The following is a 115,343-nucleotide window of genomic DNA, read 5'->3' as shown; positions in this document are numbered from 1 at the left end:
CGCGTCGGCGACGGCGGCGGCCAGCTCGTCTGCAAACGCGCCCGGATGTGCGGCGGTCTCCACGACGCACCGCAGCGAACCGCTCGCAAAAGTGGGGCACCGGGCGATCAGTTCCGGTTCGATCGATGGCGGCAGCATCGCGCTCATCGCCGCATGATCTTGCGGTGCCCTGTGGCGCGTGCAAGTCGCACCGGTACTCGGGGCGGGCGGCGGAACGGCCGACATTGGCGAGGGAGGCGCGGGGTGGTAGCATTTGCGCATTGGCAGCTCGTACCGCGTGTTGATTCAAGCCCATGCCTATCCGCGCGCCGGGTTGATTGGCAACCCTTCGGACGGCTATTTCGGCCGGACGATTTCGTTTACCTTTTCGAACTTTCGGGCGACCGTCACACTGTACGAGTCGCCGCGGCTGCAGATTCTGCCGGCGGACCGGGACCTATCGATCTTCGACTCGATTTCCGCGCTGGCCGAGGACGTGCGGCGACATGGCTACTACGGCGGAGTCCGGCTGCTGAAGGCAACGATCAAGCGGTTTTACGACCATTGCTCGGCGCAAGGGATCGAGCTGCCGCCGCGCAATTTTACGGTGGAGTACCATTCGGACATCCCGCAGCAAGTGGGGCTGGCCGGCTCCAGCGCGATCATCACCGCGTGCATGCGCGCGCTGTGCGCGTTCTACGGCGTTCAGATTGCATTGCCGGTGTTCGCGAACCTGGTGCTGTCGGTCGAGACCGCTGAACTCGGCATTCCGGCCGGCCTGCAGGACCGCGTCGCGCAGGTGTACGACGGGCTGGTGTACATGGATTTCGACCGGCAGCTGATGGAGCGGCAGGGCTATGGCCACTACGAGCGGCTCGACCTGAAGCTGCTGCCGCCGCTGTACATTGCGTACCGGCGCGACCTCGCGGAAGGCACCGAGGTGTTTCACAACAACATCCGCGCGCGGTGGGAGGCGGGTGACCCGCAGGTGCATGCGGCGATGCGCACCTGGGCGGACCTCGCGCTGCGGGTCCGGGAGCTGTTGCTCGCCGGGCGGGGCGCGGAGATCGGCCCGCTGCTGAACGCGAACTTTGACCTCCGCCGCTCGATCTACAAGATCAGCCGAGGGAACATCCGGATGGTCGAGGCCGCGCGTAGCGTCGGCGCGAGCGCGAAGTTCACCGGATCCGGCGGCGCGATCGTCGGCACGTACGACGGCGACGCGATGTTCCTGCGGCTGGAGGAGGAGCTGGCCCGCCTGGGCTGCCGTGTGATCCGGCCCTGCTACGTCCAGCCCTCGGAGGCCTCGCATGGTTCGTAAAGCTGTGATCCCCGCCGCCGGCCTCGGCACGCGCTTCTTGCCCGCGTCGAAGTCGCAGCCCAAGGAGATGCTGCCGATCGTGGACAAGCCGGTGATCCAGTACGTCGTCGAGGAGGCGGCCGCGGCCGGTCTGCGCGATGTGCTGATGATCATCGGCAAGGGGAAGCGGGCGATCGAGGAGCACTTCGACCGCAATTTTGAGCTGGAGGAAGCGCTGGCGGCGCGGGGTCGCGAGGCGGAGCTGGAGGCGATCCGGCGCATCTCCACCATCGCGCGGCTCCATTTCGTCTGGCAACGCGAGCTGAAGGGGCTGGGCGACGCGATCACCTACGCGCGCGACCACGTGGAGGACGAACCGTTCGCGGTGCTGCTCGGCGACACGCTCATCGAGTCCGAGTTGCCGGTGATGGGCGAGATGCTCCGGCTGTTCGAACGGTTCGGCCGCTCGGTGGTTGCGCTCGAAGAGGTTCCGATTGCGAAGGTCCACCGCTACGGGGTGATTGCGGGCGAGGAAATCGAGCCGGGACTGTTTCGGATCGGTGATCTGGTTGAAAAACCCGATCCGGACCGCGCCCCCTCGAACCTCGCGATTGCGGGCCGATACGTGCTGACGCCGGACGTGTTCGTGCATCTGGAGCGGACGCCGCCGGGGAAGAACAACGAGATTCAGCTCACCGACGCGTTACGGCGCATGGCACAGGAACAGCCGATCTACGGGTTGCGGTTCAACGGTGCCCGCTACGACATCGGCAACCGGTTGGACTTCCTCCGCACGAATATCCTGTTTGCGCTCCGGCGTCCCGACCTCCGGCAGGATCTTGTGGTGTGGTTACAGAACCTCGCCGCGACGCTACCGGCGCCGGCCGGGCCCGCCGCACCGGTGGAGGCCGAGGAGCTGCGCCCCGAATAAGTCGCGCGCGGCTCAGTACCGCCCCTCCGCTTTCGCCGCCTCGATCATCGCGACGACGTTCTCTCTCGGCGTCCCGCGCTCGAGAAAGTCGGAGGTGGAGAAGATGTAGCGGCCGCCGGGTTTGCCGGTGCGGACAATCTCGCGCGTCTGCGCGGCGACCTCCGCCGGCGATGCGCGTTTGAGAAAATCGACCTGGTCGAGATTGCCGAGCAGTATGATTCGCTCGCCCAGCCGCGCCTTCGCCTCGGCGAGCGAGTTGTCACCCCGGGGGGGCGGCGCCACCGTTTCCCAGACGGTCATCCCGAGCTCAAGGTAGTTCTCGTAGAGCGAGCGCGCGAAGCCGCAGTTGTGATACACCGTGAACGCGCCGGCCGCGTGGATCGCCTCGATCACCCGCCGCTCGTACGGCAGAACGAAATCGCGGAAAAACTCCGGCCCTACCGACGCGCCGCCCGCGATGTGACCCTGCAGCCCGATCGCATCGGCGCCGGCCGCAGCGAGCGCGGCGTTGTACTCGCATTCGGCCGCGCTGAGCGACTCCATCAACCGCCGGTAGAGCGACTCATCTTCATACGGCAACACGTAGAGCCGGTCCATGCCAATCAGTTCTGCGGCGACGTTGAACACGCCCGCGAATCCCCAGGGCGCCAGCACCCCGCGCTCGCCCAGCACCCGCCGCCACTGCGCGATCACCTGCCGCATCTCCTCGCGGTCGCTTTCATCGAGCGCCGGGCGGTGGTCGGCGAACCATTCAATGTCATCGCGGTCGGCCAGCAGCGGGCGCTGTGGCGTCCAGCTCAGCCCGGCCGTCGCGGCGCCCGCAAGCGGGCGCGAGTCCTCCCGGCAGAGCGTGCGGTCCGGTGCGCGGATTTCGAGCCGGCGCACCTGCAGGCCGCCCTCGACCGATTCGGTCTGCACCACCTCCCAGCCCGGCCGGCTTCGACGGAGGAAATGCGGCGGCTCCAGCGCGCGCGGCTTCGCGATGAGATCGAAGTCCAGTTCTTCGGCCAGCTCGGTTGCGTCCACGACGCGGTCCACCGTCGGACGGTCGGGCCAGTACCACGAGAGATACTCCTCCTGCACGAAGGGGGACACCGGCACGCGGTCCGCACGTTCACCGCGCAACGTGGTCAGCAACCGTTGCCGGGGTGTCATCGCGCACACGGCGCTTCCGGCCCAGCGCCGAGGCGCACCGCCCGGAGATGTGGCGTCCAGATCATCACTCGCCGTCTCGCGCCCAACCCTGTTCGCGCAGCCAGTCGGCGCAGCGGTCCGGCCAGGTACGCACCGGCGCGGGCGGGTCGCGCTTCATGCCGAAGCCGTGGCCGCCCTTCGCGTAAACGTGCAGCTCGGCCGGCACGCCGGCCCGGCGCAGCGCCAGGAACCAGGCGACGCTATTCTCCGCAGAAATGTGATCGTCCGCGGCGTGGACAAGAAAGGCCGGGGGGCAGTGTGCGCCGGCGGGCAAAGCGAGCTCCGCAGTGCCGGCGGTGTTGGTGGCCAGCAGATAGGCCGGGTACACCAACACGGCGAGGTCGGGGCGGCACGAGAGGTCGTCGGCATCGTCCACGCGCTCGTAGGTGCGTGGCCCGGCGTGGCTCGCCAGCTTTGCGGCGAGATGTCCGCCGGCGGAGAAGCCGAGCACCCCGAGGCGATTGGTCTGCAGACCCCATTCCACTGCTCGGGCACGCAGCAGGCTGAGGGCGCGCTGGGCGTCCTGGAACGCGCCGTCGCGCTGGTTCGGCACGCGGTAGTAGAGCAGCGCGGCGGTAATACCAAGGCTGTTCAACCACCGGGCCACGTCGGTGCCCTCGTGCGAGATGGCCAGGATATTGTATCCGCCGCCCGGGCAGACCAGAATAGCGGCGCCGGTGGGGTGCTCGGCCCGGTACATCTCGATGCGCGGCGGATAGATGTTCGTGATCCGGCGAATGCCGTCCTGTTTCGCCGGCTGTTCCGTTTCGACCGGTGGCGCGCCGGTCATGCCCGGTGGCCGGTCAGGCCACAGATGCACCACCAACGGCTCCCCCGCCCCCGCGGCGATCCGGTGGACAACGGCAAGGATTGCGCCTGCGGTTCGCAACCGATCCATAGTGACCTCCCTGTGGGGACGCTAGTCGAGCGGGTGGGCGGTGGTGGAGGTAAGGGGAGTCGAACCCCTGACCTCTTGAATGCCATTCAAGCGCTCTCCCAACTGAGCTATACCCCCACGCCGGCGCACCCGGGCGACGGGCCGCAACCGCGCACCCGCCGCCCGAACAGGCGTCCAATCTCGCAGAGCAAACCGGGGAAGTCAACTGCGTGCGAGGCCGCCAATCAGCGCGGGGAATCCCGCAACAGCTCTCCGATGCGTCGCAAACACTGCACGGAGTACTCCGGGATCCGACCGGTGCGATCGGGCGCAACATTCAGCAGGTAGTTCGCTCGGCGGGAATTGCAAAGGCGCACCATCTCCACCACCTGCTCCGGCGTCTGAATCGTCTGCGCGGTCTCCCGCGAACTCCAGAACCAGCCGGGGCCAAGCTTGTCCGACACCTCCGCCGCGGCCGTGTTGGTCGGCGGCGGAAGCGCGTGCGCCGGATCCGCGTGCCGGGCCCAGGGATACTCGTAGCTGTGGATGTCGCTGTCGGCGAAGTTGCGCGCGTTGTTCGCCACCACCACGCACCCCGGTTGCAAACGGCGAATGTGCGCCAACAGCTCAGGCCACTGCGCGCCGGTGTAGCGGTTTCGGTACTGGTCAATCCACAGCAGATCCACGGGGCCGTAGCCGGTGAGCAGCTCGGTCAGTTGAGCGCGGATGAAGCCTAGGAAGTCGCCCGCGGCCTCGGGAGGCAGCCCGCAGAGATCCCTCTGGCCCGCCGCCAGTGGGGGGTTCCCGCAGCGACCGGTGTAGTTGCCGGGGAAACAATAGTAGAAGCCGACCTTCAAACCACGGGCTCGGAACGCCTCTACGAACTCGCGGACGAGGTCGCCGCGGCCGTCGCGAAAGTTGCGGAGCGCCGTTGCGCCGTGACTGCGCGTGAGCGCGGTCGGCCAGAGACACCACCCGCCGGTGTGCTTCACCGTCAGTACCGCATACCGCATGCCGGCCGTCCGGGCCGCGTCCGCCCACTGCCCGCAGTCGAGATTCGTCGGCGCAAAGCTCGTGGGATCCTCATAGCCGTTCGACCATTCGCGCTCATTGAACGTCGCGATGTCGAAGTGGATGAACATCCCGAACCGCCACGTGAGGAACTCGCGGCGGAACGCCTCGCGGGCGTCGTCCGCCCCTCCTGGCGTGGGTGAGCCGCCGAGCGCCAGCGCGGCGATCACCATTGCCCGCAGAGGCGTGGCCATCCAACGGCCTTCCCGTTCAGCCCGACGGGCGGCGTAGACGCTCGCCGATGGTGTGCAGCAGCACCTTGGGGTCGACCGGCTTCTGGAAGATGCCCGCAAGGCCGAGATCGGCGTAGCTGGTGACCATGTTGAGCTGGTCGCCCGCGGAGCTGAGCAGATACACCGGCGCAGTGTTGTTCAGCAGCCGCAGCTCCTTGATCATGCCGGTGCCGGAGTCGACCTCTTCCATCATGAGGTCTAACAGAATCAGGTCCGGCCGGTGCGCCTTGTAGACCTTGATGCCCTCCTCCGCGGAGTGGGCCTCGACCATCAGATAGCCGGCGGACTCGAGAATCGCGCGGACCGTGTCGAGATAGTCCTGGTCATCGTCCACGTACAAGATCACGAACTTGCCGTCTTTCATCGCGTCTCCTTCTCGTCCGTCACGACCTCCGAATGCGGCTTATCGGGCGCGGGGGCGGCGCCCGCGCGCAGCCAAGAGTCGAGGAACTCGATCGCGGCGTCAAGGTTCTCTCGGGCGCGGGGGGAGAGCCGTTCACCGAACCGGTCGAACTCGTAGCCGCGGATCGCGAGGATCCAGCCCTCGGGGTGTGCGTGGAAGACCGAGCGGGTCAGCTCCAGCACCGCGCCGGGATCCAACGTGTGGCTGCCGAGGCCGGTGGCGGCATGGGGAGAGGTGGGCCGCCAGGCGAACGGCTCCGGGCCGTCGACCGTCGCGTCGACAAAGACGACAGCGTCGTGACCGGCGGCGGCCGCGGCGTCTTCCACGACGAGCTGGTAGTTGCTCTCGACGGTGACGCCGGGGATTGCGCGTGCGCGCAACGCCTCCGCGCAAGCCGGCCCGAGACCATCGTCGAGGCGGCCGGGATTGCCGTAACCGATCACCAGGACCCGCCGGCGCATGGGTCGATCAACACCTCAGGTCGCCGCCCGGCTCCGACGCGCGAGCACTGCGCCGTCCGGCCCGAGGACTTCCACGACCAGGGGCATCTGCCCGAGCGCATGGGTCGCGCAAGACAGGCACGGGTCGTACGCGCGGATCGCAACCTCGATGCGGTTCAAGAGCCCCTCGGTGATTTCGACGCCATTGAGGTAGGTTTCCGCGACGCGCTCGACCGCGCGGTTCATCGGGGTGTTGTTGTTGGTGGTCGAAACGATCAGGTTGCAGCGGACGACCTGATCGCGCTCGTTGACGACGTAGTGATGGAACAGCGTGCCGCGGGGCGCCTCGATCAGCCCGACCGCCTCGGTCTGCCGCTCGCCGCGCACGATCAGGTCCGTGCCCTGGAGGTCGGAATCGTGCAGCAGGTCGCGGATCACTTCGGCGGCATGCAGCAGCTCGATCATCCGGGCCCAGTGGTACGCCATCGTCATGTTGTTCGGCCGGCCACCGGTGGCCTCGAAGAACTCCCGGCGAGCCGTCTCCGCCTTCGGCGTGGGGATGAATCGGCAGAGGTTGACGCGTGCGAGCGGGCCGACGCGGTACCAGCCGGCTTCGGGGCCGAGCGAGCGGATGAAGGGGAACTTCATGTAGGACCAGGGGCGCACCTCCTCGGCGATGTAGTCGAGATAGCGCTGATAGTCCACCTGGTCGAAGATCGGACGCCCTTTCGCGTCGATCGCGCAAAGGTTGCCGTGGTAGAAGTCCATCGCGCCGTCCGCGCGCACGAGCGAGAGGTGGTTCGACTCGAACGAGCCGAACGCGGCGAGCTCCTCGAGGTGTTTCAGCGTAATGTCGCGAGCGATCGTCACCGCCTTTTCGGACCAGGCCAGCACCTGGTCGAGGTCCCTCAGCAGCGCGTCGCGCTCCGCGATGGAGAGGTTCTTGTTCACACCACCGGGGATCGCGCCGGTGCCGTGGATTTTTTTGCCGGCGGTCGCCCGGATCACCTCCTGGCCGTATTTGCGCAGCATCACGCCCTGAACGGCGAGCTCAGGGAACTTTTTCGCGACGCCGATGATATTGCGCACCGCGGGGTCTGCGTCGAAGCCGAAGAGGAAGTCCGGCGAACAAAGGTGGAAGAAGTGCAGCGCGTGTGACTGCAGCATCTGGCCGTAGTGCATCAGCCGGCGGATTTTTTCGGCGGTCGGCGTGAGCTTGCGGGCACCGACGATCAGGTCCATCGCCTTCGCGGCGGCGAGGTGGTGGCTGACCGGGCAGATGCCACACAGCCGCTGCACCAGCACCGGGATTTCCCAGAAGGGGCGGCCCTGGATGAATCGTTCGAAGCCGCGGAACTCGACGATGTGCAGTCGGGCCTGGCGCACGCGGCGCTGCTCGTCGAGCTGGATGGTTACCTTGCCGTGCCCTTCGACGCGGGTCACCGGCTCGATCACGATGGTTTTCGTGGCGGGTGTGCTCATGCGGGTCTCCGGATCAGTCGTACTTCAGCACCTCGTAGGGCAGTTCGACCGGCTGGTGGTTCAACAGCGCGACGAGCGTCTGCCAGATCGCATCCGCCGGCGGCGGGCAGCCCTGGATGTGGTAGTCAATCTTCACGACTTCGTGGCAGGGGTAGACGCGGTCGAGTACTAGTGGCAGTGCGGGATCGTTCGGCAGCACGCCGGAAGGGTTGTGCACGGTGGGGCCGTTGCGATAGGCCTCGTCGAGGCATTCGCGGAGCGGGATGTTGTTGCGCATCGCGGGGATGCCGCCGCAGATCGCGCACTCGCCAACGGAGACGAGCACGTCGCAGTGACGGCGGAACTCCTGCAGCACACGCACGTTCTCCTCGTTGCAGCAACCGCCCTCGACCAGGCCGATCGCGCAGCGACCGGTGAACTCCTTCAGGTCGTCGATCGGCGACCTGTCAAACTCGACCAGCTCGATGAGCTGCAGGATGCGTTCATCGATGTCGAGGATGGACATGTGGCAGCCGAAGCATCCGGCCAACGAGCAGGTGGCGATGCGGGGTTTGGCGGGCATTGGCGATCTCCTTTCCGGCTCAGCTCCGGGCGGCGGCGCCGGCGCGCTCGATGTCGGAGCCGATCGGTTCATGGTCGTACAGCCGCCGTCCGATCGGCACGGTGTAGCCCTGGCGTTTGCGGAGGATGCAACCCACCGGGCAGACTTCCACCGCGCGGTCGTTCGCGTCGAGGTCAGTGTCGGCGAGCTCGCGTTCCGCGTTCACCCAGAGCGTCTTTTTGGCGCCGCGGCCGACGAACTGGAAGACGTTCTTGCCGTCGAGCTGCTGCGACGCGCGGACACAGCGCGCACACAGCACACAGCGGTTACGGTCCAGCAGCACGTCCGGGTGCGAGGCGTCCACGTCGCGCTGAGGGAAGAGGTAGGGGTAGCGCGGCGCGGTGATGCCGAAGCGGTAGGCGAGCGCCTGCAGTTCGCAGTTGCCACTTTTCTCGCAGAACATGCAGAAGTGGTTGCCCTCGACGAAGAGCATTTCAATCAGCCGGCGGCGGTGCTCGGTGAGCTCCTCGGTGTTGTTCTCGATGACCATCCCCTCCGCGACCGGCATCGTGCAGGCGGCCTGCGGCCGGCCGTTCACCTTCACCGTGCAGACGCGGCAGGCGCCGAACGGGTGCAGGTCCCGGTGTGCGCACAGCCGCGGGATATAGACGCCGGCCGCATCGGCGGCCTGCAGAATGGTCTGGCCGGGCGTCGCGCGGAGGGGGCGGCCGTCGATCGTGAACGAGATCGTCTGGTTCATGGTGGACTCCTCAGGGCGCATAGATCACCGACGTTCGGCCGACGAGTTTCTCGGTGTCGGCGAGCGCGGCGCGGATGTCGAAGGTCGGCAGCAGCTCACCGGCGGGCGGCGCGACGCGCCGCCGAATCGGCTCGGCGAAGTTACGCAACAGCGAGAGCACCGGATTCGGCGAGGTCTGACCGAGTCCGCAGCGGCTGGCGAACTTCACGGTGGTGGAGAGTTCCTCGAGGTAACGCAGATCGTCCGGCGTGCCACGGCCGTGCAGGATTTCCTCGATCTTGCGCAGCAGTAGCACGTTGCCGACCCGGCAAGGGGTGCAGTAGCCGCAGCTTTCGTCCGCGAAGAATTCGAGGAACTTTCGGACAATATGGACCAGGTCGCGGGAGGAATTGAAGATCATGATCGAGCCGCCGGTCGCCAGATCATCGTACTCGAGGCGGCGGTGGAAACTGTCGGGGCCGACGAGATGGCCCGACGGCCCTCCCACCTGCACCGCTTGGACATCTTCCGCACCGACGTCGCGCAGCAGCTCTGCCAGCGTGATGCCAAAGGGATATTCGTACACGCCCGGCGCCGCGCAATCGCCGCTGACGCTGAACAGTTTCGTGCCCGGGCTGCCTTTCGAGCCGATCTCCGCGAACCAGCCGGGGCCGCGGTCGAGTATTCGCGCGACGCAGCAGAACGTTTCCACGTTGTTCACCGAGGTCGGACAGCCGAGATAACCCTTCTGCGCGGGGAAGGGGGGGCGGTTCTTCGGATCGCCACGGCGTCCTTCGCAGGAGCTGAGCAGCGAGGTCTCCTCGCCACACACGTAGGCGCCGGCGCCGAGCTGGATGCGGATGTCGAACTCAAATCCGCGTTTGCCGCAGATGTCGCGTCCGAGCAGACCGGCGTCGCGCCGCACCTGCAGGATGTGCTCCAGCAGCGGCCGGAGGTAGGCATACTCGCCGCGGAGATACAGAATGCCCTCCTTGGCGCCGATCGCGTAGCCGGCGATCGCCATTCCCTCAAACATCAGGTCCGCGTACTCGGTGAGGATCACGCGGTCCTTGAAGGTGCCCGGCTCGCCCTCGTCGGCGTTGCAGATCACAAACTTCCGGTTGCCCTCGGCCTGGCGGGTGAACTCCCACTTCATGCCGGTGGGGAATCCCGCCCCGCCCCGCCCGCGTAGACGAGAGGTCTTGATGTCGCGAATGACCTCCACCGGGCTCATCGCCAGCGCCTTTCGCAGGGCCGCGCCGGGTGGAAGGTCTGCGAGCACCACCGGCCCTTTGCGACGGATGTTGTTGTGGACCATCGAGCGCACAAGCGGATGTGCGTTGTGGCCGTCGCCGAGCCGGTGGACGAGCTTGCGGGGATCGCCGCTGCGGCGGAGCTCCGCGACAATCTCCCGCGCCTTGTCGGTGGACAGATACGTGACGACCACGTCGTTGATCAGAGCCGCGGGGGCCTGATCGGACATCCCGATGCACGGTGTCCACTCCAGCGAGATTGCACCATCCGGCGTCGTCTCGCCCACGCGGATGCCCAGCGCCTCCTCGAACGACCTGGCGACCGGCAGCATGCCGAACATTTCGTCAATCGGGTCGCTGCACAGACGGATCACCACTCGTCCTTTTGGCCGCTCCGACAAGAACGAGTAGAAAGACACCGTGCTCTGCACCTCCACCCGTGGAATGCCCAGTGCTTGCGCGATCAGATCGGTCGCAGCGCTGGAGACGCAACCGAACCGGCTCTGAACGGCTTCGACGATATCCATCAGCCGCGACGCGTCATTGTGGTACGCCGCGCAAATCTGCCGAACCGTTTGCCCAATTTCCGCCGTCATCACGATGCCTTCCCCGCCGCCGCCCACCGAGCCAATCCCAGTGCGCTAGCGGACGCAAGGGCGCATTGTAAAGCACGAAAGATTCACGTCAACCGAGATCCCCCAACAACTTCACAGTCGAACATTGAACAGAAAGCCATGCGCCTTTTATGACTCAGCCGTGGCGTAATAAGTGTTCATTAGTCACATTCTGCGGCATGTTTGGCTCGTAACACGCAACGAGTTTGCGCGATACATTGGCTGGCATGAGGCCAGCGTTCTGGGAGGGAGAGTGGGGCGCGGCGCGATCGCTGGGGGGGCGAGGGGGCGGCTGACGGCGGCCAGAAGAGGGGCGACATCAGGAGGGGGGCGGCCGGATCTGCGCTTGGGCGAGGCGGGTGCGGAGCGAGAGAATTGTGTGGGACCTGCGGTCAGCGTTCCCTGGTGATCCAGAGGCGTGGGGTGGTAGGCGGAGCGACCTGGGGTCAAGGCGGGGCTCGGCGGGAGGGGCGGAGCACCGGTGGCTGTGTGGCGAGAGATCGTTCTTGTCAGCGGGGCGGGGCGTGCGTGATACTTCCGTTGAATCCCTGTGCGCGGAACCGAGCGATTGTGATGAGTGACGAGGCTCTGGCAGCTGCGTGGGCGCGGCTGGAGTCGGTACTCCGCCAGCCGTCGGGCGTGTTTCCGGGCCGGTGGTGTGCGTCGGTGGCGGCCGGAAGTCAGGGAGAGGCAGTTTTTGATCTTTGCGATCTTCTGCTGCTCTGTGCGGCCTGGCGTCTGCGTTCGCCGGAGATCGCGCGCGAGCTGGTGCTTTCTGCGGCTGCAGTGCAGCATCCAGACGGCTCGTTTCCGAGGCGTGTGCGGGAAGATGGGCACGCCTCTGATCCCAGACCGGCATGGCCGCTGTTTGTTCGAGCCGCGGATCTGGCCGCGGGCGAGTTTCCTCCTTCTGATTATGCCGCGGTGGTGTTGCCGGCGGCGGAGCGTCACGTCGAGTGGGCGTGGCGGTACTTCGGGCTGGAGAAGGGCGCCGCACCGCAGTGGCCCTCTGCGGCGGATGCTTGGCTGGCCGAGACGTGGAGTCCAGCGGTGTGGCCGGTGGATCTGGCGGCGATGCTTCGCTCGGAGGTTGAGGCGTGTCTGGCGCTGGCAGAGCGCTCGAATGCGGGCGGGGCGGTGCGGCTGCGGTTTGGCGCGCGGGCCAGAGAGCTCGCCCGGCGGCTCGATCAGCTCCACATTGATCCGGAGAGCGGCGAATATCGCGACCGGTCGGCGGAGGGACGACCGGTGGCGCGTCGAACTCTTTCAATGTTTGTGCCGCTGCTATGTCCGCGGCTGGATTCCTCGCGGCGGCGGCGGCTGTTGGACGAGCTTGGCCGCTGGTGGGATCCGGCCACCGCCTCGTTCCCGGCCTGGGAGCGGTGGGCGGAGGACCCGTTGCCTCCTCCAGTGCTGTGCCGACAGCAGGCGTTGATCTGGCTGGCGTTGACCGAGCATACGGTGATGCTCGGGCCGGAGTGGCGGGAGCGCGCGGCGGCAGCGGCCGCCGCACCGTGGGCGGCAACGGAGGTCGCAGGCGCGGTGGCGGCGGTGCTGGCTGCGTCGCTACGCGATCAACTGCCGGCACGGTCGGCGGTGCCGTCGGCTCGGAGGCTGTGGCTGGCCGGCGCCGCATCGTTGGCCGGCGTGGGGATCCTTGTGGCCAGCGGCGTCTATATGATACGGCGGCCATCGCTGCCGGGCGCCACTGGCGAGGCGCTGCTCAACCTCGCGCGCGAACGCTACGTTGCAGGTGACCACCAGCAGGCGATCACGTTGTACCGCGAGTTCCTTGCCCGCTCGCGGTCGACCAATGGCACCGTGCGGGTGCTGCTGGCGAACGCGCTCTACCGCGTGGGGCAGTACCGCGAGGCGGAGGAACTCTACCGTGCCGCGCTGCTGGAGGAGGTCAGTGCGCTACACGCGCTTTACAATCTGGGGCTGACGCTGCACCAGCAGGGACGTGACGAAGAAGCCGCCGACGTGCTCGAGCGCTTTGCCTTCACCTACCGCGACGACTATCCCGAACTTGCTCGGCGCGCACGTACCGCGGTGGCGATCATTCGCAGGATGCCAATTGAAACGATCGGTCTCCCCTGAGCTCACCGGCGGACCGTCCCCGGCGTGGGAGACACCCCGGGACGTTGCGGCTCGCTCCGTGATGGCGCTGTGGGTAGGGTGCGCGCGGGACATGTAACTCACCGGTGTCGGCTGGGTCGTTGACGGCTGCGGCCGCGTTGCGCGGTCCCTTCCACCCCGCGATGCAACGAGCCGGACGTCCACTCCCTCGAGCCGCTACGGCGAACCATCACGCCGTTCGGCGATAGTCCGCAGCCAGGCCGGCCACCGCAGACCTCGCCCGCCTCGTTCCCCGCTGAACAGAAGCGTCGTCATCTTGAAACTCGCACAGAGAGGGCTGGTGCGGCCAACCGGACAGCTGGGCGTGGGCGGCAAGACGGTGAGGCGCGCGTGGGAGTCCGGCGAAGGGATTGAGCGGCCTGATCGGCGATTGTGGTGCGGAGCGTCGCGTGGAACTTCAGCCGGGCGGGCCGGCGAGCCAGTCCGGAATCCGCTCGCCGCGCACAAGGTCTTCTGTCGTTTCGCGTTCGCGGATCACCGCGGTGCGCGCACCATCCACCAGCACCTCGGCCGGGCGTCCGCGGCCGTTGTAGTTCGACGCCATCGTCATGCCGTAGGCGCCCGCGCTCATCACGGCGAGCAGATCGCCTTCTTCGATGGGGGGGAGGTGGCGGTCCTTGCCGAGGAAGTCGCCCGATTCGCACACCGGTCCCACCACGTCCGCATGGATGCGGGGGCCGGCGCGCGGCCGCACCGGCCGGATGTCATGCCAGGCACTGTAGAGTGGGGGGCGGATCAGGTCGTTCATGCCGGCGTCCACGATGACGAATTTTCGCAGAGGATTGTCTTTCACGTACTGGACCGTCGTGAGCAGCACCCCCGCGTTGCCGGTGAGGAACCTCCCCGGCTCAATCGCGAGACTCAGCCCCAGCGAGCGGATCCTCGGAACGATCGCCGCGGCGAACGCTTCGAGCGGGAACTCGGGCTGACGAGGCCGGTAAGGAATGCCAAACCCCCCGCCGAGATCGAGCGTGCGAAAAGTGGAAAAGCGAGCGGCCAGCCGGCGGCACAGCGGCGCGACCTTGTCCAGCGCTTCCGCATAGGGCCGCTCGTCGGCGAGCGGTGAGCCCAGGTGCATGTGGAGGCCGGCAATTTCTAGGCCCGGCAGCGTGGCCGCGATCTCGAACGCCCGGGCGGCGCGTTCGAGGTCTACGCCGAACTTTGTTTCACGCCGGCCGGTGGTGGTGTAGACGTGTGTATCGGGGTCCACGTCCGGGTTCACCCGGATCGCGATGCGCGCGGTGCGGCCGAGCGCGATGGCGCAGTCGGAAATGCGTTTCAGTTCGGGCTCGGATTCGACGGTGAATCCGCCGATGTCCGCGCACAATGCGGCCCGGATTTCCGCGACGGTTTTGCCGACGCCGGCAAACACAATTGCGGCGGGAGGCACACCGGCTCGTCGTGCCCGTTCGAGCTCGCCGCCGGAGACGATATCCGCCCCCGCGCCCAGTCGCGCGAGAATTCGCACGATCGCAAGATTTCCGTTCGACTTGAGCGCAAAGTGAATCCGTGGCTCGACTTCGGCCAGCGCCTGCTGCAGCCGCCGGTACTGCTGCTCGATGTAGTGGCGGCTGTACACATAAAGCGGCGTGCCGTGGTCGGCCGCGAGTCGGGCCGCAGGGACCTCCTCGATCCAGAGCTCCCCGTCTCGCCAGGCGATGGGATCCGGCATCGCTGGGAACGGTTGCCGGCCGTCATGATTGGTCGCGGCGCCGCACATGGGGTGGGGACTGTAGGCATGCGCCGTCGGAACCGCAAGCGCAACCGCCACCCGCTTGCGTGCGCTTAGCGGGTCTCGCGTTCGACGAGCCGCTCGACAAGCCCCGTCGGCCAGCCCACCGACCACGAGGTGACGGTCTCGCTCGTCCAGCGCCGCCACTCCGGTGGCGGACCGGCCGCCGGGAGCGCAGCGAAGTAGAGTTCTTCCGGAGTTCGCCAGGCGGGCAACGCGCGGGTCCTGCCGCCGCCGGCCGGCTGAAGGACCCTGATGCGACCGGTTGCGACCTCCAGCAGCGCGACCGCGTCCGAACCGCTTTCGACCACGGCGATCCGCCGCCCGTCGGGGGAGGGCTCGAAATCGCGCAGATCGGCGGGCAGGCCATCGGTGGCCAGCCGCTCGATCCGTGGGGAGTCGGGCGACTCCTCCGCCCAGCGTGCGACGAACAGCGCCGGACGCTGACCCTCTGCGCCGGCGCCCGCCGCGCGGGGTAGCGCCGCCCCTAGCGCCGGAAAGACCAATCGCCGATCGCCGAGGTAGCGGAGCCGCGGAGGGAACGGAAACGCCGCCAGCAGATGCGCGACGGTCGCGCCGACGACCAGCCGCCCCTCTGCTGATTGCAGCGTGGTGGACTGCACGTGTGCAAGATGCAGTCCGCCCTCGTCCGCCTCGCCGAGCGGCACCGCGTACGTCAACGACGCGCCGTCCGGCGCCCAATCGAACCGACCGGACACGCGTTCCGCCACTATGGTTGGCTCTTGCGCCCTCTCGCCGACCGCCAGCACGTACAGAACACGGCCGGCCCGGAAGGCCACCGCGCGGCTGACCGGTGAGGCGCGGATAGCGGAGATGGGACGATAGGTGCGGTAGAGCACCTGAGGTGGTCCCGGTGGATCGGTTGGGATCAGGGCAAGCTCGTGGACGATGACCTCAAGCGTGTCGTCGGGCGGCGGCTCTGCCGGCTTGCGGGCGCGCAGCACGAGGTTGGACCAGCCCGCAGGGTCGCGGTCGCGTAGGCAGAGCAGCGCGGGGGCGATCGCGGTTGCATCGGCCGAGAGACCGAGCGGTTTCGCAAACGCTTCGTCGAGGCCGTCTAGCCCGTTGGTGGACACCTCGAGCGCGCCGGACAGCACCGCCGCGACCACCGGTGCGAACGCTTCGATCCGACGGCGCTCTACTTCCGGCAGCAACGACGCAGCCTCCGCCCACTTGCGCACTCGATGTTCGCGGTGCGCGACCAGATCGTGTCCGCCGGGTAACCAGACGGCCGCCGTGACGGCGGTCGCGATCGGTCCGTGTAGCCGCGCATCGGGATCGGCCAGAAAGAGGCCGGCGTGTCCCCACACCGCGGCGCGTTGGCCATCCGGCGCCCAGGCGAGCCGTTCCTCCACCATGCAGCCCGACATCAGCGCGGCGGCCGCCAGGCAACTGATTCGGAGGAGACGGTTCATGGCGCGTTCCTCCGCTCAACGATGGCGAAACCACCGGCGACGGGATCATAGGAGACTTCGTAGGCGGCCCACACGGCGCCCCGTACGGCCGGAGTCCTGTCACGGAGCTTCCATGGTCCCCAGGCGGCAAGCGCCGCGATCGCGAGCGCCACCGCCGCGGCGCAGGCAGCAAGCCGCCGTGCTCCTCTCGCCGTTCGAGCCGGTGCCGGCGGGATGGCTCGTACCGCAGCGCCGGCCTCGGCGACAAAGCGCTCCCAAGAGTCGGCCGCCGCGCGCGCGGAGGGCTCGTGCTCAAGATACGCCTCCAGCAGTTCCCCGACCTCGGCGGGCAGCTCACCGAGCGCCCGGTCAATCAGCAGCGCGTCCAGATATTCCGGTTTCATTACACATTTCCTTCAGGTGGTGCGGCGGTGTGCTCGTCCCACACTGCGCGCAACCTCCGCAGCGCGTGGTGCAGTCGGGAACGCACCGTGCCGAGCGGAATGCGGAGCGCCTCGGCGATTTCAGCGTAGCTGAGGTCATGCTGAAAGCGCAGATCGAGGATCTCCTGGTCGGTGGGAGGCAGAGTGGAGATCGCGTCGCGCAGCGCCGCGGCGCGCCGGACATCCGGCGCGGGTGCCGCGACCTCTGCGCGCGGCTCCGGCTCAAAGGCCACCACCGAGCGCACTGCCGCCCGCCGCCAGGCGTCCAGACTCACGTGCCGAGCAATGCCGAACACGAACGCGCGCGGTGAGCGGGCGGCGAGCAGCGCGCGGGCGCTGCGGACGAGGCGCGCGAAAGTCTCCTGTACCAGGTCTTCTGCCGCCGTATCTGCGTGGCGTCGCCGGAAAAAAAGCTCGAGTTCGGCGCGGCACTCCCGGTACAAGGTGGCGACCGTCTCTGCGGCTCCGTCCGGCTCGATCGGCGGGCCGGCGTTCGTCATCTGCGGTCTACTCCGTGCGCGTGAACACCATCGGTTCGCGCGTCCATGCGCCGCGACGGCGCGCTTCCTCCAGCGCGGCGGCCAGTTCGGCGCTGGTTGCCGCGTCGCGGCCGACCTCGGCCTTGATGAGACGCACGGTGAGCGTGCGGCCGGTCAGCGTCCAGCTGGCGAGCTGGAAGGGGCGGTCGCCCTCCAGCGGCTTGCCCGCGCCGCTGCCCAGCCACTCCAGTTGCGCAAGTGTCGCGTCGGAGAGCCGCACCGGCCACGCCCGTGCATACAACGGTTCGGCGCTACCGGCGCCCCACACCACCAGCCATTCGCGGCGTCCCATCGGCAGGACGACCATCCGTTCGGAGCCTCCGCCGTCGCTCCGTACCCATGCGCCGATTACCAGTCGGTCGGCCTCACCTGACGGTTGGTCCGAGAGCGGCACGCGATGATCACACGCCGCCACGCCGAGAGCCGCGATCAGAACACCGATACGGATCTTCATGATGGGGTCTCCCAGGGCACTCCGTGGCTCGTCCACGGAGCCAGCCCATTTGCGACGTCGCACCACGGGGCGAAAAAGTTCAACGCGGCCTGTCGCACCCCTTCTCGGTGAACTTGTTGCGCCAGAGCGAACACCTCGCCGAGCGGGCCCAGTGGCGTTCGGTTTCGACCGATCTCAGACGTCGCAAATGTGGACCGCCTTCTCTAGCGCTGCGGTCGGGTCGCCAGTGGGGGTGTACTCGTGTGCGACGAAGCCCTTGAACCCGGCCTCCGCAATCGCGCGCATGATCGCGGGGTAGTAGAGCTCCTGCGTTTCGTCAATTTCGTGCCGACCCGGCACGCCGGCGGTGTGGATGTGGGCGATGTAGGGCAGCGCCTCGCGGATCGTCGCAATGATGTCTCCCTCCATAATCTGCATGTGGTAGATGTCGTAGAGCAGCTTGAAGTTCGGCGACCCGACGCGTTTGCAGAGCTCCACGCCCCAGGCGGTGCGGTCGCACTGGTAGTCCTTGTGATTGCGTTTGCTGTTCAACAGCTCCATGCAGAGCGTAATGCCCTTTTGTTCGGCAAGTCCGACGACCTGTTTGAGCGCCACCGTGCAGTTTTCCCAGCCCTCCTCGTCGCTGATGCCGTTTCGGTTGCCGGAGAAGCAGATCACGTTCGGAAACCCCGCGGCAGCCGCCGCTTCGATCGACTGCCGGATGGCCGCCAAACATTCTTCATGGTTGGCCTTCGCGTTCAGGCCGCGGGTGAGGCTGTGGCTAGGCACCATGCTGCAGATGAGGCCGTAGGACTTCAGCGTGTCCCAGTCCGGCCCCGGGCGAACGAGGTCGATCCCGTAGAGACCGAGGCGTTTGGCGAGGCGGCACTTTTCTTCGAAGGTGGTTTTGCCGAAGACTCCCGGGCAGGCGCACTGGCGGATGCGTCCTTTTCGGGGGGCGACGCCCTGGCTCTGGGCGGAAGGGCTGAACGAGAGCGCGGCGGCGGCCAGACCCGCACGGGCCAGCAAATCACGGCGTTTCATCGCAGTAGTTCTCCCGGCTGTTTTTGGATCTCCGACGTTCAGCATAGTGTGCGCTGGATCGAATGCAACGGGAAGCGCGGGCGGCCGTTCCATCCCGATCGGACGGCCCGGGCGTGGGCAACTTGTTGTGGCCGCCTGAGCTCCCCCTCCGCCGGCCCGATGGGTGGCTGGGGGCCCTGGCCGCGGCCGCCGCACCGGCGAGGTCGATGGAGGCGGTCAAAACGGGGTGGCGACATCACCTCCCGGCTCCCTGAGAACGCCGTGGGGGATGCCGCCACCTCTATCGACGTGTGCGTGTCTGCCGGCGTGCGCTCAAGCCTGCGGGCGCCGTCCCTCGCGGCCGCGTTCCGCCTCGCGCCGCTCACCGCCCGCTCGCTCGCGAAGTTCACGATGCAAGCGCTCGGCTTGTTCGCGCAGCTCCTGCTCGCGGCGGCGCAGTTCCTCGCGTGCTTTTTCCAACTCGCGCCGCTGCGCCTCGATTCGCTGTTCCATTTCACGCTGCCGGCGCGCGAGTTCCTCGGCGACGGGCGGCGCCGGAGGCTGATCGGGCCGGGGTGCCCCCGCGGCGGGCGGCGGGGGTGGCTGGGGTCGGCGACGCGGAGGCTCGCCCCGGGCCTGGTCGCGTGCGCTGCGGCACGGGCAACGGGGACAAGGTCCTCGGCACTCGGGTTGTGGCCCGTATCGCCGGCCGCCGAGCCCGCGCCACCGGGGCGCATTTCCACGGATGCCGCCCACCTGCCCCGAGGGTGGCCCCCAGTACGGACGACGCCACATCCCGGCACCCATCGGAGGTCCGCCCGGCCGCATTCCGTAGCCCGGTCCACGGATCGGACCTCCGAATCGCCGCGCTCGCATTTGGAGAAACCGCCGAATCATCTCGCGGCGCCGCTCCGGCGGTGCCGCGCGCAGGCGTTCCATCGCGCGCCGCCGCCACTCCGGGTTCATCCACGGCGGCATTGCGGGCCGCCCCGCCAGCTCACGGCGATCGGGTTCCCGCCGCCGCTCGGGCCCGCGGGCGTGCTCGCGCGCGGCCGTCGGCAGCGATCCGATCAGCAACGTCACCAGCGCGGTCGCCAGCCAAACGTTCGATCTACTCATGATCAGACTCCTTTCCGCGGGGCGTGTCCGCAGCCCCGAACGTCGGCCGCGGTCGTGCCCCTCAATGCTAATGACGCGCGCCAGCGCGACGTTATTGTGCGCGCTGCTTCGTGCCGCCGAGCCAGCGGCATCGATGCGGAACGTTGCTGAGGTGCCAAACAAGGAGGGCAGCGCAGCTCAATCGAAGCGCAGCCGACGCGCGGCGCTCATCAGCAGCAGCAGCGCGGCGGCCGAGACGGCGCCAAGCGCGGCCGCCTGAAGGGCGCGGCCGTAGAGCGCACTGCCGATTGCAAACAGCGCCGCCCATACGAATGCACAGCCGAGCGTCATGCAAAGGATGCCGCGTGGTACATCCCAGGTGGCGGGATCCACCAGTTCCTCGCCGTCGCGCCGGGCCTCCTCCACGACGCGTTGCCAGCCCGGTCCACCAGGTCGGACGCGGCGGTAGAACGCGCGAAGGGTCGCGCGATCGACCGGAGGGGTGAGCAGGGTGACCGTGAGCCAACCGGCGGTGGTGCCGGCGATCCCGAAGACCAGTTTCCAGTCGCTGTAGCCCATCCAGCGTAGCCAACCCGCCTCACGCATCCACTCTTCGATGCCGAGATGCGGCGCCCCGAAGGCGAAAAACGCGGCGATCGCGAACGAGATCACCATCGCGCTGATTTCGCTCCACGCGTTCAGCCGCCACCAGAACCAGCGCAGGATGTAGATGAGGCCGGTGCCGGCGCCGACCGCGAGCAACAGGTCGAACGACGCCTTTGCGTTGGTCATCCAGAGCGCAACGCGCGCCGCCAGCAACAGCAGCGCGAGCATCACGATGCGGCCTGCCGCGACCAGCTCGCGCTCGGTTGCGGAGGGGCGCACGAACCGCCGGTAGAAGTCCTGCACCACGTAGGACGAGCCCCAGTTCAGGTGCGTCGCGATCGTGGACATGTAGGCGGCGATCAGCGACGCGACGACCAGCCCGAGCAGGCCGGGGGGGAGCTGCGCGATCATCGCAGGGTAGGCGATGTCGTGCCGCAGGAACTGTTCGTGCACGTTCGGAAACGCCTCCGCGAGCCGGCGGACGCCCGCGGCCTGCGCGCGCAGCAGTCGGATTTCCGCGCGCACCGCGTCGGGCACCTCGGTGGCGCGGCCGGCGTCCATCGCGGCGACCGCGGTCGCCAGTTCGGGCGACGCCAGCCGCTGGCGCGCGGCCGCCCGGGCCTCGGGAGGGTCCGGTGCAAACGCGACCAGGGAGACGAGCGCAACCAGAATCCAGGGCCAGGGTCGCACCGCGTAGTGCAGCACGTTGAACAGCAGCGTCGCGCCGACGGCGTGCCGCTCGTTTTTTGCGGAGAGCATTCGTTGCGCCACATAGCCACCGCCACCGGGCTCCGCACCGGGGTACCAGACGTTCCACCACTGAATCGCCAGCGGCAGCACGAACAACCCCACCCAGCCGCTGAGGTCGCCGCCTTCCGGCGGCGGTGGCAGGAAGGAGAGCTTGCCCACCAGCTCCGGCCGCGAGACGAGCGCACGCAGGCTGCCGACACCGAACTTCGGCGATGCCACCGCATAGACCGCCGCCGCGATCGCGCCGAACATCGCGACGGAGTACTGGTAGAAGTCCGCCCAGATCGAACCGGTCAGACCGCCGAGCACCGCGTAGATTGCGACGCCGACCGACGCCCAGAACAACGTCTCGGCCGGGCGCAGTCCGAACATCACCTGGCCAATCTTGATCGCCGCCAGCGAGACCGTCGCCATCACCAGCACGTTGAACAAGACGCCCAGATACAGCGCTCGAAACCCGCGCAGCACCGCCGCGGGCCGTCCGCTGTAGCGGATCTCGTAAAACCCCAGATCGGTGTCCAGCGCGGACCGCCGCCACAGCTTGGCGTACACGAACACGGTCAGCATGCCGGTCAGCAGAAACGCCCACCACGCCCAGTTCCCCGCGACGCCGCCGGTGCGGACGATGTCGGTGACCAGGTTCGGCGTGTCGCAGGAGAACGTGCAGGCGACCATGGAGACCCCCAGCAGCCACCATGGCATCGAGCGGCCGGAAAGGAAGAAATCCGCCGTGCTGCGGCCCGCTCGGCGCGCGGCCAACGAACCGATCACCACCACCGAGACCAAAAACGCAACGATGATCGCCACGTCCAGCGCAGACAGGTTCACGGCCGGCCCTCCTGCGCGCGCGCCCAGGCGTCGAGCGTTGCGCGCTGCATCCATTCAGCGTTCTCCTCGAACGACCGCACCATCGCGAACTGCACACGGCAGCGATCGAGGTTGTGCTCCGGGCGGCGGGTCTTGAAGTACACGTCGCCCTCCAGAAAGTCGGTGAGGAATCGGGTGCCGATTTCGAAGGTGATGAGCTGCGCGGAAAACGCGAGCAGCTCGACCTCCGCGGCGGTGAGGAACGCGGCACCGCCCTCGAGGTAACCGCGGACAAGTGCCTCGTACATATCCCGACGCATCCGGACGCGCGCGAGCTCGCGTTCGTCTTCCGCCGTCGGCCGGGTTGCGGTTCGGCACATGTCCCCGAAGTCGTAAAGGACCACACCGGGCATGACGGTGTCCAGATCGATCACACAGATGCCCTCGCCGGTGGTCTCGTCCAGCATCACGTTATTCAGCTTTGTGTCGTTGTGGGTGACGCGCACGGGGAGTCGGCCGTCCGCCCGTGCGCGCTCCAGCCGGTCCACGATCGCTTCGTGTGCGAGCGCGAACGCGATTTCCTCGCGGGCGCGCGCGGCGCGGTTGTGGGGGTCGGCGGCGATCGCCGCCTGCAGCGCGCGGAACCGGCGGGGCGTGTCGTGAAAGCCGGGGATGGTCTCCGCCAGCGGGGGCGGCGGCAGTCCGGCGAGGCGGCGCTGAAATTCCGCGAACGCGCGCGCTGCGGCGGCCGCCTGCGCGGGCGATTGGACTTCGTCCCATGTGCGCGCCCGTTCGATGAAAAGGTAGCAGCGCCATGCCCCGTCCGCCTCATCGCACCACACGCCCCCCCTCCGAGCGGGCACCAGCGTCAGCGTGCGGCGGCTCGCCTCGGGCGCGCCCTCCTGCTGCAGCTGGGCCGCGAGATGGGCGGTGACACGGGTAATGTTGTCCATCACCGCGGCGGGATTTCGGAAGATCTCGGTGTTCAGCCGCTGCAGCACGTAGCGCACCGGCGTGCCAGCCTGATCAACGCGCACGCAGAACGTGTCGTTGATGTGGCCGCTGCCATAGGGCTCGATCGAGACGATGTCGCCGTAAATGTGGAAGCCGCTGGCCAGCTCGCGCAGACGGGTCGGCGAAACGCTGGGGCGGCGCCTCATTCGAGTTCAGCCCCACAGCGGCGAGGGATATTCTCCGGCGGCGATTCGCCGCCGGATGTTTTCCTCGACGCGCGGCTTGTCCTCCCGGTAGGTGACGCCGAACCATGTTTCATCGGTCGGCAGCACGGTGCACTCCGCCAGGCCGGCGCGGATCAGCTCGGTCACCGCGGTGGGAATGTACCATTCCGCTTTGGGATCCGCGCCGCGCTCCCGCACGAAGCGCTCAAAGCCCGCGCGCAGGTGCGCAAAAATCGAGGGGCGGAAGCCCCACATGTTCATCGAGACGAACTCGTCGCCGGTGAGCCGCCGCGTGGAGCCGTCAGGGAAGGTGTTCAGCGCCCCGCCGTCGGGATGCGGCGCGATCGCGGTCAGCTCTTCGGCCTCGATCAGCTTCAGATCGGGCGCGACCCTGCAGACGCCGCGGGCGACGGTGCCGTGCTCAGAGAGCGTGTTGCGGAGTCGGTAACCGACCAGCGCACAGCGTTCCAACCCGTCGGTCGGGGGCGCAAGGCGCAGGAAGTCGGCGAGCTTCCGGTATGCGCCCCGGCCGTAGAAGTCGTCCGCATTGATCACCGCGAACGGCGCGCCGCCCACCGCCGTCTCCGCGCAGAGTGTCGCGTGAGCGGTCCCCCACGGCTTGCGGCGGTCGGGTGGCATTGTCAGCCCCGGCGGCAGCATGTTCAGCTCCTGAAACGCCAGCTCGGCCCGCACGCGGCCCGCGTACCGGCAGAGAACGCGCTCGCGAAACGCGGCCTCGAAGGCGTGCTGGATCACGAACACGACGCGGTCGAACCCGGCGCGAATCGCATCGAACACCGAATAGTCCAAAATCACCTCGCCGTGGGGGCCTACCGGGTCCAGCTGCTTTAGCCCGCCGTATCGGCTGCCGACGCCCGCCGCGAGCACCACCAGCGACATGTGTGGGCTGTTGTTCATAGACTCCTCGCTGCGTTGTCCCGCGCGTAAGCTACGCAAACATCCCCCCAGAGGAAAAGCCGCCTGGGCCGCCGTGGTTCAACGGCGGGGGGGCGCGTGGGTGGGCCGCAGCGCCGGCAGGCTGGCCGCGACGACGGCCTGACCGTGCCGCTTCATCGTCTCGTCCGGCGTGGTGAGCCGGAGCCGCTCCGCGAGCGCCGGTGCTTCCGCCGAGAGGACGCGCTGCGCCTGCTCCAGGATGATCGAGCCGGCCGCACCGCTCGTGACGCGGCCCAGCACCAGCACGTTGCGCACCGGGTAGAAGTCCGCGAATCGAGCCAGTGCGTAGCCGAACGCGACGCCGACCGCCTCGAAGACGCGCGCGGCTCGGCCATCACCGGCGGCCAGTCGCTCCTGAACGAACGCCAGCTTCTGCGCCGCGCTCAGATCGGGTTGCGGCCACTGGATGCCGGCGCGCGCGGCAAGCCGCGCGACACCCTGCTGCGAGAGGTATTGCACGCTGCAGCCGACGTCCCCGCTCCATTCATCCGCCGGCGCGTCGTCGCGGTAGTCAATCGGTACGAACGCAAGCTCGTTCAGCCACGTTGTGATGTGGCCGCCCTCATCGCACCAGCCGGCCGCCACGCTCGTGCCCAGCGAGATGCCGAGCACCGCGGTGTCGTTCAGCGCAATCGAGCCGGCCAGCGCGGTGACTTCGCCATCGTTCGCGACCTCGAACGGCACGTGGTTCCACTCGCGCCGCAACGTGTGGAACATCGGCCGGATCACCCGGTCGAAGTCCTCGCGAGAGACGCCGCGGAACAGCGACGCGACTCGCGGCTCGTTTCCGATGTAGATGCCAGCCGCGCTGCCGCCGATCGCATCCACCCGGGGCAGATGCGCCGCCGCCCGCCGCAGCGAATCCCGGACGCCCTCCAGATGGTAGTTCGGATCCTTCTGAAAGTAGGGATCCCACGGCACCTCTTCGGTGTGCACCGCGTGCCCGTCCACCACCGCCGCGCACTTGCGGTCGCTGCCGCCCAGGTCAAAGCCGATCCGGCAGCCGTCGAAGTGCCGTCCGAGCGCGACCACGGGCTCTCGGGGTGGGGGCAGGTCTGCCGGCGCCGCCGCAATGACGCGCAGGTCCTCCAGAAATGCGCGGCGTCCGATCAGGTCGTTGTCGAACGCACGCGCACCGCTGGCGGAGTAGATGGCTGCCAGCCGGCCGGCAAGCGGATTGCAACCGGCCAAGTAGATTCGGGAGCCGCCCTTCATCCAGAGCAGAAACTTCAGCGTTCGCTCCACCGCCTTCTCGTTCAGCGCGGCGGTGTCCTCGCGGTGCGGAAGAATTCGCATGCGATGGTGAAAACAGGTGCCGTCCGGCCGTTCGATCGCGATCTCAATCTCGGGACCACGCTCCGCAATGGCGGCCTGCTCGTACGCGCGGTGCCACAACACCGCCGGTCTCAGGTCCGACTCAATCTCCGCCCGGATCTTCGGCAGCTCGACGTCCAGCCGTTTCATCTGCTCCATCTCCCGCGTTCGATGGCGCGATTGTCCAAAGCGCGCAAGTATTTGTCAACATTTCGGACATATGTGTCTGGGCGAGTGCCTGTGCTCTGCAGTGGTCGAGCTCTTCGCGGGGTGTGTCTGACCCCGGACTCTGGCAGGGAGGATGAAGGCAGCCACTCTGGCTGACTCGAGGACGACCTTACGCGAAAGGGGCGAAAGGGGGCGATGCCGGGCACCACGCCGAAGGATGAGAGGGGCTGCGGTTCGGCGCACGAATCGCTCCTTCTCTTGACAATCCCCGCGGTCCGGCGAATCTGAAGCGGTGGCCATGAGCCGTTTCACCCTCGCTGCCGTGCTGACCGCTGGGGCAGTAGTGGCTGGCTTGTGCCCTCACAGTACGAGGGCCGGAGAAGCTCTGGCGGGCGCTGCGGAGGCGGTGTGGCGGGGCCGTGTCGTGGGATGGCGGTGTGAACGGGATACGGAGGGCCGGATCCGGACGCTCATGGCCGTTCGCGTGGAGCAGGCACTGCACGGACGTCTTGGCCGATGGATCCTTGTTGAAACCGCGGGCGGGCGGCTGGACGGGCAAGGTGAGTGGATTGGTTGCATGCCGCAGCCGAAAGCCGGTGCCGAGTGGGTCTTTGCGGCCCGGCGCGGTACGGGCCGCCGTGCGAGGCTCCTGAGCGCGCAGCGCGTCGACGGTGCAACCCGCGCGGGATTCGGCTTCCGGGTTCCTCCGCTGGCCGTGCCCGCCGACTGGTCCGCGTGGGAGGCCGATGCGCTCGCCGCGCTGAACGGCATGACGACCAACCCGGTCACCGGCGCTCCGGGCCGCTTCACGGCGGGCGACCGTGGCCAGCCGATCGGCGTGCTCGTGGACATGGATGCACGCCCCGCCGCGTTGACCAGCAACCAGGTGATCGAGGCAGTCCACCGTGCGCTCGATGCGTGGGCGGGCGCCACGTCGCTGCTGTTCACCAACGAGGGTGTCGTCTCGTTCGGCGTTGGGGCGGACCAGATTGTGGTTGACGATGGCCGCATTCGCATTCAGGTGCATGACCTCTACAACCGGATCGGTGGCGGAACGACGCTCGGCATCGGCGGCTACGCTTACCGCTATGACACGACGTTGTTTCCCACCGGCGGCCTCGGCGGTCGCGTGCGGGGGGCGGAGTTCGACCTCATCGTGCGCGGCTACGTTGTGCTTCAGCACACCAACGCGGCGCTGAGCGACCCGGCCACGTTCGAAGAAGTGCTCGCGCACGAGATCGGCCACGCGCTCGGTCTGCGCCACACCAGCGAAAATCCCCACGAGACGGAGGTGCCTCTTCGCGAAGCGCTGATGTACTATCGTGCGCACGCGGACAGACGCGGCGCGTCGCTCTACACGACCGACGTCGCGCACATTCGCCAAGCCTATCCGCCCGACGACACGCCGCCGTGGACGCTCGATCGGATTCTCGACGTCGTCACGGGCTTCCCGTCGCCGCCGGTGGTGCCGGGCGTCAACGAGGTGGAGCTGGTCGGCCTTGACCGCGAGGGAGACGTGCCGGGTGCAGCGCTGGTGGCGGCGACCTCGATCAACGGCACATTCACGTTGAGCGGTCGGATCCTGCGCTACATGCCCGGCGGCTGGTACGACGCCGCGCGTCTCAATCCTGCCGGGGCCACGTACTACGACCGGGCGGTGGTGCGACTGCATGACGGGCAAAACGCCTCCGCGCCGGTGTCGGTGCGAGTGATTTCCTTTGCCCGTGACGCGATGGGGACTTCGGACGGCCTGCCGAACGCGTGGATGATCGCATTTTTCGGTCACGCCGATCCGAGAGCCAGCGACAAATCCCGCGCGCAGGACGACCGCGATGGGGACGGCTTCAGCAACCTCGAAGAGTTTCTTGCCGGCACCGATCCGACGAACGCGCTCTCGCGCCTGGTCATCACCGCAGTCGGTGCCGACCGCCTGCAGTGGACCTCCGCGCCGTTTCTGATGTACGAGGTGCAGGTGGCGGACAGCCTCTCCGCGGGCGTGTTTGAGACCGTCGGGCTGTCGGTCCCCACCGGCACAGTGGGTTCGGCCACCATAGCCGCTGCGGAGTCAAATCGCGTCTACCGGGTGCGCCGAACCCGCTGATGCGATCGCGTGGGCGGAGAGGGCGGTGCTCCCGCGCGATTGGTGTCGGGATCGCTGTCGCGGCCTACGGGGCGTCCTTCCACCCTGCTGCCCGCCGTCGCGGAGACCGTTGCGCCGTTCCACCCTGGTGGGCGGTGCAGGGCTCGAACCTGCGGCCTTCTGGGTGTAAACCAGACGCTCTGGCCGACTGAGCTAACCGCCCGCCGCGCCGATCGTGCCTCGCGCGGCCGAGCCGCGATGGCCGGAGACCGCGCCTACCACTTCACGTTTTCGAGGAATCGCAGGCTTTGCGGCAACTGCTCGCGGACCGTCGGCGACTCGTCTTCGATGAAGTACCACTTCACACCGGTTTCGGCGGCGGCCTTCAGCAGCGCGGGGAAATCCACCTGTCCGGTGCCGAGCGCGACGTCGTTGCGCACGTCGGTCTTTCCGGAGAGATCGCCTTGCACGCCTTTTTTGAGATCCTTCAGGTGCATCAGCTCCCAGCGCCCCGGGTAGCGTCGCAGCCACGCGGCGGGATCCTGGCCCGGGAAGATGGTCCACAGCACGTCCATCTCAAACGTGACGAGCTTCGGGTCGGTCTCCTCGATCACGAGGTCCATCAGAGTGCGATTGCCCCAAGGATGAAACTCGTAGCCGTGGTTGTGGTAGAAGAAGCGGAGCCCGCGTTCCGCCATCGCCCGGCCGGCGGCGTTGAAGTCGGCCGCCATTTTGCGCGCCTGCGCTTCATCGAGAGGTGCCTTGTGCGGGTACCACGCGACGCCCACGTAGGTGAGCCCGAGCGCTTTCGCCTCGCGCGCAATACTGTCGGGGTCTTTCAGAAAGCGCTCCATCGGGTAATGCGCAGCGACCGCGACCAGCCCGCGCGTGTCGAGCATCTGCCGGAACGCTTCCGCGGAAAGACCGTACGTGCCGGCGAGCTCGACGTACTTGAAGCCGAGTTCGCGCACGAAATCCAACGTCGCGCCGACGTCCTGCTTGAAGCTGTCCCGCAGACTGTACAACTGCAGGCCGATCGGTCCCTTGAACGATGGGCCAGTGCCCACCGAACGCTCTTGGGCGTGGGCGGCGAGGATGAGTGTGGCGGCCAGCAGCAGACTTTGGCGAACCGGAGTTTTCATGAAACCATAATGACCTGGGCGCTGCGGAATGAAAAGCCCGACGCTCCGGCTGCCGCCGGGGCGGATGAGCCCATCCGAGCTGCCCGGCACTTTCGGAATCCCGCCATGGCCGCCCACGGAGTGTCGTTGAAAGAGGACGACGCGCACGCGGATATGCTCCGTCCCCGGCCGGCCTGTCTTGCGGCCGCTTCTTGCGCATCGCGGGGCAGGAGGAGACCGGGAGCCGCGGACACGGCGCAGCGGCGGCAGTCGGATGACCTTCAGGGCAACATGTCCACCCGCAGACGCAAGAACCGGCGGGGTACAGCACGCAGGTCGGCGGTGTCTACGTACGTGTGGGGCTGGCCCCGGACCAACAGCGCGGAGATGTCCACGCCGGGCAGCCACGTGCGGAGGTCGTGAGAGGCTTCCACCCAGTACTTCAATCCTTCGATTTCGTGGGGGGTGAATGAAAGCCGCAACCGGTCGGCCGCGACAGAACACCGCAGCGGCGGGTACGGACCGGCTTGATTGGGCGGCGTGCCGAACGCGTACTCCAATAGGTTGGGGAGAGTGTCCTGATCGGGATCCGCGCTGGGATGCGCGCGCTCGTCCTGCAAGCCGAAGTCGAACGCCCAATCTGCGAAACGTTCCGCGCTGGTTTGCGGCCGCGCGGCGATAAAGCTGATCCAGTTGTAGTTCGCCATCCCTGCGCCAAACGTGATGCGCAGCACATGACGCCCCTTCGCCAGACGGACGGCCTGGGGACTCTGCCAGGTCTGCCAGTTTTCAAAGTCCCAGTCCCACCGGCCGGTCTTCGGAAGCACCTGTGCGGGCCACGCCGACTGCCCGTCCACCGCAACCGAGACCACTGGGTTGGCCACGTTGGGGGGTGAGGCCAGCCGCAGCCGGAGGTGATACTCGTTGCTCTCGCGCACGTCCACGGTGAATTCCAGCCATTCGCCCTCATTGACCCACGCGATGTGGAATCCCCCTCCCTCGTCGTTTGTCGGCTGAATGTCCACGCTGTCGTTGCGATAGGCGCCGCCCTCGTTCGCTGGTGTTGAGTCCCACCAGCTGATGCCCTCGCCGCCCAGGTCGTAGTCCTCCAGCTCGATGCGCTGGGTAATCTGGCGAGCCGTTCCGCCGTACGGCCCTTTCGGTGGGTTGACCACCTCCACGGTGCGAAACGCCCACCCGACCGCGCCGTGCTCGTCGAAGACCTTCGCGATCAGCGTGTGAGTGCCGGCGCCGAGCGTCGTGGTGAGTTGATGTGGGGGGGCGGTGCTCTGGCCCAGCCGTTGCCGCCCGCGATAGAACTCGACGCGGACAATCGCATCGCCGTCGGGGTCGGCGAGGTCGCTGGCGACGACGGTGAGTGTGGCCGGCGCGGAGGGAGGCGTGGGCGGTAGGGTGGAGAGCGTGGCCGTGGGCGGACGGTTCGGCGAAGGGCCGACTTCCAGCGCGAGCGGCGGGGAGACGCTGACGCTGCCGTTGGCGTCCGTCGCGCGGGCGACCAGGACCGCGCCGCCGGCGGTCGCGGGCGTCCACGAGAAGACATAGGGCGCAAGAGTGTCGGTCGAGACGACCTCGCCGTTGACGAGCAACTCGACACGGGTGACGGCGGCCGGCTCGGTGCTGGCCGACAGCTGGCTCTGGACGCCAACACGCGGCGCAACGGAGGGCGGCGTGAGCGACACCGTCGGCGCGGACACCGCAGGTGCGGAGACCGTCAGCGAGCCGAGGGGATAGCGCCCTTGCGCATCGCGGCCCTGCGTCGCAAGCGCCAGGGGCGGCAGGTAGGGATGCGGCTGACCGTCCGTGGCGATCAGCGGAACGTGCAGGCGGAGCGTGTAGGTGCCGGGCGGCAGGTTTGACGGAACGGCGAGCTCGTCAATGACCACGACGGGCGCATTGGAGCCCTGCGCCTCCGTCTCTTCGGTGTTGACGTCGTCGTCCGCGCCGATCGTTGTCGGCAGCAGACGGCGAAGATCAAGTCGCGAGCGCGCCGACCAGACCCGCTGGCTGTTCGCGTCGTAGAGTTCCCAGGTCGGCGCCCAGCGCTCGTAGGCCGGCGCGACTCCGACATTGGACCACCGCGAAACGATTTGAAAACGGTGGCCGGCCGGCACCACCGCGGGCCACTCCGCGCGGTTCAGCTGGAATCGGAAACCGGCGGCCTTTCCGATTTCGATGCGTTGGGTGCTCTCCAGCCATTGGTTGGCGGCCACCATCGAAACGTGGTAGCGGATGACCTGTGACTCCGCGCGCGCGAGCGCGGCATCGTCCTCGCCACCGAAGAACTCGGTGACGAGCGGCGCGGTCGTCCAGCGTTCGTGGAACGCATCACGAATGTTCGCGAACCAGTCGCCGACCTCCTGCTCGAACCAGATGTTGCCGAGGTTGTCTTTCCGCACGCCGATGCGGGGGTGTCGCTCCATCGCGTAGACGAATCCGGTGCCGCTGCGATCGGGGAAATCGCCGTCGGTGTCGGGGATCATGAGCAGGCGGGTGGTGGGAAACGCCGCGGCGAAGATGTCGACAAGGCGGGCCCGCGTTTCCGGCGTCGCATTGAGCGCGGCAGGAAGAGTCGCGAAGCCGAGGCCGCTCATGTGCCACTCGCCCCAATGACCGTAGATGCCAATGTCCACATACGCCAAGCGGGGGTCACCGTCGAACCGCGTGCCGAGCGCCCGCACGAGCGCTTCGACGTGGGCGAGGAAGGCGGGATCGTTCCAGTGGGGCACAAAGATGCCGTCGCACTCCGGCTTGGTGGAGGGCATGCGCCGTCCCAGGCCGGCGCTTTCGATGTAGCTGGGCGCACCGAGCTTACCGTCGGGCTGTCCGTCGTTGTCCACGTCGCCCTCGTACTCGCTGAGGATCATCACGCGGAACGCGAAGCGCCGTCCGGCGTTTGCCGCCTGCTGAAGATGCTGCTCGATCAGACTGAAATCGTAGACACCCGGGACCCGCTCCAGCGCGCGCCAGACGAAGCGCTTGTACTCATCGCGGAACACCCGCCCGTCCGGCAGGCCCCGTGCCGGGAACCATCCGCCCGCCGGGGTGCCCCCCGGGTAGGGGTCTTGCCATCCCCACCGGAAATCGCCGGCCAGCGGGTTCGGCACCACGCCGCGGGTCTGGCCGACGCCGTTGGTGCCGAAATCGCCTTCGCCCATGCCGTACGGGATGATTGGCGGCTGGATCACGCCGGCGGCTGAACTGAGCGCTGCCGCACAAATGCCGACGAGCCGGGCAGGTCTGGTCCAAATCTCCGACATCGTATGTTGACATGATAGCTTGCAGCAGACGACTCGAAAATCCGTTCGGGCAGGGGTGGGGTGCCTAGCTGAAGGGACCGGCACGCGGTGTGGGGTGGACGGCTGAAAGATCCGCCGAACTGTACGGCCGCGACGCGGTGGTGGGGAGGTCACTGGAGGTTGCGACGGCGCGGCTGCGCGGCGGGCGCCTCCAATGCTTGGAACGCGGCGACGCGGATCGTTCCAACGGTTGGACGTTGACGCCGCTCGATGTGCGGGGGCGTCCGCAACTGGGGCCACGGGAGTGCGGCGCGATCGCGGGAGGTGCTCAGTCTTGCTGATGTGGATCGGTCATCGCGGTCAGGTGGGTTGGGCCGGCCCTGCTCGCGGACGCTGCGGCGCGGCCGCAAGTGCACCGGCGGCGAACGCTCACGTTTCACTGCCGGGGTTGACCTGACGGTCCGAATCGCCTATGGTTCGCACAAACGTTTGCGCATGCCAACGGACAAGCCAGCGAGCGGGAGGACGAGAGCGCAGAGACGGGTGACGCTTCGGGACCTTGCGCGCGAACTTGGAGTGACCGTCGCGACGGTTTCCCGCGCGCTGAATGGCCTCGGACCGCGTTACCGGATCAGCGCGCGCACGGTACGGGCGGTGCGAGCGGCGGCCCGGCGGCTGAGGTATGTGCCGGATCCGGCGGCGCGCGCGCTGCGACTGCGTCGCACCCAGACCATTGGCCTGATCGTGCCGAGTCTCGCGAATCCGTTTTTCGCCGAAATTGCGGCGGCGGTGGAATCGGTGGCGCGGGCGGCGGGCTACGTGGTGCTGATCGCGGACAGCCGCGAACGCACCGCCGCGGAAGTGGAGGCGGTGGAGACGCTGCGGCAACGCCGGGTGGACGGACTGCTGGTGTGTCCGGTGGGTCGCGATGGCGCGCATCTGGTCGCCGCCGCCCACCAAGGGTTACCGGTGGTGACCGCGGACCGTGTCGCGGGGCACCCTCCGTTGCCACTGGTCGCGGCGGACAATGTGGGCGGCGGTCGGCTGGCGGCGGAGCATCTATGGGCGGCGGGGCACCGGCATGTGGCGGTGATTGAGGGGCTGCGCGGAACCTCGCCCACCTTCGAGCGCTGGGCGGGTTTTTGGGACGCATGGCGGCGACTGGGCCGCGGGGAAGCGCCGGAGCCGGTGCGGCTGGGCGGCGCGTTCACCGTGGCCGCGGGGCGTGCGGCTGCGAGGGCGGTTCTACGGCATCACCCGGAGGTCACCGCGATTTTCGCGTTCAGCTGCGTCGCGGCGGCGGGCGCGCTGCAGGTGCTGAAGTCGCGGGGCGTGAAGGTGCCGGAGCAGGTTTCGCTGCTTGCGTTCGATGACCATCCCTACGCCCCATTGCTTGAGCCGCCGCTGAGCGTGATTGCGCAGCCGGTTGCGGAAATCGGGCGCCGGGCTGCGCGTTTGCTGCTCGATCGAATTGCGGGGCGTGCGGGAGCGACGGCCGCCGGTGGGTGCCGGCTGCCGACCCGGCTGATCGTCCGCCGCTCTGTCGCGGAGAGAACACCATGAGGAAACCACATGCGCGAACCGTTGCGGCGCTGCTGGCGATCGCAGCAGCCGCCGGCGCCGATCCGGTGCCGGTGGTGTTGGACACCGACATCGGCAACGACGTGGACGATGTGTTGGCGCTCGGTCTGCTGCACGCGCTGCAGTCGCGCGGCGAATGCCGGCTGCTGGCGGTCACGATCACGAAGGACAATCCGCTCGCCGCGGCGTTCGCGGACGCGGTGAACACGTTCTATGGCCGCGGCGAAATTCCGATCGGGGTCGTCCGCGGCGGCGCGGAGCCGGCACCCGGCAAGTTTTTGCAGCTCGCGAACGTGCGCGACAACGGCCGGCTGCGGTACGCGCACGACGTGCGGGGAGAGACCGCCCCCGAGGCGACGGTCTTGCTCCGCCGGCTGCTGCGGGACCAGCCGGACGGCTCGGTGGTGTTTGTGCAGGTCGGGTTTTCCTCGAATCTGGCCCGGCTGCTCACCAGTCCGCCGGACGACATCTCGCCACTTTCCGGCCTCGAGCTGGTTGCGCGGAAGGCGCGCCTGCTGTCGATCATGGCCGGCGCGTTCCAGTTGATCAATGGCCGGTCGCATCACGAGTACAACGTGGTCAAGGACATTCCGGCCGCACAGATCGTGGCCGCGCAATGGCCGACGCCGGTGGTGTGGAGCGGTTTCGAGATCGGGATCGCGTTGCCGTACCCGGCGTCGAGTATTGAGCGGGACTACCGCTACGTCGCGCATCATCCGCTCGCCGAAGCGTACGTGCTCTACCAGCCGCCGCCGCACAACCGGCCGACGTGGGATCTGACCTCCGCGCTGTACGCGGTGCGGCCGGACCGCGGCTACTTCGAGTTGTCGGAGCCCGGACGGGTGGTGGTGGAAGACAACGGGCTGACGCGGTTCGAGCCCTCGCCCGACGGTCGCCATCGGTACCTGGTGCTGCGCCCGGAGCAGGTTGCGCGGGTGACCGAGGCGCTGGTGCTGCTGGCCAGCCAGCCGCCGGCGAGCCTGCCACCCGGAGAGATGAAATGAGCGAACGACGGCGACCGCGCCTCGTCGTGGTGGGGTCTGCGAACATGGACCTGATTGCTTCAGTTCCGCGTTTGCCGGGGCCCGGCGAGACCGTCGCGGGTGCGGCCTTCGCGCAGGCGCCGGGCGGCAAGGGGGCGAACCAGGCGGTCGCCGCCGCTCGGCTGGGGGCCGAAGTGCGGTTCGTCGGGTGTGTGGGGGCGGACGCGTTCGGCCGTGAGCTGCTCGAGTCGCTTCGCGCGGCCGGCGTCGACAGCGAGGGGGTCCGCGTCAGCCCGACGGCGAAGACGGGTGTGGCGCTGATCGCGGTCGAGCGTGGTGGCCAGAACCAGATCGTGGTGGCTCCGGGAGCTAACGCGGAGGTTTCGGAGGGGGACGTCGCAAAAGCGGAGCCCGCGATCCGAGGGGCGTCGGCCGTGTTGCTGCAGCTGGAAATTCCGCTGGCGGCGGCGGTCGTGGCCGCTCGGCTCGCCCGGCGCCACGGAGTGCGCTGCGTGTTGAATCCCGCGCCGGCGCCGACGGCCCCGCTGCCGGCGGAACTGGCGCGGGTGGATGCGATCTGCCCGAACGAGTTCGAGGCGCTGGCGCTGACCGGCGTGGAGGCGCGCTCGCTGGACGACGCGCGGGAGCAGGTGCGCCGATTGCTGGCGGCAGGGGCGGCGCTGGCGGTGGTGACGCTCGGCGAGCGTGGCGCGATGGCCGGCGAACGGGACGGTACGGTCTGGCATGTGCCGGCGTTTCCGGTCGAGGCGGTCGACGCGACTGCGGCGGGCGATGCGTTCGCTGCCGCGTTGACGGTGGCGCTCTGCCGCGGCTGCAGCGCGCCGGAGGCGGTACGGTTTGCGTCGGCGGCCGGCGCGCTGGCCGCAACGAGACCCGGCGCTCAGCCCTCCCTGCCGACGCTCGACGAGGTGGAGAAACTGTTGCATTCGACCGGCGGCGCGCGCCGTCCGGTCGGGGAGGAGCAGAGATGACGATCCGGCCTGGAACGTGGGTTGGCTGCTGCGCCGCCGTCGCCATGGCGGTCGCCTCCGGCTGTTCGCGGCAGGAGGCCGGCCCGGCGGGAGGGGGCGGGCGCCCCCGGGTGGCACTGATCATGAAGTCGCTCGCGAACGAGTTCTTCGCGACGATGGCGGAGGGGGCGCGGGCACACCAGCAGGCGCGCGCGAACGACTACGAGCTGCTGATCAACGGCATCAAAGACGAGCGCGATCTGCAGCGCCAGGCCGCGCTGGTGGAGGAGATGGTCGCGCAGCGCGTGGATGCGATTGTGATCGCGCCGGCGGACTCGAAGGCGCTGGTACCGGTGTTGAAACGTGCGCAGGACCGGGGCGTGGTGGTGGTGAACATTGACAACCGGCTCGACGCGGAGGTGTGCGCGTCGGTCGGGGCGAAGATTCCGTTTGTCGGGCCGGACAACCGCGCGGGCGCGCGGCGCGTCGCGGAGGTCGTCGCCGCGCGGCTACGTCCTGGCGACAAGGTGCTGATCCTGGAGGGCATCCGGACCTCGTTCAACGGTCAGCAGCGGCGGCTGGGATTCGAGGACGCGATCCGGGCGGCGAATCTCCAGATCGCGGACTCGCAGTCCGCGGAGTGGGAGATGAACATCGCCAACCGGATTGCGGCGGCGATGCTGACGACCCATCCGGACGCGAAGGCGATTTTGGCCGCGAACGACAACATGGCGCTGGGGGCCTTGGCGGCGGTGCGCGCGGCCGGCCGGGTGGGCGAGGTGCTCATTGCGGGGTTCGACAACATTGCGGCGGTGCGCCAGGCGATCCGCGCGGGCGAGATTGTCGCCACCGCCGACCAGCACGCGGATCAACTGGCGGTGTTCGGCATCGAACACGCGCTGAAAATTCTGCGCGGCGAGTCGGTGCCGGGCGATCTGGAGACGCCGGTGGACCTGATCACTGCGGAGAACGTGGGCCGGTGACGGGCGGGCCGCCGAGATTGCGGGTGCGGGGGCTCACGAAGAGCTACGCCGTGCCGGTGCTGCGGGAGGTTGAGCTGGAGTGCGGTGCCGGCGAGGTGGTGGCGCTGGTGGGTGCCAACGGCGCGGGCAAGAGCACGCTCGCCGGCATCGTCGCGGGATTGGTGAGGCCCGATGCGGGCCGGATGGAACTGGACGGTCAGACCTACGCGCCGGCGCGGAAAGCGGATGCGGAGGCGGCGGGGGTGCACATCGTGCTGCAGGAGCTCAATCTGATCGACACCCTGTCGGTTGCGGAAAACCTCTTTCTGGGCCGGCTGCCGTCCCGTGGCGGCATGGTTGCGCGGGCGGAACTGCAGCGTGCCGCACGCGCGGCGCTGGAGCGGGTGGACCTCGCCGAGCTGGATCCGCGGACTCTCGTGGGCGATCTCGGTATCGGCACACGACAGCAGGTGGTGATCGCTGCGGCACTCGCGCGCTCGTGCCGGCTGCTGATTCTGGACGAGCCGACCGCTGCGCTGACGGCCCCGCAGGTGGAGCGGCTGTTCGGCCACATCGCGCGGCTGAAAGCGGACGGCGTTTCGATTCTCTACATCAGCCATCGGATGGACGAGATCCGGAGGATTGCGGACCGCGTGCTGGTGCTGCGGGATGGCCGCGTTGTGGCGACGCGAAAGGCCGCCGAACTGACTGCGGAGGAGGCGGTCCGGCTGATGGCGGGGGGGGAAGTGGAGACTGCGCCCCAGGTGCCGAGGCGGCCGGGCGCGGTACGGTTGCGCGTGCGGGGGCTGCGACGCGAACCCGGCGTGCGGGGCGTGAACCTGGAGGTGCGGGCGGGGGAGATTTTGGGCATTGCGGGGCTGGTGGGCGCGGGACGGACGGAGCTGCTGCGCGCGATCTACGGTGCGGATGTGCCGTCGGAGGGGACGGTGCAGGTGGGGGAGGGGCCGCCGCGCCGCTTCCGCTCCCCCAGGGAGGCGGTCGCCGCCGGACTCGCGATGGTGCCGGAGGACCGCAAGACGCAGGGGCTGTTGCTATCGCGCCCGCTCGTCGAGAACCTCTCGCTCGCCTCGCTAGACAAATTCCGCGGTACGGGGGGGCGGCTGGATTGTGGTGCGGAGCGTGTCGCGTCGGCGAAGGTGGCGGAGCGGCTGGAGGTGAGGTGTCGTGATCTGGATCAGCCGGTGGTGGAGCTGAGCGGCGGCAACCAGCAGAAAACGCTGATTGGGCGGTGGCTGCTGCGCGAGGCGGAGATCTACCTCTTCGACGAGCCGACGCGGGGCGTGGACGTCGCCGCAAAAGCGGCGATCCGGGCGGCGCTGGACTCGCTGGCGCGGGCCGGCCGCGCCTGTGTGGTGGTGTCCAGCGAAACGGAGGAGCTGATGGCGCTGTGTGACCGGATCGCGGTGATGTGGCAGGGACGGGTGGTGCGCGTTTTCGAGCGGGGTGAATGGACTGCCGAGCGGATTCTGCGCGCGGCGTTCGGCCGGCCGGAGGAACCGACCGCACCGGATGGGGGAGAAGTGCAATGAATGGTGCGGCGCGGTCCCTGGACTCCCGCCCGCGCGTCGCCGACCTGGCGGGATTGCTGGGCGTGCTGGTGCTGATGGTGGGGTTGTTCGCGATCGCGAGCCCGCGTTTTTTGAACCCCCGCACTTTTGTAACGATCGCGAACCAGGTGCCGGACCTCGTCGTGATTTCGGTGGGGATGACCCTGGTGCTGGTGACGGGGGGGATTGATCTCTCGGTGGGCTCGATGATGGCGCTATGTGCGTCGGTGCTGGGCGTTGCGATGGCGCGATGGGGCTGGCCGGCGGCGCCGGCGGCGGCGCTGGCGGTCATGGTGGGGTTGGCCGGGGGAATGGTCAATGGGGCGGTGTCGGTCGGGGCGGGCATTCCGTCGTTCATCGTGACGCTCGGCATGTTGGAAATCGCTCGCGGCGCCGCCTATCTGGTGACCGATTCACAGACCCAGTACATCGGCCGCGCGATCGAGGGGCTGGGCGCGCCGCTGGGTGGGGGGTGGATTTCGCCGGCGGTGTTGCTGGCGCTGGCGCTGGTGACGGTCGGACAGTTTGCGCTCTCCCGGACGGTATTCGGCCGGCATCTGGTGGCGATCGGCACAAACGAGACCGCAGTGCGCTTGTCCGGCATTGATCCGCGGCCGCCGCGGATCGCGGTGTTCGCGTTGTCGGGTCTGCTGAGCGGGCTGGCGGGGGTGATGCAGACCTCGCGGCTGGCCTCTGCGGACCCGAACTCGGGGGTGGGGATGGAACTGGCCGCGATTGCGGCGGTCGTGATCGGCGGCACAAGCCTGATGGGAGGGCGTGGGTCGGTCGTGAACACGCTGCTCGGCGTGCTGATCATCGCCGTGCTGCAGACGGGGCTGGCGCAGGTGGGGGCCTCGGAACCGACGAAACGGGTGATTACCGGTGTGGTGATTGTCGCGGCGGTGCTGACCGACGCGCTGCGGAGGCGCTGGCCGGAGCTGCGGGGTGCAAGGCGCGCGTCGCGGGGGAACATTGCATGAGCTCTGAACGACGATGGCGGAACTCGGCCGCCGGCGCGCTGGTTTCCCTGGCCGCGATCACAGCCCCCGGCCTCGCGGAGCGGCCGAACATTGTGATGGTGATCACAGACGATCAAGGCTACGGGGAGCTCTCCGCGCACGGCAATCCGATTTTGAGAACGCCGCATCTGGACCGGCTTCGAGAGCAGAGCATACGCCTCACCGACTTTCACGTGGCGCCGATGTGCACGCCGACCCGCGGCCAGCTGTTGACGGGGCTGGACGCGTTTCGGAATGGTGCGATGAACGTCTCCAGCGGCCGCACGCGGCTGCGGCGTGGCATTCCGACCCTCGCGGATCACCTGCGCGCGGCGGGGTATTCGACCGGCCTCTTCGGCAAGTGGCATCTCGGCGACTCGGTGCCGTGCCGTCCGGAGGACCGGGGGTTCGAGACGGCGTTATGGTTTCCATCGTCCCACATCGGTTCCGTGCCCGACGCCTGGGCGAACGACTACTTCGACGATGTGCTGGTTCGCGACGGTCGGCGCGTGCAGGTGGACGGTTACACGACCGAGGTGACCTTCCGGGAAGCGATCGAATGGATGCGAGTCGCGGCCGGAAGCGGCCGGCCCTTTTTTGCGTACATCGCGACGGCGGCGCCGCACTGGCCGCACTTTGTGCCGGCGGACCGGCGGGACGCGGTCGCTCGCGCGCTGGTCGCCGCGCGGCCCGATCTGGCCGCCGCACCGTTCCGCGAGGAGCTGGAGCGCTACCTGGCGATGATTGAGTGCGTGGATGAATGCATCGGCCGGCTGGATGCATTTCTGCACGAACACGAGCTGGCGCACCGTACGATCCTGGTGTTTTTGACCGACAACGGCAGCACCTTCGGCCCGCGCTACTACAACGCTGGCATGCGTGGTGGCAAAACGACCCTCTGGGAGGGCGGTCACCGCGTGCCGTGCTTTGTGCGGTGGCCAGGCGGCCGTTTGCGGCCGCCGGGTGACGTGCCGGGGCTCACGCAGGCGCAGGACCTGGTGCCGACGCTGCTGGAGCTGTGTGGGGTGCCGCCGCTGGGGGCCGGGCGGTTCGATGGTGTGAGCCTGGCTCCGGTCCTCCGGGGCGAAGCGGCCGTGCCGCCCGAGGATCGCATGCTGGTGATCAACTACAGTCGGATGCCGACCGGCGCGAATGAACCGCAAGTGGACGCGCGGTCGTTGCCGCGGCGCGAAGGCGCCCTGGTGCTATGGCGCAGCTGGCGGCTGATCGAGGACCGCGAGCTCTACGACCTGCGGGCCGACCCGTTGCAGCAGACGAACGTCATCCGGCAGCATCCTGAGGTCGTCGCCCGCATGCGAGCCCATCTCGACAAGTGGTGGGCGTCGCTCGGGCCGCGCGCGGCGGAGATCGAACCGGTGGTGGTCGGGGATCCGCGGGAAAATCCGGTGTGGCTGACCTCGTGCGATTGGGTGGACGTGTTCCTCGACCAGCAGGCGCAAGTGCGGCGGGGGGAGCGGAAGAACGGAGCCTGGGAGATCGAGATTGCACGATCGGGGCTGTACCGGTTCGAGCTCAGTCGCTGGCCTCCAGAGAGCAGTCTGGCGCTGACCGACGGTGTCCCGGCCACCAATGTGACCGACGGCGTATTTGAGGGTGGCGAGGGCTGGCCGGTCCGGCGCGCGCGGCTGCGGGTTGGCGAGCGCGAGGTGGCGGTGGAGGTGCGGGAAGAGGATCGCGCGGCTCGGATGGAGCTGGAACTGCCGGCCGGTCGCACGCGGATGCAGACATGGTTTGAGGATTCGGCGGGCCGGCCGATCGCCGGCGCCTTTTATGTGCGCGCAGAGTGGTGGCGAGGCGCGACGCCGCGGCGGATCATTCTGGACACGGACATGTCCGGCGATGCGGACGATGCCGCCGCGCTCGCGGTGCTGCACGCGCTGGCTGACCTCGGCGAGTGCGAGCTGCTCGCGGTACTGGTCAATCGCAAGGACCTTGCGAACGCCTCCGCTGCGGCGGTAGATGCGATCAATACATGGTACGGGCGCGGTGGGCTGCCGATCGGCACCGACAAGGTCGGGCCGACCGCCCGGCAGCGGCGCAGTCCCTACGCGGCGGCTCTGCGCGATGGGTTCCCGAACGACATCGGGCCGGACGACCGCGCACCCGACGCGCTGGACGTGTACCGCGAGGTGCTCGCCGCGCAGCCGGATCACAGCGTGACGATTTGTAGCATCGGCGCATTTTCTAACCTCGCGGAGCTATGGCGCCGGGAAGCGGAGCTGGTGCGGCGGAAGGTTGAACAGCTCGTGGTGATGGGGGGCGAGTTTCCGCCGGGCAGCGATGCGGAGACGAACATCGCAACGCATCCCGAGGCGGCGCGGTTCGTTGCCGCCGAGTGGCCGACCGAGATCGTCTGGCACGGCTTTGAGATCGGCGACCGAATTTTGACGGGGAGCGTCCTGAAACGGGCGCCGCCAACCAATCCGGTGCGTCGCGCCTTCGAGCTGCGCCATTATAAGGGTCGTCCCTCGATCGAGAGCGGACAGCCGAGTTACGATCCGGCGGCAGTGCTATATGCGGTGCGCGGCGATCAGCCGCAGTTGTGGGACGTGTGGCGACGCGGGACGGTGGTGGTGGATGAGAGGGGGCAGACGCACTGGCATCATTCGGCCACTGGCCGGCATGCGCTGGTGCGGCTTCGCGCACCCCCGGCGCGCGTTGCGGAGATCCTGGAGGAGCTGCTGGCAGCTCCGCCTCGTCGCACGCGGCGTTGAGAAAGGGACGCAACCCGGCCAGCTACGCCGGCGGAGCCGCCCCCTCGCTCAGCTGGCTGCGGATGCTCGCGCACTGCCGTCGTCCGGCCGTAGATGCGCCTCGCCGGCCGCCACGGGCTGAAGCACGCCGCACACGGTCAGCAGGTTGGCGAGAGCGGTGAGCTGGAACGGCTTGGCGAGAAAACCCTGCACCTGCAGCTCTCCAAGGCGATCGGCCTGAACGGCGTCGTCAAATCCGCTGGTCACGATGACGGGAACATCGGCGCGGATCGCGCGCAGTCGGTGGAGAGTCTGACGGCCGTCCATCTCCGGCATTGTCCAGTCGAGCAATACCGCAGAGTAGGCCTCGGGTTCGAGGCTGAAACGCTCGAGCGCCGCCGGGCCACCATCCGCGGTCTCGACGTCGGCACCGAGGCGGCGAAGCATGCGGGAAGCGACATCGCGGACAAAGGGATCGTCGTCGACCACCAGCACGCGGCCACCGGGGCGGGTGCGGTGGGAGGGGCGGGCGACTGGACGTCCCGACGGTACGGTCACTGGCGTCTCCGCGGCGGGGAACATCACTGTCACGGTTGTGCCATGTCCAGGATCCGAGGAGAGCATCAGAGCGCCGCCATGAGCGCGGACGATCCCTGCGACGACCGGCAGTCCGAGCCCGCGGCCCGGAAACTTCGTGGTAAAGAAGGGATCGAAGATGCGGAGACGAACGTCGGCCGGGATGCCGGGACCATTGTCGGTGACCTCGAAGCCGGCCCACCGGCCGCTGGCCGATTCGCCAGAGAGGATCGCGTCGGAGAAACGGTGAGGGCCGTCCATGAGGGAGACGGTTCGGAGGCGGATGTGGCCGTTTTCGCGACCCGCGACCGCCTCGGCGGCGTTCATCAGCAGGTTCACCGCAGCCTGTACGATCTGCGCGGGGTCCGCAATGATGTCGGGTGGTTGGTCGTCCGTCTGTAGTTCAAGGTGCACCGAGTTGCCGACGGCCGACAGCAGCAGACCGCGGGCGTCGGTGAAAACGGTGCCGAGGCGGAGCCGGCGTTTGGATGCGGGCGCACGGCCGGCATAGGTGAGCATCTGGCGGACCAGGTCGCTTGCGCGCTGCCCCGCTGTACGCACCGCCTCCAGGCAGTGCGCGAGATCGTCCGCTGTTTCTGCGACCGCCGCCATTTCCGCGTGACCGAGAATGGTCGCCAGCAGGTTGTTGAAGTCGTGGGCAATGCCTCCGGCCAGCACGCCGAGGCTCTCCAGCCGTTGTGTTTGCTGAACACGCTCGAGCAGCCGCACCCGTTCCTGCTCCATGGCCTTGCGGGCGGTAATGTCCCGGATCACGAGCGCGTGAAAATGACCATCGTCGGTGGTCCAGGATCCGCCGGTGATCTCCGCCGGAAACCGCTCCCCGTTCGCCCGTACAAGTTCGACCTCCTGGGGCAGGCTGAGCGCGTGGCCGGTTTCGGTGGGGACGGTCCAGCGCAGCACATTCGCGCCATCGGAGCCGATCGCAAAAGCGAGAGGGCGGCCAAGAACCTCGCCGCGCTCGCGGCCGAAAATGCGCTGCGCGGCCGGGTTCCATGCGACAATGCGGTTTTCCCGGACAACGAGGATGGCATCGGGCACGGACTCGGTGATCGCGCGAAAGCGCTCGTCGGTGCGATGACGATCCAGATCGATGCGGATCGCCCGATCCGCCGCCAGCGCGCTGGCGAGGCCGGCGACCGCCACAGCCAGCAGCAGCGCGAAGAAGCCGTAGCGCAAAGCGGCGCGGATCGAGTGAAACGATGTCCGGCTGATTTCCACCTCCAGCACCGCCTCGGGTTCGCCGTCCTGTCCCGTCATCGTCACCGCGCCGAGTAGCCAGTCCTCGTTGGCGGGACGCGCGTCCGCCTCCGCCGGAGGGCGCTCGGCGACATTTCGCGAGGGCGCGGGAGGTGCCCGGAGCCTCAGCAGACGGTCACTTCGAGGAACGAGCTGATCGAGCTGGCGGCCGCTCAGGTGGCGACCGGCCACAACCGCGTGGTGCTGCCCCTCGCCGGAGAGTGCTGCGGCGGGGACGGCGGCGACAATCCACAGCCCCCCTTCACGCGATAGCCAACGCGCGACGTGCGGGCGATTCGATGCGACGGCCGCCCGCACAACATCCCGCGCACGCTGCTCATCTTCAGCCCCCCAACGGCTCGCTCCGGGAGCATAGTGCAGTTCGAAAAGACCGCCGTCCGCCGCTGCTTGCGCAACCACGTCCATCGTGGAGCGCTCCAACCATGTTGCCTGCGGGGCGGCCCACGCCCCGGCCGTTCGTGCGGCCAGATTCACCGCATCGCCAACGACTGCCTCGCGAATCTGGTCGAGCAGCCGCGTGATATCCAAGAGATGCTGCCGGGCGGTCTGACACTCCAGGTTTTCGAAAGCGGGCCACACCATCCGGTTCGCAAGCGCCAGAATGCTCACCATCACCAGCACGGTCAGGACGAGGAAAATCCGGACGGTGGCGCGGCGGCTTCCGGTCACGGGCTTGAGATCTTCCAAGTGGCCATCGGCAGAAACAAGCTATCCGCCCTTGCGAAGCTGTTCAACGCTGCCGTTCGACCGGGCGCGAGGTCCGGCGCTGCTCGCGTGCAGGCGGCAAACCGCCCTCCGGCGTCGAGTCTGGAGAAACGAACCGCAAACGACGCCTCGGGTTCGAATCAACGCCGGCGCGAGCCAAGCGAGAGATAGTAGAGCAGCGTCATGATTGCGGAAACGGCGCTTGCGACGTACGTGAGGAACGCTGCGTCGAGGACTGCCGATGCGGCCGGTTGCTCATCCGGCGCAACGATGCCGCTTTCCACCATCAGACGCTTCGCGCGTGCGCTTGCATTCCATTCAACGGGCAGCGTGATCAGTGTGAATGCGACGACCGCAGCGAAGAGTAACAATCCGAACTGAAACAGGCCGGGCCGATGCAACAACAGACCCAGCAGGATGATCGGGAACGCCAGATGGCTGCCAATCTGGGTCACCGGCACGAGCTGGGATCGGATCGTCAAGGGACCGTAGTCTGCGGCCTTCTGAAGGGCGTGGCCGGCCTCGTGGCACGCAATTCCGATGGCGGCGAGTGAGGCGGAGTCGTGCACGCCGGGCGAGAGGCGCAGCACGTTCTCACGTGGGTCGTAGTGATCGGTGAGAAAGCCTCCAACCCGTTCGATGCGAACGTCGTGGAGACCTTCCGCATCGAGCAGTGCGCGCGCCGCTTCCGCGCCGGTGAGGCCACTGCGGGCCCGGACCCGCGCGTACCGGTTGAACGTCGTCTGGGTACGCCAGGTCGCCCACATGCCGAGGATCAGCGCCGGCAAAATGAACAACCAATAACTGGGGGTAATCATTTGAATCGCTCCTGCACTCACGCACAGTCTAGCAGACCATCAGACCGAATTCCATCGAAGCTCGCGCCGGTCTTTCTCGACGCGGGCGCGGCCACATGCGAACGGCGCAGCGCGGAGCTGCGCGGTGTGGCCCCGTGCCGGGGCCAGACCCGAGCAGATGGAGCGCGAGCCGAGGAGGGCTGGGGGCCCCGACGCGCCCGTCACGGAGATCCGGAGGTACGGCGGCACCCTGCCGAGATCCCAGCGCCCCCGCGCGGGATGGCGTTCTGTCTCCGGTATTTCTCGTCTGGAACGGGAAGGCACTCGCTCTTTTCGACGGTGAAGTTACGTGATCGCCGATGTTGCGGCACCCTTTGAAGGGGCTGCGAAGAAGAACGGTGATGAACGGCAAGCTCGTTGCAAAAGGTCTGCGGACCTCAACGGGGCGGGGGAGAAAATCGCGGGGTCGCTGCTTGGCACTGTCCGCCGTCCCCGCCAATGGGGATATGTCTTCGCAGCCAGAGACCTTGCGGCGGCTCAACGCTCGGAGCCGGTGCTGGATTTCGATGAATTCGGGAGCCGATACAGGCCACGGCCGGCCGACTCGATCACCTTGTCTTTTGCCATCCGCGACAGAGCGACATATAGGCTTTTCGTTGCACCGCCAAGTTTTCGGATTCCTTCGCGAATTTCGTTCACGGACACCGGGCTTTTCTGCTCCAGGATCTTTAGCACCGCCTCACGAATCGTCACGCGGCGCCCTTTTGCAGTACGAGCAGCTTTCGCGTGCATCTTCGGCGTGGTGGCGGGACTGCCGGGAGCTGCTAAGGTTTTCGCGGCCGCGGACTTCGGCTTTCGCGCCGGCGCTTCTGCGCTCAGCCGCGACGTTTTCGCCACGGTCGTATCACGCCGGCCCACACTCGCTACTGGTGCCGCGGCTGTTTTTTCAGCTGGCGTCCCCACATCCGCGGCCAGCAGTTGGTTGATCCGGCGGCTCCACTCGTCAATTTGCCGCTCCAGTTGAGCCACCACTGTGCGATGGCGCGCGAGCGCTGTTTTCGCAGAGAAGATTTTGCGGATGAGCGCAGTGACTTCTTTCGCTTTCATCTGGGCCTGCTTTCTTTTGCTGAGAAGACTCATTGCTCGCCGGACTTATGATGCTCTGAGGCGAAGGTCTGATAAAACCGTTAACTTGTCAATCTCAATTCTAAGATTTGTTGAGGTGCCCTTCGGAGCAAAGAGTGGATCCACTCGAACCCAGATGTTGGATTTATTGGTCCGGGGGTGCTTGCAGCCGGTCGTTCAAGTCCGGGCCTGCGGTCCGCGCGAACAGCCGGTCGGCGCGAGGCGGAGCCCGGGCAACAGCGGGTTCTGTGCGGGCGGTGGAGGTCAGCACGGCGCCACCGAGAGCTACGCGTCGGTCGCGACGCCGGAGCGGCTGCGCGGGCGACCGGCACGCATCGTGCGCGGCGGTTGACGAGGACCAGAGCCTCGTGTATTTTCACGGCGCTCTGATGGACGTGCCCCCTTCGTCTATCGGCTAGGACGGCAGGTTCTCATCCTGCAAAGACCGGTTCGATTCCGGTAGGGGGTGCCAACCTCGCCTTCCCCGAATGCGCTCGGCCGACTCGTTCGGCAGCGTTCTGAGTTCCGTTCAGAGATCGGGCACAAACAAGCCAAACACGAGCCGCCGACGCTCTTCCTTATGCTCATTGAGCAGAGCTTCGAACACTTCCCGAACCTGGGGGGATGGTGCGGAATCGGCGGCCCAGCGGTAGAGCCGGAGGATTTGCTCGTCGAGATGAAGGGCCGCGCAGACGATCTCGGGAATGGTCATATCCGGCGAGAGGCGGATCTGTTCGAGAGCGCGGACGACGTCGTCGGGTGGCGGATACTGATACCACATGTCGAGCAGCGAGCGCGCAGACTTTGTTTCGAACGCGGCCAATCGTCGTTCCATTCGTTCCTCGTGAGCGGCGAGGTAGTCCATCAGCATCTGGATGCGTTCGCGGTCGGACTGCCGCTCGATCCGATGGAACCGCTCGGCGAGTTGCCGGTGGAATGCTCGGGCCCGCTCGATCACATCGCGCGTTTGTTCAAACGGCATGGCGTGCTCCTTAAGTTCGGGCTGCCGCGTCGCGCTCTCGGTCTTCATGCGCAGTCTACCGCCGACCTTGACGGACGCCAAACCGGATGGCCGGCGGAAGATTTGACCGAACGGCGGGGGGACGAAGGCTCCTATCGCGATGACGCGCGGGCGCGGTCCGAGGGTGGGGAAACGATGACGGTGCCGCGATAGTGGCGCAGGACCGCAGCGATGTAGCGGCGGGTGGAGGGGAACTCAATACGGTGCCAAAACTGACTGGCGGTCGCGGCGCTGGCCGCCCAGCGTTCGGCGCGGGTGAGGCCCGCGTTGTATTCCGCGAGCGCAAAGGGCAGTGGGTCGTCCGCCCGCGGCGTCCATCGCTCGACCGCTCGCTGCAGGTACCAGGTGCCCGCGCGGACATTGACCGACGGCAGAAACAGTTCGGGGATGGCGGGAACAGGGCGCCCCTCGGCAGCGGCCCAGTCGGCCGCGGCGCCCGGGGTGATCTGCATCAGACCGATTTCGCCGCGCCGGCCGATCGCCATCGGGTTGAATCGGCTCTCCCGCCAGATCACGGCGCGGAGCAGATTGGGATCGGCGCCGTATTCGCGCGCAACGTTTCGCAGAAGCTCGTCGAACCGGTGGATCCGCCAATACCAATAAATTCCGGTCGAAAGGACAACTGTTGCGCCGGCGGCGAGTGGCCAGCGCAGCGCACGGATCAGCGCTCGGACCGCCCACATGACCAGGGGGAGGATACGCCGGGATAAGGGTCGCGTCGATGCTGGCCGCGAGCGGACACGCCGGGCAGGGGATCAGGGCGGCGGCGCCGTGACGCCGAGTCGCAGCATGGGTAACACGTGCTCGCGTACTTCTGGACTCATCTCGAAGAGCACGAATCCTGCGGCGCCACTGCGGCGCGCTTCGATCACCTGCTCGATGACCTGGTCGGCCAACAGCTGGGAGTCGTTCGCGCTTGCGCCGATGCCCTGCCAAATCCGGCCGGCGGCCTGCGGCAGCGACGCGTGCGCAGCGCAGCGGGCTGCGAACCGGCGGAGATTTTCGTCGTAGTTCATCGGGCAAACGAAGTCCACCCATCCTTCACGCAACCAGCGGGGCCAGTCCTGGCCGACCGTTTGCGGACAGTCGGTCGGGTCCGCAAAGACGGCCGCCGACAGCGCCATCGCCGGTGCGATGCGCTGGAGCTCGATACGTACGCGGCGGACGAACGCGGAGATCACTTCCGCGCGCCAACGGCGGAACTCGGCGGCGCGGGGGCCGTCGCCGCGGACGTCCGCGGGCCAGCGGGCGACGGGCCGGCCGACGGACTGCTCAAACGCGCGCCGGGTCGCGGGGCCGAAGTCGGCGTCGCTACTGGGCCAGCGGATGTAGTCAAGATGGATTCCGTCAAAGCTGTATCGGGCGGCCGCGTTGGTGATCGCGGCCAGCTCCCGGTCGGCGTTTGCGGGGATGGCCGGATTCAACCACGGGATCCACTCCCCATCGGCACGGCTCTGAAGTGCGCCGGCGGCGGCGAGTCGGCGCAGTTCAGTTTCGGGCAGGCCCTCTAAATTCCAGCAGACCTTCCATAGATGGACGCGGAGTCCGTGCCGACGGGCGGCGGCGATCACTGCAGCGGCCTGATCGCCCCTCGCTCGAAGAGTGTAGGAGGGGGGCACGACGTCGTTCGGGAAATGTGCCTGTGCGGGCCAGAGCAGGTTCGGAAACACGTCGGTGACGCCGCTGGTGCGAAGTTCCCGGCAGCTGCGATCCCAGTCGCCCGGGTACCACCCGGTGCCCGAGTGGTCCCAGATGCCAACGCGTTCACCGGGCCGAGGCGACTGAGTTCGCGCGTAAGCCTCAATGAGGGCCTGGCGGCCGTCGCGGAGTGCGGCGGCGAAGGCCGGCCAGTCTCCCCTCGCGCTCGCCTCCACGGCGGCCACGCGGCTGCGTGCGGCGCGATCCAGAAGGGAAGCCACGGTGGCGTTGCGGGGCGCTGCGGCACGGATGCATTCGACCGCCTCCTGAAAATTGCGGAACGAGTCCACCCGTCCTGCTTCCTCCAGTGCAGGCGGCGCGATCCATGACCACGCTTCAGGCGCGAGCAGCGCAACCATGCCGGCAAACAGCCATTGTTTAGCCGGGCCGTCATCGCTGTTCGGCACGCAGGTCATCCAAAAGCCGTTTGTGGAAGCGACACAGGCCGGGCGAGCGGTGACGCCGTCCCCGCACCATGTGGCGATCAGCTGCGCATCGGCGCGCGCGGGCTCGACCGGAAGAATCTGCGCCGTTGTCTGATAGATTTCTGGAGCGAACGGCCAGCGCTGGGATTCAGCGAAGCGAAGGGAAGTCCACTGCAACCCGTTGGTGAGTCGCAGGTAGCTGCCCAGACGGACCCCCATCAGTTCCGCGAGGCGAGGGTCCGCCGAATAACACACGATGAGCCGCCCCCCCCGCCGCGCGTAGCGCCGGATCGCCTCCCAGACCCTATGCGGGAGCGAGAGATTATACGGCAGGATCGCGACTCGCGCGCTCGTGTCGCCGACGAATTCGGATTCAGGGATAGCGGCAACGGGCAGGCCCATGGTGTCGAGCCAGCGCCACACGCGCCGGGCGGCCGCGCCCGCAAATGCCCGTTCGCCTGCGGTGGGCAGCGAGTGGTCGCCAATGAGCACCACGGCGAGTGGGTCGGTTCCCCTCAGCTCGTGTAGTACAAACTGTGCACGACTGGGCGCCGATCGCCAGAACGAAAGTCGAATGCGGCGAACCGAAGCCCAGCTGCCTGGCCGTCCTTCCGACTCCATTGCCCGAAGCGACAGAAAGACGCGCTGGCGGCCCGGCCGCTGGATCGGCACCGCGGCGACGTGCCAACCTGGGCCACTTTCAAAGTAAATCAGACATGACCGGATCGCGACCGGCGAGTCCACCGAGAACTCGAGTTTGATCAACGAACCTCCGCCGGGCGACCATGCGCCGGGGAGGTCCCAGTACAGTCGTTCGGTGGACGATTCATCGAAAGGGAGCTCAAAGCGGACGCCGTCGGCTGAAACCGTGGCAGGTGGCGCACCATTGCGGGGTATCCACACGGCGGCCGGCCCCGCCTGCGCGGAGAGGGCCAACACGGTCGAGAGAGCGGGGAGCGCCCGTCGGCCAAGTGCTGCAAACGATAGAGCCTGCGGGCGCACGGGCGCTGGAGTGTACCGGCAGAACCGTGGCCGTCAAGTTCGTTCAGCGGGCCGGTTGCTTCGCCGGGCGGCCGAAGGGCACCTCACGGCGAGCGCTGACCGCGGCCGTCTTCGGCCTACTCGCCGGGGAGCGCAAGTTCGTTGACCCGGCGTTTCCACGCCGCAGCGCCACCCGTTCCACCAGTCACGATGAACCATGGGCGATCGGTGAGATCCGCATGTTGTTTGGCCGGCACCTCTAATGGCGGCTGCAAGATCCACCGAGCGTCTGGATGAAGACGACCGGTTTCGGTGTCTCGCAAGAAACGCACGCTTGAGGCGGGGGAGGGCGGAGCAATTGCGCCCCAGAACCTGTTTGGCGCACCGCGTTCAATCCAGGCGTCCGCTTCGATTGCTTTCCACAGGTTGCGAGGCCGCGGATGTGCATCGGCTTCGAAGGCGGGACGCACAGCGAGATAGATCGAGTTCACGCGCAGCGGAGACGCGCCGGTATTGCGGATGGCGCTCAGTTCACAGGCCAGCCAGGGGCCGCCGGCGGCCAGCACCACGACATCGCACTCGAACAAGGGGGTGGGTCCGACTGTTCGAAACGCACACTGTAGCGAGACGGTGCCGTTGTGCGGTTCGCCCTTGCGGGCGCTAGCAAGCGGGGCTTCCACCCAGCGGGACCTCCCGCGGTCGTCGAGCAGTTCCAGCACAACCGACAGTGTGCCCAGCGGCACGGGCGGCTCCTCCCCCCAAAGGATCGTGCACGTGGCATTGGAGGAGGTTTCCACCCGCAGCAGTAGGTCTCCAGAGCGGAGGGCACCGCTGTGCTCATCCATGTGGACGGTCGCCGCCGACGTTCCGCCGCGGGCGCGCACATAGTCGGCCGCGGACGGCGACGGTGGTCGGTGGGGAGGCGGCCGGGGAGGAGGCGGGGGGGAACGTCGAAGCACGCCCGCATCGCGGTGCAGGCGTTCGAACATCGAGGTCAGAAGCTGGTAGGGCTGATTCTCCTCGTTCACCAGCCCGTAATTGGAATCCTCAGGGAATCGGGCCGAGATGCCGAGCGCGGGTTCGTCGACCCACATGAAATAGTTGTAGCCGATCACAAACGGTAGCGAGAGCAAGGTGCGTGCGAACAGTTCCGACGCGCGAGCCCGCTCGGCCTGGGTGCGAAATCGCTGGCCCGCGCCATGCAGGCAGGGCAGTCCAGAATCCAGTGCAGGGAACGACCATTCCGTGATGAGGAGCGGCCGACCGCACAGTTCGTAGTATCGCGTCAGGTGGGCGCCGAGCGGTTCCCGGCGGTGGTCAAGGCGGGTCACGACCTCGTCCGTGTCGAGATCTGCGAAGGGATAGATGTTGAACGAGACCACGTCACAGTGACGCCCAGCGGCTCGCCAGACGATCGGATCTGCGCCCTCCGTGCCCGCAAAGCGCGCACCGAGGATCAGGTGCTCGGGGTCCGCCGAGCGCACCGCTTCGCAGAGAACACGAAAGTAGTGCTCGGCGGTGTCTCGAAGAAATTCGGACTTGATCTCAATTTGATCGGCGGTTTCGGACGGAAGCCGGTCGAAGGAGGCAAGCTGCTCCCACGATTTGAGGGAGGGGGTCCAGACCCGCCGCGCAGCCTCCAGGTCATCGTTTGCGCGTCGGCGGATGAGCGCGCAGGCAGCTTGTTTGGCGGTGTGCGACGCCGGCAACCTCATGGCTGCGTCGAAGAGTCCAGTCGCACTGACGATCTTCGCCGGCGCCGCCGTCCATCGCCCCCACCAGGCCAGCTCATTGTCGAGGAAGTAACCGATGAGCCAGGGATCCCGGCGGTTCGGTACGCAGCGCCGCATCGTTTGGTAGCGGACCCAGGCGGCGAAGTTCGGGTGGTACACATTCGGAAATGCGGTGCCGGGCCGCCCCTCTGGTGGTGCGATGTAAAACTCTTCGCCCAGCGAGGCAAAGCTCTCGCCCAGGGCGAGGAGAATCATGTGCGACAGGCCCCGGCGCCACAGGGAGGGATCACATCCCGCACCGAGCGCGTTGAATCCCCACGACCGAAGTCTGGTGAGTGTTTCCTCCTCCCACGCCGTGCGACGGGGATAACGGGCGTCATTCTTGCGACCATACGGCGCATATCCCAGCGCCTCGCACCAATGCCCGTGGTATTTGACGTGGTCAACGCCGAGGATGACGAATCCCCGTCCGAGGGGGTCCACTGCCCACCAGCGACCGGCTTCATCGCGGGTCAGCTTCGTGGTACCGGTGGCATCTGCGGTGACGTCGGGCACGAAGGAGGCGGACGCATACGGTGGCCAGTCGTGCACCGGGTCCGCGATGGGATTTGACCATCCCACTCTCACGTCGCTCACTTCAGCGGCGATCCCGTGAGCGTGGATAGCGGCGCGGCCGCGGCGCACCGCGCCGCTCTCCAGGTGGCATTCGCGCAGAAGGCGAATTTGCCCGCTAACGTCACGAATCTCCGCGAAGACCCGGTCGTCCCCAAGCTCGAGGCGGAGGACAAGGGGTTCGTTCTCCTGCCAATCCGGGTTGGCGATCTGTGTGCGAACCACGCGCCAGCCGTGCGAGGAGGGCCATTCTCCCCCGAGCGCCTGACCCAGCTCGAAGAAACGTCGACGCCCCTCCTGGGGTGGAGACTGGACGAGATTGAGACGCCACTGGTTGGCGTTGCTCTCCCGGATGGAGAGCCCAACCACGCACCAGCCGCTGCCGTTCACGTGTCGCGGTACGACGGTCGCTTGCACGATCACGTTGGATGCAACCGGTCCGATAAATTCGGCTTGCACATCGCGGCCCTCCACCCGGCTTCGAGTGGGGGATAGTTCCACCCACGCGAGAGGGTCGGCCAGCCATGCCTCACCAATACCGGGCGGGGGGACGGGGACCACTTGTGGGGGACCCGCCATGCAACTGAGGGCGACCCCCGCAACTGGCCCGAGGAGCTTCTTCCGACGCACGCGCTCTCTGCTACAGACCGACCAGGTGCGTGTCAAGCGGAAAAAGGGGGCGATCACATCGTCGTCGCCAGCGGGGGCCTCGGATCGGTTCTTCGCCACGGGCGGCAGAGTGAACCGACATTCGAGACATCTCAGTTTCATCTCGCCATCAACTAGATCAAGCAAAACCCGATTCGTTCAGTGGAAAAACTCTCATCGGCATGTAGATTTCACCCATGACAAGGAAATCGAATCGGTGCCGACGGCGCGACTTTCTGCTGGCTGCAGCGACAGGAGCGCTCGGAGTCTCCCTGGCTGGGAAACGGGCATCAGCAGCGACGCCGGGCACCTCAATCGAAAGGAGACCCGTCATGGCACATGAACTCGTCAAACTCCCTTATGCGGTGGATGCGCTCGAACCACACATTGATGCGCGGACGATGGAGATCCACCATGGCAAACACCACGCCACCTACGTGAACAACCTGAACGCGGCGCTCGAAAAACACCCGGCGCTGTTCGGCAAATCACTGGAGGCGTTGCTGGCGGATTTGGCGGCGGTGCCGGAGGACATTCGTACCGCGGTTCGCAACAACGGGGGCGGCGTGCTCAACCACAATCTGTTTTGGCAGTTCATGACGCCGAAGAGCGCAGGCAAGCCCTCGGGCGAGCTCGCGCGTGCGATTGACTCAACCTTCGGTTCGTTCGAGCGGTTCAAAGAGGAGTTCCAGAAGGCGGCGCTCGGGCGCTTCGGCTCCGGCTGGGCGTGGCTGGTGGTGGATGGCGGCCAATTGAAAATCGGCTCCACCCCAAACCAGGACAGCCCGGTGATGGCCGGGATTTCGGAGCTCCGCGGGCACGTTGTGTTGGGCATTGATGTCTGGGAGCATGCGTACTATCTCAAGTACCAGAACCGGCGAGCGGATTATGTGGCGGCGTGGTGGAATGTGGTGAACTGGGACTTCGCCACCGAGAGGTTCCTGGCTGCGCGCCGCTGATCTGCGGGACCTGGAGGCTGGGTGCTCCGCGAGAGCGGAGTGCCCAGCAACGGCGGCGGATCCTGCCCGTCCCCTGAAGGTATGGTGTTTTATTGAAGCGCGCGGGTTTGGTCTGAGCGAGCGCACTGCTAGGGGATTTCTCCGGCGGCCCGATCTCCCTCTCAACGATCCCCCCTCGGGTTTCATGGTGTGGCTCGCCTTATCGGTTGGCGGGAGCACTGGGCCGATGGTCCGGGAAGTTGGCGGCATAATCAGTCTCTGACGCAGTTTCGAAAGGAAGAGGCGGACTGCATCGGACGGCCTTTGCGTTGGAGGGAGGTCCAACGATAGGGGCGAGACTCCGATAAAGTGGCGGGGGGCGTTTCGTAACTAAGTCGAGAAAAAAGTCTTGACGATCTATTCGGCTGTGCTAGTGTCGGCGTGTCTCGAGGAGTGCGAGCCATGACAATGAGCGAGATTCGGCGGGTAGCTGTTGTGGTCGTGGCCATGGTGGTCGGAGGAGAGGCTCTGGCACAGACATACACTTGGACCCAGACGGGCTCGGGCGTGCACAACTGGTCAACGGCAGGCAACTGGACGCCCGGCGCGCCACCGGTTGGTGGTGATCCGACCCATGTGATCGTTGTCAATGCCGCCGGCGCAAACAATACGGCGCTCAACGATCTGGCCGGTTCGTTTCGGCTGAATCAGCTTCATTTGCGGGCCGGCAACACGATCATTGCCGGCAATACGCTCGTCTTCACCAACAATGGAACCACGATGCCGGCGATCACGAACGGTGCGGGCGGGTTCCGTATCATTCAGAACGACTTGGTGTTCGGCACCAACATTCAGTTTGTGATGAGCCAGGGGCAGGGGCTGCTACTGACCGGAAACGTTGGGTTGGGCGGCAACGTGCTGCGGCAGATTGACACGTGGGCATCGGCGACCACGTGGGCGACGGTGACGAACTCCGGGACTGTCAGCAATGGCGGGATTCGCAAGATTGGGCAGGGGCAGTTGGTGCTGAGCGGCGCCAACACATACTCTGCGGGAACGCGAGTGGAGGCGGGAGTTCTGCAGTTCAACTCTGCGGCCTCTATTGGGGGAACGGGCGCCAATGTGACGAATGATGGAGGAGCGGTCGCATTTCATTTCCCCGGCGTAATGGCTGTCGCGACCACACGCCTGGGCTTGATCTCGGTCGGAACGCTCGCGATTTCTCCGACGAACAGCAGCGAACTGATCGATTTTTCTCTGCCGCTCTTTACGAACACCTATCTGGGTGCGGTCGGGACGGTTTATTATGACCTCGCGAACCATATCCCGAAGGTGAGCGGGGCGACCAATGTGTGGCGTTTGGGAGGCGGCGCAGGAAGCCTGATCGTCACCAGTTCGATTGGTGGAGCCGACAGCGTCGTGATTGGAGGCGGAGGGCAGTACTCCCATGTGCTGCTGGCCGGCAACAACAGTTACAGCGGGGAGACTCTTGTTCATCAGGTGATGCACCTACTGATTACCAACGCGAACCAGGGGCTTGCGGTGGGACTGGGGAGTTCGCCGAGACTGGTGGTGAGCAATGCAACGGTGTCGTTCGGAAACGCGATCGTCACGAACACCATCATTTCCTACGGCGGGGTCGTCAGCCCGATGTACAATTTCACTCTGATCCGGTTCGTGCCGGGTACGACGAATGTGATCGAGGGGCCCATCGTCGCGATCGGCGGATTTGCGGCGAAAGTGAACGTGGGCAGCGGGGTGGGCCTGCATATTGTCCGCGGCGGCGTGATCGGGACGAATGTGGGGGTTGCGTTCTACGACGACACTGTCCCGAACCCGATCATTCTGACCAACAAACCGGTTTTGCTGGGGACGTCGGGGACGCTGAGCGGCCACAACCTCTTCATTGGGGTGCAAAGCAACGTGGTGGGGCTTCTGAACATCGACTGGGGGCAGGGTGGGCACCTCACCGTTCCGAATGCGTTCGTCGGCGCACCGGGTCTGAAGCTCGGGGTCAGTGGTAGTAGCGCAATCAACTGGCTGAATTTGAACGGGTATGACCACACGGTCGGCTTTTTCATCGTGACGAACCAGACACCCGGGCTCGTCTATTCGCACTACATCATGAGCACCAACCCGGCAACGTTGACCTTCCACAATCCCACGAACCGGATTTACGAGTATGAGGGGCGGTTCACCGGCGCGGTTTCGCTGGTGAAAAGCGGCCAAAGCACGCTGCGACTTCACGGCACGAACTTCAGCACCGGCGCGACGGTGGTGCAGGGCGGCGCGCTGGTCGTGTTGCCGGTGGGCGGCATCGTGCAAAGCCCGGTCACCGTGAACGGCGGTTCGCTGCTGCTGCCGAACGCGACCAACATTCTGGGTGCGTCCGCAACGTTGACCGTGAACGCCGGTGGAGCGGTGGGCGCGACCTACGGCCTGGATCAGACCTTCATTGACGACATCTACATCAAAATGGGTGGAGCGTCGCCGACCTATGCACTGGGAAGCAACTCGAGTTCGGCGATTGATTTTTCCGATCCGTTCCGCCCCGCGCTGCAGAACGCGTTTCTGGGCGCGGCGCCGGTGACAAACGTGTTGGTCTTCAGCGGAACTGTGGCGTGGGGGAACAACAACGTCAGGCTCGGCGGTGGCGGCGGCGTGCTCGAGTATCGACGGTGGGTGGGCGTTGGGACCAACCTCGTGATCGGAACAGTGGGAGGCGATCCGAACAGTGTGGTGTTCCTGCCAATCACCAATGCGCATGATCGCACGATCATTCAGTCTGGGACGCTCGCGGTGTCGAACGACTCGGTGCTGGGCATGGTGCCGTTCGACCTGACCGAAACCAACATCGTGCTGCGGGGTGGCTCGCTCATCGCGGCGGTGAGCAGCTTTCAGACACATCCCGACCGCCGGATTGGCCTGGATGGCCCGGGCGGCGGCTTGGGCGCTGACACCGGTCTAACGTTGTTCGTTCGCAGCCCGATCCTCAGCACCGGCTGGCTGACAAAGGTGGGAGCGGGCGGCGCGGTGCTATTGAGCCCGTGGAACACGTACAGCGGCGGCACGATTCTGCGCGAGGGCGTTCTGAACATCACGAACGAGTATCTCGGCGCGACCGGCGCGCCGTTGGTCTTTAGCGGTGGCGTGTTGCAGGTGAGTGCGAACATGACGCTGCGCAATCGCGCGATCACAATGGCGGCGAACGGCACGATGCTGGTGGACACCACCGCGGTGCTGCAGGTCACCAACTCGATTTCGGGGCCGGGCGCGCTGGTGAAGGCGGGCATGGGACACCTTTGGCTGACGGGCAGCAACACGTTCAGCGGCGGACTCATCGTCAGCGGCATCTTCGAGCGGCATCCCAATAGCCGCGTGCTGGTCAGCAACGCGTACGCGCTGGGAACCGGTCCGATCATTCTGACGAACGGTGGGCAGCTTTTTGTAAACTCGGGCGTGCTGACCGTCACGAATCCGCTGGTGCTGCACGGCGGCGACCAGTCCACTTCCTACAGCGGAGCGCTGCAGGCGTTCAACGGGAGCGATGTGACATGGAGCGGCCCGGTCGCCGTCTCCGGCGCGCTGACTCGCGTGACGGTGTGGAACAACTCAACGCTGCGCCTCACCGGCGGCATCATTGGTGATCAGCCGGTCAACTTCAGCGCGCAGAACGGCAGCATCATTATTCAGGGGCAGCCGATCACGGTCACCAATGTGGGGTTGTACTACTTCTCCGGCGGCAACAACAACTTGGGGACCAACTACTTGAACGTCGCCGGCAACACGATGATGCAGGTCCGGATTTGGCAGGGCGGGCTACTTGTGCTGGGTGTGGAGAACGCTCTGCCCACGAACGTGAACCTCACCATCGGGGATCTGCAGTTCAATACGCGCGGCACGCTGGACCTCAACGGCTACAACCAGAGGATCGCAAATCTGTTCTCTGGCACGAACTTTATGGCGTCGTTCGTGACGAATCGCAGCGCAACGCATGCGACATTCACGGTTGTGCAGACGCTCCCGACAAACTACCTCGGCCAGTTCAGCGGCAATATGTCATTCGAAAAACGGGGGCCGGCGGAGCTGAAGCTGCACGCGGACAGCTTCCACACTGGTGCGACGCGTATTCTGGAGGGTGCGCTGACGCTCATCACAAACGGCGCACTCTCCGCCAGTTCGACCATCGAGATCGGTGCGGGCGCGCAGCTGACCGTCACCGGCCGGCTGGATCAGACGCTCACGCTGAATCCCGGCCAGACGCTGAAGGGCGAGGGTACGTTGCGGGGCGGGCTGATCGTCGGGAATGGCGCGACCCTGTCGCCGGGCACCAGCCCGGGTGTGCTCACGGTGATCGGCGACGTGGCGCTCCAAAGCGGCTCGACGTTCGAGGTGGAGGTCCTCGGGCCGTTGGCGGGCCAGTACGACCAACTTCTGATGACATCGTCGTCCATGTTCACCCCGGGCGGCGCGACGCTTTCGATCCTGGCGCCGAATCCGCTCACGCTCGGGTTGGTGTTCCCCATTGTGACCGGATGGGGCGCCATTGCACCGAGCACGTTTGCGGGGTTGCCGGATGGTGCAACGGTTGTCGGTGGCGTGAACACCTTCCAGATCAACTACGGCACGCTCACCGGCTACGAGGATGACGTCACACTGACGGTGATCCCCGAACCGGCGACGCTGGCGTTGGTGGGCCTCAGCGCGGCGGTGTTCGTGTTGCGCCGCCGCCTTCGCTGAGTCGCCGGACGGGTTGATCGAGCCGGACCGGTAGACCAAATTGGTCTGCCGGACGCATGAACAGACCTCACCCCAAACCGCCATGGCTGCGCAAGCCCTTAGTTCCGGGCGAGACCCAGGTCCGCCGGGTTGTTGCGGACGCTTCGCTCCACACTGTGTGCGAAGAGGCTCGCTGTCCGAACCGGCGCGAGTGCTGGTGTGAGGACCGGTCCGCGACGTTTCTGATCCTCGGCAACCGGTGCACGCGGCGCTGCGACTTTTGCGCGGTTGGCCGGGAGGCGCCGGAACTGCCCGACCCGGGGGAACCGGAGCGGATCGCGACGGCGGTGCGGGCGATGTCGCTGCGTTTCGCGGTGGTGACGATGGTTACGCGTGACGATCTGCCGGATGGCGGGGCCGCCGCGATGGCGGCAACGGTCCGCGCCATCCGGGCCGAGGTGCCGGACTGCAAGGTGGAAGTCCTCCCCTCCGATTTTGGCGGGCTGAGGCGCTCCCTCGAGATGCTGGCTGGCGCCCGCCCGGAGGTGTTTGGGCACAACATTGAGACGGTGCGGCGCCTGACGCCCGAGGTGCGCCGCGGGGCCAGCTATGAGCGTTCGCTCACGGTCTTGCGGACGTATCGGGAGCTTGACCGGACCGCGGTGTTGAAATCAGCGTTGCTGGTCGGGTTTGGCGAGTCGCGCGACGAGGTGCTGGAAACGCTCGACGACCTGCGCGCGGCGGGCGTGGAAGTGGTGGCGATTGGGCAGTACCTGCAACCGGCGCGGGATCGGCGCCCGGTGGCACGGTACTGGACGCCCGAGGAGTTCGACGCGCTGCGGGAGGAAGCGCGGCGCCGCGGCTTCGCGCACTGTGAGGCGGGGCCGTGGGTGCGGTCGAGCTACCGGGCAGAACTCATGTATCGTGCTGCGCTCGCCGGACGTGGGCAGTGATCGCCGGTCCGGGGGGGCCGAGCGCCGGGGCTAGCTGCGGTCGTCGGACTGAACCAGGTCGGCGACCTGCGCGACGGTGAGTTCGTCGAGACGGTTCACGATAAGGTCGGCCCCGCTCAGTGCTGCGCGAGGGTGCGTCGTCGTCACCGCGATCACCGACATCCCGGCGGCACGGGCCGCCCGGATCCCGACTGGGGCATCCTCGAAGACCACACAGCACTGTGGCCGCAGATGCATCCGCTCCGCGGCGCAGAGAAACACATCGGGCGCCGGCTTGCCGCGCTCTACGTCCTCCGCGGCAACGATGGTTTGAAAGCCGTCCAGGCCGGTGACGCGCAGCAACGTCTCAATGTTCTCGCGATGCGTTGAGGAGGCGATCGCACGGGGAATTCCGCCCTCATCCAACAGTTTCAGCCATTCGCGTACGCCCGGCAACGGCGCGATACCGCGGTCGCGGACGCTGGCGCGGAAGAGTTCCTCTTTGCGCAGCGACAGCCGCCGGATTTCCGCGGGATCCCAGGTCCAGCCGAGCAACTCGGGGATGATCTGCTCGTTTTTCATGCCGAAGCCCCGCTGAAAGTGCCCAGGCGGCAGCCGGTGACCCGTTTCGGCGGCCAGAAGTTCCCAACTGCGCTCGTGGTGGGCGGAAGAGTCCACCAGCACGCCGTCCCAGTCAAAGATCGCACCCCACCGGGTCATGCGCGGGGGAGAAAATGCGTCGCGCGGCCGCCAAAGAGCTCTGCGGCCTCCATCAGGGTTTCGGACAGTGTCGGGTGCGGATGGATCGTCAACGCGAGGTCCTCGGCGGTGGCGCCCATCTCGATGGCCAGAACGCCCTCGGCAATCATGTCGCCCGCGCCGACACCGCAGATGCCAACACCCAGTACGCGGCCGCTGTCGGGGTCCACCACCAGTTTCGTGAGACCCTCGGTCCGTTCGAGCGTGAGCGCGCGGCCGGAGGCGGTCCACGGGAAGCGAAGAACACGAACGGGACGGCCCTCGCGTTCGGCTGCGGTCTCCGTCAGTCCGGCCCATGCAATTTCCGGGTCCGTGAAAACCACCGCGGGAACTGCGCGCGGATCCCAGGCAGTTTTGCGTCCGGCGATCGCCTCGACCGCGACGCGCGCCTCCGCCGTCGCCTTGTGCGCCAGCATCGGCTCGCCGGCGACGTCGCCGGCGGCCCACACCCGCGGATGACTGGTCCGCCGACGATCATCCACCCGTACACAACTACGACGGTCGGTTTCGACGCCGGCGCTGTTCAGCCCTAGGTCTTCGGAGTTCGGACGCCGGCCAACGGCGATCAGCACGCGGTCGAAGATCTCGTGGCGGACACCGGTGGGCGTTTCGATGTCCACGGCAATGCGCTGGTCCTGCTCGTGTGCGCTCGCGACGCGGGAGTCCAGCCAGATCGCCTCAAATCGTTCTGCGAGGCGTCGCGCGAGCGGTGCGACCAGATCGCGGTCCGCGCCGGGCAGCAAACCGGCGGTCGCCTCGACCACGCACACGCGACTGCCGAGCGCCGCGTAAACGGTGCCCAGTTCGAGGCCGATGTAGCCGCCGCCGACCACCAGCAGACGCGTGGGGACATCGGGCAGCTCAAGCGCGGCGGTGGAGTCCATCACGCGCGGTGTGACCGGCCAGCCGGGCAACATCGCCGGGCGCGAACCAGTCGCCAGAAGCGCCGCGTCCCATTCGATCGTCCGTGGTCCGTCGTGCGTCTCCACCAGAAGGCGATCCGGCCCGTCGAAACGGGCCCGGCCCCGCAGAAACTCGATCCCGCGCGTCCGCCGCAACTGACCGAGGCCTCCGGTAAGCCGTCGTACCACCGAGGCCTTCCACTCTCGCAGCCGGTCCAGTTCGATCCGGGCCGGAGGGCTCTCGACGCCGCAGCTGCGCAGCTCTCGGGTTTCCTCGAGCACGCGCGCAACGTGCAGCAGCGCCTTCGACGGGATGCATCCCCGGTACAGGCACACTCCGCCGGGATGTTCCTCGAGATCTATGAGCGTGACGCGAAGCCCCAGGTCCGCCGCATGAAACGCGGCCGGATACCCCGCGGGTCCGCCGCCAATCACCACCAGCCGTGATGGAGTGAAGGGGGTGTTCATGGTGTCGTTTCCATTCCGCTCAGTATACGTTCGAATCGCGACCCCGCCAGGCGGTTCGTTCGGGCCGCGGACGCGATCGGCCGATCCGCCGCAGGCGGCGGTTCGTGCGCATCGTTCAGGAGTGCGGCCCAGGGTCCAGGGATTGGACAACCGTCTGCGAAGCGTATCCAAGCCTTGGATGGTCCCGCAGAATTGTCCCATCTGCAGCGGGTCTGCTATCGTGCCCGGCGCCACCGTCGGCGGATGCCGGGCGGGCGGGACGGGGTCGCAGCGATGAAAGCGAAAAAGTCGGCCTACGCGGCGGCGGGGGTGGACATTGACCGAAAGATGGCGGCGCTGCGCCGGGCGACGCGCGCGATCGAGGCGACGTTCACTCGTGGTGTCGTCGGGCGACTCGGCTCGTTTGGAGGAGTGTTTCGGTCGCCCGGGCGAGAGATGCTGCTGGTGGCCAGCACCGACGGCGTCGGCACCAAGCTCAAGGTCGCCGTGATGACCGGACGCCATGACACGGTGGGCGAAGACCTGGTGAACCACTGTGTGAATGACATCCTCGTGCAGGGTGCCGAACCGCTGTTTTTTCTGGACTACATCGGCGCCGGCCAACTGGATCCCTCCGTGCTCGCACAAGTGATCGAGGGGCTGTGCCGAGCTTGCCGGCAGAACGGCTGTGCACTCATTGGGGGGGAGACGGCGGAGATGCCGGGGCTGTATCCGCAGGGAGAGTACGATCTGGTCGGCACGATCGTGGGCGCCGTCCCGCGCCGCGAGCTCATTACGGGGCGGGAGATCCGGGCCGGCGATGTGCTGGTCGGGCTTTCGTCGAGCGGCCTGCACACCAACGGCTACTCGCTGGCGCGGCGGATCATCTTCGAACAGGCGCGGCTCACACCCGCCGACCTGCTGCCGGGAGACGGCCGCACCGTCGCGGACGCGTTGCTGGCGGTGCACCGCAGCTATTTGCAGCCGGTGCGTGCGCTGCGGTGCGCGGTACGTGTGCGGGGCCTTGCGCATATCACCGGCGGCGGATTCCCGGACAATCTGCCGCGCATTTTGCCCGCGGGGTTGGCCGCGGTCGTGGACCGGCGCGCCTGGATGCCGCCGCCGTTGTTTGCGTTCCTGCAGCAGGCCGGCGGCGTCGATCGTGACGAGATGTACCGCGTGTTCAACATGGGGATCGGCATGGTGGCGGTGGTGCGGCCGAAGGATCTGGACGACGCGCTGCGGGCGTTGCGCCGCGCGGGTGAACGGGCGATGCCGATCGGCGAGGTGCGGCCGCGGCGCGATCGCGCGGTCGAGCTGGCGGGATGAGGTAGGATGCCGATGGAGGCAGTCATGACGGCGATTCGGCGGGCGTTGATCAGTGTGTCGGACAAGACCGGTCTGGTAGACTTCGCGAGGGCGCTGACGGAGTTTGGGGTGGAGATCCTCTCCACCGGCGGCACCGCCGCCGCGCTGCGGGCCGCACAGGTTGCGGTGCGCGACGTTGCGGACTTCACCGGTTTTCCGGAGATGCTCGACGGCCGGGTGAAAACGCTGCACCCGCGCGTGCACGCAGGGATTCTGCACCGCCGCGATCTGCCCGCACACCTGGAGGCGATGCGCGCCCACGGGTTGGAGCCAATCGATCTGGTCGTCGTGAACCTGTACCCGTTCGAACGGGTCACCGCGTCGGCCGGGGCGGAGTGGGAGACCGCGATCGAGAACATTGACATTGGTGGGCCCGCAATGGTGCGGTCGGCCGCCAAGAACATGGACGCGGTGACGGTGGTCACCGACCCGGCCGACTACCCGCGGGTGATTGACTGCATGCGGGCGAACGGTGGGGCGACCACGTTGGAACTGCGGCGGGAGCTGGGTCTGAAGGCGTTTGCGCGCACCGCGCAATACGATGCGGCGATCGCCAGCTGGTTGCGCGGTCGGGTGGGAGGGGTGGCCGCGCCGCTGGTGCTGGTGGGCGGACCCGGTGCGCCGCTGCGGTACGGAGAGAATCCCCATCAGGCAGCCTGGCTTCACCCGGACCCCGCCACCCCAGGGCCGGCGATTGCGCGCGCGCGGCAGCTTCACGGTCGGGAGATGTCGTTCAACAATTTTCTCGACGGTGACGCGGCGGTTGAGACGATCCGTGAGTTCGGCGACGCGCCGGCCGCAGTCGTGATCAAACACAACAACCCGTGCGGCTGTGCGACCGCGGACACGCTCGCCGCTGCGATCGAGGCGGCGTGGGAGGGGGATCCGGTGTCGGCATTCGGCAGCGTGATCGCGGTGAGCCGGCCGATGGATCTGGCCGCCGCGGAACGGCTGAAGGGCCGGTTTGTTGAGGCGCTCATTGCGCCGGCGTTCGAGCCAGAGGCGCTCGAGTTTTTACGCCGCAAGAGCCGCGACCTGCGGTTGCTCGAGCTCGACGCACCGCTGGCCCCTCCCTCGCCGGCGCCGCGGGTACGGCAGATCGGCGGCGGCTGGCTGGTGCAGGAGGGCGACGCGGGCGTCGTGCAGCACTGGGTGGTGCCGACGAGCACGCCGTTCCCAGAATCGAAGCGAGCGCTGGCAGAGTTCGGGATCCGGGTGGCGAAGCGCATTCGCTCCAACGCGATTGCGATCGTGCGCGAGCACGCCCCAGGCCGCTTCGCGCTGCTGGGGATGGGGGCGGGGCAGCCGAACCGCGTCGATGCGCTCGCCCGGCTGGCGGTGCCGCGCGCGGTGGAGAACCTCCGGCGTCTGCACGCGGTGGCCGGCTATGGCGAGAACCAGCCCGAGTTCATCCAGCGTTCGATCGCGGAGTGCGTGCTCGTGTCGGACGCATTTTTCCCATTCCCGGACAGCATTGAGCAGGCCGCAGCCGCCGGCATCAAGTTGATCGTGCAGCCGGGCGGTTCGGTGCGGGACGAGGAGGTTGTCGCCGCCTGCGACCGGTTCGGCATCGCGATGGTGTTCACCGGCATGCGACATTTCCTCCACTGAGGCGCCATCGCGCCGCGGTCCGGCTCTGCGATGGTCTTCAGCTCGCCGATCTTCTTGTTTGTGTTTCTTCCGGTATTGCTCGCGGTGTACTTCGCGGCGCCCCGGGCGGCGCGCAACACGGTGCTGTTGCTGGCGAGTCTGTTGTTCTACGCGTGGGGGGAAGGTCCCTACAGCATGGTGATGGTCGCGTCGATCACCATGAACTACGCCTTCGGGCGCGCGATCGGCGGGCGGGAGGGACGCGAGCGCCGGCGCTGGACCGCGGCGGCGGTCGCCGCCAATCTGGCGCTGCTCGGATGGTTCAAATATGCGAACCTCGTGGCCGCCACGCTCGCACCCTCCCTTGTGGCGGCGGGGCGCTGGACACCGGTGCATCTACCGATCGGCATTTCTTTTTTCACGTTCCAGGCCCTGTCCTACGTGCTCGATGTCGCCGCTGGCCGCACGCGGCCGGAGCGCAATCCCGCGCGGCTTGCGCTGTTCATCTCGCTGTTCCCGCAGCTGATCGCCGGTCCGATTGTCCGCTGGCTGGATCTGTCGCCCTCGCTGGAGCGTCGCCGGGAGACCATCGCGGCGGTCGCATCGGGCATTCGACGGTTCACAGTGGGGCTGGGCAAGAAGGTGCTGATTGCGAACGTGCTGGCCGAACCGGCCGACGCCGCGTTCGGTGCGATCTCCGCCGGCACGCTCTCCGCCGGCGCCGCGTGGTGGGGCCTGGCGTGCTATGCCGGCCAGATCTATTTCGATTTTTCTGGCTATTCCGATATGGCGATCGGCCTGGGCCGGATGTTCGGGTTTGAGTTTCCGGAGAACTTCCGCCACCCGTACGCGGCGAGCTCGATGACGGACTTCTGGCGCCGCTGGCATATCACGTTGTCCACGTGGTTCCGCGACTATCTCTACATTCCGCTGGGCGGCAATCGCGGCGGGGGGCTGCGCACCGCGCGGAATCTCGCGATCGTGTTTGTGCTCTGCGGGCTCTGGCACGGGGCCGCATGGACGTATGTGGTGTGGGGGCTGTGGCACGGCGCGCTGCTGGCGCTGGAGCGGCCGCTGCGCGACCGGCGGGCGCCGCCGTGGACGGCACCGCTGCGCCACCTGTATGTGTTGCTGGCAGTGGGGGTGGGCTGGGTCCTTTTCCGCAGTGCGGACTTCACCGTGGCGCTGGCGTACCTGCGGGCCATGGCGGGACTCTCCGCCGCCGGCATGAACGTGCAGGACCTCGGGATGGCCACACCGCCGGTCGTTGCGGCGCTTCTCGCCGCGGTGATCGGCTCGGTGCGCTGGCGCATTCCGCGCAGTGTTGGCCTCACGCGCGCCTGGCTGGCGGTGCCGGCCTGCCTGGTCGTGTGGCTGCTTTGCTGGGTGCGGCTGGCCGCCGGCACCCACAACCCGTTCATTTATTTCCGGTTTTGAGCGTACTGCCGTCATCCGCTGCTGGCGATCGTGCGGCGCGCACGGTGGACCTGGCGCTGGTGCTGGCGTTTGCGGTGTTCCTGCTCGCTGGCTGGTTGCCCGCGCAACTCGGCTGGGCACCCGATCCGGCCCGCGCGGCGCTCAGGGAAAACCGGTCTTTGCACCCGTGGCCGCGCCGTTTCCCTCGAGGGGCATGGACCCACTGGTCCCGAGAGTTCGAGCTGGCGGTGCAGGACCGTCTGGCGTGGCGCACGTCGCTCATCGCCGCTCATCACCGGATGATGCTCGCGCTCGGCGTCTCGCCGCGGCCGGAGGTGATCGTGGGTTCGGGCGGCACGCTCTTCTACGACGAGCTTCGGCGGCGCGGTTACCGGCCGGTGAGGGGGTACGGGGCGACCTTCGCGTACCCGGAACCGCAGCTGCGCCTCATCGCGCGGGTGTTGGAAACGCGGCGCCGCTGGCTCGAGCGCCGGGGCATTGACTATCTCGTTGTATTGATCCCGGACAAGCAGTCCGTGTATCCCGAGCGGCTGCCGAGAGAGCTGGCGCGGGCGGCCCAACCGTCGTCGGCCGCGGCGCAGGTGGTGGATGCGCTTCGCCGGTGGACCGGTGTGGACGCGCTCGACCTCACACCCGCTCTGCGTGCGGCGCGGGGGCTCGGTGAACTTTACTATCGGTATGACACCCACTGGACCCCGCTCGGCGTCGCGGTTGGCGCGGCCGCGATCGGCGAGCATCTGCGAACGCGCTGGCCGCAGTTGCCGAGAGTTCCGCTGCGGTGGCGCCAGGGGCAGCCGGTGCGCCCGCCGTACCTCGATCTGGCGCGGTTACTCGGCCTCGAGGCCTGGTATCACGAGACCGCACCGGCGGTCCACATTGAAGACTGGCCTGCCGCCCGGCTGGTCCGCGCCGGTACCGGCACCGACCCCATCGAGTTTGTGACCGAGCACACGAACCGGCCCTCCGCATGGGTGCTGCACGACTCGTTCACCGGGTTGCTCGCGCATCATTTGGCCCCGCTGTTTCACCGCTCGCTGTTTCAGTGGCATACGCGCGCCGCATTCTGTGCGGCGGACATTCTCGCCTGGCGACCAACGTTGGTGATCGAAATCTTCGTTGAACGGCACGCGAATCTGTGGCGAGGCAACGAGCCCGAGATCGCCGCCGAGGAAGAGCGCGCCGCCTTCGAGAGGTCGAACCGGGTACTCGCGTTTGCGGAGTCGCCGCCGGTGCACGGCGAGGACGGCACCGAGGTGGCGCCGACGAACGGCAGCTGGCAGGTCTGTGCCGGCCCACACGGCGCGGTGGTGCGACTGGCCGGCCTGCACCTGGCACCGGAGGCGGATGCGATCATGCGATTCGGCTTTGACTCCACGTCACCGCTGCGCTTGGAGCTTTCGTGGCGCCGGGCAGGTCGGCCGGTGCGGCTTCACGCTCGGTTGGCGCCGGGTCGCGTCGAGTGGTGGGTGCGACTTTCGGCTCCGGACGATGACGGCCCGTATCGCTTGCGGGTGGCGGGTGCGGAGACCTTTGTGCTGTTGGCACCGGAGGCCCGTGCGGTGCCTCGATGGGAACACACCGCTGGCGGGGTTCCGCCGGCGGATGTACCGTAGCGCCATGGGCAGGAGTGCGCTGATCGGACTTGCGACGCTGGCGCTGGTCGGATGCGGGCGGAACGAGGCGCCGTCGGTGCGCAGCTGGCGCGAGCCGCCTCCTGCGCCGGTGGCGCCGGTCGCCCCGGTGGTTTCAGAGCAGGCTGTTGTCTGGCAGCTGCCGCCGGGCTGGCGTGTGCGCGAGGGTGGCGGAATGCGCCGGGCGACGTTCGAGGTGGAGGTCCGCGGCGCGGTGCACGAATGCAGTCTCACGGTTTTGCCCGGCGAGGCGGGCGGGATCGAGGCGAACGCGCGTCGCTGGGCGGCGCAGATCGGTCGGTCGGCGGAGGGACCGGAGTGGCTCGCCTGGCTGGCCGCCAGCACGGCCGGCACCACCCGCGCGGGAGCGCCGCTGTGGATTTTCGATTTTTCGCGTTTGCCGACTGACGCTCCCGATGCGCCCTCGATGCTCGCCGCAGTGGTCCGGCGGCCGACGGACACGCTCTTCTTGAAAATGGTGGGCTCGGGAGAGGCGTTGAACGAGGTGCGCGACTCGTTCACGGAGTTGGCGCGATCCCTTCAATGAACCTAGGGCATCGTCAGTGGTCGTGCCCGGCCGGTTGCGCGGAACGCGCGGTGCGGCGCGCCGGGCTTGCGGTGTGGGTGGCGGCCGTGGGGCTGCCGGCGGCGGAGGTTTCGCTACGCGGGGACCGGCTGTCGATTCGCGCGGAGGATGAGCCGCTGTCGGCGGTGCTCGGTGAACTGGCGCGGCTGGGGGTGCGGGTGTGGATGGACCCGGCCGCGGACCGCCGCGTTCACGTGGCGCTGCCAGATCGGGAGGTGGACGCGGCGCTGCGGGCGGTGATCGCGCCGCTGGACTCGATGGTGTCCTGGAGCGTGGTGCCCGGCCCTGCGGGGGGCTTCCGGCAGCTCTCCGAGATCCGTGTGTTTGCGCCGGGTCGGGCGGACCGCGCGCGCCCAATCGAACCGCCCCCCCGTCGGCTGGAGCTCTCCCGCGGCGCGGACGGTCGGGGCCCGTTGCACGTGGACCGTGAGGTACTGGTCAGCGTGCGGGCCGGGACATCGCCCTCGGAGTTCCTGAGATTTCTCAGCGTGTGGGATGCGTCGCTGGTTGGCTGGGCGCCGGGCGGAGTGTATCGGTTGCGGCTCCCGCGGGGTGCGGATGCGCTGGCCGTCGCGGATCGCATGCGGGCCGATCCGATTGTGCGGGCAGCGGAGGCGAACTACGCGATTCGTCTACCGCCGCCGTCGATGCCCGGGGGTTCCGCCGCGGCGGCGGCGGGCGCACCTGCCGTGGGTGCGGTCTCCGCGGTGGGCAGCGTCGCGGTGCTCGATACCGGTCTTTCCCTGCCGCCCGGTTGGACCATTGCGCTGGCCGGTGCATGGGATGCGGTGCGGCCGGGCGAGCCCGTCCAGGATCCGGTCGGGCACGGGACTCAGATGGCTCTGGTGGCCTCTGGCGCGGTGGCACCGGATATGGCCGCGCCGGTGGGGGCGACACCGGTGCTCGCGATTCGAACGTTCGACGACGAGGGCGTCACCTCGAACTTCGACCTGCTGCGCGCGATCGCGTTCGCGTCGGAGAGCGGTGCGTCGGTGATCAGCATGAGCTGGGGCACGGAAACGCCGAGTGAGTTTCTGCGGACGGCGGTCGCGGAGGCGCAGGGCCGGGGGCTGCTGGTCGTCGCGGCGGCCGGCAACGAGCCGGTCGGTCGGCCCTATTATCCGGCGGGGTATCCCGGCGTGATTGCGGTGGCCGCCGCGATGCCGGACGGGCGGCCGTGGGAAAAGTCGAATCACGGGGATTTTGTCGTGGTTGCGGCGCCGGCGACCGCGCAGTTTCCCATCGGCTACGAAGGGCCGGCCGGTCGCTATGCGGGCACCTCCACCGCCACCGCCTACACCGCCGCTGTGCTGGCCCAGTGGCTGGCGCGAAACCCCGGCGCGACGCCGGCGCAGGCCTCCGAAGCGTTGACGCGCGCGCTCAGCGACGCGGGGGAACCCGGCCGCGACCCGCACTACGGTTACGGGCTGCTGGACGCGGCCGCGGTGTCGCGGTTGTTCGCGACGCCTCCGCGCTGAGCCGGCGGCGCGCAAGGGATGGTGGTGGGGGAAGGATTCGAACCTTCGAAGGCATAGAGCCGGCAGATTTACAGTCTGCTCCGTTTGGCCGCTTCGGTACCCCACCGGAGCGAAGACGAGATGATAGCGTTGGCGGTTGCGTTGTCGAGTTGCCGGCGGTGACTTGAGGGCGTTGCCGCTGGCCGGATATTCTGAGCGACCACCGTGCGGCGTCGGCCAGCGGCGGTCCACGAACGAGGCCCTCGATGAACGAGCGCAAGTCGGAGCTCAACGGATGGGTGCACGGTTTTCGGCTGGAGGAGACCGTCGAGCTGCCCGAGATCGATGGGGTGGGGCGGCGGTTCACGCACGAGCGCAGTGGCGCGCGCCTGTTGCATCTCGACGTGCGCGACGACGAGCACCTCTTCGTCGCCGCGTTTCGCACGCCCCCTCCGGACGACACCGGTCTGCCCCACATCCTCGAGCACACCGTGTTGTGCGGGTCGCGGCGCTACCCGGTGAAGGATCCCTTCGTGGAAATGCTCAAGAGCAGCCTCGCGACCTTTCTGAACGCGATCACGTGGCCCGACCGGACGATCTACCCCTGCGCGAGCGCGAACCTCCGCGATTTCCGCAACCTGATGGCGGTCTACTGCGACGCGGTCTTTCATCCGCTGCTCACCGAAGACCACTTCCGCCAGGAGGGCCATCACCTCGCGGTGGCAGACCCGGACCGACCGGACAGTCCGCTGGTGATCCGCGGTGTGGTGTTCAACGAGATGAAGGGCGCGTACAGCACGCTGGACGGCATGCTGGACCGGATTGCGACCGCCGCGCTATTGCCCGACACGCCCGCCGGGCGCGACTCCGGCGGCTGGCCTGAGGCGATCCCGTCGCTGACCTATGAGCAGTTCGTACAGTTTCACCGGAACTACTATCACCCCTCCAACGCCTATCTGATTCTGTACACCTCGTCGCCGCTCGAACCTCACCTAAAATTTCTGGACGAGGAAGTGTTGGCCTCGTTCTCGCGGCGGTCGCCCCCGCCGCCGATCCCGCTCCAGCCGCGCTGGACTGCGCCGCGCCAGGTGGAGGCCACCTACCCCGCGCTGCCGGGTGAAACGCCCGAACGCCGCAGCGTGGTGACGATCGACTGGCTGACGCACCCCAGCGACGACGTCGAGACGTCCGTCGCAATGAGCGTCGCGTTCCACTACCTGCTCGCGCACGCGGGCTGTCCGCTCCGGCGCGCGTTGGAAGATACCCACTGGGGCGACGAAGTGCTCTGCGAGCATTCCTCCGCGCGGCGCGAGACGACGTTCACAGTCGGGCTCCTGGGCACGGATGCGGCGCGCGCGCGGGAGATCGAGGCGCTGGTGTTCGATGTGCTTCGGCGCGAAACCTCCCGAGGCTTCGACCGCGAGCTGCTCGACGCCGCGTTCCACCAGTTTGAGCTCGGCGCCCTGCACATCCCGGAACTCTTTCCGCTGACGCTTGCGGATCGCGTGCTGCTGATGTGGCTGTACGAGGCCTCACCGTGGACGTGGCTCGAGATCCGCTCCCGGCTCGCGGTGCTGCGCGAGCGGATGCGCGAAGAGCCGCGATACATCGAGCGTGCGGTAGAGCGGTGGTTGATCGCGAATCCGCACCGGGTGGCGGTGGTGCTGCGGCCGGACCCGGAACTGAACCGCCGCCGCGAGGAGGAGTGGAGGCGCCGGCTCGAGGAGCGCCGGCGGTCCATGTCGCCGGCGGAGCTCGAGCGGCTCGCGCGCGAGACGCGCGAACTGGATGCCCGAACCGCGGCGCCGAATCCGCCCGAGGCGCTGGCAACGCTACCGCGGCTGTCGCTGGCGGACGTCTCGCCGGAGCCGCGCCGTCTTCCGACGACGGTGCAAACCGTCGGCGGGCGCCCGATGCTGCGGGTCGAAACGTTCACGCGCGGCGTCGCATATGTGGCGCTGGCGGCCGACGTCAGCGAGCTGTCGGCCGAGGACTGGGTGCGCCTCACGCCGCTGGTTCCGCTGTGGTTTCGGACCGGGGCGGCCGGTCTCGATCACGCGGCGATGGCGCGTCGAGAGTCAGCGGTCTGTGGTGGTTTGGCCGGCAGCTTCACGGCGACCGCCCACGTCGGCACGCCGGACCGGCTGCGGCTCTACCTGATGATCGCCACATATGCGCTGGACGAGCGCCTGCGTTCGGCACTGGATCTGCTCACGGACCGCTTGTGGTCGCCGAATCTCTTGGATCCGCCTCGCGTGCAGACGTTGCTCGGCGAGCTGCAGTCGGGGCTCCGCGATGACGTGTTGCATTCCGGCACCAAATATGCGGCCAGCCGGGCGGGGCGGCACTTCGGCCCGATTGCGGCGTGCGTGGAGGCGCTGAGCGGGTTGGAGGTGGTTCGAGCGTCGCGCCGGTTTGCGGAGGCCGCCGATCGGGACGGCGAGGCGGTGGGCGCGGAGTTTGAGGCTGTTCGCCGACGAGTGCTCTCGGTGGCCCGTTGGCATGTTGCGGCGGCGGGATCGGACGCTGCGATCGACACGATCGCCGGCTGGTTCCGGGAGTTTGTCGGTCGCTGTCCGCAGCCCGCGGCCGTCTCACCGCCCTCGTGGCGGGCGGTGCCCCCGGTGGAACTGGAGGGCATTGCGGCGCCCGCGGATGTCGCGTTCACCGCGCTCGCGGTGCCGGCGGTACCGTGGGTGGATCCGCGCAGCGCCGCACTGCGCGTGCTGTGCCACCGTCTCACACTGGATCATCTCTGGACCGAGATCCGGGTGCGCCGGGGTGCGTACGGCTGCGGCGCGATGTACGCGCCGGTGTCCGGCGTCGTCGTGCTGTCCAGCTATCGGGATCCAACGCCCGCCCAGTCGCTCGAAATTTTCCGGCGCATCCCCGACCACGTGGAACGGGAGATGGACCTCTCGCCGGGCGCGGTCGAGCAGGCGGTGATCGGCACGCTCAAACCATTCGAGCGCCCGTACCGGCCGGCTCATGCGGTGGGCGAGGCGCTGGCGCGGTACCTGAGGGGGGAGGACGAGGAGTTCCGGCGTCGCGAGCGCGCCGCGCTGTTGCGAGTGGATGCGGCCGCGATCCGCGAGGTCGCGGCCACGGTGCTGCGACCGTCGCTGGCGCGGTCGGCGGCCTGTGTGATCGCGAACCGGGACCAGCTTCGCGCAATGCCGGTGCCGGAGGAGCGGATCGAAGATCTCTGATTCGATGAACCGGCCGGGCCCACTGCTGGCGGTCCAGGACCTCACGGTCGAGTTCGCTCTGCCGGAAGGCCCGCTGCGCGCGGTGGATGGGCTCTCGCTGGAGGTGCGGCGTGGTGAGGTGGTCGGCCTGGTCGGTGAAAGCGGGTCGGGCAAATCGGTGACCGCGCTTTCTGTGCTGCGGCTGTTGGAGGGTGTGGCCCGCTATCGCGCCGGGCGGATCGAGTGGCTGGCCGATCCGGCACGTCCGCGGGACCTGCTGCAGCTGCCGGAACCGCAACTGCGGGCGATCCGCGGCAGGGAGATCGGCATGGTGTTTCAGGAACCGATGACCTCGCTGAATCCGCTGCACACGATCGGCCGGCAGCTTGCGGAGGCGGTGCGGCTGCACCGCGCAGTGCCCCCCGCTGAAGTCCGCCGCGAGGTCGTGGAGTGGCTGGGGCGCGTGGGCCTGCCCGAGGCGCAGCGGCGCCTGGACGCGTGGCCGCATGAGCTCTCCGGCGGGGAACGGCAGCGCGTGATGATTGCGATGGCGCTGATCAACCGGCCATCGTTGCTGATCGCGGACGAACCGACCACCGCGCTCGACGTAACGATTCAGGCGCAGATTGTGGAGCTGGTGGCCCGCCTGCGCGCGGAGCTCGGGATGGCGGTGCTCTGGATCACGCATGATCTGGGGCTGCTGCGCCGGCTGGCGGACCGCGTCGTGGTGATGTGGCGGGGGCGGAAAGTCGAAGAGGGACCGACGGAGCGGGTGCTGAGCGCGCCAGAGCATCCCTACACGCGGCGGCTGGTGGAATCGGTGCCTGCCGGAGGGCCGGTGGAGATACCGGCGGGGGCGCGCGAGGTGATCTCGGTGGAGGGACTGACGGTGGAGTTTCCGGTCCGTCGCGGCCTGCTTCGGCGCGAGGTGGGGGCGGTGCGGGCGCTCAAGGGCCTCAGCCTGCGGCTGGCGGAGGGGGAGTCGGTGGGGCTGGTGGGCGAGAGCGGCTCCGGCAAGACGACCGCTGCGCTGGCGCTGCTGCGGCTGTGGACGCGCGGCCTCGTGCGACAGTCCGGCCGCGTCGTGTATGCGGGCCGTGATCTTGCCTCGCTGTCCCGCACGGCGCTGCGGTCGCTGCGGCGGGAGATGCAGATCGTCTTTCAGGATCCGTTCGCATCGCTGAATCCCCGCATGACAGTGGGCCAGATTGTCGGCGAGGGGTTGGCGGTGCACGAGCCCGGGCTTGCGCCGGCGGAACGTGCGCGGCGGGTGGAACGGGCGCTGACCGCGTTGGGGTTGGAGCCCGCGCACGTCCACCGCTATCCGCACGAGTTCTCCGGCGGCCAGCGGCAACGGATTGCGCTGGCGCGGGCGCTGGTGCTCGAACCGCGGCTGTTGGTGCTCGACGAGCCCACCTCCGCGCTGGACGTGTCGTTGCAGGCGGAGATCGTGCAGTTGCTGCGCTCGATTCAGCGCGAGCGGAGAGTCGCGTTCGTGGTGATCAGCCACGACCTGCGCGTGGTGCGTGCGCTCTGCCACCGCATTGTCGTGTTGCGCCGCGGGGATGTCCTCGAGCAGGGGCCGACCGCGGACGTGCTCAGTTCGCCCAGCACCCCCTACACTCGCGCGCTGATCGCGGCGGCGTTCGACTACCGCGCGATTGAGGGGTCGGCCGCATGAGATGGCGCCGCCGATGGTCGCCGCTCGCGCGCCGTCGCTGGGCCGCGTTCCGCGCAAACCGGCGGGGATTCGTCTCCGCGATGCTGTTCACGTTGCTGTTCGCGGTCGCGCTCGCGTCGCCGTGGCTGGCCGCAGACCGGCCGTGGGTGGTGCGGGTGGGTGGGCGGTGGTACTGGCCGCTGTGGCAAAACGTCAGCGAGGCGGAACTCGGGGGCGTGTTTGAAACGGCGGCGGACTTTCGCGACCCGTATGTCGCCGATACGCTGATTCGAGCACGGGGCGGGTGGATGCTCTGGCCGCCGATTCCGTACGGGCACGACACCGTGGATCTGGATGCGCCCGAACCGGCGCCGTCGCCGCCAGGCCGACGCCACTGGCTCGGCACCGACGATCTCGGCCGCGATGTGCTGGCGAGGGTGCTGCACGGCCTGCGGATCTCGCTGCTCTTTGGGCTGGCACTGACGGTGGTCAGCGCGGTGATCGGCACGCTGCTGGGGCTCTGGCAGGGCTACGCGGGCGGCTGGGTGGATCTCATTGCCCAGCGGCTGATCGAGCTGTGGGGTGCGATGCCCCGGCTCTACATTCTGATCATCATGTCCGCCGTGATCGAACCGGGGTTTGGCTCGCTGCTGGGCATTCTGCTGCTCTTTTCGTGGATGAGTCTCGTACACGTGGTGCGCGCGGAGACGCTGCGCGCGCGCAACTTCGAGTACGTCCGCGCCGCCCGCGCGCTCGGTGTGCCGGAGTGGCGCATCGCGCTGCGGCATGTGCTGCCGAACGCGCTCGTCGCCGCGATGACCTATCTGCCGTTTCAGCTTGCCGGCTCGCTGACGATGCTGACCTCGCTCGACTTTCTCGGCCTCGGCCTGCCCCCCGGCTCTCCATCGCTGGGAGAAATGTTGCAGCAGGGCAAGGCGAACCTGCACGCGCCCTGGTTGGGCCTGACCGCGTTTGTCGCACTTTCGACCCTCTTCATGCTGGTGGTCTTCATCGGCGAAGCGGCGCGCGATGCGATGGATCCGCGCAAAACGATGCGGAGCGGAGGGAGCGGATGACCGCTTACATCCTACGCCGTCTGCTGCTGATGGTACCGACGCTGTTCGGGATCCTGCTGATCAATTTCGCGATCATCCAGTTTGCACCGGGGGGGCCAGTCGAGCAGATTCTTGCGCAGCTGCGCGGTGTGGGCACGGACGTCGCGGGGCGGATCAGCGGCGCGACGGGCACCGAAGCAGTCGGCGAGCCGGCGGGCGCGCGTCCGGCCGACTCGATCTACCGTGGCGCGCAGGGTCTCGACCCGCAGTTCATCGAGGAGCTGAAGCGTCAGTTCGGCTTCGACCAGCCGGCGCACCGGCGGTTCTGGCGGATGTGCCGCGATTTTCTTCGCTTTGATCTGGGTCGTAGTTTCCACCGCGACCGTCCGGTCTGGGCGCTGATCCGGGAGAAGATGCCCGTCTCGATTTCGCTGGGAGTCTGGTCCACGCTGCTGATCTACCTGATCTCGATCCCGCTCGGCATCCGGAAGGCCGTTCGCGACGGCAGCCGATTCGACGCCTGGACCAGCGTGCTGGTGATCGCCGGCAATGCGATTCCCAGTTTCCTGTTTGCGATTCTGCTCGTGATCGTCTTTGCGGGTGGCCGCTACCTGCAGTGGTTTCCGCTGCGGGGATTGGTGTCGGAAAACTGGGCGGAACTCTCGTGGGGGCGTCGGATCCTCGATTACGCGTGGCACATGACGCTGCCCGTCGCGACGATCACCATCGGCGGGTTCGCGTCATTGACGATGCTGACGAAGAACTCCTTTCTAGACCAGATCCATCTGCAGTATGTGACGACGGCGCGGGCGAAGGGGTGCTCGCCGCGGCGGGTGCTCTACGGGCATGTGTTCCGGAACGCGATGCTGATTGTGATCTCCGGCTTTCCCGCCGCGCTGATCCTGATGCTGTTCACCGGCTCGGTGCTGGTCGAAGTGATTTTCAGTCTGGATGGCCTTGGGCTGCTCGGCTTCGAGGCGGCGCTGAAGCGGGACTACCCGGTGATGATGGGCACGCTGTACATCTTCGAGCTGCTGACCTTGCTGCTGGCGCTGGTGAGCGACATTACCTACACGCTGATCGATCCGCGGATCGACTTCGAGCGGCGGGCATGACGCGCGGCATCGCGATTGTGCTTGCACTGCTGGTCGCGGGGGGAGTGCCGCGCGCCCCGGCGGAGTGGTCGAACGGCGTTTGGCGCGCGCACGCGCTGGCGCTGCACGGGGAGCCAAAGTACCCGCGGGACTTCCGCCACTTCGAGTACGTGCGGCCAGACGCGCCGAAGGGCGGCACGCTGCGGCTGGCGGAGGAGGGCGGGTTCGATTCGCTGAACCCCTTCATTGCGCGCGGCAGCGCGCCGCTCGGCATGACGCTGGTGTTTGAAACGCTCGCGGTGAACAGCGGCGACGAGCCGTTCACGATCTACGGTCTGCTTGCCGACACGATCGAGATGCCTTCGAACCGCGCGTGGGTCGCGTTTCATCTGCGGCCGGAAGCGCGCTGGCACGACGGTGTGCCGGTGACCGCCGCGGACGTGCTCTACTCGTTTGAGGTGCTTCGCGAGAAGGGCGCGCCGACCTACCGGCTGTACTACCGCAACGTCGAACGCGCGGAGGCGCTCGACGCGCGCACCGTCCGGTTTTATCTGGCCACGAACCATCCGAACCGCGAGCTGCCGCTGATTGTCGGCCATCTGCCCGTGTTGCCGGCGCACTGGTGGACGAACCGCGACTTTGCGGCGGTGACGCTGGAGCCGCCGCTCGGCAGCGGGCCGTATCGCGTGGCCGCGCTGGAGGCGAATCGGTTCATTCTGTTCGAGCGCGTGACGAACTACTGGGGCGCGTCCGTGCCGGTGGTGCGGGGCATGTACAACTTCGACCGCGTGCGCTACGAGGTCTACCGCGATGCGACGGTGAGTCTGGAGGCGTTCAAGGCGGGTGCCTACGACTGGCGCGTGGAAATGAGCGCGAAGGATTGGGCGCACGGTTACCGCACGCCGGAGCGGGAGGCGGGCGTGCTGCGGTGCGAGCTGTTCCCCAGCGGTCGCATCGCCTCGATGCAGGGATTTGCGCTGAACCTGCGTCGTCCGCTGTTCGCGGACCGTCGCACCCGCCGCGCGTTGCAGCTGGCGTTCGACTTCGAATGGGCGAACCGCGCGCTGTTCCATGGGCAATACCGGCGATGCCGGAGCTATTTCGGCGAGTCGGAACTGGAGGCGCGCGGCCGGCCGGAGGGGGAGGAGCTGCGCCTGTTGCAGCGGCTCCGCGAGCGCTACCCCGCCGCGGTGCCGGAGGAGGTGTTCCTCGAGGAATATCAGCCCCCTCGCACCGAGGCGGATGGGGGCGAGATTGCGCACCGTCTGTCGGTGCGCTCGAACTTGCTCGAGGCCCGTCGTGAGCTGCTTGCGGCGGGGTGGCGACCGCGCCCGGACGACGGCCGGCTCGTGCATGCGCAGCTGCGCGACGCGGGGGGGCGGCCGCTCGAGTTCTCGTTCGAAATCCTGCTGGTGCAGCCCGCGTTTGAGCGCGTCGTGCTGCCGTTCACGATCAATCTCCGCCGACTGGGCATCGAGGCGCGCGTGCGAACGGTGGACATGTCGATCTACATGAACCGGATCCTCGCGTTTGACTTCGATGTGATCGTGGCGAACTGGCCGATGAGCGAGAGCCCCGGCAACGAACAGCGGGACTACTGGCATTCGCTGGCGGCGAACCAACCGGGGAGCCGTAACGTGTTGGGACTGGCCAATCCAGCGGTGGACGAGCTGGTCGAGGAGCTCATCCGCGCCGAGGACCGGCCGTCGCTGGTCGCGCGGGTGCGTGCGCTGGATCGTTTGCTGCAGTGGGGCTACTACTGCATCCCCAATTGGTATCTGCCCTGGCACCGGATCGCCTTCTGGGACCGGTTCGGGTACCCGCCCCCGCACCCGGCGGTGGGAACCCACTGGATCTATTGGTGGTTCGACGCGGAAAAGGACGCTTCGCTGGCGGCCCGGCGTGAGGCGGCGCGGCGCTCTCGTCGAGCCAGATAAGCACGAGCAGGTCTTCTGCTGTGGCGACGCCCGGCGGCGATGCAGCGCTCGACCACATCGGCCGGATCGGAGCGCGCCGGCGGCAGCACCACCCTCAGTTCGCAGTCGCCGGCAGCCGAACCGGCCGCAGGCGGAGGCGGATGCGGTATTGGGGTTCGCTCCACACGTTCGGCCGCCCCTGGGGGCTTCCGTCGTCGGCGGGACAGAACTTGTTGCCGATGGGCGGGATCGCGACGAGGATCGAGACATCGCCCTCGGGGAACGGCGGGAACGTGTACTCGACGGCCTTCGCACTGTAACCGGCCAGATGCGCCGCCGGACGCCGGGGCGTGCCCCAACGCGCGAAGAGGTCGCGGTCAAACAGCTCAAACCGGATCCCTGCCCCCTCTCCAAGTATCTCGAAACGGCGGACGTGCCCGAAGTACCCCTTGAACTCCGGCAGCGCCCACGACTCCGCCGGCAGCGGGTCATTGTAGGGCAGCTCGTACTCGCCCCACACGGGCCCTGTCATCCGGTTCTTCCACACCCGGAACGGCCCCAGTCCGAGCCATCGGACCGCGCGCATCTCTGATTCCGGCCAGTCGAATGTGAGGCCCAGGAACGGCAGTTCGCCGGCGGGTGGCTTGGCGGAAAACTCGAGCGCGGCCGAACCGTCGCCAAAAAAGGTCCAGATCCACGATCCGGCCTCCGCTACGCCGGACTCGGAGCGAACCTCGACCACCGCACCGAGCGCCGCAACGCTGACCGTTCTCTGCAGGTCGCTGGCGGCCGGTGCGGGAACCGCCCGCGGGCCGTTCGCGAGCGGGAGCTCCACGCCATTGGCCACGAGGGCGCAGAGCCGTCCGTCGCTCCGGCGAAGATGGTATCGGCAGCCGCCGGCGGCGATCTCGATCCGGCCACCATGTTCTGTGATGGCGGGCGCCGAGGCGGCCGGCGGGACTGGTAGCGAGGTCTCCGGCGGACGCACCGGCCAGGCCCAAGTCTGGATCTCAACGTTGTCCGGCCCGGATGCCGTGAGGGCGAGCCGGTCGAACGATCGCCAGCCGGTCGGCAGCGGGATCGCCAGCGTCGCGCAGGTGCCGGGTGCAGCGAACGCCCGGGTCAACCGGCCGGTCACGCAGCGCGGCCCGCCGGGCCCGAACTGGTCGAGACGCCATGTGAACGAGAGGGCGGAGAGGTCGAGAAAGCTGAACGCGTTCGAGACCACCACCCGTGCGGCGTATCCTTCCGGCAGCGGGCCGGGCGGTGGCGCGATCAGACGAACCGGCGAGAACACCGACCGCACCGTCGCCGCACTTCCCTCCGGCTCGTGGTGCGGACCGACAATACCGTCCGGCCCGTGAAAACCGTCGCAATCCAGCGCGCCGTTCCGGTCCGGCCGCGCCACCGCTTCGTCTGCGAACGCCCAGAGAAACAGCCCGCCAGCGTTGCGGGATTCGCACATCAATGCCCAGTGATCCTCGAGACCGGCACCCCCACCTCCGTCGAACAGACCGTGAAGATGTTCCGTCGGCAGAAACACATGGGAATCATCGCGCAGCTTCGCGACGACGCTGCGGTACGGTTCGTAGTGGTCCGTGTCCACGCCGCTGAACTTTGCCCACGGATGGAGCACGGGCCGCGCGTAGGGATCGTGGCGCGCGAATTCGGGATCCAGCTCTGCGTTCCAGCCGCCTTCGTTGCCGTTGTCCCAGAACAGGACGGAGGGGTGATGCGCGTCGCGCTCCACCATCGCGCGCACCAGGCGACGGCCGGTCTCCGTGTCGTACGGCGGTGTCTGCCAGCCGGCCAGCTCGTCGAGCACGTAGAGACCGAGTTCGTCGCAAGCGTCCAGAAAGCTCTCGTCGGGCGGGTAGTGAACGCAGCGCACCGCGTTGAAGTTCAGCGAGCGGATCCGCCGCACATCCGCGATGTTCTGAGCGGGGGAGAGGCAGCGGCCGCTGGCGGCTCGGAACGAGTGGCGGCATACGCCCTTGAGCAGAATGCGGCGGCCATTGAGAAAGAGGCCGGCGCCGGGCCGGACCTCGAAGGTCCTGAACCCGAACCGACGACGCAGCCGGTGCAGCCGATTCGAGCCCTGAAAAAGTTCCGCGATCGCGGTATAGAGCACAGGCGTTTCGGCGCTCCACGTCGCGGGCGCCTCCACGCGCGTGCGCAGCGTGACACCGGTGCCCGGCGGCTCGACGGGTGCGGTGAGGGTGGCGGCCACCTCGCCCGCCGGCGCAAGCACGGTGAGGCTGGCGAGCGAAGCACGCGCCAGGTCGCCCCGAATGCGGAGTGTGGCCTCAAAGTTCCCCTCGGCTTCGGCCCGCAGGGCGAGGTGCTCAATGTGCGGGTCCGGCCGCGCCTCGAGGCGGACCGGGCGATAGATACCGCCGAACACCCAGTAGTCCGCCCGGCGCTCCGCGGCCTCGACGGTGGGATTCGCGGACACCTTGTTCACCGTCACCTCCAATCGGTTGGACGCGTTCCACCGGACCAGGTCGGTGACGTCATACTCAAACGGATAGAAGCCGCCCTGATGCGGAGGTCCGGCGGGCCGGCCGTTCAGGGTGACCGCGGTATCGGTCATCACGCCGTCGAACCGCAGCACGATGCGGCGTCCGCGCCAGCCTGCCGGCAGCTCGAACCACCGCGCATACCGTCCCTGCTCAGGCGGGCGGTTGGTCTGGTGTCCGTAGTACAACGTTCCAAAGCCGTGGAGCTCCCAGTGGCTGGGCACGGGGAGGGTAGCGGCCTCCCCAGCGCGGCGGCCGTGGCTGACCGTGAACTCCCAGCGTACGGCGTCGTCGGGCCCATGGCCGCTGAGCCAGAGGATCTCGGTTTCCGCTCCCCACGCTCTGAGGCTGGCGGCCAGCACGGTGAGCGCGAGCGTCGCGAGCCTTCGGTACGACTTCATCGGATGTGGCATAATCGCGCGCCGGCGGGAACGCAAGCCCCGACTGTGGCGTGCAAGGCAACGGCACCCGATCGGAGAGGGCGATGATCGGATTGATCTGTGCGATGCCGGAAGAGGCTGCGCGGCTGAAGGGAGAGATGAGCGACGTTCGCGTCGAGTCGCGCGGCCAGCGGCAGTTCGTGCGGGGCCGAATCGCGGGCCGCGAAGCGGTGCTGGCGATTTCGCGCTGTGGGAAGGTGGCGGCGGCGGCGACGGCGGCGGCGATGATCGAGCGCTACGGCACCGCGCCGCTGGTGGTGACCGGCGCGGCGGGCGCCCTTTCGCCCGAGCTGGAGATGGGCGACATTGTCGTGGCCGACGAGCTGGTGCAGCACGACCTCGATGCGAGCGCACTGCCGATGTTCCGCAAGTTCGAGGTGCCGCTGTTGGGCGTCAGCCGGTTTGCGAGCGATCCATCGCTCCGGGAGGCGGCACGGAGGGCGGCGGAGGAGTTTGTGCAAGACGAGTTTCCCCGCGAGGTGCCCGCAGCGGTCCGCTCGGCATTTGGTGTGGAGCGGCCGCGGGTGTGGACAGGCACGGTGACCAGCGGTGACCGGTTCATCGCGCACGAAGAGGAACGAGCGGCGTTGGCGCGAGAGCTGCCCGATGCGATCTGCGTGGAGATGGAGGGCGCAGCGGTTGCCCAGGTCGCGTTCGAGTACGAGGTGCCGTTCGTGGTGGTCCGGACGATCTCCGATGCGGCCGACCGGCGCGCGCCGGAGGATTTCCAACGCTTCATGGATGCGGTGGTTTCGCACATCACTGCGGGCGTCGTGCGCCGTCTTCTGGCGCGGATGCAGTGAAGCGGGTGTTGCTGCATCGCCGGCAGGGGAGGGGGGGCGGTGTCGCCCGCGGGTCTGGGCGCTCAAGGTGTGACGGCCGAAGACGGGGAGTTCAACGCACGTTTCACGACCTACTTCAAGGCTCCACCCTCCGCTCGCACCAGCTCGCCCGGCTGCCAGACGCGCAGATAGTCGATCTCGAACGTCGCCGGCAGGTCGGCCGGGTCCGGCAGTCCCGCCCAGCTCTCCATCACCTCGCAGTCGAACATGATGTGCAGAGCGGTGGTGAAGTGATCGTTCCCGCGCGCGAACACCTCCCGCCCGTCGACGTACCAGCGCAGTTCTCGGGGCGTCCAGAGCAGCGCGTAGACGTGGAAGTCCTCCCAGAACTCGAACGGCATCTGCACGCGGGCGCTGTGGTTGGTCAGCGCTGTGCGCCGCACCACCAGCGATTCGACATAGGGGGTCGCCATCCGGTGCAGCGTCATGTACAGGACGCGCGCCATGTCGGGCTTCGCCGGCTTGCCGAACACTTCGAAGATGTCGATTTCTTCCGAGAAACTACCCTCCTGGTACTTCGCCGGCGGGTCGAGCGGGTCGTACAGCCAGAACGCATTGCAGACGTTCGCTCGCATCGCCTTGCAACGAGCCTCGAAATAACCGTAGCGAACGCGTCGTTTGCTCTTCACGGTGGCCGTGGTGAACTTGTCGTAACCGCGCACCCGGTTTTCCACAGTGACCTCCTCTGGTGACTGCACCCGCGCGGTGAGATGGAGCCGCCCCCCTCGGACGGCAACGTTCTCGCGCGAGAAGAATGCCGGCTTGCGGCCATGCCAGGACGGATTGAAGTCCCACCATTTGCGTTGGTCCAGCGCGTCGCCGTCGAACTCGTCACTGAGTTCAGGCCTGAACACCCAGTCATCGCCCAGCGGACATCGTGGCGCGGTCTGTGCGGGCACAGGATTGGGCGACGTGTTGAACAGCAGCACGGCCAACAGCAGAGGACGACACTTCATCGGGGGTGGCTCGGCTCGGGCGGGTGGAGGGCGGCCGGTACGTTGCCGGCTTCGCCCGTCGATGCCGGCGCACGTTCGAGAAAGCGGGCAATTGCGCGCCCGAGGGCCGCGCCGAGTTGGCGATAGTTTTCCGAAGTGCTCTCGGGCAGATTCCAGCGGGTTTCCAGCGTGACGGCGACGACGTCGGGCCCGCCGTGTCGCTGCACCCAGCTCCGGCTCATGCGTGCGCGCTCCTCCTCCGTGCCGACATGGCTCGCAACCTGGTATTGGGGCGAGACCGTCAGCGGGCCCGTGGCGGCGGCCGACAGCAGCTGCAGAAAACGGTCGTAGGCGGCACGCCTGGCGGTGGGCAGGTTCGTGTAGTTGAACGGGCCATAGAGAAAAGATGGCTGGTTTTCCCAGCCCGGCTGATGAAGATCCACAAAAAGGCGGAGCCGGCCGGTGCGTCCAAGCTCGCCGAGGTGGCGCTGTGCGGCGGCGACCTCGGGGTAGTGGGGGGAGTCGTCCCAATCACGGTTGTGGTCGCGTGGCTCGGCCTCCTTCCCGCCGGCACCGCGCCAGACGTTGTCGACATCCATGATGGGCACGAACCAGAGTTCCGCCTGTTCGCGGAGTCCGACCGCTGCCGGCTCGTCGGAGGCCGCCCATTCGAGGAGACCGGCACCGACCCAGCTGGAGCCGACCTCCCAGGCATGCTGGCGTGCCTGGACCCAGACGGCGGGACCGCTCCGTTGACCGAGCCGGATTGCAGGGACGTCGCGCCCCTCCCGCGTTCTCGCCAGCACAAAGCGTTCGGAGCCGGTGACGCAGCCGCTGACCTTCATCAGCAACGCCTCCGCATGAGCGGGCAGGAAGGGTGGTCCCCAGGCGATCCAGAAGCGTTCGCCCGGTGACACCAGCGTGTAGACCACCTCGCGGGTACCCGTCCGCCCCCGCGGCGTCGGCGACCAGTGAACATTGTCGGCGCTGATCACTGCCCGGTTGGGGAGCGCCCATCGTCCCGAGAGGACCGAGGTGCCGCGGTAGGGCGTTTGGCTCGCGACGACGCGGACGGTGACCGTTTCACCCGGCGCGGTGCCGTCCACCCGCGCATACCACCAGCATGGCCATCCCCGGCCGGGATGGCAGCGTGGCGAAAGCTCGATCGTTCGCGTACGGGCGTCCAGCGAACGGACCTCCGCTGATCCGCCTGGAAACGAATCGGTGACGGTCAGTCGTTCGGTTGCCCCGACAACGGTGACGGCGAGGAACCAGCCGGTGAGGATCCAGGTCTCCCCACCGCGACACCTCGCTCGGCTTTGAGGCAGGGTTGGGCGCAAGGTCCGGTCCTTTCTGCTGGGCTTGCCGCACGCCCACTGTGCCGGGTCCGGCGCTGTCGGGCAAGCGCAAGTTTGGCGTGAAACTGGGGGCTTCGATCGAAGGGAGCACCGCCCCCCCTCACTCACCTCGCCCGGGGACGCTGGATCGGATACACTGCGGCGGCAATGGCCCGCCAAAAGGCGGGACCGGGGTCGAGGTGCACGCGTGAAGACCGTGATTCTGGCCGGTGGGCATGGAACGCGCCTGAGCGAGGAAACCGGCGTCAAACCGAAACCGATGGTCGAGATCGGCGGCATGCCGATGCTCTGGCACATCATGAAGATCTATTCCGCACAGGGGTTCAATGACTTTGTGATCTGCCTCGGCTACAAGGGGTATGTGATCAAGGAGTTCTTCGCCAACTATGCGCTGCGCACGGCGGATGTGACGTTTCAGCTCGACACCGGCATGGTGGAGTATCACCGCCGCGGCGCGGAGCCCTGGCGCGTGACGCTGGTCGAAACCGGTGAGGCGACGATGACCGGAGGGCGGATCAAGCGTGCGGCGCCGTATCTGGACGGTGGGACGTTCTTTCTAACGTACGGCGACGGCGTGAGCGACGTGGACTTGCGCGCGCTGCTGGAGTTTCACCGGCGGCACGGCGCGTTGGTCACACTGACCGCCGTGCAGCCGCCGGGACGGTTTGGTGCGTTCACCCTGGCGGATGGCGAGGTCTTCATCCGTCATTTCCGTGAAAAAAGTCGCGGCGATGGCGCGTGGATCAATGGCGGTTTCTTCACGGTCGAGCCTGGCGCGCTGGAGTACATCGAGGGGGACTCGACCACGTGGGAGGCTGAGCCGCTCAGCCGGCTTGCGCAGGACGGTCGGCTCGCCGCGTACCGCCACGAGGGTTTTTGGCAGAACATGGACACGCTTCGCGATCGAATGTACCTGGAAGGCCTCTGGGCGGGCGGCCGCGCGCCGTGGAGGATCTGGGAGTGACGCCGGGATTCTGGCGCGGCCGGCGCGTGTTCATCACGGGGCACACGGGGTTCAAGGGCTCGTGGCTGTCGCTGTGGCTGCAGCACTGGGAGGCGGACGTTGCCGGCCTCGCCCTTCCGCCGGCCACCTCTCCATCGTTGTACGAGCTGGCGGAGGTGGGCGCGTGCATGCGCAGCTCGATGGCGGACGTCCGCAACGCGGGCGCGGTACGGCGGGCGATGCTCGCGCATCAGCCGGAGATTGTGTTCCATCTGGCCGCGCAGCCGCTGGTCGCCCGCGGATATGAATCGGCGGCCGAGACGTTCGCGGTGAACGTGGTCGGTTGTGCGCAGGTGCTGGATGCGGTGCGCGCGACACGGTCGGTCCGTGCGGTCGTGGTGGTGACCAGCGACAAGTGCTACCGAAACGACGGTGTCGAGCGCGGCTTCCGCGAGGAAGACCCGCTCGGGGGTCGCGACCCGTATGCGGCGAGCAAGGCCGCCGCCGAGCTTGTGGCGGCGAGCTACCGGGAGTCATTTTTCAGCGGCGGGCCGCCGGACCGCCGGCGAGTGGCGCTGGCGACCGCGCGCGCGGGCAACGTGATTGGCGGCGGCGACTGGACGCCGGGGCGACTGGTGCCGGACGTGGTGCGCGCGCTGCTCGGCGACGAACCTGTGCCGCTGCGCAACGTGGACGCGATCCGGCCGTGGCAGCATGTGCTGGAAGCGCTCGCCGGCTATTTGACCCTGGCGGAGCGGCTCATCGCGGAGCCGGAGACCGCAGAGGGGGCATGGAATTTCGGGCCCGACCTGGACAGTCATCGTCGCGTCGCGGATCTTGTGGAACGGATGGTGGAGCTGTGGGGGGCCGACGTGCCGTGGATGCCGGACGGACGCCCGCGCCTCCCGGAAGACCGGTATTTGTGGCTGGACTCGACGAAGGCGCGCGAACGTCTGGGTTGGCGGCCGCGACTGTCGCTGGATGAAGCGCTCGACTGGATTGTGGAGTGGCACCGCGGCGTTGCGGCGGACGGGCGTCGGGCCCGCGAACTGTCGCTGGCTCAGATTGGGCGGTACCTCGCGCGAGAGGGGGGTGGGACACGGTGAAGATCTTGATCACGGGCGTCCTCGGTTACATCGGCTCGTGGATGGCGGAGGAGGCGGTCCAGCGGCACCATCGCGTCACCGGACTGGACGCGGGGTTCTACCGGCAGGCGGTGCTCTATCGCCGCCCCCGACGCGACTGGGCGTTGATCGAGAAGGATGTCCGCGACGTTACCGAGGACGATCTGGCGGGGTTCGATGCGGTGATCCACCTCGCGGAGCTCTCGAACGATCCGCTCGGCCAGCTTGACCCTGCGCTCACGCGGCGGATCAACTTTGAGGGCAGCGTTCGGCTTGCGCGCGTCGCGAAGGCGGCGGGTGTTCCGCGCTTTCTCTATTCCTCGTCCTGCAGCGTGTACGGCATTGGTGAGGGCGACGAGGTCAAGACCGAGGACTCGCCCGTTGCGCCGCAGACGGAGTATGCGCGCTGCAAGGTGATGGTGGAGCGGGCGGTGGCGGAGCTTGCCGACGAATCATTTTCGCCCCTGTTCCTGCGCAATGCGACCGCGTATGGACCCTCGCCCGCGATGCGGTTTGACCTGGTGCTGAACAACCTCGCCGGCATGGCCTACACCAGCCGGCGCATCGCGCTGACGAGCGATGGCACCCCCTGGCGTCCGCTCGTGCACGTACGGGATATCTGTGCGGCGTTCCTTGCCGCGCTGGAAACACCGCGCGAGCGCTGGCACAACCGGGTGCTGAATGTCGGCTCGAGCGCCGAAAACTTTCGGGTTCGGGAGATCGCGGATCTCGTTGCGCGGACGTTCCCCGGCTGTGAACTGACCCTCGGCACGCGGGATCCGGACACGCGCAGTTACCGGGTGTGCGCGGACCGGATCCGAGAGGTGGTGCCGTCGTTTCGGCCGTTGCGGACGGCCGCCGATGGCGCGCGCGAGCTGCGGGAGACGTTCGAGGCGGTCGGACTAACGCGCGCGGTGTTCGAGCATCCCGCGTTCACGCGGCTGGCCCGGCTCCGCGGCCTGCTGGCGCGCGGCCGGCTCGACGCGGACCTGCGCTGGCGCGAAGTCCCGGTGGCGCCGCGGAGGCAGGGCGCATGAGCGCGACGGGGCCCACCGGCCGCTGCCGCGCGTGTGGCGAGCCGCTGCGTGAGACCTTTTGCGACCTCGGTACCTCCCCGCTGGCGAACGCCTACGTGCGGCCGGAGCAAGCAAAACGAGCGGAGCCGTTCTACCCGCTACATGCCTGGGTCTGCACCGCCTGCTGGCTCGTGCAGCTCGAAGAGTTCGAACCGCCAGAGGCGATCTTCAGCGACTACGCGTATTTTTCCTCCTATTCGGATTCGTGGGTGGAGCATGCGCGTCGCTACGTGGACGCGATGATCGAGCGGTTCGGGCTGACGCCGGGCTCCACCCGCGTCGTCGAGGTGGCCAGCAACGACGGGTACCTGCTGCAGTTTTTCCGACGGCGCGGATTCGAGGTGCTCGGCGTGGAGCCGGCCGCCAACGTCGCGGCGGAGGCGATCGCGCGCGGCATCCCCACCATCGTGCGATTCTTTGGCGAGCGGACCGCACGGGAGCTTGTCGCGGAGTACGGCGCCGCGGACTGGGTCGTCGCCAACAACGTGCTCGCCCACGTGCCGGACATCAATGATTTCGTCGCCGGCTTCCGGCTGTTGTTACGGCCGGGCGGCACCTGGACGGCTGAGTTCGCCTGGGTGGTGGAGCTGGTCCGCCGGGTCGCGTTCGACACGATCTACCACGAGCACTTCTCGTATCTGTCGCTGACGTTTTTGGATGGTTTTCTACCGCGCCACGGTTTGCGGCTGTTCGATGCAGAGGCGCTCCCGACGCACGGCGGTTCACTGCGCATTTACGTGTGCCATGCGGAGGACCCGCGACCGGCCAGCGAGCGGCTGGCGCGGCTGCTGGCGGAGGAAACCGCGCTCGGGCTCCGCGACCCGGCGTGGTACCGTGGGTTCGGTCCGCGGGTCGCCGAGGTGAAGTTTCGGCTGCTGGAATATCTGATCGGCGAGCGACGGGCGGGACGGCGGGTCGTCGGCTACGGCGCACCGGCGAAAGGCAACACGCTGCTGAATTACGCGGGTGTGAAGACCGATCTGCTGGAGTTCACCTGCGACCGTAATCCCCACAAACAGGGCTGCTTCCTGCCCGGCACTCGAATTCCGATCCGCCCGCCCGAGGCGATCTGGCAGGCACGGCCGGACCGGGTGCTGATCCTTCCCTGGAACATCGCGGACGAGGTGATGTCGCAGCTCGCCCATATTCGCGAATGGGGTGGCCGCTTCGTGGTGCCGATTCCCTCGGTGGAGGAGCTGCGGTGAAGTTCGAACCGTCCCCGCTGCCGGGCGTGTGGGTGGTGGAGTTGGAGCCCCACCGGGATGCGCGGGGCTATTTCGCGCGGGCATTTTGCGCGCGAGAGTTCGCTGCGCACGGGCTGGAGACCGTGTACGTGCAGTGCAACCTGTCCGGCAACCGACACCGCGGCACGCTGCGCGGGCTGCACTGGCAGGCCGCGCCGCACGAGGAGGCAAAACTGGTGCGGGTGGTGCGGGGCGCGGTGTTCGACGCGGTGGTGGACCTGCGCCCCGATTCGCCCACGTATCTGCAGGCGTTCACGACCGTGCTCGATGCGGCCGGTGGCCGCGCGCTGTACGTGCCGCGCGGCTGTGCGCACGGTTTTCTCACGCTCGAGGATAACACCGACGTCTTTTACCAGATGAGCGAGTACTACGTTCCGGAGCTGGCGCGGGGCGCGCGGTGGGACGACCCCGCATTCTCGATTCCATGGCCGGAGCCACCCCGCTTCATCTCCGAGCGGGACCTCGCCCACCCGCCGTTCCGTCCGGCGCGATGAGCGGCTCCGTTCCACTGCCGACCGGTGGGACCCTCGGCGCGGAGCTGTACCGGCTCTGTGCGCGGTTGTATCCGCTCTTCCGCAGCCTCACCGGTGAGGGCGTCCGCGCGACGCTCGCGATTCTGCGCCAGGTGTGTGACCTGCAGGTTCGGGGACTGTGCAGCGGCGAACCCATCCTGGATTGGACCGTGCCGCTGGAATGGACCGTCCGCGAGGCCTGGCTGCGTTCGCCCTCGGGCGAGCTGCTGGCGGATGTGCGGCAGCACAACCTTCAGCTCGTCGGCTACAGTGTGCCGTTCCGCGGGCACCTGGATCGGGAGGCGCTGCGGCCCCACCTGCACAGCCTGCCGGAGCGGCCGGACTGGATTCCGTACCGCACCTCGTACTGGACGCGCGACTGGGGTTTCTGCCTGCCGCATCGGCGCATCGAGCGGTTGGAACCGGGGTCGTATGAGGTCTGTGTGGACACGGAGCTGGCGCCGGGCGAGATGAACTGGGGCGAACGGCTGCTGCCGGGGACGCTGCGGGAGGAGATTCTGATCACCACGCACATCTGCCATCCCTCGATGGCCAACGACAACTGCAGCGGAATGGCGATCGCGGCACAGCTGGCGGCGGAGTTTGCGCGCGCCGGCGGACATCGGCGGACTCTGCGGTTCCTGTTCGCGCCGGGTACGGTGGGTGCGATCGCATGGCTTGCCCGCCATCGGGAGCTGCTCCCCCGAATCCGCCATGTGATCGTGCTGGCGGGTCTGGGTGACCCCGGCCCGCTGTCGATCAAACACACTCGTCGGGGCGACACCGAGCTGGATGCGGCGGCGCTGGCCGTGGCGCGCAGCAGCGGTCGAACGGTGGTGGAGCTGCCGTTTGCGCCCTACGGGTACGACGAGCGCCAGTACTCGTCGCCCGGCTTTGATCTGCCGACGATCGTGGTGTCGCGCTCACCCTTCGGCACTTATCCGGAGTACCACACCTCCGCGGACAACCTGGACTTCATCCAGTCCGAGGCGCTGGCGGACTCGTATCTCTTCGTGCGTGAACTGATCCGGGAGCTGGACTCGGCGCGGCACCCGGTGAACCTGCGGCCGTTTGGAGAGCCGCAGCTCGGCCGCCGGGGTCTGTACGCCTCTGTGGGCGGAGACTCTCACGCGCGAGAGCGTCAGATGGCGATGCTCTGGGTGTTGAACCTTGCGGACGGCCGCGCGACGGTGGATCAGATTGTGAGGCGGTCAAATCTGCCGCAAGCGCGCGTCGAGGAGGCGATCGCCGCACTCGAACAGGCGGGCCTGCTCGGTTGGGCGGAGGATGGTGGATGAGCCGATCACTGGTGGGCGGCGTGGCGCTGGTCACGGGCGCGGGGGGTGGCATTGGCGGCGCGGTCGCGGAGGCGCTGGCGCGCGAGGGGATGCGGGTATGGCTGTGCGGACGCCGCCGGGATCCACTGGAGGCCGCCGCCGCGCGCCTCATGCCGCCGGACCGGCTGGCGGGCGTGCTTGTCGCGGACATTACCGATCAAGGGGCCCACGGCCGAATCGCCGGGGCGGTCGGCCCGCGGTTGGATGTGCTGGTTCACGCGGCGGGTGTGTTCCGGCCCGGCTCTGCGGCGGACCTCGAGCCGGACGAAATCGAGCGCATGTTTGCGGTGAACGCGGTCGGGCCGGCCGCACTGACGCGGGCGTTGCTGCCGGCGCTGCGGGCCGCGCGCGGTCAGGTGGTGTTTGTAAACTCCACCGCGATTCTGCGCGGGAATGCGGCCTGGAGCGTGTATGCGGCCAGCAAGGCCGCGCTGAAGACACTCGCGGACGGCCTGCGCGACGTGGTGAACGCGGCGGGGGTACGGGTTCTCTCGGTGTTGCCGGGCCGCACCGCCTCGCCGATGCAGGCGGCGGTGCACGAGTGGGAGGGCCGGCCCTACCAACCGGAGCGTCTGATGCAGCCGGAAGACATCGCAGGGATGATCGTGGCGGCCTTGCGTGCGGCGGAAACCGCCGAGGTCACCGATCTGATTCTCCGGCCGATGCGGCCCGGTTGAGGGGGGACCCGGCGAGCCAATGCGCTGGGAGGTCATCGGGTCTGCGCCGTCGCTGGCCGCGTCAGTGGGCGCGCTGCAGTGGGCCGTGATGTTTGCGGTGCCGGGTGCCGCGTGGGCGTGGGCGCTGCGGCGGCCGGATGGCCGGGCTGTCCCCGGGCCGCTTGCGCGCACGCTGATCGCCGGTCTGGCGGTGAATCTTGGGCTGGTGCTCGCGCTCGGTGCGGCGGGATGCTACACGCCGGTCGCGGAGCTGGCCGCGCTGGCGGGTGTGACCGCGATCGGGGTGGCAGCGGGTGGGCGCCGGTGCCGGCCGGACGCTGGCGGGGCGCTCGGCGCTCTGCTGCTGCTGGCGGCCGGCGCGCTGGTAACGATCGCTTGGCCCCGCCGCGGAGAGTGGATTCTCGGTGGTTGGGACCCCGGCGTGTACGTGCACCAGGGAGTCACGCTGGAACGGCACCACACCCTTGGGCCGGTGCCCGACCGGTTGCTGGCCGCCCTGCAGCCGGACGAGATTGCGCTGTTCACGCGGCCGGAGCACTCAGAACTAGTGCTTCTGCCGGGCGTACCGATCGACGCCGACCAACGTCTGCTGGTGCCTGCCTTTCCCCATGCGAATGCGGCCTGGATTGCGCGCGCGCAACGGTGCATGGGGCTGCGGGGCGCGGTAAGGGCAAACCATCTGGCCGCGTGGGTGGCGCTGCTGCTGACTCCGGTTGCGGCGCGCTCGCTGGGTCTGAGCCGGCGCGCCGGCTGGCTGGCCGCCGCAACGCTGGCGATGCACCCCGTTGTGGTTCAGCACACTGCGTTCCCCACCTCGGAGCTTTTGCATCTGGCGTTGCTGCAGGGCATGGCCTCGCTGTGGCCGTTGCGCCGGGCACCGGGCGCCGCGATGGGCGTCTCGGCGTTGATGCTGCTGGCGGTGGTGAACCGTCCGTCGTTCCTGCCCTTTGGCGGGATGCTCACCGCGCTGGCCGCCGTGGAGGAAGCCGCGGAGCGGCGGCGGCGCGCGGTGCGATGGCGACGGCTGCTGCAGGTGGTGGCGCTCGCAGGCGGCGCGATGTTCGTGATGAAGTGGAACGCCACGCTGCTTTCGCGGTGGGGTGCGGCCACGACATGGCTGGCCGCTGGCTTCGTTGCGGGCGGCGGCGTGGCGGTGCTGGTGGACCTGGCCGCCTCCGTCTCGGTGCGGTTGCGCCGGCTCGCCGCCCACCCGGGGCTGGGCGGCGGATTGATGGGGCTGGCCGCGCTGGCGATGGGTGTGGCGTGGGGTGCCACACAGGTCCTCTCGTCGAACGCAGCGCTGGCTGCGCGCGCTTGGGCGGCCGGCGCAGCGGTGTATGCGGGTGCGCCGTTTTTGCTGGCTGCGGCGCTGGGGTGGGCGCTCGTCGCGCTGCGGCGCGATGCGGGTGAGGCTCCGCTGCGCACATGGTTGGCGTTCCTGCTGTTCTGCGTCGCGGCCGCGCTCGCGGTGCCGCAGATCACAATTTGGTGGCCCTGGGCGAGCCGCCGGCTGCTGGAGGCGGCGCTGCCCGCCGTCGCGCTCGGCGTCGGCGCAGTGCTGGACCGGCTGGGCGCGGTCTGGCCTGCGCCTCATGCGCGCTGGCGTCCCGCCGCGCTCACGTTGGCGCTGGGACTGGTCGTTCTGCCCAGTGCGGGGCGGTGGCGTGCGGCGGTGTGCGCCGCCGAATACAACGGCGCGACGGCCGCACTGGCGCCGGTCATTGCGCGGCTCGGCCCCCGCGATCTGGTGGTGGCCGACCACTTTTGGTGGGCGGCACCGCTGCGGTTTCTCGCCGACGTGCCGGTCGTCAATGGTGAGCTGTTCTGGGCGGCCGAGGACGACGGCGACCGGCAGCGGCTCGCGATGACGGTGCTCGCGCGCCTGCGCCGCGAGGGTTGGCGAATCCGCCTACTGAGCTCAACGGACAAGGCGCTCGCCATCTACCCCCTTCGCTGGGAGGGTGCGCGGCTGGAGGTGGATGCGGGACGGTGGACCGCCGGCGAGCTGCTCCAGCACCCCCGCGCGCGCGGCTACACGATGCGCCAGCGCGAGCGCCGCTTCCGTTTGTTCAACTGGGAGCCGCCTTGTTCAACTGGGAGCCGCCGCCGACCGGTTGACCACGCCGCTGGGCTCTGAGAGCCGCGAGGCTGCGTCCAAGCGTTGGAAACCCGCTCGCCGCACCGTTCCAACCCTTGGATGCGTCGCGCGTCGCAACCGCATGTACTTTGGCCCGTCGCGAGAGAGGCGACGACCCGATCGCGGCCCGGCTGCGGCTCAGCGCGCGTAAACCGGCCGACGATGATAGTGAGTGTGAAGCAGCTCGTGCGCCCGCGCGCTCAGCGGCGCGCCCAGGAACTCCGCGTAGAGCTTTTGAATGTACGGGTTCTGATGTGAGCACCGCTTCTGGCTCATCGCGTCATCTTGGTAGATGCCGGACGCGCGCCGGCGGCGCACCTCGTCGTCAGCGCCGTAGGGCTGGCCACCGCCGCCCACGCAGCCGCCGCGGCAGGCCATCACCTCGATGAAGTGATAGGCCGGCTCCTCGCCGCGTCGCCGGCTTTCGCGCACGCGGTCGAGCACTGTCTCGATGTTGCTCATCCAATGCGCGGCAGCGACGCGCAGCGTCCGCCCAGCGATTTCGAACGTCGCCTCCTTTACGCCCTCCAGGCCGCGCAGCGGCAGGAAGTTGATGTCGGGCGCCTCGCGCTTGGTGATGAGGTAGTGCGCGGTGCGCAGCGCCGCCTCCATCACGCCGCCCGTCGCGCCGAAGATCGTGCCCGCGCCGGTGTAGTAGCCGAGGATCGAGTCGGCCTCTTCGTCGGGCAGCTCGACGAAGTCGATGCCGCACTCCTTGATCATGCGCGCCAGCTCGCGTGTGGTGATCGAGACGTTCACGTAGGGCCGCTCGCCGTCGAACATCTCGCGAGAACGGATGATCTCGAACTTCTTCGCGGTGCAGGGCATCACGGAGACCATGTAGATCTTCGCCGGATCGAGCCCCTTCACCTGCGCGTAATAGGTTTTTGCCATCGCGGCGAGCATCGCGTGCGGGGATTTTGCGGTGGAGAAGTTGTCGATGAAGTCCGGCGCGTACTTCTCCATGTAGTCGGTCCAGGCGGGGCAGCAACTGGTGATCAGCGGCAGCGGCCCCGCGCCGTGGAGGAAGCGCTGCACGAATTCCGTGGCTTCCTCCATGATGGTGAGGTCCGCGCCAAAGTTCGTGTCGAACACCGCCCGGAAGCCGAGCCGGCGCAGCGCGGCGTAGGTCTTGCCGGTCAGCACGGTGCCCGGCTCGTAGCCGAACGCTTCGCCGATCGCGACGCGGACCGCCGGCGCGATCTGCACCACGCAGTGGAGATCGGGGTTTTGCAGCGCGCGCCAGACGCGGTCGGTTTCGTCGTGCTCGTAAATTGCGCCGACCGGGCAGTGCGCGCTGCACTGGCCGCAGCGGATGCAGGGGCTCTCCGCCAGCTGGATATCGCCGGTGGGGGCCAGCCGCGTCGAGTCACCGCGGCCGACAAACTCGAGCGCCCAGACGTTTTGCATCTGCTGGCAAACGATCGCGCACCGACCGCATTTCACGCACTTTTCGGGGTTCAGCACCACCGCGCGGGTGGAGTCGTCGGTGGGCAGTCGGGTGATGCGCGACGCAAACGGCACCTCCCGGATCCCGAAGTCCGCCGCCAGCCGTTGTAGCTCGCAATTGCCGTTGCGGGGGCACCGAAGGCAGTCGTTCGGATGGGTTGAGAGAATCAACTGCAGCACCGACTTGCGCACCCGCACGATTTCCGGATCGTGCGTAGTGATCTTCATGCCGTCTTCGACCGGCGTCGCGCAGGCGCGCAGCATCTTTGGCGAGCCTTCGACCTTGACGACGCAAATGCCGCAGGCGGCCCATGCGGGCAGGTCCGGATGGAAGCAGAGCCGTGGCACGCGGATGCCGATCTGTTCGGCCGCGCGCAGGATCGTGGTGCCCTCGGGCACCTCGCACTCCATGCCGTTGATTTCGGCCTTCACGGTTGTGAGGGGGGTGGCGGTGGTCATGAGAGCCTCCTTCAGGTGCGAAGCACCGCACCGAACTTGCACGCGGCGAAGCACTCCCCGCACTTGATGCAGCGGGTGAGGTCAATCACGTGCGGTTTGCGGCGCTCGCCGCTGATGCAGTTGACCGGACAGCGCCGCGCGCAGAGCGTGCAGCCGATGCACTTGTCCGGCAAAATCGTGTAGGTGACGAGCGCGCGGCAGCGCCCCGCGGGGCAGCGCTTGTCCTTGATGTGCACCCGGTACTCTTCGCCAAAATACCGCAACGACGAGAGCACCGGGTTGGGCGCGGTCTGACCGAGGCCGCACAGCGACGCCTTCTGCATCGCATGCGCGACGGTGTGGATCTGCTCAATGTGCGCGACCGTCGCGCGACCCTCGGTGATATCGGTGAGCAAGTTGAACATCGTGCGGCCACCGATCCGGCAGGGTGCGCACTTGCCGCAGGACTCGTCCACCGTGAATTCGAGATAGAACTTGTTCACGTCCACGATGCAATCGTCTTCGTCCATCACAATCAGGCCACCGGAGCCCATGATCGAGCCGAGCTTCGCGAGCGACTCGTAATCGATCGGGGTGTCGAGGAACTGCTCCGGGATCACGCCGCCGGAGGGGCCGCCGGTCTGCGCGGCCTTGAAACGGCGCCCGCCCTTGATGCCGCCACCGATGTCGAAGATGATTTCGCGCAACGTCGTGCCCATCGGCACCTCGATGAGGCCCGAGTTGTTGACCTTCCCGGTCAGCGCGAACACCTTCGTGCCTTTCGACGTTTCGGTCCCGATCGAAGCAAACCACGCGCCGCCCTTCAGAATGATCACCGGGATGTTCGCGAACGTTTCGACGTTGTTGATCACGGTCGGCCGCCCCCACAGGCCGCGGACCGCCGGATAGGGTGGGCGGGGCACCGGCATGCCGCGCTTGCCCTCGATCGAGGCGATCAACGCGGTTTCCTCCCCGCAGACGAATGCGCCGGCGCCAAGACGCAGTTCGACGTCGAAGTCGAACCCGGTACCCAGGATGTCGCGGCCCAGCAGCCCCATCTCGCGTGCCTGGCGGATCGCAATTTCGAGCCGGTGGATCGCCAGCGGATATTCCGCGCGGATGTAGATGTAGCCCTGGTGCGCGCCGACCGCGTAGCCCGCAATCGCCATGGCCTCGAGCACGGAGTGGGGGTCACCCTCGAGCGTGCTGCGGTCCATGTAGGCGCCGGGGTCGCCCTCGTCGGCGTTACAGATGACGTACTTGGTGTCCGCCGACGCGTTTTTTGTAAACACCCACTTCTTCCAAGTCGGGTAGCCGGCACCGCCCCGCCCCCGCAGGCCGGAGGTGCGTAGCTCCGCGATCACGTCGTCAGGCGTCATCGAGGTCAACACCTTCGCGAGCGCTTCGTAGCCCTCGCGGGCGATGTATTCCTCGATGTTTTCGGGATCGATGATGCCGCAGTTGCGCAGCACGATTCGGAACTGCTTCTGGTAGAAGGGGATGTCCGCGAAGGAACCGGGCCGCGCGCCGCCGTACAGCAGGCGCTGCACCGGTCGCCCCTTCGCGAGGTGCTCGGCGACGATCTCGTCAGCGTCCTCCGGGCGGACCTGCACATAGAGCGATTCGTCGGGCAGCACTTTTACGACGGGCCCCTGTGCACAGAAGCCAAAACAACCCGTCCGGACAACCTGAACCCGCCCCTCAAGGCCGTGAGTGCGGACCGCAGCGTTCAGGCGGTTGTAGATCTCACGGCTGCGGCAGGAGTCGCAGGCGGTGCCCGCACACACCAATACAAAGTGGGAGTACGCCATGGCGGGACTCACTTTCCGGAGCTGCGCAGGTGCGGCGCGATATCCGGCGCCGGCCGATCATACACGTGGTCGTCCACCAGACGGCCGGCGAGGATGTGCTCCTCGACGATCCGGCGGGCGACCTCGGCGGTGACACGACCGTAGATGGTCGGCGGCATGCCGGCGATGCGGACCTCGACCGTCGGTTCGGAGTAGCACAGGCCCATGCAGCCGGTCTGGCGCACGACCACGTCGCCGCGCTGGTGCCGATTCAGCGCCTCGATGAACGCGTCGAGTGCTTCCCGCGCGCCGGCTGCGATGCCGCAGGTGCCCATGCCGACCACAATTTCACCGGTGGCGCCCTCCGCGCTTTGGCGGCGCGCGATCGTCTGCTGTGCCCGTTCCCGCAGTGCGCGAAGTTCTTCCAGTGTCAGTTTGCCCATGATCTGTTCTCCTCAAGGCCGGCAACCGCAAGCGCGGCCGGCGCCCTGGCCGGCGGTGGCATGTTTTCCGCCAGCTCGTGCCGGAGCCGTTGCAGCCGGTCCGCCCGGATCGGCGCCGGCGCCCCGAGCAGGTCGAGGTTGTCGGCCACGCAAAGCCGGCCGTTGTCCTCGTGCAGCCATTGCATCGCGATGCCCCGCTCGGCGGCCATCGCCAGTGACGTTGCGATGGCCGCGGCCCAATCACCGGCCGGCGGCGCGTCGGGGTGGCGTGTATCCAACGCCAAGCGCACGAGCGTGCCCTGACCGGGCATGGACTCCACCGCCAGCTCCCCGCCGGCCTGTTGCACAATCTGGTGCAGCAGTGGCAGGCCCAGATGGGGCCGGCGAGCGGGATGCTTGCGCGGGTCACCGCCTGCAAAAGGGTCAAACAGCGCGTCGCAGTGGGCTCGATCGAGTCCGGGGCCGTCATCGGCAACCTCTGCTTCGATCCAGGAGCCCCGCTTGCTCAGATGAACCCGAATCGCCCGAGCGCCGGCCTCGATCGCGTTCGAGACCGGTTCTAACATCCAGTCGGCCAGCGTCGCATGCATCATCCACCTCGATGCTTGGCGACAATGTCGGCCAGCTGGTCTTTCGTCAGCCGGCCGTAGACCTGTCCGTCCACCGTCAGCACCGGCGCCAGGCCGCAGCAACCGATGCACCGGACAGCCTCAATCGAAAACTCGCCATCCGCGGTGGTCTGGTTCAGACCGATGCCGAGGATGGTTTCGAGCTCCTTGATCAGGTCCTCGCCCCCCTTGAGGTAGCAGGCCGTGCCCATGCACACCGCGATCTGATGACGTCCGGGCTTGCGCAGCTTGAAGAAGTGGTAGAAGGTCACCACGCCGTAGATTTTCGCCAGGGGCACATCGAGGCGGGCAGCCACTTCAAACGCGACATCGCGCGGCACGTACCCGTAGTGCTCCTGCACCCGGTGCAGCACCATAATCAGGTTGCCCGGTCTGGTCTTCCATTCCTCGATGTACCGGGACAGATCTTCCGGCAGTTCGATCGAACGATCCGGCAGCGCCGTCAGTTCTTCGTGCGTGTCCATGGTCTAATGTCTCGCTAGGTTTTAGCCTACCGGCTGAAACCAATGCCGTCTCATGATAGCAGAAACAGCCTTGCATTCAAGAAGGATGTGGCGCGTAATTGCGGGCGTCGCACTGTGAATATGTGAAAATCTTCACAATTGAACTTGCATGGGCGGTCGTATTGGCTAGAATGTTGTACTAAATAACCGGAGCACAACGCTGCATGAGTGCGACAAAAGAAGTTGTTGTTCGCCTGACCAAGTACAAGAACGTACTGGAGAAGCTCCGTTCGCTGGGTTTCGTGAAGGTGTTTTCCGACAATTTGGCGGACGCGGTCGGTGTATCCCCGGCCTTGGTGCGCAAGGACTTCTCTGTCTTCGGGCTGACGGGGAAGAAGAGGGCCGGGTATCAGGTGGATGACCTGATCGCGCAGCTCAACCGGATTCTGGGGGTGGACGAGGTTCAGCGGGTGATCGTGGTTGGCTGCGGAAAGATCGGGACCGCGCTGATGCGATATCGGGGGTTTGCGCGCGAGCGCATCCGGGTGGTGGCCGGCTTCGACGTGGATCCCTCGAAGATTGATCCGAACGCTCCGATCCCGATCCGCGACATCAACGAGATGCCGTATGTGGTGAAGAGCGAAAAAATCCAGGTGGCGATTCTCGCGGTGCCGGAGACGGTGGCGTCGCAGGTGGCCGAACAGCTGATCGCGGCGGGGATCCGGGGGATCCTGAACTTCGCGCCGATTCTGTTGAAGAGCCAGAACAACGTGGTCGTGCAGAATATCAACATCGCGCTGGAGTTGGAGAATCTGTTCTGTCTGCTGCGGTTCGCCGAGCAGGGGCTGGAGCGGGGGCGGCCATGACGCTGGACGATGCGCGGCGGGCGCTGGGGGCGGAAGAGATCCACGTACCGGATGCGGCGCGCGCACGGGTGCTGGCGGGCGTCGTGGCGACCGATCTGATGAGCGATCTGCTCACCGCGGATCGCACCGGCCATCTGGTGCTGACCGCACTGGCATCAGATCAGGCCGTGAGAACCGCGGATCTGGTGGGAGCCGCGGCGGTGATCGTGGTCAACGGCAAACCGCTGCCGGCCGGTATGGTGGAGCTGGCGCGCGAGCTCGGCATGCCCCTGTTGCGATGCCGGCGCCCGATGTTTGAGGCCTGCGCGGTGCTCGCCCGCGCGACAGGCGGCTGACGCCGCGGTTGCCGCGGAGCGGCCGATGGCCGTGCTGCCCATTCCGGCGGATCAGGTTCCGCTGATTCTGCAGGACCTGTTGTTCCGGCTGAAAGTGCGGGATGTGATGACGCGCGAGCTGATCACCGTTCGCCGTACCGATTCGATGCGCTATGCCCGAGCGCTGATGAAGAGTCACGGCATCACCGGCCTGCCGGTGGCGGAGCGCGATCGACTCTACGGCATCGTGAGCATGGATGACGTGATCACCGTGATGGAGCACGGCCAGCTCGACGAGCCGGTTGGCGCGCACATGACCGAGCGGGTCGTCGTGCTCGAGGATGACATGCCGCTGTCGTTCGGCGCCTCCTACTTCGAAAAGTACCGCTTCGGTCGTTTCCCCGTGTTGGACCGGGACGGTCGGCTCTGTGGGATTTTGACCAGCCGCGACATCAGCGCCTCGCTGCTGATTGAGCTGTACAAAGAGTATGCGAGGCTGGAAGCGAAAATGCCCGCGCCCGCACCGTGCGCGGTACCCGTTGAACAGCTGCGGTTTGCGGTGCGACGATACGACTTCGAAAACGCCGGCCGCGCCGCGCATGAAATCAAAAAGGCGCTCACCGCGCGCGGATTACCGCCGGAGCATGTTCGCCGTGCGGCGATCGCAGCGTATGAAATGGAGATGAACCTCGTCGTGCACTCCAACGGCGGTGCGATAGAAGCCCGCATCGAGCACGGTGTTGCGGAAATCACGGCGACGGACGACGGACCGGGCATCCCGGACGTCGAGCTAGCGATGCAGGATGGTTTTTCGACCGCGAACGACTGGGTTCGGTCACTGGGCTTCGGCGCCGGCATGGGGTTGGGCAACATCCGGCGAGTCGCGGACGAGTTTGCGATTCGCTCCGCGGTTGGCGAGGGCACCCGCGTGCGCGCGCTGATCCGTTGGCCTGTCTCCGCTGTGACGATGCCGCCGGAAGCGTCCCGATGAGCACGGTGTTGGACCTCTGGACGGCGCTGGGGAGTCTTGAAGTTCTGGTGGAGGGTGCGCCCCACGCGCCGGTGGTCGCCGGGTACACCTCCGACCTGCTCAGTGACGTGCTGGGCCATGCGCCTGCGGACAGCGTCTGGATCACCGTTCAGACGCACCGTGCCGTGATCGGCGTGGCGGCGGCGGTCGGAATCCGGGCGGTGCTCATCGCCCACGGCCGCCCGGTGCCGCCAGACACCATCGAGGCGGCGCGTGCGCAGTCGGTGGCGGTCGCTCGCTCGCCCTTGAGCCAGTACGAGCTGTCGTGGCGCGTGCACGCTGCGCTCACCAGGCGTGCCGGGTGAGAGCGGATCTGCACATTCACTCGTGCCTGTCCCCCTGCGGGGATCTTCGCATGTCACCCCGCGAGATCGCGTACCACGCCGCGGTCGCGGGTCTGCAGATGATTGCGGTGGTGGACCACAACGCGGGGTTGAACGCCCCGGCGAGTGCCCGGGCGGCCGCCGCGCGCGGGCTCGCGGTGCTGACCGGCGTCGAGGTCACGACGGTGGAGGAGCTCCACGTGCTGGCGTTGTTCGATGATCCGTTGGCCACGGTCGAGTTTGGCCGGCAGGCCACCGCCCGCTTGGCGAGCGTACCGGTGAGCCGTCTGACCGAGGTGGACCAGCCTGTGGTGAATGAAGAGGGGGAAATCGAGACCCTGGTGCCGGTCTGGCTCGGCGCGGCGACCGACTGGCCGCTCACCGAGCTCTGTGAAGCGATTTGCGCCGCGGGCGGACTGTGTGTTCCCTCCCATGTGGACCGTCCCGCCATGAGCGTGCTCTCGCAACTGGGGCGGATGCCGGAGCTACCCTTCGACGCCGTCGAGGTCAGCGACCGCTACGACTGTGCCCGGGATCCGGCCGGCCTGCGCGGGCGGTGGGCGATGATCCGCACCAGCGATGCGCATCACCCCGAGGAGATCGGGCGGGGTTGGACCGAGCTGCCGCTGGCCACCGGCCGGGTAGAGGACTGCCGCGCGGCGTTCGCGGAGCTGCGCGCCCGACAGCTCGCCGATCCGACGGCGGGACTGCCGCCACGGGTCGGCTTGTGACACCGCCGGTCAAGCCGTTACGATGGCGCGGTCTCCTGGCACGAGGGCGCACATGACCGCGATTCACACCAACGAGGCGCCCGCGCCGATCGGTCCCTATTCGCAGGGCGTGGTGGCGGGCGGCTGGGTCTGGACGGCCGGGCAGCTCGGAATCGAGCCGTGCAGCGGTTTGCTCGCCGACGGCTTCATCGCGCAGGCTCGACAGGCGCTGGCAAACGTCCGCGCCGTACTGGCAGCCGGGGGCGCGGCGCCGGCCGACGTAGTGAAAGTGACGGTGTTCCTGAAAGATCTGGCGAATTTCGGCGCGTTCAACGCGGTGTTTGAGGAGTTCTTCCGGCCTCCGTGGCCGGCGCGCGAAGTGATTCAGGCGGCGCGGCTGCCGCGCGATGCGGAAATCGAAATTTCTGTGGTCGCGCACCGCTCCGCATGACTGCAAACCACACATTTGCGTGCCACCGTCGGCTGACGCCTTGGGGGGTCGGCGTCGTTGCGGCGATGTGGCTGGCACTCGCCCGCGCCGCGCCGGGCGACCCGGCGGCCGAACTGCGAGCGCTCGCCGGTGGACCGGTCCGGTTGGTCTGGTCTCGCCAGGTCAGCGGAGAAGGCGGCGATCCGTTCGCTACGAATTCCTGGTATTCACTTATCGCGTTCGACACGGAGGCCGGTGGTGAGCGGGTGCTCGTGCCGGGTCCGCGCTCGGTCCGCAAGCCGCTGATCTCGCCGGATGGCGAGTGGGTCGTCTTTACCGACTACGCCCGAGGTCGGGTGATGGCAGTCCGCTTTGGCGGTGGAGAGGTGCGGGATCTGGCCGACGGGCACGCGGCCGACGTGTGGCGCGACCCGGCCGACGGCCGCCTCTGGGTCTTTGCGGTGCGCGGTCCGCTAGAGTCGGAGGCGTTTCTCGGATCGCCAGCGGTCCGGTTCCCGTTGGATGCGCCGTCCGACGAGCGGCTGGTGTGGACGAAGACTCCGGTCAGCGTGGACAATTTTCAGGTGACCGCCGACGGTGCCCGCGCGGCGGCGCTCGCACCGTGGCCGACCGCTGCCTGGCTCGAGTTGCCGGACGGCGCGATGAAACGAGTCGGGCGCGGCTGCTGGACCTCCCGGGCGCCGGACGATTCCCGGCTGATGTGGTTGTTCGATGGCGCGCATCGCAACCTTCTGATCTGCTCGTTGCGCGACAACCGCCGTTGGACGGTACCGGTGAACACGGCCCTGGGCATGCAAGGGGCCGAAGTCTACCACCCCCGCTGGGGGCGGCCGGCCCATCTGTTCGCGTTGACCGGTCCGTACCTCGCCGGGAGCGGGCCGACCCGCATTCACTTCGGCGGGCCCCGCGTGGAGGTGTTCGTTGGCCGGTTTGCCGCCGCGTTTGACCGTGTTGACGCGTGGGTGCAGGTGACGCGCAACGACACCGCCGATTACTTTCCCGACGTCTGGAGTACGGCGGCTCGGCCCCCGCCGCAGGTCCAGACCGAACGCACTGCGAAAACGCCCGCATTGACGCCCCCCGTCCGCCACGTGATCGAGGCGCGCGTTGTCGCACTGACCCGCACGCCCACCGCCGCCGAAATTCGTCCGTACGACCGGGCGCTGATTGCGTTTGAGTACGAGGTGCTGCGAACACTCGAGGGCCCCCCGATGCAGGGCCGCATTCTGGTGCTCCACTGGGGCGTTCGCGACCGAAAGCCCGTCGCGCCCCGGCGCCGCCTCGGCGAAACCGTGCAACTTGCGTTGGAGCCCTACGAGGCCCACCCGGAGCTGGAGGGGGAACGAATCGTGATGGACATGGCCGACGAAGGCCGTCCACAGTTCATCGAGGTGCCGCACTGACGCGGCACGGCAATGGTCTTCAGCTCGCACATTTTTCTGTTTGTGTTCCTGCCGCTGGCGCTGGCCGGCTACTACCTGCTGCCGCGCCGCGCGCGCAATGCCTTCCTAACTGCGGTCAGCTACGTGTTCTATGGATGGTCGAACCCGGCGTTCGGGCTGCTGATGCTGCTTTCGACACTGATTGATTACGTCGCCGGGCTTCTGATCTCCGGCCAGTGGCGCCCCGCGGCCTGGCGCCGACCGGTGGAGATGCTGACGCCGGGCGGGCCGCGTACGCGGCTGCAACGCCTGGGCGTGACCCTCAGCGTCCTCTCGAATCTCGCGCTGCTCGGCTTCTTCAAGTACTTCAATTTCCTTGTGGATTCCTGGAACGGCCTTGCCGCCGCGCTGGGCCGGCCCGGCGCTGCGATCGAGACTTCGCTGCGGGTTGTGCTGCCGCTGGGCATCAGCTTCTACACGTTTCAGTCGATGTCCTACTCGATCGACGTGTATCGCGGCCACGCGCGCGCGATCCGCAATTTTGTGGACTTCGCCTGTTACGTGGCGATGTTTCCACAGCTGGTCGCCGGTCCGATCATCCGCTTCGCAGAGGTCGCGCGGCAGCTCACCGCCCGACGCGAATCGGTGGAAAAGTTCGCGCGGGGCTCCGCGTTCTTCGCGCTCGGTCTCGCAAAAAAGGTATTGCTCGCGAACCCGTGCGGGAAGATCGCGGATCTCGTATTCGACTCCGCGGGAGGCGCGGGCGCGCTCGACGCCTGGTATGGCGTCACCGCCTACGCGTTTCAAATCTACTTCGATTTTTCCGGCTATTCGGACATGGCGATCGGCCTCGGTTTGATGTTCGGCTTTGTGTTTGCGAAGAACTTTGATTCACCCTACCGCTCCGCCTCGATCACCGAGTTCTGGCGTCGGTGGCACATCTCGCTGTCCAGCTGGCTGCGCGACTACCTCTATGTGCCGCTGGGGGGCAACCGCCGCGGGCCCATGCGCACCGCAGTGAACCTTGCGATCGTGATGCTGCTGGGTGGCCTCTGGCACGGCGCGGCGTGGACCTTCGTGCTGTGGGGCGCCTATCACGGCGCCTGGCTGATTCTGGAACGGGCACTGGGCCGCCGGCCGCTGTATCACCGGCTGCCCACGCCGCTGCGCGTCGCGCTGACGTTTGTGATCGTACTAGGTTCGTGGGTGCTATTTCGCTCGCCGGACCTGTCGGCCGCGTTCGCGATGTTCCGTGCGATGGCCGGCGTCACCCCAACGTGGCCGGCGGCGGGCGCGATCGGCGGGCTGATCTATGCGCCGCTCCACGCCGGCACCTGGGCGGCAGCGGCGCTGGTGACATGGCTGGCACCCAGCACATGGGACTGGACCCGGCGACTGCCCGCGTGGAAGCTGATCGTCGCGCTCGGACTGGCACTGGCCTCGATCGCGGTGCTCAGTACACAGGCCTACAATCCCTTCATCTACTTCATCTTCTGATGACCCAGCCTCCGCCATCTGCGCAGCCCGCCGGCCGGCCAACCCGCGAGGAACTCGCGCTGACGGAAATCGGCCACACGGAGATCTCACCCGCCGCAGCGCGCGTCGCAATGGTGGTGGTGACGGTGGGACTGGCGCTTGCGCCGCTGGCGGAAATCGCCCGGGACTTCGTCGACTACCGGCGCGGGGAGCGCCCGTCCCCCTGGCCGACCATTGCCGGAATTGGGCCGGTCATCGCGGATGCAGTGATCGCATGGAGCGCGGCGCCGGGCGGGCTGTTGAATCGCATGCTGGAGGCCAATCACGTTTTGCGCATCGGTCTGCAGCGGTATGAGGACGAACTGGAGGAAGCCTCGTGGTTCCGGGAGCGAGTGCAACCGGCGACGCAGTGGCTGCTGTGCCGGCTTCTGCGAGCGGGCAACGAGCCGACGCTGATCGGCCGCTCCGGTGTGCTGTATTACGGTCCCGAGCTCGAGCACCTCGCCGGCGCGGGATTCCTCGACCCTGGGCAGTTGGAACGGCGGCGCCGTAGCGGGGATCGCTGGACGCCCGCGCCGCAGCCCGACCCTGTCGCCGCGATCGTCGAGTTCCGCGATCAGCTCGCTGCGCGGGGCATCCATCTGATCGTGATGCCGGTGCCAGTGAAGATCGGTGCTTGGCCGGCTGGTTTCACCGACCGGAGGTTGGGGAGCCCGCCATTGCGTAATCGGAGCTGGCCGCAGTTTCGTGCCGCGCTCGAACGGCATCAGGTGGAAATTCTGGACATCGCGGAGGTGATGCGAAACTTCCCCCCCGACCTGCGCGCCGGTCCTTACTTGCGGACCGACACCCATTGGCGGCCGGAAACGATGGAGGCGATCGCGGCAGCGTTGGCGCAGCGTATCCGGCCGCGCCTGCCAGCTGTGCCGCCAACCACCTACCGCGCGAGCCCCGCGTTGGTGACAAATCGGGGGGATCTGGCGGTCATGCTGAATCTGCCCGCCTCTGCTCCCTGGCCTGCCCCGGAAGTGGCGGCAATCCGCCAGGTGATCAGTCCGGATGGCCGTCCGTGGACGTCCGATCCCACGGCGGAGGTGCTGCTGCTCGGCGACAGTTTCGCGAACATTTTCTCGCTGGACTCGATGCGCTGGGGCTCCGCTGCGGGGCTCGCCGAGCATCTCTCGCTCGCGCTCCAGCGGCCGGTGGATCGGATGGTCCGCAACGACGCGGGTGCGTACGCGACCCGCCACCTGCTCTTCGGCGAATTGCGCCGACGGCCGGAACGGCTGGCAAACAAACGGGTCGTCGTCTGGCAGTTTTCGGAACGAGAGCTTTCGTTGGGCGACTGGAAGCTTCTGAGCTGGCCGCCGAGGGCCGATCGTGCGGCTGGAGGTGCCACGCCGTGACGCCGCGCAGCGGAGCGGGACGCCGTCGGGCCACCGCGGTGCTCGTCGTTCGCGAGGCGTTCGCAGCGTTTTCGCGCCACCGGCACGGCGACACCGCGGCGGTACTGACCTACTACGGGTTTTTGTCCTTCGTACCGCTGCTGCTGTTGGTATCGGTGGTGACGAGCCGCTGGATTCTGCGTTCGCCCGTGGCGGTCGAGGCAATTCGTGGCGCGGCGGACGCGTTGGTCGCCGGGTTGGGGGCGATGGCGCTGGACCAGATTGAAACGCTCGCCGCACAGCGCACCTGGAGCCTGGTCGGGCTGCTTGCGCTGTTTTGGTCCATTACGCCGTTTGCGGCTGCGATGCGTGGGGCGATGGCGCGCGTGTTCCAGCCCGATCGTCCGGTGGCGCTGTGGCGGGCGAAGCTGCGGGATGTGTTGGGCGCGCTGGTGCTGATTGCGGTGTTCTTGTTGCTCGTCGGCGGGCGGATCCTCTATGGCGCACTCGCCCGGCGGTTGCCGACGAGCCTGTCTGTCGCGGCCGCCGCGGTGCAGCTGGGTTTTTCGTTCGCGCTGGCGCTGGGCGCGCTCGGCGTGCTGTTCCGAGTGTTCGCGCCGGTGCGATTGCGCCGGGGCGAGCTGGTGTGCGGTGCGGTCATTTCCGCGGTGCTGTTGCTGGCGATCCGCCCGGCCTTCGCGGCGTTCCTCCGCTACAATCCCAGTTACGGATTTGCGTTCGGTTCACTGAAAGCGGTGTTCCTAATGCTCACCTGGGTGTACGTATCCTTCGCGGCGGTGCTGCTCGGCGCGGAAATCACCGCCGCGGCCCGACGGCGCGAGGTTGCGCTGCTGCAGCTGTTTTTGGTCGGGCGGGGTGCGGAGGGCGCCGCGCCGCTGGTGGAGCGCCACCTGCGGCGGTTCGGAGCAGGTGAGGTGCTGTTCCGCGAGGGGGACCACGGCGACGAAATGTATGTGCTGCGCCGCGGCACCGTGCGGCTGCGCCGCGGCACCACGACGCTGCGCGACATGCACGAGGGCGACTACTTCGGCGAGCTCGCGATGCTGCTCGATACGCCGCGCAGCGCGACCGCCGAGGCGGTCACCGACGGAGAGCTGGTCGTGATTCGACGGGACCAGTGGGAGATGATGTTGAGGGAACAGCCAGAACTGGCGCTGCCGCTCTTGCGGGAGCTGGCGGAACGCCTCCGTGCCACGGATGCACAGTTCGACGAGCGCGTGCCGGCGATGTCCAGTTCTGAGGTTCGCGCGGAAAAAGCAATGACCGGGTCCGACGAGGCGTCGACCCGGCGGGAGACCACACCATGACGGGCAAGTGGAGGACGTGGCTGCTGATCGCGGCGGTGAGCTGGGGGGGGGCGGCGGAGGGCGTGGAGAGCGGCGCGGTGGTGCGGCTCGAGGTGCGGGGCGATCCGCCGGGATTGAGCGAGTCCTTGCAGCGCGAGGCGCGGGCGGCCATCGACCGCGGGCTGCGATGGTTGCTGGCGCAGCAGTCCCCGACGGGGAGCTGGTCGAACGCGCAGTATCCCGCGCTCACCGCATTGCCGCTGTGGGCGCTCGCGAAGGCCGGAATGGCGGACTCGCCCGCGGCGCAGCGCGCAGTGGACTTCCTGCTCTCCTGTGCGCACGAGAACGGCGCGATCTACCGCGCGCCGGACCGGCCGGGCGGAGGGGGCGGGCTGCCCAACTACAACACTGCCATCAGCATGGTCGCGCTGCATCTCAGTGGGGACCCGCGGGCGACGCCCGTTGTGCTCCGCGCGCGGCGGTATCTCGCGCGCACGCAGCACCTCGGCGGCGATGTGTATTACGGAGGGATGGGTTATGACGCGGAGAGCGGGCGCCCCTACGCGGACCTTTCAAACTCGTATATTGCGTACGAGGCGATGCGCATGACCGAGTCCGCCGAGGACCTGCGGCGGGACGGCGGACCGCGGGCAGATCTGAACTGGGAGGCCGCGCGCGCCTTCATTCAGCGGACACAGAACGACGCACGCTTCAACCCCGCTCCCTGGGCGACCGATGATCCCGCAGATCGCGGCGGCTTCGTGTACCACCCCGAGCAGACGCGCGCCGGCACCACCACGAATGCGGCGGGCGTCGTGAAGTTTCGCTCGATGCGCGGAATGACGTATGCGGGCCTGCTGAGCTACATTTATGCGGACGTTGACCGCACGGATCCCCGCGTGGAGGCGACTGTCAACTGGATTGTGCGCAACTGGTCGCTCGATGCGAACAACCCGCGCGCGCCGGGTGAGGGGAAGACCGCGACGCAGGACGATCGCGAAGGCCTCTTCTACATGTACAATGTGATGGCGAAGGGGCTGGCGGCGTATGGTCAAGACGTATTTCGCCCGCCGAATGCCCCGCCGTTCAACTGGCGCGTGGAACTGATCCAGCGCTTGCTCGCCTTGCAGAAAACCGACCCGGCGACGGGTCTGGGGTACTGGGTGAACGATGTTGGCCGCTACTGGGAGTCGGACCCGGTGCTGGTCACCTCGTATGCGCTGATTGCGCTGCAGGTCGCGCTCGGCACCGACCCGGCCACAGGCGCGTGGCGGCCGTTGCCGGCGGGATCGTCCCGCTGAGACCCCGCGGCGTTCGCCAGACGTTCTCACCGGCCCTGATCGACGGGCTGGTGGGCGGGCGGTGTATACTGCGCCCATGGCCAGGCTTCGAATCACCGGTGGGCGGCCGATCGCGGGCCGGTACCGCCCCAGCGGCAACAAAAACGCGGCGCTTCCGATGCTCGCGGCGTCGCTGCTGACCGACGAGCCGGTCGTGCTGCACAACGTGCCGGACATCCGCGATGTCGCGGTGATGCTCGAGCTGCTGGACTCGGTCGGTGTCGAGGTGCAGCGACGCGGACCCACGGTGCGGTTATGGGCACGACAGGTACGTTGCCGTCCCTTCCCCGAAGTGCTGTGCCGCCGCATTCGGGCCTCCATTCTGCTGGCCGGCCCGATGACCGCCCGCTGCGGCCGTGCGGTGCTCGGCCCGCCGGGAGGCGATGTGATCGGCCGCCGGCGACTTGATGCCCACGTTCTGGCGCTGCGGGCGCTCGGCGTGGAGATCGAAATGGGTGCACGATACGTCTTTCGCCGGCGAGCTGCCTCCGGTGGCGAGGTGTTGTTCGACGAGGCGAGCGTCACCGCCACCGAGAACGCGATGATGGTCGCCGCGCTGACGCCGGCCGAGACGACCTTTTATAACGCCGCCTGTGAGCCGCACGTCCGTGATCTGGCGGCGATGCTGCGCGCGATGGGCGCCGAGATCGAAGGCGACGGCACACATCGAATCCGCATTCGCGGCGTCGAGCGGCTGCGGGGAACGGAGGCCACGGTCGGGCCCGACCACATCGAGATGGGCAGCTTTTTGGCCGCAGCTGCGGTGACCGGTGGATCGCTCGTCGTCGAATCGCCCCCCGATCCGCTCACTTGTGCGGTCTGCCGACGACCGTTCGATCTCTTCGGCCTGACGTGGCGTCGAACGGACGAAGAGCTCACCCAACCGCTCGCTCGGCGGCTTCGCGTTCGCCCCGCGCTGCACGGTCCCATTCCCAAAATCGAAGATGGTCCATGGCCGGCGTTCCCGTCGGACCTGCTCAGCATCGCGATTGTGATGGCGACGCAGGCGGCGGGCGCGACGCTGTTTTTCGAAAAGATGTTTGAGAGCCGCTTGTATTTTGTGGACCGGCTGATGGACATGGGGGCGCACATTGTGGTGTGCGATCCTCACCGTGTGCTGGTGACCGGCCCGGCTCGCCTCCACGGGGGTTGTCTGCCCAGTCCGGACATCCGGGCGGGGATGAGCATGGTCGTCGCCGCGCTCTGTGCACGGGGGGAGAGCGTGATCGAGAACGCGGAGGTGATCGATCGCGGCTACGAGCGGCTGGACGAGCGGCTGGCCGCGCTCGGGGCGCAGATTCGACGCGAGCCGGATGGCCCCTGTGAATGAAACCTCGGTTTTCTGCGCATTTTTACGCGGCGTGAGGCCATCCGCATTGCATCGCCGCACGCGCGCAGGAGAGGCGCCCGAGCCGATGGTGCACGGGCAGTGGCCATATGTGGGGCTCCCAGAGCCGAGGACGCGACATCTTGGGGTTCGCTCCGCACTGATTCGCGTCGTGCGCGGCGGGGATTGTCGATGAAATCGTGCGCCGTTACGCTCCGCGCCGCGTGTCCGGCCGGAAGCGGCGGGGTTGTGAACAAGCTGTGAATAACCCGCTTCGGAGTGGCGTCGGAACGGCAGTTTTGTTGGTTTTTTGTTGTGGAAAATTGATGGCGGGATGCGGTGGGGGTGGCAGTGATGGGAGAGCACGAAGCGCTCTGGGCGCAGGCCTGCGAGGAACTTCGGCGCCGTGTGTCGCCGGAGGTGTTTGAGCGATGGATTGCCGTGATCCGTGCGACGGCGCTCGAGGGCGACACGTTGGTGCTCTCGGTGCCGTGCGATTTCTATGTTGGCTGGCTGGAGGAAAACTACCTGCCGTTGATCCGGACCGCCCTGACGGCGGTCGCGGCGCGCGACGTGCCGGTGCGGCTGTGCGTGGATTCGCCGGCGCCAGAGCCCGCCGCGCCGAAACCGCCGCCAGCCGCCGAACCGGCCCGCCAGGCGCCTCGCGGTTCGATCTCCACTCCGCTCGATGAGGCCTTCACGTTCGAGACGTTCGTGCTGGGTCCCTCCAACGCGTTTGCGCACGCGGCCTGTCTGGCGGTCGCGCAGACGCCCGGCCGCGCCTACAACCCGCTGCTGATCTTCGGTGGCTCGGGCCTGGGAAAAACCCATCTGATGCAGGCTGTCGGCCACTATGCGCTGAAGACTTCCCGGACCATCACCGTGTGCTACACCTCCGCGGAGGCGTTCCTGAACGAGTACATTGAGTCGCTGCAGTACAACCGCATGGTGCATTTCCGGCGCAAATACCGCGGCGTGGATCTGTTGCTGATAGACGACATCCACTTCCTCGCCGGCCGCGATGGTCTGCAGGAAGAGTTCTTCCACATGTTCAATGAGCTGCATACCCGCGGCCGTCAGATCGTGCTGACCTGCGACCGCGCACCCGCGGAGATCCAGGGACTGGACAAACGGCTCGTCTCCCGTTTTGCGTGGGGCGTGACCACCCAGATCGAGCCGCCGGACGTGGAGACGCGCGTCGCGATTCTGCGTCGCAAAGCGGAACTGATGCGCGCGGCGGTGCCGGACGAGGTGATCCTGTTCATCGCCGAACACGTGCGCAGCAATATCCGCACGATGGAGGGCGCGCTGAAGAGCGTGTGGGCGTATGCGGCACTCCACCACCAGACGCCGTCGGTCGAAATGGCGACGCGCGTCCTGCGAGGGCACATCGAGGCCAGCGCGTCCGCGCCGCCGACGATCGAGGCGATCCAGAAGGCCGTGGCGCAGTACTACGATGTGCGGCTGTCGGACATGACCAGCCAGCGCCGCATGCAGAGTGTGGTGGTTCCGCGGCAGGTCGCGATGTATCTGTGCCGACTGTTGACCGGCCAGTCACTGCCGGCGATCGGCGAAGCCTTCGGCCGCAACCATGCGACAGTGCTGCACGCCTGCCGCACGGTCAGCGAGCGGGCCCGGCACGATCCGAACCTCGCCGACACAATCGCGACGCTGCGCCGTCGGCTCGGGGCCGATTGAGCCGGGACCGCGGCGCGCTTGTGGCGAGCTCGCAAATGCCGATAATGCAGGTGGCCGGGCGAAGAACCGCGCGGCCACCGGATCGAGCCCATGAAACAAAAGGTGGTTCTGGCCATCGCCGCGCTGATCGGCCTCTTCGCGTTCGTGATGACACACCGCTATCTCGAGGGCGAGCGAGAAAAGCTGTACGCGGGCGCGGAAAAAATCCAGGTGATCGCGGTCTCCGAGGACGTGCCGGCGGGCGCGGTGCTGACGATGGACGTGCTCGGCAAGAAGTCGGTGTTCAAGCAGGCAGTCGGCGCACAAGCAGTGCTGCCGGAAGATCTGAACCTCGTGCTCGGCAAGAAGCTCAAGTTTGCGCTGCGGCGCGATGATCCGCTGCTGTGGTCGCATGTGGACGTGCCGGAGCGGCTGCGGTTTGGTCTTTCGCCGATGATTAAGCCGGGCATGCGGGCGTTGTCGCTGGCGATCGCTGGTGAGGCCGCGGTCAGCGGGCTGGTGCAGCCCAATGACCGGGTGGACATTCTCGGCACCTTCACGATGCCCTCCGCCACCACGCCCGGACAGATGGAGACCGTCACGCTGACGATTCTGCAGGACGTATCGGTGCTGGCCACCGGTACGCGACTGGCCCGCTCCGAGGGAGGTTACCAATCCGCGTTTGAGGGTCGCCCCACTAGCTACAGCTCCGTCACCCTCGAGGTCACCCCGCGTGAGGCGGAACTGCTCGTGTTCGCACAAAACATGAAGGGACAGCTCACCCTCACCTTGCGAAATCCGGACGACGTGAGCTTCGAGAAGGACCTGCCGGCGGTGAACTTCAAGCACTTCGAGTCCAAGCTGCCGGAGCTGAACACCTTCCGGCAGCGAACCATCCGGCACAAGCAGGAGTGAGCGGATGGGCGGCGATTGGCGCCTGCAGATCGCGCGGCCCGGCAAGCCCGAACGGACGTTTCCGCTCGAGACCGGCGTCTACTCGATTGGCAGCGATCACGAGAACCTCATCGTGCTGCCCGACCCATCCGTGAACTGGCGGCACGCGGTGTTGACGGTCGGTGACCGTGAGATCTGGGTCGAAGACCTGATGACCGACCAGGGCACCTTCGTCGACGATGTGCGCGTCACCGGCCGCCGGCTCGTGTTGCCCGGCCAGACGCTGCGCATCGGTCCGTACCGGTTGCGCATCGTGCCTGCCGCCGACCTCGCCGCCGCCGCGCCGGCGCCAGCCCTCGCCGTCGCGCCCGACGCGGGCATGGAGGAAGAGCTACCGCTCGCCCGGCCGCGGCCGGAGGATGAGCAGCGCCGTCGCTCGATCCGCCGGCAGATCCACAACGAGCTGCTGCAGCGACTCGACATCAAGCGGCTGGCCGCCGGCCGAATTGACGAGAAGGATCTGCGTCGCCGTGCGATGGAACAAATCCGGGCCATCATCCGCGACGTGCGCGACCGGTTGCCGAAGGACATCGACGCGGAGCGCCTCGCGAAGGAGGTCTACGACGAGGCGATCGGGCTGGGGCCGCTGGAGGACCTGCTCGCGGACCCGGAAGTGACTGAAATCATGGTGAACGGCTGCGAGCAGGTGTATGTGGAGCGGCACGGAAAACTGTATCTGACCGGCAAGACATTTCTCGACGACGATTCGGTGCTCGCGGTGATCGAGCGCATCGTGTCGCCGATTGGCCGACGCATCGACGAAAGCCAGCCGTACGTCGATGCGCGCCTGCCGGACGGCTCGCGCGTGAACGCGATCATTCATCCGCTGTCGCTGGTCGGACCCTGCTTGACGATTCGCAAGTTCTCCCGCGAGCCGTTCACCGCGGAAGACCTCGTGCGGCTGGGCACCTGGACGCCGAATCTGGTCGACTTCCTTCGCGCCTGCGTGCTGATGCGCAAGAACATGATCATTTCCGGCGGCACCGGCTCCGGCAAGACGACGCTGCTGAACGTGATCAGTTCGTTCATTCCGCCCGGCGATCGCATCATCACGATCGAAGACGCTGCAGAACTGCGGCTGACGCAGCCGCATGTCGTTCGGCTCGAGGCGCGGCCGCCCAACATCGAGGGCAAGGGGGCGGTGACGATCCGGGACCTGGTGCGTAACGCGCTCCGCATGCGGCCAGACCGGATCATTGTCGGCGAGGTGCGGGGCGGCGAGGCGCTGGACATGCTGCAGGCGATGAACACCGGCCACGAAGGCTCGCTGACGACGATCCATGCGAACTCGCC

At 67.7% G+C, this 115,343-nt stretch carries 89 protein-coding genes and 4 tRNA genes (2 of these 93 only partly in view); 50 read left to right on the top strand and 43 right to left on the bottom strand.

The features are described from left to right. Positions 1-147 carry the beginning of a phenylalanine--tRNA ligase beta subunit-related protein gene (locus N2652_04400; GenBank protein MCX7818436.1) on the bottom strand. The gene continues 597 nt to the left of window position 1, outside the view, so 147 of the gene's 744 nt are visible here — the first part of the coding sequence; its start codon is at positions 145-147; the stop codon falls past the left edge of the window. Positions 148-277: 130 nt separating this feature from the next. Between N2652_04400 and N2652_04395 the strand changes: the two genes are divergently transcribed. Beyond that, positions 278-1,300, top strand: coding sequence for a GHMP kinase (locus N2652_04395; GenBank protein ID MCX7818435.1), 1,023 nt, complete (start codon positions 278-280; stop codon positions 1,298-1,300). Next, a complete protein-coding gene (galU, locus tag N2652_04390) occupies positions 1,290-2,210 on the top strand; it encodes a UTP--glucose-1-phosphate uridylyltransferase GalU (protein MCX7818434.1) in 921 nt (306 codons plus the stop codon). The genes N2652_04395 and galU overlap by 11 nt, the downstream gene beginning before the upstream one ends. A gap of 12 nt (positions 2,211-2,222) precedes the next feature. On the opposite strand, the gene N2652_04385 is transcribed toward galU, so the two are convergent. The 10 genes from N2652_04385 to N2652_04340 all read right to left on the bottom strand — a co-directional run bounded on the left by N2652_04385 (position 2,223) and on the right by N2652_04340 (position 11,039). Then, entirely contained in the window at positions 2,223-3,365 is a 1,143-nt protein-coding gene (locus tag N2652_04385; protein MCX7818433.1) for a hypothetical protein, read from the bottom strand. 64 nt (positions 3,366-3,429) lie between these two features. Continuing rightward, entirely contained in the window at positions 3,430-4,302 is an 873-nt protein-coding gene (locus N2652_04380) for an alpha/beta hydrolase (GenBank protein MCX7818432.1), read from the bottom strand. Positions 4,303-4,343: 41 nt separating this feature from the next. After that, a tRNA-Ala gene (locus N2652_04375) sits at positions 4,344-4,419 on the bottom strand. A gap of 107 nt (positions 4,420-4,526) precedes the next feature. Further along, positions 4,527-5,546, bottom strand: a complete 1,020-nt coding sequence (locus tag N2652_04370; GenBank protein MCX7818431.1) for an alpha-L-fucosidase — start codon at positions 5,544-5,546, stop codon at positions 4,527-4,529. Between the two features lie 16 nt (positions 5,547-5,562). After that, positions 5,563-5,949, bottom strand: a complete 387-nt coding sequence (locus N2652_04365) for a response regulator (protein ID MCX7818430.1) — start codon at positions 5,947-5,949, stop codon at positions 5,563-5,565. After that, entirely contained in the window at positions 5,946-6,449 is a 504-nt protein-coding gene (locus tag N2652_04360; GenBank protein ID MCX7818429.1) for a hydrogenase maturation protease, read from the bottom strand. The genes N2652_04365 and N2652_04360 overlap by 4 nt, the downstream gene beginning before the upstream one ends. Before the next feature lie 15 nt (positions 6,450-6,464). Next, positions 6,465-7,910, bottom strand: a complete 1,446-nt coding sequence (locus N2652_04355; GenBank protein MCX7818428.1) for a Ni/Fe hydrogenase subunit alpha — start codon at positions 7,908-7,910, stop codon at positions 6,465-6,467. Positions 7,911-7,923: 13 nt separating this feature from the next. Beyond that, positions 7,924-8,472 carry an NADP oxidoreductase gene (locus N2652_04350; GenBank protein MCX7818427.1) on the bottom strand — a complete coding sequence of 183 codons (549 nt, stop codon included), beginning with the start codon at positions 8,470-8,472 and terminating at the stop codon, positions 7,924-7,926. A 19-nt stretch (positions 8,473-8,491) separates the two neighbouring features. Then, a complete protein-coding gene (locus N2652_04345; protein ID MCX7818426.1) occupies positions 8,492-9,211 on the bottom strand; it encodes a 2Fe-2S iron-sulfur cluster-binding protein in 720 nt (239 codons plus the stop codon). Between the two features lie 10 nt (positions 9,212-9,221). Next, positions 9,222-11,039: an NAD(P)H-dependent oxidoreductase subunit E gene (locus N2652_04340; GenBank protein ID MCX7818425.1), complete on the bottom strand. Its 1,818-nt coding sequence runs from the start codon at positions 11,037-11,039 to the stop codon at positions 9,222-9,224. Between the two features lie 591 nt (positions 11,040-11,630). Here N2652_04340 and N2652_04335 point away from each other — a divergent pair. Further along, on the top strand, positions 11,631-13,157 hold the full coding sequence (locus tag N2652_04335) for a tetratricopeptide repeat protein (protein ID MCX7818424.1): 1,527 nt from the start codon (positions 11,631-11,633) through the stop codon (positions 13,155-13,157). A gap of 436 nt (positions 13,158-13,593) precedes the next feature. On the opposite strand, the gene lysA is transcribed toward N2652_04335, so the two are convergent. The 11 genes from lysA to N2652_04280 all read right to left on the bottom strand — a co-directional run bounded on the left by lysA (position 13,594) and on the right by N2652_04280 (position 25,641). Next, the gene (gene lysA, locus N2652_04330; GenBank protein ID MCX7818423.1) at positions 13,594-14,868 is read right to left on the bottom strand and encodes a diaminopimelate decarboxylase; all 1,275 of its coding nucleotides are present in this window, start codon (positions 14,866-14,868) and stop codon (positions 13,594-13,596) included. Positions 14,869-14,981: 113 nt separating this feature from the next. Continuing rightward, the gene (locus tag N2652_04325) at positions 14,982-16,364 is read right to left on the bottom strand and encodes a hypothetical protein (GenBank protein MCX7818422.1); all 1,383 of its coding nucleotides are present in this window, start codon (positions 16,362-16,364) and stop codon (positions 14,982-14,984) included. Continuing rightward, positions 16,361-16,747 carry a hypothetical protein gene (locus N2652_04320; protein MCX7818421.1) on the bottom strand — a complete coding sequence of 129 codons (387 nt, stop codon included), beginning with the start codon at positions 16,745-16,747 and terminating at the stop codon, positions 16,361-16,363. Before N2652_04320 ends, N2652_04325 begins: the two co-directional genes overlap by 4 nt. Further along, on the bottom strand, positions 16,747-17,286 hold the full coding sequence (locus tag N2652_04315; protein MCX7818420.1) for an RNA polymerase sigma factor: 540 nt from the start codon (positions 17,284-17,286) through the stop codon (positions 16,747-16,749). The genes N2652_04320 and N2652_04315 overlap by 1 nt, the downstream gene beginning before the upstream one ends. Positions 17,287-17,293: 7 nt before the next feature. Then, positions 17,294-17,779, bottom strand: coding sequence for a hypothetical protein (locus N2652_04310; protein ID MCX7818419.1), 486 nt, complete (start codon positions 17,777-17,779; stop codon positions 17,294-17,296). A 174-nt stretch (positions 17,780-17,953) separates the two neighbouring features. Next, entirely contained in the window at positions 17,954-18,802 is an 849-nt protein-coding gene (locus N2652_04305) for a TIM barrel protein (protein MCX7818418.1), read from the bottom strand. Between the two features lie 312 nt (positions 18,803-19,114). Further along, on the bottom strand, positions 19,115-19,900 hold the full coding sequence (locus N2652_04300) for a hypothetical protein (protein MCX7818417.1): 786 nt from the start codon (positions 19,898-19,900) through the stop codon (positions 19,115-19,117). 177 nt (positions 19,901-20,077) lie between these two features. Beyond that, the gene (locus N2652_04295; GenBank protein MCX7818416.1) at positions 20,078-22,063 is read right to left on the bottom strand and encodes a Na+:solute symporter; all 1,986 of its coding nucleotides are present in this window, start codon (positions 22,061-22,063) and stop codon (positions 20,078-20,080) included. Continuing rightward, on the bottom strand, positions 22,060-23,202 hold the full coding sequence (locus N2652_04290) for an aminoglycoside phosphotransferase family protein (GenBank protein MCX7818415.1): 1,143 nt from the start codon (positions 23,200-23,202) through the stop codon (positions 22,060-22,062). Before N2652_04290 ends, N2652_04295 begins: the two co-directional genes overlap by 4 nt. 6 nt (positions 23,203-23,208) lie before the next feature. Next, entirely contained in the window at positions 23,209-24,138 is a 930-nt protein-coding gene (locus tag N2652_04285; protein MCX7818414.1) for an NTP transferase domain-containing protein, read from the bottom strand. A 78-nt stretch (positions 24,139-24,216) separates the two neighbouring features. Then, positions 24,217-25,641 carry an ROK family protein gene (locus N2652_04280; GenBank protein ID MCX7818413.1) on the bottom strand — a complete coding sequence of 475 codons (1,425 nt, stop codon included), beginning with the start codon at positions 25,639-25,641 and terminating at the stop codon, positions 24,217-24,219. 490 nt (positions 25,642-26,131) lie between these two features. On the opposite strand from N2652_04280, the gene N2652_04275 reads away from it, so the two are divergent. Further along, positions 26,132-27,760 carry a matrixin family metalloprotease gene (locus N2652_04275; GenBank protein ID MCX7818412.1) on the top strand — a complete coding sequence of 543 codons (1,629 nt, stop codon included), beginning with the start codon at positions 26,132-26,134 and terminating at the stop codon, positions 27,758-27,760. Positions 27,761-27,885: 125 nt separating this feature from the next. On the opposite strand, the gene N2652_04270 is transcribed toward N2652_04275, so the two are convergent. From N2652_04270 to N2652_04260, 3 genes are all read right to left on the bottom strand, one after another. Then, positions 27,886-27,962 (bottom strand) — tRNA-Val (locus tag N2652_04270). A gap of 52 nt (positions 27,963-28,014) precedes the next feature. After that, on the bottom strand, positions 28,015-28,881 hold the full coding sequence (locus N2652_04265) for a sugar phosphate isomerase/epimerase (protein MCX7818411.1): 867 nt from the start codon (positions 28,879-28,881) through the stop codon (positions 28,015-28,017). Between the two features lie 260 nt (positions 28,882-29,141). After that, complete coding sequence (locus N2652_04260) at positions 29,142-32,138, bottom strand: DUF5010 C-terminal domain-containing protein (GenBank protein ID MCX7818410.1); 2,997 nt, start codon at positions 32,136-32,138, stop codon at positions 29,142-29,144. 522 nt (positions 32,139-32,660) lie between these two features. On the opposite strand from N2652_04260, the gene N2652_04255 reads away from it, so the two are divergent. The 7 genes from N2652_04255 to N2652_04225 are packed head-to-tail and all read left to right on the top strand — an operon-like array spanning position 32,661 to position 41,915. Beyond that, positions 32,661-33,680 (top strand): LacI family transcriptional regulator, encoded by a 1,020-nt coding sequence (locus N2652_04255; GenBank protein ID MCX7818409.1) that lies wholly within the window; start codon positions 32,661-32,663, stop codon positions 33,678-33,680. Continuing rightward, on the top strand, positions 33,677-34,702 hold the full coding sequence (locus N2652_04250; protein ID MCX7818408.1) for a nucleoside hydrolase: 1,026 nt from the start codon (positions 33,677-33,679) through the stop codon (positions 34,700-34,702). Before N2652_04255 ends, N2652_04250 begins: the two co-directional genes overlap by 4 nt. Further along, complete coding sequence (gene rbsK, locus N2652_04245) at positions 34,699-35,673, top strand: ribokinase (protein ID MCX7818407.1); 975 nt, start codon at positions 34,699-34,701, stop codon at positions 35,671-35,673. Before N2652_04250 ends, rbsK begins: the two co-directional genes overlap by 4 nt. Continuing rightward, on the top strand, positions 35,670-36,635 hold the full coding sequence (locus N2652_04240; GenBank protein MCX7818406.1) for a sugar ABC transporter substrate-binding protein: 966 nt from the start codon (positions 35,670-35,672) through the stop codon (positions 36,633-36,635). Before rbsK ends, N2652_04240 begins: the two co-directional genes overlap by 4 nt. A 23-nt stretch (positions 36,636-36,658) precedes the next feature. Next, positions 36,659-38,164 carry a sugar ABC transporter ATP-binding protein gene (locus N2652_04235; protein ID MCX7818405.1) on the top strand — a complete coding sequence of 502 codons (1,506 nt, stop codon included), beginning with the start codon at positions 36,659-36,661 and terminating at the stop codon, positions 38,162-38,164. Then, entirely contained in the window at positions 38,161-39,162 is a 1,002-nt protein-coding gene (locus N2652_04230) for an ABC transporter permease (protein ID MCX7818404.1), read from the top strand. Before N2652_04235 ends, N2652_04230 begins: the two co-directional genes overlap by 4 nt. Continuing rightward, positions 39,159-41,915, top strand: coding sequence for a sulfatase-like hydrolase/transferase (locus N2652_04225; protein ID MCX7818403.1), 2,757 nt, complete (start codon positions 39,159-39,161; stop codon positions 41,913-41,915). The genes N2652_04230 and N2652_04225 overlap by 4 nt, the downstream gene beginning before the upstream one ends. A gap of 48 nt (positions 41,916-41,963) precedes the next feature. Here the strand turns inward: N2652_04225 and N2652_04220 are convergent, their stop codons facing one another. The 3 genes from N2652_04220 to N2652_04210 form a co-directional block, all read right to left on the bottom strand. After that, positions 41,964-44,417, bottom strand: a complete 2,454-nt coding sequence (locus N2652_04220) for a response regulator (protein ID MCX7818402.1) — start codon at positions 44,415-44,417, stop codon at positions 41,964-41,966. Positions 44,418-44,593: 176 nt separating this feature from the next. Further along, positions 44,594-45,271, bottom strand: a complete 678-nt coding sequence (locus tag N2652_04215; protein ID MCX7818401.1) for a zinc metallopeptidase — start codon at positions 45,269-45,271, stop codon at positions 44,594-44,596. 516 nt (positions 45,272-45,787) lie between these two features. Beyond that, positions 45,788-46,390: a hypothetical protein gene (locus N2652_04210; protein MCX7818400.1), complete on the bottom strand. Its 603-nt coding sequence runs from the start codon at positions 46,388-46,390 to the stop codon at positions 45,788-45,790. A gap of 382 nt (positions 46,391-46,772) precedes the next feature. Here N2652_04210 and N2652_04205 point away from each other — a divergent pair. Then, positions 46,773-46,847 (top strand) — tRNA-Glu (locus tag N2652_04205). A 57-nt stretch (positions 46,848-46,904) separates the two neighbouring features. On the opposite strand, the gene N2652_04200 is transcribed toward N2652_04205, so the two are convergent. The 4 genes from N2652_04200 to N2652_04185 all read right to left on the bottom strand — a co-directional run bounded on the left by N2652_04200 (position 46,905) and on the right by N2652_04185 (position 53,616). Then, entirely contained in the window at positions 46,905-47,357 is a 453-nt protein-coding gene (locus N2652_04200; GenBank protein MCX7818399.1) for a hypothetical protein, read from the bottom strand. Between the two features lie 131 nt (positions 47,358-47,488). Continuing rightward, positions 47,489-48,079: a lytic transglycosylase domain-containing protein gene (locus N2652_04195; GenBank protein MCX7818398.1), complete on the bottom strand. Its 591-nt coding sequence runs from the start codon at positions 48,077-48,079 to the stop codon at positions 47,489-47,491. Positions 48,080-48,151: 72 nt separating this feature from the next. Further along, on the bottom strand, positions 48,152-50,422 hold the full coding sequence (locus N2652_04190; protein MCX7818397.1) for a family 10 glycosylhydrolase: 2,271 nt from the start codon (positions 50,420-50,422) through the stop codon (positions 48,152-48,154). A 215-nt stretch (positions 50,423-50,637) separates the two neighbouring features. Then, entirely contained in the window at positions 50,638-53,616 is a 2,979-nt protein-coding gene (locus N2652_04185) for a hypothetical protein (GenBank protein MCX7818396.1), read from the bottom strand. A 209-nt stretch (positions 53,617-53,825) separates the two neighbouring features. On the opposite strand from N2652_04185, the gene N2652_04180 reads away from it, so the two are divergent. The 3 genes from N2652_04180 (at position 53,826) to lipA (ending at position 60,103) form a co-directional block, all read left to right on the top strand. Further along, complete coding sequence (locus N2652_04180; protein MCX7818395.1) at positions 53,826-54,452, top strand: superoxide dismutase; 627 nt, start codon at positions 53,826-53,828, stop codon at positions 54,450-54,452. Positions 54,453-54,899: 447 nt separating this feature from the next. Continuing rightward, positions 54,900-59,171: an autotransporter-associated beta strand repeat-containing protein gene (locus tag N2652_04175; protein MCX7818394.1), complete on the top strand. Its 4,272-nt coding sequence runs from the start codon at positions 54,900-54,902 to the stop codon at positions 59,169-59,171. Positions 59,172-59,227: 56 nt separating this feature from the next. Next, the gene (gene lipA / locus N2652_04170) at positions 59,228-60,103 is read left to right on the top strand and encodes a lipoyl synthase (protein ID MCX7818393.1); all 876 of its coding nucleotides are present in this window, start codon (positions 59,228-59,230) and stop codon (positions 60,101-60,103) included. A 30-nt stretch (positions 60,104-60,133) separates the two neighbouring features. Here the strand turns inward: lipA and N2652_04165 are convergent, their stop codons facing one another. Both N2652_04165 and lpdA read right to left on the bottom strand, forming a co-directional pair. Further along, entirely contained in the window at positions 60,134-60,802 is a 669-nt protein-coding gene (locus N2652_04165; protein MCX7818392.1) for an HAD family phosphatase, read from the bottom strand. After that, positions 60,799-62,211, bottom strand: coding sequence for a dihydrolipoyl dehydrogenase (gene lpdA, locus N2652_04160; GenBank protein MCX7818391.1), 1,413 nt, complete (start codon positions 62,209-62,211; stop codon positions 60,799-60,801). Before lpdA ends, N2652_04165 begins: the two co-directional genes overlap by 4 nt. A 273-nt stretch (positions 62,212-62,484) precedes the next feature. Between lpdA and purM the strand changes: the two genes are divergently transcribed. From purM to N2652_04130, 6 genes are read left to right on the top strand one after another with little or no spacing between them, the layout of a single operon-like run. After that, a complete protein-coding gene (gene purM / locus N2652_04155; GenBank protein ID MCX7818390.1) occupies positions 62,485-63,519 on the top strand; it encodes a phosphoribosylformylglycinamidine cyclo-ligase in 1,035 nt (344 codons plus the stop codon). Between the two features lie 24 nt (positions 63,520-63,543). Beyond that, positions 63,544-65,169 carry a bifunctional phosphoribosylaminoimidazolecarboxamide formyltransferase/IMP cyclohydrolase gene (gene purH / locus N2652_04150; GenBank protein MCX7818389.1) on the top strand — a complete coding sequence of 542 codons (1,626 nt, stop codon included), beginning with the start codon at positions 63,544-63,546 and terminating at the stop codon, positions 65,167-65,169. A 30-nt stretch (positions 65,170-65,199) separates the two neighbouring features. Further along, positions 65,200-66,585: an MBOAT family protein gene (locus N2652_04145; GenBank protein MCX7818388.1), complete on the top strand. Its 1,386-nt coding sequence runs from the start codon at positions 65,200-65,202 to the stop codon at positions 66,583-66,585. Next, positions 66,582-68,198, top strand: a complete 1,617-nt coding sequence (locus N2652_04140) for a hypothetical protein (protein ID MCX7818387.1) — start codon at positions 66,582-66,584, stop codon at positions 68,196-68,198. The genes N2652_04145 and N2652_04140 overlap by 4 nt, the downstream gene beginning before the upstream one ends. Before the next feature lie 4 nt (positions 68,199-68,202). Continuing rightward, positions 68,203-68,763, top strand: a complete 561-nt coding sequence (locus tag N2652_04135) for a hypothetical protein (protein ID MCX7818386.1) — start codon at positions 68,203-68,205, stop codon at positions 68,761-68,763. Continuing rightward, positions 68,760-70,280 (top strand): S8 family serine peptidase, encoded by a 1,521-nt coding sequence (locus N2652_04130; GenBank protein MCX7818385.1) that lies wholly within the window; start codon positions 68,760-68,762, stop codon positions 70,278-70,280. The genes N2652_04135 and N2652_04130 overlap by 4 nt, the downstream gene beginning before the upstream one ends. 19 nt (positions 70,281-70,299) lie before the next feature. Here N2652_04130 and N2652_04125 read toward each other — a convergent pair. Continuing rightward, positions 70,300-70,386, bottom strand: a tRNA-Tyr gene (locus N2652_04125). 139 nt (positions 70,387-70,525) lie between these two features. Here N2652_04125 and N2652_04120 point away from each other — a divergent pair. Genes N2652_04120 through N2652_04100 form a run of 5 tightly spaced genes read left to right on the top strand, consistent with a single transcriptional unit; the run spans position 70,526 to position 79,193 of the window. Then, the gene (locus N2652_04120) at positions 70,526-73,468 is read left to right on the top strand and encodes an insulinase family protein (protein MCX7818384.1); all 2,943 of its coding nucleotides are present in this window, start codon (positions 70,526-70,528) and stop codon (positions 73,466-73,468) included. Positions 73,469-73,472: 4 nt separating this feature from the next. Further along, positions 73,473-75,128, top strand: coding sequence for a dipeptide ABC transporter ATP-binding protein (locus N2652_04115; GenBank protein MCX7818383.1), 1,656 nt, complete (start codon positions 73,473-73,475; stop codon positions 75,126-75,128). Further along, complete coding sequence (locus tag N2652_04110) at positions 75,125-76,183, top strand: ABC transporter permease (protein MCX7818382.1); 1,059 nt, start codon at positions 75,125-75,127, stop codon at positions 76,181-76,183. The genes N2652_04115 and N2652_04110 overlap by 4 nt, the downstream gene beginning before the upstream one ends. Beyond that, complete coding sequence (locus N2652_04105; GenBank protein ID MCX7818381.1) at positions 76,180-77,277, top strand: microcin C ABC transporter permease YejB; 1,098 nt, start codon at positions 76,180-76,182, stop codon at positions 77,275-77,277. The genes N2652_04110 and N2652_04105 overlap by 4 nt, the downstream gene beginning before the upstream one ends. Further along, positions 77,274-79,193 carry an extracellular solute-binding protein gene (locus N2652_04100; GenBank protein ID MCX7818380.1) on the top strand — a complete coding sequence of 640 codons (1,920 nt, stop codon included), beginning with the start codon at positions 77,274-77,276 and terminating at the stop codon, positions 79,191-79,193. The genes N2652_04105 and N2652_04100 overlap by 4 nt, the downstream gene beginning before the upstream one ends. Positions 79,194-79,287: 94 nt before the next feature. Here the strand turns inward: N2652_04100 and N2652_04095 are convergent, their stop codons facing one another. Continuing rightward, positions 79,288-82,092 carry a glycoside hydrolase family 2 gene (locus N2652_04095; protein ID MCX7818379.1) on the bottom strand — a complete coding sequence of 935 codons (2,805 nt, stop codon included), beginning with the start codon at positions 82,090-82,092 and terminating at the stop codon, positions 79,288-79,290. Positions 82,093-82,175: 83 nt separating this feature from the next. On the opposite strand from N2652_04095, the gene N2652_04090 reads away from it, so the two are divergent. Then, positions 82,176-82,934: a 5'-methylthioadenosine/adenosylhomocysteine nucleosidase gene (locus N2652_04090; protein ID MCX7818378.1), complete on the top strand. Its 759-nt coding sequence runs from the start codon at positions 82,176-82,178 to the stop codon at positions 82,932-82,934. A gap of 110 nt (positions 82,935-83,044) precedes the next feature. Here the strand turns inward: N2652_04090 and N2652_04085 are convergent, their stop codons facing one another. Both N2652_04085 and N2652_04080 read right to left on the bottom strand, forming a co-directional pair. Next, the gene (locus N2652_04085; GenBank protein MCX7818377.1) at positions 83,045-83,929 is read right to left on the bottom strand and encodes a family 16 glycosylhydrolase; all 885 of its coding nucleotides are present in this window, start codon (positions 83,927-83,929) and stop codon (positions 83,045-83,047) included. Then, positions 83,926-85,248: a M14 family zinc carboxypeptidase gene (locus tag N2652_04080; GenBank protein MCX7818376.1), complete on the bottom strand. Its 1,323-nt coding sequence runs from the start codon at positions 85,246-85,248 to the stop codon at positions 83,926-83,928. Before N2652_04080 ends, N2652_04085 begins: the two co-directional genes overlap by 4 nt. A 205-nt stretch (positions 85,249-85,453) precedes the next feature. On the opposite strand from N2652_04080, the gene rfbF reads away from it, so the two are divergent. Genes rfbF through N2652_04040 form a run of 8 tightly spaced genes read left to right on the top strand, consistent with a single transcriptional unit; the run spans position 85,454 to position 94,316 of the window. Next, positions 85,454-86,230 (top strand): glucose-1-phosphate cytidylyltransferase, encoded by a 777-nt coding sequence (rfbF, locus tag N2652_04075; GenBank protein ID MCX7818375.1) that lies wholly within the window; start codon positions 85,454-85,456, stop codon positions 86,228-86,230. Continuing rightward, a complete protein-coding gene (rfbG, locus tag N2652_04070; protein MCX7818374.1) occupies positions 86,227-87,315 on the top strand; it encodes a CDP-glucose 4,6-dehydratase in 1,089 nt (362 codons plus the stop codon). Before rfbF ends, rfbG begins: the two co-directional genes overlap by 4 nt. Then, positions 87,312-88,370: an SDR family oxidoreductase gene (locus N2652_04065; protein MCX7818373.1), complete on the top strand. Its 1,059-nt coding sequence runs from the start codon at positions 87,312-87,314 to the stop codon at positions 88,368-88,370. Before rfbG ends, N2652_04065 begins: the two co-directional genes overlap by 4 nt. After that, entirely contained in the window at positions 88,367-89,614 is a 1,248-nt protein-coding gene (locus N2652_04060; GenBank protein MCX7818372.1) for a class I SAM-dependent methyltransferase, read from the top strand. The genes N2652_04065 and N2652_04060 overlap by 4 nt, the downstream gene beginning before the upstream one ends. Next, positions 89,611-90,147, top strand: a complete 537-nt coding sequence (locus tag N2652_04055; protein ID MCX7818371.1) for a dTDP-4-dehydrorhamnose 3,5-epimerase family protein — start codon at positions 89,611-89,613, stop codon at positions 90,145-90,147. Before N2652_04060 ends, N2652_04055 begins: the two co-directional genes overlap by 4 nt. Then, positions 90,144-91,463 (top strand): DUF4910 domain-containing protein, encoded by a 1,320-nt coding sequence (locus N2652_04050; protein MCX7818370.1) that lies wholly within the window; start codon positions 90,144-90,146, stop codon positions 91,461-91,463. The genes N2652_04055 and N2652_04050 overlap by 4 nt, the downstream gene beginning before the upstream one ends. Next, a complete protein-coding gene (locus N2652_04045; protein ID MCX7818369.1) occupies positions 91,460-92,179 on the top strand; it encodes an SDR family NAD(P)-dependent oxidoreductase in 720 nt (239 codons plus the stop codon). Before N2652_04050 ends, N2652_04045 begins: the two co-directional genes overlap by 4 nt. Positions 92,180-92,198: 19 nt before the next feature. Continuing rightward, positions 92,199-94,316: a hypothetical protein gene (locus N2652_04040; GenBank protein ID MCX7818368.1), complete on the top strand. Its 2,118-nt coding sequence runs from the start codon at positions 92,199-92,201 to the stop codon at positions 94,314-94,316. 138 nt (positions 94,317-94,454) lie between these two features. On the opposite strand, the gene N2652_04035 is transcribed toward N2652_04040, so the two are convergent. Genes N2652_04035 through N2652_04015 form a run of 5 tightly spaced genes read right to left on the bottom strand, consistent with a single transcriptional unit; the run spans position 94,455 to position 99,529 of the window. Further along, the gene (locus tag N2652_04035; GenBank protein ID MCX7818367.1) at positions 94,455-96,224 is read right to left on the bottom strand and encodes an NADH-dependent [FeFe] hydrogenase, group A6; all 1,770 of its coding nucleotides are present in this window, start codon (positions 96,222-96,224) and stop codon (positions 94,455-94,457) included. Positions 96,225-96,235: 11 nt separating this feature from the next. Next, the gene (locus N2652_04030) at positions 96,236-98,014 is read right to left on the bottom strand and encodes an NADH-quinone oxidoreductase subunit NuoF (protein MCX7818366.1); all 1,779 of its coding nucleotides are present in this window, start codon (positions 98,012-98,014) and stop codon (positions 96,236-96,238) included. 8 nt (positions 98,015-98,022) lie between these two features. Continuing rightward, the gene (locus tag N2652_04025) at positions 98,023-98,436 is read right to left on the bottom strand and encodes a (2Fe-2S) ferredoxin domain-containing protein (protein MCX7818365.1); all 414 of its coding nucleotides are present in this window, start codon (positions 98,434-98,436) and stop codon (positions 98,023-98,025) included. Then, on the bottom strand, positions 98,424-99,029 hold the full coding sequence (locus N2652_04020; GenBank protein MCX7818364.1) for an ATP-binding protein: 606 nt from the start codon (positions 99,027-99,029) through the stop codon (positions 98,424-98,426). Before N2652_04020 ends, N2652_04025 begins: the two co-directional genes overlap by 13 nt. Then, positions 99,026-99,529, bottom strand: coding sequence for an NAD(P)H-dependent oxidoreductase subunit E (locus N2652_04015; GenBank protein ID MCX7818363.1), 504 nt, complete (start codon positions 99,527-99,529; stop codon positions 99,026-99,028). Before N2652_04015 ends, N2652_04020 begins: the two co-directional genes overlap by 4 nt. A 203-nt stretch (positions 99,530-99,732) precedes the next feature. On the opposite strand from N2652_04015, the gene N2652_04010 reads away from it, so the two are divergent. The 15 genes from N2652_04010 to N2652_03940 all read left to right on the top strand — a co-directional run. Continuing rightward, positions 99,733-100,374 carry a redox-sensing transcriptional repressor Rex gene (locus N2652_04010; GenBank protein ID MCX7818362.1) on the top strand — a complete coding sequence of 214 codons (642 nt, stop codon included), beginning with the start codon at positions 99,733-99,735 and terminating at the stop codon, positions 100,372-100,374. Next, entirely contained in the window at positions 100,371-100,709 is a 339-nt protein-coding gene (locus N2652_04005; GenBank protein MCX7818361.1) for a PucR family transcriptional regulator ligand-binding domain-containing protein, read from the top strand. The genes N2652_04010 and N2652_04005 overlap by 4 nt, the downstream gene beginning before the upstream one ends. A gap of 25 nt (positions 100,710-100,734) precedes the next feature. Continuing rightward, positions 100,735-101,679 (top strand): CBS domain-containing protein, encoded by a 945-nt coding sequence (locus N2652_04000; protein ID MCX7818360.1) that lies wholly within the window; start codon positions 100,735-100,737, stop codon positions 101,677-101,679. After that, positions 101,676-102,023 carry a hypothetical protein gene (locus N2652_03995; protein MCX7818359.1) on the top strand — a complete coding sequence of 116 codons (348 nt, stop codon included), beginning with the start codon at positions 101,676-101,678 and terminating at the stop codon, positions 102,021-102,023. Before N2652_04000 ends, N2652_03995 begins: the two co-directional genes overlap by 4 nt. After that, entirely contained in the window at positions 102,020-102,772 is a 753-nt protein-coding gene (locus N2652_03990) for a PHP domain-containing protein (GenBank protein ID MCX7818358.1), read from the top strand. The genes N2652_03995 and N2652_03990 overlap by 4 nt, the downstream gene beginning before the upstream one ends. Before the next feature lie 52 nt (positions 102,773-102,824). After that, entirely contained in the window at positions 102,825-103,202 is a 378-nt protein-coding gene (locus tag N2652_03985; GenBank protein ID MCX7818357.1) for a Rid family detoxifying hydrolase, read from the top strand. Continuing rightward, positions 103,199-104,605 carry a hypothetical protein gene (locus tag N2652_03980; GenBank protein MCX7818356.1) on the top strand — a complete coding sequence of 469 codons (1,407 nt, stop codon included), beginning with the start codon at positions 103,199-103,201 and terminating at the stop codon, positions 104,603-104,605. Before N2652_03985 ends, N2652_03980 begins: the two co-directional genes overlap by 4 nt. 12 nt (positions 104,606-104,617) lie before the next feature. Beyond that, a complete protein-coding gene (locus N2652_03975) occupies positions 104,618-106,081 on the top strand; it encodes an MBOAT family protein (protein MCX7818355.1) in 1,464 nt (487 codons plus the stop codon). Beyond that, complete coding sequence (locus tag N2652_03970; GenBank protein ID MCX7818354.1) at positions 106,081-107,466, top strand: hypothetical protein; 1,386 nt, start codon at positions 106,081-106,083, stop codon at positions 107,464-107,466. The genes N2652_03975 and N2652_03970 overlap by 1 nt, the downstream gene beginning before the upstream one ends. Continuing rightward, a complete protein-coding gene (locus N2652_03965; GenBank protein MCX7818353.1) occupies positions 107,463-108,773 on the top strand; it encodes a YihY family inner membrane protein in 1,311 nt (436 codons plus the stop codon). The genes N2652_03970 and N2652_03965 overlap by 4 nt, the downstream gene beginning before the upstream one ends. Next, positions 108,770-110,053, top strand: a complete 1,284-nt coding sequence (locus N2652_03960) for a terpene cyclase/mutase family protein (protein ID MCX7818352.1) — start codon at positions 108,770-108,772, stop codon at positions 110,051-110,053. The genes N2652_03965 and N2652_03960 overlap by 4 nt, the downstream gene beginning before the upstream one ends. Positions 110,054-110,129: 76 nt before the next feature. Further along, the gene (gene murA, locus N2652_03955; GenBank protein MCX7818351.1) at positions 110,130-111,422 is read left to right on the top strand and encodes a UDP-N-acetylglucosamine 1-carboxyvinyltransferase; all 1,293 of its coding nucleotides are present in this window, start codon (positions 110,130-110,132) and stop codon (positions 111,420-111,422) included. A 351-nt stretch (positions 111,423-111,773) separates the two neighbouring features. Next, the gene (gene dnaA, locus N2652_03950; protein ID MCX7818350.1) at positions 111,774-113,117 is read left to right on the top strand and encodes a chromosomal replication initiator protein DnaA; all 1,344 of its coding nucleotides are present in this window, start codon (positions 111,774-111,776) and stop codon (positions 113,115-113,117) included. Between the two features lie 90 nt (positions 113,118-113,207). Continuing rightward, entirely contained in the window at positions 113,208-114,011 is an 804-nt protein-coding gene (gene cpaB, locus N2652_03945; protein MCX7818349.1) for a Flp pilus assembly protein CpaB, read from the top strand. A 4-nt stretch (positions 114,012-114,015) separates the two neighbouring features. Next, a protein-coding gene (locus N2652_03940) for an ATPase, T2SS/T4P/T4SS family (protein ID MCX7818348.1) crosses the window boundary here: on the top strand, positions 114,016-115,343 show its 5' portion. It continues 349 nt past the right edge of the window; only the first 1,328 of its 1,677 coding nucleotides appear in the window; it begins with the start codon at positions 114,016-114,018; its stop codon lies beyond the right edge, outside the window.

Source organism: Kiritimatiellia bacterium (assembly GCA_026417735.1).
Taxonomy (GTDB): domain Bacteria; phylum Verrucomicrobiota; class Kiritimatiellia; order PWTM01; family PWTM01; genus CAACVY01.
Note: the sequence above shows the minus strand (reverse complement) of the source record. Positions and strands in the feature narration are given on the sequence as shown.

What these genes read in the sequence shown, in the direction of transcription:
- galU (MCX7818434.1), top strand. Translation starts at nt 1,290, where the DNA reads ATGGTTCGTAAAGCTGTGATCCCCGCCGCCGGCCTCGGCACGCGCTTC.
- N2652_04385 (MCX7818433.1), bottom strand. Translation starts at nt 3,365, where the DNA reads ATGACACCCCGGCAACGGTTGCTGACCACGTTGCGCGGTGAACGTGCG.
- N2652_04380 (MCX7818432.1), bottom strand. Translation starts at nt 4,302, where the DNA reads ATGGATCGGTTGCGAACCGCAGGCGCAATCCTTGCCGTTGTCCACCGG.
- N2652_04370 (MCX7818431.1), bottom strand. Translation starts at nt 5,546, where the DNA reads ATGGCCACGCCTCTGCGGGCAATGGTGATCGCCGCGCTGGCGCTCGGC.
- N2652_04365 (MCX7818430.1), bottom strand. Translation starts at nt 5,949, where the DNA reads ATGAAAGACGGCAAGTTCGTGATCTTGTACGTGGACGATGACCAGGAC.
- N2652_04360 (MCX7818429.1), bottom strand. Translation starts at nt 6,449, where the DNA reads ATGCGCCGGCGGGTCCTGGTGATCGGTTACGGCAATCCCGGCCGCCTC.
- N2652_04355 (MCX7818428.1), bottom strand. Translation starts at nt 7,910, where the DNA reads ATGAGCACACCCGCCACGAAAACCATCGTGATCGAGCCGGTGACCCGC.
- N2652_04350 (MCX7818427.1), bottom strand. Translation starts at nt 8,472, where the DNA reads ATGCCCGCCAAACCCCGCATCGCCACCTGCTCGTTGGCCGGATGCTTC.
- N2652_04345 (MCX7818426.1), bottom strand. Translation starts at nt 9,211, where the DNA reads ATGAACCAGACGATCTCGTTCACGATCGACGGCCGCCCCCTCCGCGCG.
- N2652_04340 (MCX7818425.1), bottom strand. Translation starts at nt 11,039, where the DNA reads ATGACGGCGGAAATTGGGCAAACGGTTCGGCAGATTTGCGCGGCGTAC.
- N2652_04335 (MCX7818424.1), top strand. Translation starts at nt 11,631, where the DNA reads ATGAGTGACGAGGCTCTGGCAGCTGCGTGGGCGCGGCTGGAGTCGGTA.
- lysA (MCX7818423.1), bottom strand. Translation starts at nt 14,868, where the DNA reads ATGCCGGATCCCATCGCCTGGCGAGACGGGGAGCTCTGGATCGAGGAG.
- N2652_04325 (MCX7818422.1), bottom strand. Translation starts at nt 16,364, where the DNA reads ATGAACCGTCTCCTCCGAATCAGTTGCCTGGCGGCCGCCGCGCTGATG.
- N2652_04320 (MCX7818421.1), bottom strand. Translation starts at nt 16,747, where the DNA reads ATGAAACCGGAATATCTGGACGCGCTGCTGATTGACCGGGCGCTCGGT.
- N2652_04315 (MCX7818420.1), bottom strand. Translation starts at nt 17,286, where the DNA reads ATGACGAACGCCGGCCCGCCGATCGAGCCGGACGGAGCCGCAGAGACG.
- N2652_04310 (MCX7818419.1), bottom strand. Translation starts at nt 17,779, where the DNA reads ATGAAGATCCGTATCGGTGTTCTGATCGCGGCTCTCGGCGTGGCGGCG.
- N2652_04305 (MCX7818418.1), bottom strand. Translation starts at nt 18,802, where the DNA reads ATGAAACGCCGTGATTTGCTGGCCCGTGCGGGTCTGGCCGCCGCCGCG.
- N2652_04300 (MCX7818417.1), bottom strand. Translation starts at nt 19,900, where the DNA reads ATGAGTAGATCGAACGTTTGGCTGGCGACCGCGCTGGTGACGTTGCTG.
- N2652_04290 (MCX7818415.1), bottom strand. Translation starts at nt 23,202, where the DNA reads ATGAGGCGCCGCCCCAGCGTTTCGCCGACCCGTCTGCGCGAGCTGGCC.
- N2652_04285 (MCX7818414.1), bottom strand. Translation starts at nt 24,138, where the DNA reads ATGAACAACAGCCCACACATGTCGCTGGTGGTGCTCGCGGCGGGCGTC.
- N2652_04280 (MCX7818413.1), bottom strand. Translation starts at nt 25,641, where the DNA reads ATGAAACGGCTGGACGTCGAGCTGCCGAAGATCCGGGCGGAGATTGAG.
- N2652_04275 (MCX7818412.1), top strand. Translation starts at nt 26,132, where the DNA reads ATGGCCGTTCGCGTGGAGCAGGCACTGCACGGACGTCTTGGCCGATGG.
- N2652_04265 (MCX7818411.1), bottom strand. Translation starts at nt 28,881, where the DNA reads ATGAAAACTCCGGTTCGCCAAAGTCTGCTGCTGGCCGCCACACTCATC.
- N2652_04260 (MCX7818410.1), bottom strand. Translation starts at nt 32,138, where the DNA reads ATGTCGGAGATTTGGACCAGACCTGCCCGGCTCGTCGGCATTTGTGCG.
- N2652_04250 (MCX7818408.1), top strand. Translation starts at nt 33,677, where the DNA reads ATGAGGAAACCACATGCGCGAACCGTTGCGGCGCTGCTGGCGATCGCA.
- rbsK (MCX7818407.1), top strand. Translation starts at nt 34,699, where the DNA reads ATGAGCGAACGACGGCGACCGCGCCTCGTCGTGGTGGGGTCTGCGAAC.
- N2652_04240 (MCX7818406.1), top strand. Translation starts at nt 35,670, where the DNA reads ATGACGATCCGGCCTGGAACGTGGGTTGGCTGCTGCGCCGCCGTCGCC.
- N2652_04230 (MCX7818404.1), top strand. Translation starts at nt 38,161, where the DNA reads ATGAATGGTGCGGCGCGGTCCCTGGACTCCCGCCCGCGCGTCGCCGAC.
- N2652_04225 (MCX7818403.1), top strand. Translation starts at nt 39,159, where the DNA reads ATGAGCTCTGAACGACGATGGCGGAACTCGGCCGCCGGCGCGCTGGTT.
- N2652_04215 (MCX7818401.1), bottom strand. Translation starts at nt 45,271, where the DNA reads ATGATTACCCCCAGTTATTGGTTGTTCATTTTGCCGGCGCTGATCCTC.
- N2652_04210 (MCX7818400.1), bottom strand. Translation starts at nt 46,390, where the DNA reads ATGAGTCTTCTCAGCAAAAGAAAGCAGGCCCAGATGAAAGCGAAAGAA.
- N2652_04200 (MCX7818399.1), bottom strand. Translation starts at nt 47,357, where the DNA reads ATGCCGTTTGAACAAACGCGCGATGTGATCGAGCGGGCCCGAGCATTC.
- N2652_04195 (MCX7818398.1), bottom strand. Translation starts at nt 48,079, where the DNA reads ATGTGGGCGGTCCGAGCGCTGATCCGTGCGCTGCGCTGGCCACTCGCC.
- N2652_04185 (MCX7818396.1), bottom strand. Translation starts at nt 53,616, where the DNA reads ATGAAACTGAGATGTCTCGAATGTCGGTTCACTCTGCCGCCCGTGGCG.
- N2652_04180 (MCX7818395.1), top strand. Translation starts at nt 53,826, where the DNA reads ATGGCACATGAACTCGTCAAACTCCCTTATGCGGTGGATGCGCTCGAA.
- N2652_04175 (MCX7818394.1), top strand. Translation starts at nt 54,900, where the DNA reads ATGAGCGAGATTCGGCGGGTAGCTGTTGTGGTCGTGGCCATGGTGGTC.
- lipA (MCX7818393.1), top strand. Translation starts at nt 59,228, where the DNA reads ATGAACAGACCTCACCCCAAACCGCCATGGCTGCGCAAGCCCTTAGTT.
- N2652_04165 (MCX7818392.1), bottom strand. Translation starts at nt 60,802, where the DNA reads ATGACCCGGTGGGGTGCGATCTTTGACTGGGACGGCGTGCTGGTGGAC.
- lpdA (MCX7818391.1), bottom strand. Translation starts at nt 62,211, where the DNA reads ATGAACACCCCCTTCACTCCATCACGGCTGGTGGTGATTGGCGGCGGA.
- purM (MCX7818390.1), top strand. Translation starts at nt 62,485, where the DNA reads ATGAAAGCGAAAAAGTCGGCCTACGCGGCGGCGGGGGTGGACATTGAC.
- purH (MCX7818389.1), top strand. Translation starts at nt 63,544, where the DNA reads ATGACGGCGATTCGGCGGGCGTTGATCAGTGTGTCGGACAAGACCGGT.
- N2652_04145 (MCX7818388.1), top strand. Translation starts at nt 65,200, where the DNA reads ATGGTCTTCAGCTCGCCGATCTTCTTGTTTGTGTTTCTTCCGGTATTG.
- N2652_04135 (MCX7818386.1), top strand. Translation starts at nt 68,203, where the DNA reads ATGGGCAGGAGTGCGCTGATCGGACTTGCGACGCTGGCGCTGGTCGGA.
- N2652_04130 (MCX7818385.1), top strand. Translation starts at nt 68,760, where the DNA reads ATGAACCTAGGGCATCGTCAGTGGTCGTGCCCGGCCGGTTGCGCGGAA.
- N2652_04120 (MCX7818384.1), top strand. Translation starts at nt 70,526, where the DNA reads ATGAACGAGCGCAAGTCGGAGCTCAACGGATGGGTGCACGGTTTTCGG.
- N2652_04115 (MCX7818383.1), top strand. Translation starts at nt 73,473, where the DNA reads ATGAACCGGCCGGGCCCACTGCTGGCGGTCCAGGACCTCACGGTCGAG.
- N2652_04110 (MCX7818382.1), top strand. Translation starts at nt 75,125, where the DNA reads ATGAGATGGCGCCGCCGATGGTCGCCGCTCGCGCGCCGTCGCTGGGCC.
- N2652_04105 (MCX7818381.1), top strand. Translation starts at nt 76,180, where the DNA reads ATGACCGCTTACATCCTACGCCGTCTGCTGCTGATGGTACCGACGCTG.
- N2652_04100 (MCX7818380.1), top strand. Translation starts at nt 77,274, where the DNA reads ATGACGCGCGGCATCGCGATTGTGCTTGCACTGCTGGTCGCGGGGGGA.
- N2652_04095 (MCX7818379.1), bottom strand. Translation starts at nt 82,092, where the DNA reads ATGAAGTCGTACCGAAGGCTCGCGACGCTCGCGCTCACCGTGCTGGCC.
- N2652_04090 (MCX7818378.1), top strand. Translation starts at nt 82,176, where the DNA reads ATGATCGGATTGATCTGTGCGATGCCGGAAGAGGCTGCGCGGCTGAAG.
- N2652_04085 (MCX7818377.1), bottom strand. Translation starts at nt 83,929, where the DNA reads ATGAAGTGTCGTCCTCTGCTGTTGGCCGTGCTGCTGTTCAACACGTCG.
- N2652_04060 (MCX7818372.1), top strand. Translation starts at nt 88,367, where the DNA reads ATGAGCGCGACGGGGCCCACCGGCCGCTGCCGCGCGTGTGGCGAGCCG.
- N2652_04050 (MCX7818370.1), top strand. Translation starts at nt 90,144, where the DNA reads ATGAGCGGCTCCGTTCCACTGCCGACCGGTGGGACCCTCGGCGCGGAG.
- N2652_04045 (MCX7818369.1), top strand. Translation starts at nt 91,460, where the DNA reads ATGAGCCGATCACTGGTGGGCGGCGTGGCGCTGGTCACGGGCGCGGGG.
- N2652_04040 (MCX7818368.1), top strand. Translation starts at nt 92,199, where the DNA reads ATGCGCTGGGAGGTCATCGGGTCTGCGCCGTCGCTGGCCGCGTCAGTG.
- N2652_04035 (MCX7818367.1), bottom strand. Translation starts at nt 96,224, where the DNA reads ATGACCACCGCCACCCCCCTCACAACCGTGAAGGCCGAAATCAACGGC.
- N2652_04030 (MCX7818366.1), bottom strand. Translation starts at nt 98,014, where the DNA reads ATGGCGTACTCCCACTTTGTATTGGTGTGTGCGGGCACCGCCTGCGAC.
- N2652_04025 (MCX7818365.1), bottom strand. Translation starts at nt 98,436, where the DNA reads ATGGGCAAACTGACACTGGAAGAACTTCGCGCACTGCGGGAACGGGCA.
- N2652_04020 (MCX7818364.1), bottom strand. Translation starts at nt 99,029, where the DNA reads ATGATGCATGCGACGCTGGCCGACTGGATGTTAGAACCGGTCTCGAAC.
- N2652_04015 (MCX7818363.1), bottom strand. Translation starts at nt 99,529, where the DNA reads ATGGACACGCACGAAGAACTGACGGCGCTGCCGGATCGTTCGATCGAA.
- N2652_04010 (MCX7818362.1), top strand. Translation starts at nt 99,733, where the DNA reads ATGAGTGCGACAAAAGAAGTTGTTGTTCGCCTGACCAAGTACAAGAAC.
- N2652_04005 (MCX7818361.1), top strand. Translation starts at nt 100,371, where the DNA reads ATGACGCTGGACGATGCGCGGCGGGCGCTGGGGGCGGAAGAGATCCAC.
- N2652_04000 (MCX7818360.1), top strand. Translation starts at nt 100,735, where the DNA reads ATGGCCGTGCTGCCCATTCCGGCGGATCAGGTTCCGCTGATTCTGCAG.
- N2652_03995 (MCX7818359.1), top strand. Translation starts at nt 101,676, where the DNA reads ATGAGCACGGTGTTGGACCTCTGGACGGCGCTGGGGAGTCTTGAAGTT.
- N2652_03985 (MCX7818357.1), top strand. Translation starts at nt 102,825, where the DNA reads ATGACCGCGATTCACACCAACGAGGCGCCCGCGCCGATCGGTCCCTAT.
- N2652_03980 (MCX7818356.1), top strand. Translation starts at nt 103,199, where the DNA reads ATGACTGCAAACCACACATTTGCGTGCCACCGTCGGCTGACGCCTTGG.
- N2652_03975 (MCX7818355.1), top strand. Translation starts at nt 104,618, where the DNA reads ATGGTCTTCAGCTCGCACATTTTTCTGTTTGTGTTCCTGCCGCTGGCG.
- N2652_03970 (MCX7818354.1), top strand. Translation starts at nt 106,081, where the DNA reads ATGACCCAGCCTCCGCCATCTGCGCAGCCCGCCGGCCGGCCAACCCGC.
- N2652_03960 (MCX7818352.1), top strand. Translation starts at nt 108,770, where the DNA reads ATGACGGGCAAGTGGAGGACGTGGCTGCTGATCGCGGCGGTGAGCTGG.
- murA (MCX7818351.1), top strand. Translation starts at nt 110,130, where the DNA reads ATGGCCAGGCTTCGAATCACCGGTGGGCGGCCGATCGCGGGCCGGTAC.
- dnaA (MCX7818350.1), top strand. Translation starts at nt 111,774, where the DNA reads ATGGGAGAGCACGAAGCGCTCTGGGCGCAGGCCTGCGAGGAACTTCGG.
- cpaB (MCX7818349.1), top strand. Translation starts at nt 113,208, where the DNA reads ATGAAACAAAAGGTGGTTCTGGCCATCGCCGCGCTGATCGGCCTCTTC.